The 115343-nt window shown below is 65.2% G+C and carries 105 protein-coding genes and 2 pseudogenes (1 of these 107 running past the window's edge); 55 read left to right on the top strand and 52 right to left on the bottom strand.

Annotation, left to right across the window (positions count from 1 at the left end; all coding sequences use genetic code 11):
• The 8 genes from XI08_RS31450 to XI08_RS31415 all read left to right on the top strand — a co-directional run.
• A protein-coding gene (locus tag XI08_RS31450) for a hypothetical protein (protein ID WP_271577359.1) crosses the window boundary here: on the top strand, positions 1-436 show its 3' portion. It extends 224 nt beyond the left edge of the window; the window shows 436 of its 660 coding nt (coding positions 225-660); its start codon lies off the left edge, out of view; it ends in the stop codon at positions 434-436.
• A gap of 200 nt (positions 437-636) precedes the next feature.
• Positions 637-1263: a pilus assembly protein PilZ gene (locus XI08_RS31445; protein ID WP_027542667.1), complete on the top strand. Its 627-nt coding sequence runs from the start codon at positions 637-639 to the stop codon at positions 1261-1263.
• Between the two features lie 117 nt (positions 1264-1380).
• Positions 1381-2394 carry an acyl-CoA desaturase gene (locus XI08_RS31440; protein ID WP_271577358.1) on the top strand — a complete coding sequence of 338 codons (1014 nt, stop codon included), beginning with the start codon at positions 1381-1383 and terminating at the stop codon, positions 2392-2394.
• A gap of 150 nt (positions 2395-2544) precedes the next feature.
• The gene (locus XI08_RS31435) at positions 2545-2805 is read left to right on the top strand and encodes a hypothetical protein (RefSeq protein WP_442869879.1); all 261 of its coding nucleotides are present in this window, start codon (positions 2545-2547) and stop codon (positions 2803-2805) included.
• A 138-nt stretch (positions 2806-2943) separates the two neighbouring features.
• The gene (locus XI08_RS31430) at positions 2944-3099 is read left to right on the top strand and encodes a hypothetical protein (RefSeq protein ID WP_167770608.1); all 156 of its coding nucleotides are present in this window, start codon (positions 2944-2946) and stop codon (positions 3097-3099) included.
• A gap of 325 nt (positions 3100-3424) precedes the next feature.
• On the top strand, positions 3425-4465 hold the full coding sequence (locus XI08_RS31425) for a PrsW family glutamic-type intramembrane protease (protein ID WP_027542664.1): 1041 nt from the start codon (positions 3425-3427) through the stop codon (positions 4463-4465).
• A gap of 69 nt (positions 4466-4534) precedes the next feature.
• Complete coding sequence (locus XI08_RS31420; RefSeq protein WP_271577434.1) at positions 4535-5113, top strand: HdeD family acid-resistance protein; 579 nt, start codon at positions 4535-4537, stop codon at positions 5111-5113.
• A gap of 232 nt (positions 5114-5345) precedes the next feature.
• A complete protein-coding gene (locus XI08_RS31415; RefSeq protein ID WP_271577356.1) occupies positions 5346-6431 on the top strand; it encodes a 3-deoxy-7-phosphoheptulonate synthase in 1086 nt (361 codons plus the stop codon).
• Positions 6432-6487: 56 nt separating this feature from the next.
• Here the strand turns inward: XI08_RS31415 and XI08_RS31410 are convergent, their stop codons facing one another.
• The 3 genes from XI08_RS31410 to epmA are packed head-to-tail and all read right to left on the bottom strand — an operon-like array spanning position 6488 to position 8944.
• Positions 6488-6745, bottom strand: coding sequence for a hypothetical protein (locus XI08_RS31410; RefSeq protein WP_027542661.1), 258 nt, complete (start codon positions 6743-6745; stop codon positions 6488-6490).
• 43 nt (positions 6746-6788) lie between these two features.
• Complete coding sequence (locus XI08_RS31405) at positions 6789-7883, bottom strand: lysine-2,3-aminomutase-like protein (protein WP_271577355.1); 1095 nt, start codon at positions 7881-7883, stop codon at positions 6789-6791.
• Positions 7880-8944 carry an EF-P lysine aminoacylase EpmA gene (gene epmA / locus XI08_RS31400; protein ID WP_271577354.1) on the bottom strand — a complete coding sequence of 355 codons (1065 nt, stop codon included), beginning with the start codon at positions 8942-8944 and terminating at the stop codon, positions 7880-7882. Before epmA ends, XI08_RS31405 begins: the two co-directional genes overlap by 4 nt.
• 162 nt (positions 8945-9106) lie before the next feature.
• On the opposite strand from epmA, the gene efp reads away from it, so the two are divergent.
• The 3 genes from efp to XI08_RS31385 all read left to right on the top strand — a co-directional run bounded on the left by efp (position 9107) and on the right by XI08_RS31385 (position 12398).
• A complete protein-coding gene (gene efp / locus XI08_RS31395; RefSeq protein WP_271577353.1) occupies positions 9107-9673 on the top strand; it encodes an elongation factor P in 567 nt (188 codons plus the stop codon).
• Positions 9674-9718: 45 nt separating this feature from the next.
• Positions 9719-11320, top strand: a complete 1602-nt coding sequence (locus XI08_RS31390) for a M23 family peptidase (RefSeq protein ID WP_271577352.1) — start codon at positions 9719-9721, stop codon at positions 11318-11320.
• Between the two features lie 169 nt (positions 11321-11489).
• On the top strand, positions 11490-12398 hold the full coding sequence (locus XI08_RS31385) for an amino acid ABC transporter substrate-binding protein (RefSeq protein ID WP_271577351.1): 909 nt from the start codon (positions 11490-11492) through the stop codon (positions 12396-12398).
• A 115-nt stretch (positions 12399-12513) separates the two neighbouring features.
• Here XI08_RS31385 and XI08_RS31380 read toward each other — a convergent pair whose 3' ends face one another.
• Entirely contained in the window at positions 12514-13017 is a 504-nt protein-coding gene (locus XI08_RS31380) for a cupin domain-containing protein (protein WP_271577350.1), read from the bottom strand.
• Positions 13018-13046: 29 nt separating this feature from the next.
• On the bottom strand, positions 13047-13526 hold the full coding sequence (locus XI08_RS31375; protein ID WP_027542656.1) for a carboxymuconolactone decarboxylase family protein: 480 nt from the start codon (positions 13524-13526) through the stop codon (positions 13047-13049).
• Between the two features lie 54 nt (positions 13527-13580).
• On the opposite strand from XI08_RS31375, the gene XI08_RS31370 reads away from it, so the two are divergent.
• Positions 13581-14111: a MarR family winged helix-turn-helix transcriptional regulator gene (locus XI08_RS31370; protein WP_271577349.1), complete on the top strand. Its 531-nt coding sequence runs from the start codon at positions 13581-13583 to the stop codon at positions 14109-14111.
• 18 nt (positions 14112-14129) lie between these two features.
• Here XI08_RS31370 and XI08_RS31365 read toward each other — a convergent pair whose 3' ends face one another.
• The gene (locus XI08_RS31365; RefSeq protein WP_271577348.1) at positions 14130-14300 is read right to left on the bottom strand and encodes a hypothetical protein; all 171 of its coding nucleotides are present in this window, start codon (positions 14298-14300) and stop codon (positions 14130-14132) included.
• A 199-nt stretch (positions 14301-14499) separates the two neighbouring features.
• Here XI08_RS31365 and XI08_RS31360 point away from each other — a divergent pair, with 199 nt between their 5' ends.
• On the top strand, positions 14500-15729 hold the full coding sequence (locus XI08_RS31360; protein ID WP_271577347.1) for a lytic murein transglycosylase: 1230 nt from the start codon (positions 14500-14502) through the stop codon (positions 15727-15729).
• A 134-nt stretch (positions 15730-15863) separates the two neighbouring features.
• Here the strand turns inward: XI08_RS31360 and XI08_RS31355 are convergent, their stop codons facing one another.
• The 3 genes from XI08_RS31355 to recJ all read right to left on the bottom strand — a co-directional run bounded on the left by XI08_RS31355 (position 15864) and on the right by recJ (position 19486).
• A complete protein-coding gene (locus tag XI08_RS31355) occupies positions 15864-16661 on the bottom strand; it encodes an aldolase (RefSeq protein WP_038967118.1) in 798 nt (265 codons plus the stop codon).
• 108 nt (positions 16662-16769) lie between these two features.
• The gene (locus XI08_RS31350) at positions 16770-17579 is read right to left on the bottom strand and encodes an SDR family NAD(P)-dependent oxidoreductase (protein ID WP_271577346.1); all 810 of its coding nucleotides are present in this window, start codon (positions 17577-17579) and stop codon (positions 16770-16772) included.
• A 65-nt stretch (positions 17580-17644) separates the two neighbouring features.
• Entirely contained in the window at positions 17645-19486 is a 1842-nt protein-coding gene (gene recJ, locus XI08_RS31345) for a single-stranded-DNA-specific exonuclease RecJ (protein ID WP_271577345.1), read from the bottom strand.
• 287 nt (positions 19487-19773) lie between these two features.
• Between recJ and XI08_RS31340 the strand changes: the two genes are divergently transcribed.
• Positions 19774-20850, top strand: coding sequence for a methyl-accepting chemotaxis protein (locus tag XI08_RS31340; protein WP_271577344.1), 1077 nt, complete (start codon positions 19774-19776; stop codon positions 20848-20850).
• A gap of 222 nt (positions 20851-21072) precedes the next feature.
• Here XI08_RS31340 and XI08_RS31335 read toward each other — a convergent pair whose 3' ends face one another.
• The 7 genes from XI08_RS31335 to XI08_RS31305 all read right to left on the bottom strand — a co-directional run bounded on the left by XI08_RS31335 (position 21073) and on the right by XI08_RS31305 (position 28595).
• Positions 21073-22110 carry a L,D-transpeptidase family protein gene (locus tag XI08_RS31335; protein ID WP_271577343.1) on the bottom strand — a complete coding sequence of 346 codons (1038 nt, stop codon included), beginning with the start codon at positions 22108-22110 and terminating at the stop codon, positions 21073-21075.
• Between the two features lie 115 nt (positions 22111-22225).
• Positions 22226-23230: a 4-hydroxythreonine-4-phosphate dehydrogenase PdxA gene (locus XI08_RS31330; protein WP_271577342.1), complete on the bottom strand. Its 1005-nt coding sequence runs from the start codon at positions 23228-23230 to the stop codon at positions 22226-22228.
• On the bottom strand, positions 23227-24768 hold the full coding sequence (locus XI08_RS31325) for a tripartite tricarboxylate transporter permease (RefSeq protein ID WP_271577341.1): 1542 nt from the start codon (positions 24766-24768) through the stop codon (positions 23227-23229). Before XI08_RS31325 ends, XI08_RS31330 begins: the two co-directional genes overlap by 4 nt.
• Before the next feature lie 11 nt (positions 24769-24779).
• On the bottom strand, positions 24780-25262 hold the full coding sequence (locus XI08_RS31320) for a tripartite tricarboxylate transporter TctB family protein (protein ID WP_271577340.1): 483 nt from the start codon (positions 25260-25262) through the stop codon (positions 24780-24782).
• 225 nt (positions 25263-25487) lie between these two features.
• Positions 25488-26480: a Bug family tripartite tricarboxylate transporter substrate binding protein gene (locus XI08_RS31315; protein ID WP_271577339.1), complete on the bottom strand. Its 993-nt coding sequence runs from the start codon at positions 26478-26480 to the stop codon at positions 25488-25490.
• Between the two features lie 51 nt (positions 26481-26531).
• Entirely contained in the window at positions 26532-27791 is a 1260-nt protein-coding gene (locus tag XI08_RS31310; protein WP_271577338.1) for a CaiB/BaiF CoA transferase family protein, read from the bottom strand.
• Between the two features lie 9 nt (positions 27792-27800).
• On the bottom strand, positions 27801-28595 hold the full coding sequence (locus XI08_RS31305) for an enoyl-CoA hydratase/isomerase family protein (protein ID WP_271577337.1): 795 nt from the start codon (positions 28593-28595) through the stop codon (positions 27801-27803).
• A gap of 117 nt (positions 28596-28712) precedes the next feature.
• Here XI08_RS31305 and XI08_RS31300 point away from each other — a divergent pair, with 117 nt between their 5' ends.
• The 5 genes from XI08_RS31300 to XI08_RS31280 all read left to right on the top strand — a co-directional run bounded on the left by XI08_RS31300 (position 28713) and on the right by XI08_RS31280 (position 32541).
• Positions 28713-29378 (top strand): GntR family transcriptional regulator, encoded by a 666-nt coding sequence (locus XI08_RS31300; RefSeq protein ID WP_271577336.1) that lies wholly within the window; start codon positions 28713-28715, stop codon positions 29376-29378.
• A gap of 111 nt (positions 29379-29489) precedes the next feature.
• Complete coding sequence (locus XI08_RS31295; RefSeq protein ID WP_271577335.1) at positions 29490-29972, top strand: bleomycin resistance protein; 483 nt, start codon at positions 29490-29492, stop codon at positions 29970-29972.
• Positions 29973-30096: 124 nt separating this feature from the next.
• Positions 30097-31068, top strand: coding sequence for an MBL fold metallo-hydrolase (locus tag XI08_RS31290; RefSeq protein ID WP_271577334.1), 972 nt, complete (start codon positions 30097-30099; stop codon positions 31066-31068).
• A gap of 265 nt (positions 31069-31333) precedes the next feature.
• Entirely contained in the window at positions 31334-32077 is a 744-nt protein-coding gene (locus tag XI08_RS31285) for an SDR family oxidoreductase (protein ID WP_271577333.1), read from the top strand.
• Positions 32078-32118: 41 nt separating this feature from the next.
• The gene (locus XI08_RS31280; RefSeq protein ID WP_271577332.1) at positions 32119-32541 is read left to right on the top strand and encodes a cupin domain-containing protein; all 423 of its coding nucleotides are present in this window, start codon (positions 32119-32121) and stop codon (positions 32539-32541) included.
• Between the two features lie 30 nt (positions 32542-32571).
• Here XI08_RS31280 and XI08_RS31275 read toward each other — a convergent pair whose 3' ends face one another.
• From XI08_RS31275 to XI08_RS31255, 5 genes are all read right to left on the bottom strand, one after another.
• A complete protein-coding gene (locus tag XI08_RS31275) occupies positions 32572-33291 on the bottom strand; it encodes a haloacid dehalogenase type II (protein WP_271577331.1) in 720 nt (239 codons plus the stop codon).
• 146 nt (positions 33292-33437) lie between these two features.
• Positions 33438-34439, bottom strand: coding sequence for a class II fructose-bisphosphatase (glpX, locus tag XI08_RS31270; RefSeq protein ID WP_027542637.1), 1002 nt, complete (start codon positions 34437-34439; stop codon positions 33438-33440).
• Positions 34440-34598: 159 nt separating this feature from the next.
• A complete protein-coding gene (locus tag XI08_RS31265; protein ID WP_271577330.1) occupies positions 34599-35915 on the bottom strand; it encodes a homoserine dehydrogenase in 1317 nt (438 codons plus the stop codon).
• Positions 35916-35944: 29 nt separating this feature from the next.
• Positions 35945-37165 (bottom strand): LL-diaminopimelate aminotransferase, encoded by a 1221-nt coding sequence (locus tag XI08_RS31260; protein WP_028171284.1) that lies wholly within the window; start codon positions 37163-37165, stop codon positions 35945-35947.
• A 215-nt stretch (positions 37166-37380) separates the two neighbouring features.
• On the bottom strand, positions 37381-37656 hold the full coding sequence (locus XI08_RS31255) for a hypothetical protein (protein ID WP_092182391.1): 276 nt from the start codon (positions 37654-37656) through the stop codon (positions 37381-37383).
• Positions 37657-37910: 254 nt separating this feature from the next.
• On the opposite strand from XI08_RS31255, the gene XI08_RS31250 reads away from it, so the two are divergent.
• From XI08_RS31250 to XI08_RS31240, 3 genes are all read left to right on the top strand, one after another.
• Entirely contained in the window at positions 37911-39719 is a 1809-nt protein-coding gene (locus tag XI08_RS31250; RefSeq protein WP_271577329.1) for a PHA/PHB synthase family protein, read from the top strand.
• 62 nt (positions 39720-39781) lie between these two features.
• Positions 39782-40180, top strand: a complete 399-nt coding sequence (locus XI08_RS31245) for an MAPEG family protein (protein ID WP_092182395.1) — start codon at positions 39782-39784, stop codon at positions 40178-40180.
• 109 nt (positions 40181-40289) lie between these two features.
• Entirely contained in the window at positions 40290-40613 is a 324-nt protein-coding gene (locus XI08_RS31240; RefSeq protein WP_271577328.1) for a hypothetical protein, read from the top strand.
• Between the two features lie 84 nt (positions 40614-40697).
• On the opposite strand, the gene argC is transcribed toward XI08_RS31240, so the two are convergent.
• The 3 genes from argC to XI08_RS31225 all read right to left on the bottom strand — a co-directional run bounded on the left by argC (position 40698) and on the right by XI08_RS31225 (position 43102).
• Positions 40698-41681, bottom strand: coding sequence for an N-acetyl-gamma-glutamyl-phosphate reductase (gene argC, locus XI08_RS31235; RefSeq protein ID WP_271577327.1), 984 nt, complete (start codon positions 41679-41681; stop codon positions 40698-40700).
• Positions 41678-42346: an FMN-binding negative transcriptional regulator gene (locus tag XI08_RS31230; protein ID WP_271577326.1), complete on the bottom strand. Its 669-nt coding sequence runs from the start codon at positions 42344-42346 to the stop codon at positions 41678-41680. The genes argC and XI08_RS31230 overlap by 4 nt, the downstream gene beginning before the upstream one ends.
• A gap of 225 nt (positions 42347-42571) precedes the next feature.
• Positions 42572-43102, bottom strand: a complete 531-nt coding sequence (locus XI08_RS31225) for a DedA family protein (protein ID WP_027542628.1) — start codon at positions 43100-43102, stop codon at positions 42572-42574.
• 273 nt (positions 43103-43375) lie between these two features.
• Here XI08_RS31225 and parE point away from each other — a divergent pair, with 273 nt between their 5' ends.
• Positions 43376-45418 (top strand): DNA topoisomerase IV subunit B, encoded by a 2043-nt coding sequence (parE, locus tag XI08_RS31220; RefSeq protein ID WP_027542627.1) that lies wholly within the window; start codon positions 43376-43378, stop codon positions 45416-45418.
• A 428-nt stretch (positions 45419-45846) separates the two neighbouring features.
• Positions 45847-46629: an outer membrane protein gene (locus XI08_RS31215; protein WP_027542626.1), complete on the top strand. Its 783-nt coding sequence runs from the start codon at positions 45847-45849 to the stop codon at positions 46627-46629.
• A gap of 72 nt (positions 46630-46701) precedes the next feature.
• Here XI08_RS31215 and XI08_RS31210 read toward each other — a convergent pair whose 3' ends face one another.
• Complete coding sequence (locus tag XI08_RS31210; protein ID WP_271577325.1) at positions 46702-47340, bottom strand: hypothetical protein; 639 nt, start codon at positions 47338-47340, stop codon at positions 46702-46704.
• A 140-nt stretch (positions 47341-47480) separates the two neighbouring features.
• On the opposite strand from XI08_RS31210, the gene XI08_RS31205 reads away from it, so the two are divergent.
• Both XI08_RS31205 and XI08_RS31200 read left to right on the top strand, forming a co-directional pair.
• Positions 47481-47666 carry a hypothetical protein gene (locus XI08_RS31205; RefSeq protein ID WP_027542625.1) on the top strand — a complete coding sequence of 62 codons (186 nt, stop codon included), beginning with the start codon at positions 47481-47483 and terminating at the stop codon, positions 47664-47666.
• Between the two features lie 20 nt (positions 47667-47686).
• On the top strand, positions 47687-48457 hold the full coding sequence (locus XI08_RS31200) for an SDR family NAD(P)-dependent oxidoreductase (protein ID WP_271577324.1): 771 nt from the start codon (positions 47687-47689) through the stop codon (positions 48455-48457).
• A 96-nt stretch (positions 48458-48553) separates the two neighbouring features.
• Here the strand turns inward: XI08_RS31200 and XI08_RS31195 are convergent, their stop codons facing one another.
• Complete coding sequence (locus XI08_RS31195; RefSeq protein ID WP_135173603.1) at positions 48554-49327, bottom strand: outer membrane protein; 774 nt, start codon at positions 49325-49327, stop codon at positions 48554-48556.
• Positions 49328-49506: 179 nt separating this feature from the next.
• Positions 49507-50763, bottom strand: coding sequence for an FAD-dependent oxidoreductase (locus XI08_RS31190; RefSeq protein WP_271577323.1), 1257 nt, complete (start codon positions 50761-50763; stop codon positions 49507-49509).
• Positions 50764-50883: 120 nt separating this feature from the next.
• Here XI08_RS31190 and XI08_RS31185 point away from each other — a divergent pair, with 120 nt between their 5' ends.
• Positions 50884-51159: a hypothetical protein gene (locus XI08_RS31185; RefSeq protein WP_027542621.1), complete on the top strand. Its 276-nt coding sequence runs from the start codon at positions 50884-50886 to the stop codon at positions 51157-51159.
• Positions 51160-51180: 21 nt separating this feature from the next.
• On the opposite strand, the gene XI08_RS31180 is transcribed toward XI08_RS31185, so the two are convergent.
• A complete protein-coding gene (locus XI08_RS31180; protein ID WP_271577322.1) occupies positions 51181-52695 on the bottom strand; it encodes a caspase family protein in 1515 nt (504 codons plus the stop codon).
• 197 nt (positions 52696-52892) lie between these two features.
• Here XI08_RS31180 and XI08_RS31175 point away from each other — a divergent pair, with 197 nt between their 5' ends.
• The 4 genes from XI08_RS31175 to fabA all read left to right on the top strand — a co-directional run bounded on the left by XI08_RS31175 (position 52893) and on the right by fabA (position 57563).
• The gene (locus tag XI08_RS31175; RefSeq protein WP_271577321.1) at positions 52893-53888 is read left to right on the top strand and encodes a helix-turn-helix domain-containing protein; all 996 of its coding nucleotides are present in this window, start codon (positions 52893-52895) and stop codon (positions 53886-53888) included.
• A 291-nt stretch (positions 53889-54179) separates the two neighbouring features.
• The gene (locus XI08_RS31170; protein WP_271577320.1) at positions 54180-55697 is read left to right on the top strand and encodes a DEAD/DEAH box helicase; all 1518 of its coding nucleotides are present in this window, start codon (positions 54180-54182) and stop codon (positions 55695-55697) included.
• Between the two features lie 163 nt (positions 55698-55860).
• Positions 55861-56928 carry a GGDEF domain-containing protein gene (locus tag XI08_RS31165; protein ID WP_271577319.1) on the top strand — a complete coding sequence of 356 codons (1068 nt, stop codon included), beginning with the start codon at positions 55861-55863 and terminating at the stop codon, positions 56926-56928.
• A 104-nt stretch (positions 56929-57032) separates the two neighbouring features.
• The gene (gene fabA, locus XI08_RS31160; protein ID WP_271577318.1) at positions 57033-57563 is read left to right on the top strand and encodes a bifunctional 3-hydroxydecanoyl-ACP dehydratase/trans-2-decenoyl-ACP isomerase; all 531 of its coding nucleotides are present in this window, start codon (positions 57033-57035) and stop codon (positions 57561-57563) included.
• A gap of 2 nt (positions 57564-57565) precedes the next feature.
• Here fabA and XI08_RS31155 read toward each other — a convergent pair whose 3' ends face one another.
• From XI08_RS31155 to XI08_RS31115, 9 genes are all read right to left on the bottom strand, one after another.
• Positions 57566-58021: a TfoX/Sxy family protein gene (locus XI08_RS31155; protein WP_271577317.1), complete on the bottom strand. Its 456-nt coding sequence runs from the start codon at positions 58019-58021 to the stop codon at positions 57566-57568.
• A gap of 182 nt (positions 58022-58203) precedes the next feature.
• Positions 58204-58545 (bottom strand): HesB/IscA family protein, encoded by a 342-nt coding sequence (locus XI08_RS31150; RefSeq protein ID WP_014495548.1) that lies wholly within the window; start codon positions 58543-58545, stop codon positions 58204-58206.
• 123 nt (positions 58546-58668) lie between these two features.
• A complete protein-coding gene (locus XI08_RS31145) occupies positions 58669-59040 on the bottom strand; it encodes an SUF system Fe-S cluster assembly protein (RefSeq protein ID WP_011087115.1) in 372 nt (123 codons plus the stop codon).
• Complete coding sequence (locus XI08_RS31140) at positions 59037-60284, bottom strand: cysteine desulfurase (protein ID WP_027542614.1); 1248 nt, start codon at positions 60282-60284, stop codon at positions 59037-59039. The genes XI08_RS31145 and XI08_RS31140 overlap by 4 nt, the downstream gene beginning before the upstream one ends.
• Positions 60281-61585 carry a Fe-S cluster assembly protein SufD gene (gene sufD / locus XI08_RS31135; RefSeq protein ID WP_271577316.1) on the bottom strand — a complete coding sequence of 435 codons (1305 nt, stop codon included), beginning with the start codon at positions 61583-61585 and terminating at the stop codon, positions 60281-60283. Before sufD ends, XI08_RS31140 begins: the two co-directional genes overlap by 4 nt.
• A gap of 11 nt (positions 61586-61596) precedes the next feature.
• On the bottom strand, positions 61597-62346 hold the full coding sequence (gene sufC, locus XI08_RS31130; RefSeq protein WP_027542612.1) for a Fe-S cluster assembly ATPase SufC: 750 nt from the start codon (positions 62344-62346) through the stop codon (positions 61597-61599).
• A gap of 61 nt (positions 62347-62407) precedes the next feature.
• Positions 62408-63904, bottom strand: coding sequence for a Fe-S cluster assembly protein SufB (gene sufB / locus XI08_RS31125; RefSeq protein WP_271577315.1), 1497 nt, complete (start codon positions 63902-63904; stop codon positions 62408-62410).
• 113 nt (positions 63905-64017) lie between these two features.
• Positions 64018-65157 carry a cysteine desulfurase family protein gene (locus XI08_RS31120; RefSeq protein WP_271577314.1) on the bottom strand — a complete coding sequence of 380 codons (1140 nt, stop codon included), beginning with the start codon at positions 65155-65157 and terminating at the stop codon, positions 64018-64020.
• A gap of 51 nt (positions 65158-65208) precedes the next feature.
• Entirely contained in the window at positions 65209-66402 is a 1194-nt protein-coding gene (locus XI08_RS31115) for an acyltransferase family protein (protein WP_271577313.1), read from the bottom strand.
• Between the two features lie 179 nt (positions 66403-66581).
• Between XI08_RS31115 and XI08_RS31110 the strand changes: the two genes are divergently transcribed.
• The 4 genes and pseudogenes from XI08_RS31110 to XI08_RS31095 all read left to right on the top strand — a co-directional run bounded on the left by XI08_RS31110 (position 66582) and on the right by XI08_RS31095 (position 70258).
• Positions 66582-67400 (top strand): LytTR family DNA-binding domain-containing protein, encoded by an 819-nt coding sequence (locus XI08_RS31110; protein ID WP_271577312.1) that lies wholly within the window; start codon positions 66582-66584, stop codon positions 67398-67400.
• 363 nt (positions 67401-67763) lie between these two features.
• A complete protein-coding gene (locus XI08_RS31105) occupies positions 67764-68411 on the top strand; it encodes an alpha/beta hydrolase (protein WP_008143006.1) in 648 nt (215 codons plus the stop codon).
• 7 nt (positions 68412-68418) lie between these two features.
• Positions 68419-68929: pseudogene (locus XI08_RS31100) on the top strand (DUF1697 domain-containing protein).
• 69 nt (positions 68930-68998) lie between these two features.
• Positions 68999-70258 (top strand): glycosyltransferase, encoded by a 1260-nt coding sequence (locus XI08_RS31095; protein ID WP_271577311.1) that lies wholly within the window; start codon positions 68999-69001, stop codon positions 70256-70258.
• A 140-nt stretch (positions 70259-70398) separates the two neighbouring features.
• Here the strand turns inward: XI08_RS31095 and XI08_RS31090 are convergent, their stop codons facing one another.
• Entirely contained in the window at positions 70399-71076 is a 678-nt protein-coding gene (locus XI08_RS31090; protein ID WP_271577310.1) for a glutathione S-transferase family protein, read from the bottom strand.
• A 111-nt stretch (positions 71077-71187) separates the two neighbouring features.
• Positions 71188-72291: an anhydro-N-acetylmuramic acid kinase gene (locus XI08_RS31085; RefSeq protein ID WP_271577309.1), complete on the bottom strand. Its 1104-nt coding sequence runs from the start codon at positions 72289-72291 to the stop codon at positions 71188-71190.
• Positions 72292-72455: 164 nt separating this feature from the next.
• On the opposite strand from XI08_RS31085, the gene tyrS reads away from it, so the two are divergent.
• The 3 genes from tyrS to XI08_RS31070 all read left to right on the top strand — a co-directional run bounded on the left by tyrS (position 72456) and on the right by XI08_RS31070 (position 75689).
• A complete protein-coding gene (tyrS, locus tag XI08_RS31080) occupies positions 72456-73709 on the top strand; it encodes a tyrosine--tRNA ligase (protein ID WP_271577308.1) in 1254 nt (417 codons plus the stop codon).
• Between the two features lie 57 nt (positions 73710-73766).
• The gene (locus tag XI08_RS31075) at positions 73767-75038 is read left to right on the top strand and encodes an MFS transporter (RefSeq protein WP_271577307.1); all 1272 of its coding nucleotides are present in this window, start codon (positions 73767-73769) and stop codon (positions 75036-75038) included.
• A gap of 213 nt (positions 75039-75251) precedes the next feature.
• On the top strand, positions 75252-75689 hold the full coding sequence (locus XI08_RS31070) for a DoxX family protein (RefSeq protein ID WP_271577306.1): 438 nt from the start codon (positions 75252-75254) through the stop codon (positions 75687-75689).
• A 57-nt stretch (positions 75690-75746) separates the two neighbouring features.
• Here XI08_RS31070 and XI08_RS31065 read toward each other — a convergent pair whose 3' ends face one another.
• Positions 75747-75914, bottom strand: coding sequence for a hypothetical protein (locus XI08_RS31065; RefSeq protein ID WP_271577305.1), 168 nt, complete (start codon positions 75912-75914; stop codon positions 75747-75749).
• A gap of 137 nt (positions 75915-76051) precedes the next feature.
• Between XI08_RS31065 and XI08_RS31060 the strand changes: the two genes are divergently transcribed.
• A complete protein-coding gene (locus XI08_RS31060) occupies positions 76052-77746 on the top strand; it encodes a methyl-accepting chemotaxis protein (protein WP_271577304.1) in 1695 nt (564 codons plus the stop codon).
• Positions 77747-77903: 157 nt separating this feature from the next.
• On the opposite strand, the gene XI08_RS31055 is transcribed toward XI08_RS31060, so the two are convergent.
• Complete coding sequence (locus XI08_RS31055) at positions 77904-81707, bottom strand: YhdP family protein (RefSeq protein WP_271577433.1); 3804 nt, start codon at positions 81705-81707, stop codon at positions 77904-77906.
• 204 nt (positions 81708-81911) lie between these two features.
• On the opposite strand from XI08_RS31055, the gene XI08_RS31050 reads away from it, so the two are divergent.
• Both XI08_RS31050 and XI08_RS31045 read left to right on the top strand, forming a co-directional pair.
• Complete coding sequence (locus XI08_RS31050) at positions 81912-82598, top strand: peroxiredoxin (protein WP_271577303.1); 687 nt, start codon at positions 81912-81914, stop codon at positions 82596-82598.
• A 110-nt stretch (positions 82599-82708) separates the two neighbouring features.
• Positions 82709-84073, top strand: a complete 1365-nt coding sequence (locus XI08_RS31045) for a M23 family metallopeptidase (protein WP_271577302.1) — start codon at positions 82709-82711, stop codon at positions 84071-84073.
• Positions 84074-84166: 93 nt separating this feature from the next.
• On the opposite strand, the gene XI08_RS31040 is transcribed toward XI08_RS31045, so the two are convergent.
• The 6 genes from XI08_RS31040 to XI08_RS31015 all read right to left on the bottom strand — a co-directional run bounded on the left by XI08_RS31040 (position 84167) and on the right by XI08_RS31015 (position 92832).
• Entirely contained in the window at positions 84167-85402 is a 1236-nt protein-coding gene (locus XI08_RS31040; RefSeq protein WP_271577301.1) for an ABC transporter substrate-binding protein, read from the bottom strand.
• A gap of 109 nt (positions 85403-85511) precedes the next feature.
• The gene (locus XI08_RS31035) at positions 85512-86423 is read right to left on the bottom strand and encodes a DMT family transporter (RefSeq protein WP_027542596.1); all 912 of its coding nucleotides are present in this window, start codon (positions 86421-86423) and stop codon (positions 85512-85514) included.
• Between the two features lie 135 nt (positions 86424-86558).
• Complete coding sequence (locus tag XI08_RS31030) at positions 86559-87440, bottom strand: NAD(P)-dependent oxidoreductase (protein ID WP_271577300.1); 882 nt, start codon at positions 87438-87440, stop codon at positions 86559-86561.
• Between the two features lie 2 nt (positions 87441-87442).
• Positions 87443-88574 (bottom strand): peptide chain release factor 2 gene (gene prfB / locus XI08_RS31025; RefSeq protein ID WP_135173575.1). Its coding sequence is split into 2 segments (ribosomal slippage): positions 87443-88504 and positions 88506-88574, totalling 1131 coding nucleotides; the frame shifts between segments, so codons are not numbered across the junction.
• A 192-nt stretch (positions 88575-88766) separates the two neighbouring features.
• Positions 88767-91268 carry a penicillin-binding protein 1A gene (locus tag XI08_RS31020; RefSeq protein ID WP_027542593.1) on the bottom strand — a complete coding sequence of 834 codons (2502 nt, stop codon included), beginning with the start codon at positions 91266-91268 and terminating at the stop codon, positions 88767-88769.
• Between the two features lie 268 nt (positions 91269-91536).
• Entirely contained in the window at positions 91537-92832 is a 1296-nt protein-coding gene (locus tag XI08_RS31015; protein ID WP_027542592.1) for an N-acetylmuramoyl-L-alanine amidase, read from the bottom strand.
• Positions 92833-93534: 702 nt separating this feature from the next.
• Between XI08_RS31015 and XI08_RS31010 the strand changes: the two genes are divergently transcribed.
• Positions 93535-96615, top strand: coding sequence for an Rne/Rng family ribonuclease (locus XI08_RS31010; protein WP_271577299.1), 3081 nt, complete (start codon positions 93535-93537; stop codon positions 96613-96615).
• A gap of 68 nt (positions 96616-96683) precedes the next feature.
• On the opposite strand, the gene XI08_RS31005 is transcribed toward XI08_RS31010, so the two are convergent.
• On the bottom strand, positions 96684-97364 hold the full coding sequence (locus XI08_RS31005; RefSeq protein WP_271577298.1) for a helix-turn-helix domain-containing protein: 681 nt from the start codon (positions 97362-97364) through the stop codon (positions 96684-96686).
• A 208-nt stretch (positions 97365-97572) separates the two neighbouring features.
• On the opposite strand from XI08_RS31005, the gene XI08_RS31000 reads away from it, so the two are divergent.
• The 3 genes from XI08_RS31000 to XI08_RS30990 are packed head-to-tail and all read left to right on the top strand — an operon-like array spanning position 97573 to position 101587.
• Positions 97573-99069, top strand: coding sequence for an amidase (locus XI08_RS31000; RefSeq protein WP_271577297.1), 1497 nt, complete (start codon positions 97573-97575; stop codon positions 99067-99069).
• A gap of 45 nt (positions 99070-99114) precedes the next feature.
• Positions 99115-100338: an MFS transporter gene (locus XI08_RS30995; RefSeq protein ID WP_135173569.1), complete on the top strand. Its 1224-nt coding sequence runs from the start codon at positions 99115-99117 to the stop codon at positions 100336-100338.
• Positions 100339-100354: 16 nt separating this feature from the next.
• A complete protein-coding gene (locus tag XI08_RS30990; RefSeq protein ID WP_271577296.1) occupies positions 100355-101587 on the top strand; it encodes an NAD(P)/FAD-dependent oxidoreductase in 1233 nt (410 codons plus the stop codon).
• A 115-nt stretch (positions 101588-101702) separates the two neighbouring features.
• On the opposite strand, the gene XI08_RS30985 is transcribed toward XI08_RS30990, so the two are convergent.
• The 3 genes from XI08_RS30985 to XI08_RS30975 all read right to left on the bottom strand — a co-directional run bounded on the left by XI08_RS30985 (position 101703) and on the right by XI08_RS30975 (position 104957).
• On the bottom strand, positions 101703-103037 hold the full coding sequence (locus XI08_RS30985) for a dicarboxylate/amino acid:cation symporter (protein ID WP_271577295.1): 1335 nt from the start codon (positions 103035-103037) through the stop codon (positions 101703-101705).
• An 84-nt stretch (positions 103038-103121) separates the two neighbouring features.
• Positions 103122-103679: a biotin transporter BioY gene (locus XI08_RS30980; RefSeq protein WP_271577432.1), complete on the bottom strand. Its 558-nt coding sequence runs from the start codon at positions 103677-103679 to the stop codon at positions 103122-103124.
• A gap of 90 nt (positions 103680-103769) precedes the next feature.
• Positions 103770-104957 (bottom strand): pyridoxal phosphate-dependent aminotransferase, encoded by a 1188-nt coding sequence (locus XI08_RS30975; protein ID WP_271577294.1) that lies wholly within the window; start codon positions 104955-104957, stop codon positions 103770-103772.
• A gap of 203 nt (positions 104958-105160) precedes the next feature.
• Here XI08_RS30975 and XI08_RS30970 point away from each other — a divergent pair, with 203 nt between their 5' ends.
• The 10 genes from XI08_RS30970 to aat all read left to right on the top strand — a co-directional run bounded on the left by XI08_RS30970 (position 105161) and on the right by aat (position 115039).
• Complete coding sequence (locus XI08_RS30970; protein WP_271577293.1) at positions 105161-106561, top strand: M48 family metalloprotease; 1401 nt, start codon at positions 105161-105163, stop codon at positions 106559-106561.
• A gap of 94 nt (positions 106562-106655) precedes the next feature.
• On the top strand, positions 106656-107423 hold the full coding sequence (locus XI08_RS30965; RefSeq protein WP_027542582.1) for a DsbA family protein: 768 nt from the start codon (positions 106656-106658) through the stop codon (positions 107421-107423).
• Between the two features lie 208 nt (positions 107424-107631).
• A complete protein-coding gene (locus XI08_RS30960; RefSeq protein WP_271577292.1) occupies positions 107632-108480 on the top strand; it encodes a DUF1236 domain-containing protein in 849 nt (282 codons plus the stop codon).
• Positions 108481-108708: 228 nt separating this feature from the next.
• Entirely contained in the window at positions 108709-109176 is a 468-nt protein-coding gene (gene aroQ, locus XI08_RS30955) for a type II 3-dehydroquinate dehydratase (protein ID WP_027542580.1), read from the top strand.
• Positions 109177-109213: 37 nt separating this feature from the next.
• The gene (gene accB / locus XI08_RS30950) at positions 109214-109702 is read left to right on the top strand and encodes an acetyl-CoA carboxylase biotin carboxyl carrier protein (protein ID WP_271577291.1); all 489 of its coding nucleotides are present in this window, start codon (positions 109214-109216) and stop codon (positions 109700-109702) included.
• A 59-nt stretch (positions 109703-109761) separates the two neighbouring features.
• The gene (gene accC, locus XI08_RS30945; protein ID WP_271577290.1) at positions 109762-111120 is read left to right on the top strand and encodes an acetyl-CoA carboxylase biotin carboxylase subunit; all 1359 of its coding nucleotides are present in this window, start codon (positions 109762-109764) and stop codon (positions 111118-111120) included.
• A gap of 103 nt (positions 111121-111223) precedes the next feature.
• Positions 111224-112750 (top strand): sensor histidine kinase, encoded by a 1527-nt coding sequence (locus XI08_RS30940; protein ID WP_271577289.1) that lies wholly within the window; start codon positions 111224-111226, stop codon positions 112748-112750.
• A complete protein-coding gene (locus XI08_RS30935; RefSeq protein ID WP_027542576.1) occupies positions 112747-113187 on the top strand; it encodes a response regulator in 441 nt (146 codons plus the stop codon). Before XI08_RS30940 ends, XI08_RS30935 begins: the two co-directional genes overlap by 4 nt.
• Entirely contained in the window at positions 113184-114311 is a 1128-nt protein-coding gene (locus tag XI08_RS30930) for a sensor histidine kinase (protein ID WP_271577288.1), read from the top strand. Before XI08_RS30935 ends, XI08_RS30930 begins: the two co-directional genes overlap by 4 nt.
• A 47-nt stretch (positions 114312-114358) precedes the next feature.
• Complete coding sequence (gene aat / locus XI08_RS30925; RefSeq protein ID WP_271577287.1) at positions 114359-115039, top strand: leucyl/phenylalanyl-tRNA--protein transferase; 681 nt, start codon at positions 114359-114361, stop codon at positions 115037-115039.
• Between the two features lie 22 nt (positions 115040-115061).
• Here aat and XI08_RS30920 read toward each other — a convergent pair.
• A pseudogene (locus tag XI08_RS30920) lies at positions 115062-115343 on the bottom strand (DUF2155 domain-containing protein); the annotation flags it as partial.

The following is a 115343-nucleotide window of genomic DNA, read 5'->3' as shown; positions in this document are numbered from 1 at the left end:
TCTGTTCGGGCTGATGGCCCTCCTCTTCATGTCGCGCATTCCGCTCTACCTCGGCGCCTTTCTCTTCTTGGCCGACGGTGAGCGCATCGAACGCGCGCTCGCAGCGATCGGCGTCCGGCTCGAGCCCGGTGCGGTCGGACCCGACATCATCAAGAACTTCGCATACCTGTTCGGATGGCTCGCGCTGCTCGCGTCCCTCAAAGGCACCGTAGCTGCCTGGCTGGTGCCGTGGATACCCCCGGCCGAGTCGTGGTCGTTCCTTGCCGGCATCGCCCTCGCGCTCGCCATGGTCGAAGCATTCGCAACGCGCGCGCTGCGGCGCGCATTGCCGTGGCTCGGATTGGAGATCGGTGCGGAGAGTCCGGCCTGGACGACGATCAGGCTCCTCATCGCTGTGGCCTTGCTGGCTTGTCTCGTTCTGCTCGGATCTCTCTGAACGCCACGGCCGCACCGTCGCTCTCAATGTTGTGAATTCGCGTGCCCCGTAATCGGGACCTTATGCCGCTTGTCCAGGTGCATGACCGAGCCGCGCGTTTACCGGAAATTTACCCCTGCTCATGAGCGACGGTATCATTTGCTTAGACTTTGACCGCTACCGTTGAATTACGGAAATACTCCGCAACCCGATTGGCACTGATGTCCGTCGCAGAATTCCTCAGGCAGCGTGCAGTGGAAGTCACCGTGAGCGGCAGCTACTCGCTGCCGCGCTGGTACGATTGCGAGGGCAAGCTCCGCACCTTCGCCTGCCGGACCAAGCGCGTCTCGCCGTTCCGCATGATCGTGGACGTGCCGGTCGTCGGCAAGATCGGCGAGCGCGTGACCTCCTATTTCCAGGATTTCGGCGAATTCCAGTGCACGATCAGCGCGACGCTGAAGTCGGGCTTCCTGATGGAACTCGACATGACGCGGGCGCGGCGCGCCTGGATGTCGGAGAAGCTGACTTGGCTCGAGAAAAAGCAGAAGGACGCCAACGTCCAGGAACTGCGGAATGACGCCCGCTTCGTTCCGCAGGTCTCGCACACCTTCCTGACGCTCGCCGACGGCAGCATCCATCCCTGCTTCATCATCGACGTCTCCACGGCCGGCGTCGCCATATCCTGCGAATACGACCCGCCGGTCGGAACCGCGCTTGCGGTCGGCGCCTGCGTCGGGCGCGTCATCCGCAAATTCGACAACGGCTTTGCGGTCAAATTCGCCGTGAAGCAGCAGCGGGACGACCTCGTCCGCCTGATCGTGCGCTCGCCCCTGCAACAGTCGGCCTGAGCCGGCCCGGCTGCATCTTAACTCTTTCTTAACTAAATACTGGAGGTGGCAACCCCTGCGCGATAGGGTGTGACCCAGTCCGTCCGCAATCATTGCTAGCCTATTTGGAAGTCCCGAATGACTATCGCTGACGCTGAGTTCGTCCAGGCAGAGACCACTCCGAGCGCGCCCACAGCCGCCAAGCCGCAGCTTCCCCCCGGTGTCGTGACCGAGGGACCGCTCGTCAAAGCCAAGCTGCGCGAAAGCTATCTCCTCCTCGGCATCCTCTACGTCGGCGCGATCGCGGGCATCATCTGGGCCGTCACGCAGGGCATCGGCAAGGTGGAGCTGTTTACGTTTGCCTGGATGTTCGCGCTGACGACATTCGGCATCGGCGCCGGCATGCACCGCCTGTTCGTTCATCGCAGCTTCCGCACCGGCCCGATCATGCGCGTCTTCTTCTGCGCCATTGCCCAGATGGCGGTGCAGGGCTCGATCGCCAAATGGGTCGCCAACCACCGCCGCCATCACCTCTACGCCGACGACGTCGGCGACCCCCACAGCCCGCAATTCGACGGCTTCGGCAACCGCTATGTCAGCGCGTTCAAGGGCTTCCTGCACGCCCAGGGCAGCTGGGTGTTCGACCAGGCGACCACCGACAACGAATACTATGCCAAGGACATCCTGGCCGATCCGATCGCGATGTTCTTCGTGCGGACGCGCTGGGTCTGGTACGGGATGTCGGCCGTGTTCATCCCCGGCGTCATCGGCTACGTTTTCGGCGGCCTGCACGCCATGATCGGCTGCGTGCTGTTCTCCGGCCTGCTCCGCGCCTATCTCCTGATCCTCGTCAGCCAGCTCACCGGCTCGGTCTGTCACGCCTACGGCTATCGCCGCTTCGAGGTCGACGACGCCTCGACCAACGAGTTCGTGACCACGATCCTCACCTTCGGCGAGGGCCTGCACAACAACCATCACCGCTTCCCGCGGGACGCCTATCTCTCGCACGCCTGGTGGGAGATCGATCTCAACGGCCTGATCATCTTGGGCATGGAGAAGATCGGCCTCGTCCACGACGTCTTCCACGCCTCGCACCGCCAGCTTGAGCTGGCATCCGAAGCGGAAGCGCAGGCAGCCACGACGACGCGCTGACCGGCAGGCGGCGGCCGTCCTCCGGCCGTCTTGCCTCCGCATCGCTGCCCTATCGCGGCCCCATTGCGGGATCAGCTTTTGAGGGTCTGTGCCTCGCGCCGGACCTCATTTGCAGACTTGCGATCGGGGGACCGAATGGCAGTCGACAAGATCACAGTCGATAAGATCAGAGTCGATAAGATCACCTGGGACAGGGTCGGCCGGGTTACCGAGCCCGGACGCTACATCTACACGTTCGGCTGGCTCACCATCACCGCCGGCGATCTCGAGATCTGGAAACGATACCCGCAGGCCGCGTTCACGCTGCTCGCGCAGCACGCCGAGCCGGACGACGCGTCCACCGGCGAGGAATTTCACCTCGGCGCCTTCGACATCGCCCCCGAGGCGCCGCTGCCGTTCACGACGCACTGAAGGCTGCAAGCGGCCCCGACCGCCCTGCCGCGACGCGCCGATTCGAGCCCCCGCAGGCAGCGTCTGGTGGAAGGCGCGGCTGCACTGGACGCAGTCCATTGCGGGAACGCATGGCATGCACGTTGCTTAACAATCGCCATGATGCATGTCGCCGCCGTCGATCAAGCCTTCCTGCTGCTGCTGGTCGTGTTCTGCCTGGGCTCGTGCCTCGTGCGCGTCTTCTGGGAGCTGGAGCAGGTGCGGGCGCGCCGTACCGCCACATCGCCCCGCCGGCGCACAAGGAAGCATGACTAGGCCATCGACCCGGCCGCGCGTTGTCCCCGCGGACGCAACGCCACCTGCCGGACCCGCCGTCGGAGACGTGCATCGTGAATCGAAGAAACCTGGGCATTTCCTTGATTTGACTTACCAATCGCAGCTCGATCCCGGACGTGCGATTGCAACCACCCATGACCGACACACCCGACAGGCAATTGATGGTACTTGCATTCGATCCCTGCGGTGGTGCGGATGAACGGGAGCTATCACGCGCGTTAAGCGAGGCGACAGCAAGCGCATGACACATGGTCGCAGCGGTAAATGTAGATAAGCGGATCAAGGGAACCTATTTTCGGCGCCAATGTATCTGATTGAAGCATTACCCACCGTTATCGGAACTGCTGCCATCGCCCCGGCGCTGCTGATGCTGTGGCTTGTCATTGCCGCCGAAGAGCGCCCGGGACCACCGGCCCAGGTCTGGACCGCGTTCCTGCTCGGCGCGGCCAGCATCTCCCTGTTGGGCCTCGCCCGCGCCCCCTTCGCCAAGATGGTCGCAGCCCCCGACAATCCCTGGGCGGCGCTCGCCATGCATTCGATCTTCGGCGTCGCGCTGCCCGAGGAAGCCGTCAAGGTGGTCGCCATCGTGCTGGTCTCCTCGACCAAGCGGCGGACCTTCGCCAATCCGATGGACACCGTGGTCTATGGTGCCGCCGTCGGCCTCGGCTTCGCCGCCTACGAGAACCTCGCCTATCTCGTCCAGCACGCCGAGATGTGGCGCTCGCTGGCCGCCTTGCGCAGCGTCTTGACCGTGCCGTTCCACGGCGCGCTCGGCATCATCGCCGGCGCTTACCTGACGATCGCGCGTGCCGGTACGGCGCTGGGTGCGAACCGGCACCATCGCGACTGGGCTCGTCTCTCCAGCCGCCTGCTGATCTTCGCCGGCCCGCTCGCGCTGCATTCGGCCTTCGACTTCCCACTGCTGACCCTCCAGCGCATGCCGGATCTGGACCCGACGCTGCGGATGTGGCTGGGCGCCGCGAGCCTCCTGATCGGCTTCAGCTCGATCGCCTTCGCCATCCGCCTGGTGCGGCGCGTCGCGCGCCACCACGCGCCGCGGACCGATGTCGCGCGGGAGCGGCTCAGCCAGCTGCGCCGGATGTGGGCGCTGCTGCTCGCCGGCGGCGGCGTCGGCTTTCTCGGCCTCGCCTTCGTGCTGACCTCGATCCATCACTGGCTGATCAACCCCGAGCGCAATCTGACGCTGGCTCTGATCCCGATCGGCTTCGTCTCGATCCTGCTCGGGCTTGCGCTCCTGATCGTCACGATCGCGATCTACATTCTCGGCCGCAACCGCGTTCGCACCAGCGGCGAAGGTTTTTCGTCAGCGCACGGCGGCGGCTGAACCGCGGGATGGCAAGCGCGGCGTGCGCATACTAGATTGAGCACGCATCTCTCGATCTGGAGCCTGCCGATGCCATCGCCTGAGGATCTTTCACGGCTGCAATCCGCGATGAGCCGGACGGTGAAGGCGCATTGGAAGGCCTTCCTGTTCGAGGGCATCCTGCTCGCCGTCCTCGGCGTCGCCGCACTGATCCTGCCGCCGCTCGCAAGCCTTGCCATCGCGATCTTCCTCGGCTGGATGTTCTTGATCAGCGGCATTGGCGGGCTGATCGTGACCTACTGGGCGCGCAGCACGCCGGGCTTCTGGTGGTCGCTGATCTCGGCCGCGCTGGCCGTGCTTGCCGGCATGCTGCTGCTGGCGCGGCCAATGCAGGCGGTGCTGACGTTGACCATCGTGCTCGGCGCCTATTTCCTCGCCGAGGGCGTCGCCACCATCATGTACGCACTCGAGCACCGCCGCGAGCTCAGCGGCCGCTGGTCGTGGCTCCTGATCTCGGGCCTCGTCGACATCGCGATCTCGTTCATGGTGATCACGGGGCTGCCGAGCTCCGCGGAATGGGCGATCGGCGTGCTCGTCGGTATCAACCTGCTGTTCGGCGGCGCCACCCTGATCGGCATGGCGCTGGCGGCACGCGACAGCAACACCTGAGACGCCTCGTCGCGCCTGTGCCGTTTTGGGGGGTGACAACCCGCCAATGGCACGCTATATGGCCTCCCATGATCACCGTTGCCACCAGCTATTTTTGGTACTTTAGCTACGACAGCTCGCTGGCGGCAGGAGGATCGCGCTCAATCTGAAATATTGAAGCAAACGTCCGAACAGCCGCCAGACCTGGCGGCTTTTTTATTGGCCGGCAGGTTCAAACAAACAGGAGCCCGCCGTGCTGAGCACGACCGACGATCTTCGTATCCGCGAACTGAAAGAGCTGAGCACGCCGGATGAGGTGATGCGGGAGGTCCCGCGCACGCTCACCGCAACGCGTGTGGTGATGGCGGCGCGCAACGCCATCCACGCCATCCTCACCGGCCAGGACGACCGTCTGCTGGTCGTGGTCGGCCCCTGCTCGGTACATGATCCCAAGGCCGCGCTCGACTATGCCGAGCGCCTCGCGAGCTTGCGCGAAGATCTCGCCGACCAGCTCGAGATCGTGATGCGGGTCTATTTCGAGAAGCCGCGCACAACCGTCGGCTGGAAGGGCCTGATCAACGACCCCGATCTCGACGGCAGCTTCGACATCAACAAGGGCTTGCGGCTGGCGCGCAACGTGCTGTCGGCGGTTAACAATCTCGGCCTTCCGGCCGGCGCCGAATTCCTGGACATGACGACACCGCAATACATCGCCGACCTCGTGTCCTGGGCCGCGATCGGCGCGCGCACGACCGAGAGCCAGATCCATCGCGAGCTGGCCTCCGGGCTGTCCTGCCCGGTCGGCTTCAAGAACGGCACCGACGGCAACGTGCGGATCGCGGCGGACGCGGTGAAGTCGGCCGCGCATCCGCATCATTTCATGGCGGTGACCAAGCTCGGCCGCTCGGCGATCGCCTCGACCGCGGGCAACGAGGACTGCCACATCATCCTGCGCGGCGGCAGCACGCCGAACTACGACGCGGCAAGCGTCGCGGCGGCCTGCAACGAGCTGGCGAAATCCGGCGTCGCGCCGCTGGTGATGGTGGATGCGAGCCATGCCAACTCGAGCAAGAAGCCGGAAAACCAGCCGCTGGTCATGGCCGACATTGCCGGCCAGATCTCCGGCGGCGAGAACCGCATCATGGGTGTGATGATCGAGAGCAATCTCGTCGCCGGCCGCCAGGACGTGGTTCCGGGCAAGCCGCTCACCTACGGCCAGAGCATCACCGACGGCTGTATCGACTGGGCGACCACGGCAACCGTGCTCGAGCAGCTCGCCGATGCGGTCGAAATCCGGCGCAACGCGCAGCGCGCGGGGCTGCACGAGCGCTCGGCGTAAGGCCAAAGCAAACGCGGGCGGGGCGAGCTGTCGCGCCCTGCCCGCACCGACGCGGCCTAGCAGCCGCGGCAGATGCTCTTGATCTTCTTGTCGAGCGCCTGGTTTTCCTTGCTGAGGGGATCGTTCGGATCGCTCAAATTCTTCTCGTTCGGCACGTCGCCGGCGCGCGGCTGCCGATGACCGACGGGTGCAGGCGGCAAATTGCCCGCCGACGGTCCCGACGTGGTGGTGGTCGATCCCTTGCTGCCGGTCTGCGCGACTGCCGCGCCGCCGAGCAAGACCACGAGCGACACGGCCACGATGATCCTCTTCATTTCCGTTCCTCCATGCTCAAACCGGCGTCCACTCCGTCACCACTCACGTCTCGGGCGGATAGAGATGAACGTCACCGCAATAGTCCACGATACGATAGCGCGTTTCCGTCGCCGCTTCACGTGCATCGGGTGCGGTATTTTGTGCCGCCAACACATAGTTCGGCCCCACCGGCGACTTGCCGGCGCCCCCGGGAATATCGATGACGTATTCAGGCTGACACAGTCCTGACACCCGTCCGCGCAGCTGCCGCATCAGCTCCTGCCCCTCCGCCAGCGTGGTGCGCAGATGCGCGGTGCCCGGTGCGAGATCGCCGTGATGCAGATAGTACGGCTTGATCCGGCATTCGACGAAAGCTCGCATCAAATCCGACAAGGCCGTGACGCTGTCATTGACGCCGCGCAAAAGCACCGACTGGCTGACCATGGGGACGCCGGCATCGACGAGCCGCGCGCAGGCGGCGCGCGCGGCCTCCGTCAGCTCGCGTGCATGGTTGGCATGCAGCGCAACCCAGGTGGTCGCGCCCGTAACCTTCAGCGCTGCGACCATCTCGTCGCTGACGCGCGCGGGGTCGGCGACGGGCACGCGGGTGTGAAGGCGGATGATCTTGACGTGATCGATGCCGGCGAGATCGGCCATGATCTCGCCCATGCGACGCGGCGACAGCATCAGGGGATCGCCGCCGGTCAGGATCACCTCCCAGATCTCGTCGTGCGCGCGGATGTAATCAATGGCAGCACGATAAGCGCTGTCCGAGAGCGTGTTGTCCTTGCCGGGTCCGACCATCTCGCGGCGGAAGCAGAAGCGGCAATAGACCGCGCAGACGTGAACGAGCTTGAACAGCACGCGATCGGGATAGCGATGCACGATGCCGGGCACCGGCGAATGCGGGTGATCCCCGATCGGATCGACGCTCTCGCCCGGCTGCATCTCGAGCTCCGCGGCGGTCGGCACGAATTGGCGGGCGATGGGATCGTCGGGATCGGATGTGTCGATCAGCTCGACCAGCGCCGGCGTGATCGCGACCGCATAGCGCGCGGCAACGCGCTCCAGTGCCGGCAGGGCCGCGGCAGGCGCGAGGTGCTCGGCTACGAGCTCGGCCGGCTCACGCAAGGTGCGTGCAAGATTGGTCTTCGTCATGTCTCACTTGGCGTTTCATTTGCAGGGGGCGTCCACACCACCTGATCAATCCGTGTTGCGCCGCTGGCCAGCATCACCAGCCGGTCGAAGCCGAGCGCGACGCCGCTCGCCTCCGGCATTGCGGCGACCGCGGCCAGAAAGTCCTCGTCCAGCGGATAGGCCTCGCCGTAGCGACGCTGCTTCTCCGCCATCGATTCCGTGAAGCGCCGGCGCTGCTCTTCGGCGTCGGTCAGTTCGCCAAAACCGTTAGCGAGTTCGACGCCGCAGGCATAGACCTCGAACCGTTCGGCGACCCTGGGATCGCCGGCCTTCACGCGCGCCAATGCCGCCTCTGGAGATGGGTATTCGAACAGAATGGTCAAACGCCCCTGCCCCAGATGCGGCTCGACATGCTCGACCAGAACCTTGCTGAAAATGTCGGACCAGGTGTCGTCCCCGGCCACCCGGACCTTGCCGGCGGCCATTTGGGCGAGCGCGGCACGGTTACCCTCGTCGCCCGAGATTGTCGACAGCAGGTCGATGCCGGCGAACCGTTGGAAGGCGCCTGCGACCGTCAGGAGCTCCGGCTCGGCGAAGGGGTCGGCGGTCCGGCCGCGGAAGGAGAAGGTCCCGATCCCGGTCGCCTGCGCCGCGCGGGCGATGACCACGACGGTGTCGGCCATGATAGCGTCATAGGGCGCACCGGCCCGGTACCATTCCAGCATGGTGAATTCGGGCAGATGCAGGTCGCCGCGCTCGCGGTCACGGAACACCCGGGCAAACTCGAAGATTCGGGGCTCGCCGGCCGCCAGCAGCTTCTTGCAGGCAAATTCCGGGGAGGTCCGCAAATAGCGGCTGGCCCGGCTGCCGTCGGGCCGCACGATCTCGGTTCGGGGGGCGTGCAGATGGGTCTCATTGCCCGGGGAGACCTGAAGAACGGAGGTTTCGACTTCCATGAAGCCCTGCTCGGCGAAAAAGCCCCGTAAAGCCCCGGTGACGGCTCCCCTCGCCTGGAGGAACGGCCGCCGGTCGAGGTGCCGCTCAGGCGACCAGAACGGCGAAATCGGCTTGTCCCCAGCCATTAACCGACCACCCCAACCATCAGCAAAGTGCTGGCATCCAACGGCAAAATCAGTATGTTGCGGCCCGAAACGGGCGCCGAGGTCTGATTTGAGGCCCCAAGTCCCCCATCAATTTGACCACGTCCTGGCCGGAGCCGGGCCAAGCAAGCAGGAAATACAGCTTTGAGAGTCATCGCCAGTTCTATTCGCAAGGGCAACGTGATCGAGCAAGACGGCAAGCTCTATGTCGTCGTGAGCGCCGAGAACATCCATCCCGGCAAGGGCACCCCGGTCAGCCAGATCGAAATGCGCCGAATCTCGGACGGGGTAAAGATCTCCGAGCGCTACAAGACCACCGACCAGGTCGAAAAGGCCACGATCGAAGAGCGCAACTTCACCTACCTCTATGAAGATGGTGACGGCTACCACTTCATGAACCCCGAGAGCTACGATCAGGTCCAGGTCTCCAAGGACGTGGTCGGCGACGCGGCCGCCTATCTTCAGCCAGACATGACCGTCAAGCTGTCGACCCACGACGTCAACGTGGTCTCGCTCGCGTTGCCGCAGCGCGTGACGCTGGAAGTGGTCGAGACCGAGCCGGTGACCAAGGGCCAGACCGCCTCCTCCTCCTACAAGCCCGCGATTCTCTCCAACGGCGTGCGCACCACCGTGCCGCCGCACATCGCGGTCGGCACCCGTATCGTGGTGATGACCGAAGACGGCTCCTACTCCGAGCGCGCCAAGGACTAAGCCAGGGATCGAGGATCGGAACAGGTACCGCCGGGGGGCGAGACAGTGGGTAGGAAGAGGCTCCGCTTCGTCTCGCGTGTTCTGGCGTCGCTTTCGCTCCTCGTTGCCGCTCCGCTGGCTGCGGATGAGTTCCGCAGCCCCTCGCTCACGGCCCTGCGCGTCGATTGGCGCGCAGCGCTCGACCAGCTCCGCACCGAGATCAACAGCCACCCCCGGGCCGCGGACGATTTCATCTTCGTGCCCCGCCGTTCCGTGCCGCGCTACGATCCGCGCGCGATGCCGGCGCTCGTGCAGCTCAACGCAATCTCCTCGCAATTCTTCACCGGCATTGCCCGCAGCTCCGTGCCCGTGCTGTTGCCGTTCGACGCCGGCGCCTATCGCGAGGCCCAGCGCAACGGCGCGCCGTCAAGCCTGTCGCTGTCGCGCTACCAGGCTGATTTCAACCCCGTCGACGTGTTCGACGCCGGCCCCGCCGGATACAGCGCCAGCTTCTCGCTCGAACCCGGCGCCGGTGACGGCATGCCGACGCGAGTCTTCGCAAGACCGGTCGAGGTGCAGATCACGGGCTCTGCGCTGCTCTATGACGTCGCCGACCCCGCCGGCGGCAAGGGCGAGCCGGTCAAGCCGCTTGCTGCCCTCTATCCGGACCTGCGCAGGTTCATCCGGGAAGGCTATGTGCGCTACGCCTTCACCCGCTTCGGCGTCGCCTATGTCGTCTCCATCCAGTGCCTGGACAGCGTCGCAAAACCGCGGCGGCTCGCCTGCAAGGAGGCCTATCCGGTTGCCGAACGTTTCCTGAAGGCGCTGCGCGTCGCCGGCGGCCAGCGCATGCGGCCGCTGATGGACGTTGCCTCCGACATCATCGATCGTCCCTCGGGGCGTTCGGCCGATTTCAGCTACCGGCCGAGCGGCGACATCATCCCGAACAGCGGCTACCACAACAAGAGCGGCCATCCGGACGTGATGGCCTATGCGCAGATCCGCTTCCCGCTGGAGAAGGCGCCCGCTTTCGTGCGCTCGCAGTCCTACGGCAAGCGCGACAAGAGCGACGGTCCGACTGCCTATCCGTGGCGCGACAATTTCTGCGAGTCCCGCAGCTTCGAAGTCTGGCAATGCGGCGGCGGTTACGGCCACCAGGGCGAGGACATCCGCGCCGCCGAGTGCCCGCCGCCAGGCGAGGGCCGCGCCCCCTGCGATCCCAAGCAGCGCGCCGTCGTCGCCGTGCGCGACGCCATCGTGATCCGCGCTTCCAAGGACCAGGCCGCGACGCTCGAGATCAACAGCCGCACCGAGCATATGCGCTTCCGCTACATGCACATGAACCCGCAGGCGATGAACGCCGACGGTTTGCTCAACGGCCGCATCGTGACCGAGGGCGAGAAGATCGGCGTGGTCTCGAACTATCTCGATCATCCCGCCGGCACGTCGATGCACCTGCATTTCGACGTCCAGGTGTTCACCCGCGACGGCTGGATCTGGGTCAGCCCCTACGTCACGCTGGTCTCCGCCTATGAACGCCTGATCCGCGCCCGCGGCCGCGAAGTCGGCCCGGAGATCGCGGGCACTCCGCAGCCCGTCGCACATGCGCTGCCCGAGGATGTGATCAAGCCGGACCCGCGCGAGGGCTCGAGCAGCGAGGATAATTGAGGCAGCTCGCGCCTCACCGCGCGGCGCGCCTCGACGACGATCCTATGACGCCCCCTTTCGGCGCACGAGGCTTGTCTGGATCGAAGTCCGGACCTCCGCGAACGGCCTGGCCTTCTCTGGCCCCAGAATTGCTTGGCTTCCGGCAAGCAAACTGTGGAAAGGAAAGCACATGCGTTGTCTCACCGCGGCGGTCATTGCGGCCGTCGCATTCGCCGTGCCGGCTCATGCGCAGGAATTGACCGGTACGCTGAAGAAGATCAAGGACACCGGCGCGATCACGCTCGGGGTGCGCGACAGTGCCGTGCCTTTCAGCTATATCGACGAGAAGCAGAAGACCGTCGGCTACGCCATCGACATCTGCATGAAGATCGTCGAGGAGATCAAGGCCGAGCTGAAGCTGGACAAGCTCGCGGTCAACGAAAACCTCGTGACGTCGTCCAACCGTATTCCGCTGATGGCGAACGGCACCATCGACCTCGAATGCGGCTCGACCACCAACAACGCCGACCGCCAGAAGCAGGTGTGGTTCACCAACACGCATTTCCTCACGGCGAGCCGCTTCGTGTCGAAGAAGGCTTCGAAGCTCGACCAGGTCGACGACCTCAAGGGCAAGGCCGTCGTCTCGGTCGCGGGCACCACCAACATCACCCAGCTCAACAAGGCCAACGCCGCCCGCTCGCTCGGCATCACCGTCATGAATGCAAAGGACGTCCCCGAGGCATTCCTGATGGTCGAGACCGACCGGGCCGAGGCCTTCGTCATGGACGACATCCAGCTTGCGGCCATGATCGCTTCATCGAAGGACCCGTCGCTTTACGCGATCAGCTCCGGCGCCTTTTCCGATCCCGAGCCCTACGGCATCATGCTGCGCAAGGACGATACGGCGTTCAAGGCGGTGGTCGATCGCGCGACTGCAAGACTCTACAAGAGCCCGGAGATCGAGAAGATCTACAACAAATGGTTCATGGAGCCGGTGCCGCCGCGCGGCCTGAACTTCCACGTGCAGATGCCGGTGTCGATGAAGAAGTCGTTCGAGCACCCGTCCGACAATCCCGATCCGGCGTCGTACGGGGGCTGATTAGATCGCAGAGCACCCCAATTGCGTAGCCCGGATGAGCGAAGCGACATCCGGGATTCTCACGACGACTGTCCCCGGGTGTCGCTTCGCTCACCCGGGCTACGATCGCTACGAACTAATCCAGAAACGTCGTCAGCTGCGCGCCCTCGTCGGCCACGAACACCGCGATCAGTTCCGCCGGCTCCGTGGCGCTGGCATTCGCCGACACCAGATGCGTCGCGCCGGGCGGCTCGAAGAAGGACTGGCCGACACCAAACGTCTCGACCGGGCCGCCACCGAGCTGGGAGCGGATCTCGCCCTTGGTGACGTAGGCGGTCACCGAGCCCGCGTGGCGATGCGGCCGCGTAAATCCGCCGGGGCCGTAGAAGACGCGCACGATGGTCACGCGCTTGCCCGGCACGTTCGGCAACGCGTAGGAGCCGATCGGCTCGACCTTGTCGAGCGGCGAACTCTCGGCAGCGTTGGCGCAGAGCGGCGCCAACGCGCCTGACGCGACCTCCATCGTCAGCGGCAGCGCCTTGCCGATCGCGAGTGCGCAGGCGAGCCCGCCGACAACGGCCAGCGCCATTGACCGCGACGGCACCGGGCGTTGCGTGGTGGCCAAACTCATTGCTGTCATGACAACCTCCCCTTGTTCCCTTATGGCAATCAGGATGCCGCGGCATTCGTCGCGACCGGCCGCTTCGCCGGCGTCCAGCGATAGGCCGCACCAAACCGGTTCCAGACGTTGATCGAGGCGACCGCCGAGGTCAGGTACATCAGCTCGGTCTCGGAGAATTCGCGCTGCACCTCGGCATAGACCTCATCGCCGAAGCCGTTCGGCAGCAGCGTCAGTGCTTCGGTCCAGGCCAATGCCGCACGCTCGCGCGCCGAGTAGATCGGTGCCTCGCGCCAGACCGCGACCAGATGGAGTTTGTCCATCGGCACGCCGAGCCGCTCCGAGAGCAGAATGTGATGCTGGACACAGAAGGCGCAGCCGTTGATCTGCGAGGCGCGCAACTTGACCAGCTCGAGCAACTGCTTGTCCAGCCCGGCCTTGGCCGCAAGCTGTCCGAGCGCCAGCACCAGATCATAGGCATCGGGCGCGATCCGCTTGAAATCCTCGTATTCGCTGCGGGCGTGTGACATTGCCGTGCACCTCGTGTTATTGTAAGAGTGCTTATACTGTATAAGAGCTCTTATATGACGCGCAAGGCCGTTGACCTCACAAGATCGCAAGGCCCGCGGAAGGCCCCCGCCGCTTCCGACGGCGGTGCCGTTCGCGTGCCTGCCCCAGGGGAAGGCAAACGCGGCGAGGAAGGCTATCTTGGCTACCTGCTGCGCCAGGCCCACGCCGCGGTCCGCCTGACGATGGAACGGACGCTCGCCGATCTCGGCGTGACCTCGCCGCAATTTGCCGTACTGACGATGCTCAACGCCTATCCGGGCCTGTCGGGCGCCGACGTCGCCCGCCTCACCTTCCTCACGCCGCAGACGGTGGGCGTCATCATTCGCAACCTCGAACGCGACGGCGCGATTGCGATGACGCCCCATCCCGTCCATGGCCGCATCCAGCAATGGACGCTGACGCCGCGCGGCGCGACGCTGTTGAAGGCGTGCCGGGAGCGGGTGATCGCGCTGGAGAAGCGCCTCGCACGGAATCTGGATAGCAAGGCGGAAACCTCGGTCCGGCGCTGGCTCGCCGGAATCGCGGCCGATTTGCAGGACGACTAGACCGCGCCGGGACTAGCCCTAGTCGCCGCAGCCTCCGTCGCCGCCATCGGCATCCGAGAAGTCGCTGACGGCGCCATCGCCCTGAATGCCGCGGCCAAAGTTTTCCGCAATGATCATCAGGATCACCACGAACAGCCCTGCGCCGAACGGCCAGGGATTGGCACGGATGATGTCGAACAGCTCCCGCATACGGGCATTTTGCAGGACAAGAGCGAACCGACCGTAAAGCGGCTGAGCAAAAAATCGGGGAATGGCGCTTTCGTGTGCTTGGCCCCACCCGCCCCTCAACACTTTCTTAACTTCACCATCGGGCAGTGCGGCAGGTTGCCTGTTCCCTACGTTCCAGGGACCGGCTCACAGGCGCCATGTTTCCCGCTAGACTGCGCCCATGAAACAAGCTGATTCCTCGGCCAATCACACGCGCCGCACCTTGCTGAAATCCACGCTCGGCACGGCAGCCTTGCTGGCATTGCCGACACGGACCCTCGCCGCGCCGCCGGGCTTCGACGAGTGGCGCGAGTCTTTTCGCGCACGCGCGATGGCGAAGGGCATTTCGGCGGCGACCTGGCAGCGCGCGATGGCGCGGGTCGAGCCTGACATGAGCGTGTTCAAGCAGATGCGCAACCAGCCCGAATTCCACGAGCAGGTCTGGCAATACATCAACCGCCGCGTCTCCGACTGGCGCATCATCAACGGCAAGATCGCGCTGAAGAACAACGAGGCCCTACTCGCGCGCATCGAGCGCGACTTCGGCGTCGAGCGCGGCACGCTGCTGGCGCTGTGGGGCGTCGAGTCCGCCTATGGCGATCCGCTGGTGCAGCAGAACCACATGACGCCGGTGTTTCCCTCGCTCGCCGCGCTCGCCTGGAACGAGCCGCGCCGCAAGGCCTATTGGGAGACCGAGCTGATCAACGCGCTGCGCATCGTCGACAAGGGCTGGAGCACGCCGGAGGAGATGAAGGGCTCCTGGGCCGGCGCGATGGGGCATTCGCAATGGATGCCGGAAGTCTGGCTCAATGTCGGCATCGACTATGACGGCGACGGCAAGGTCTCGCCATTCGGCAAGCCCGACGACGCGCTGGGCTCGACGGCAAAGTACCTCGTCAATCGCGGCAAGTGGCACCGCGGCGAGCATTGGGGCTACGAGGTGCGGGCATCAGGCGACATGAGCGGCAGCCGCACCTATGCGGCATGGCAGGCGGCCGGCGTCGCCCGCGCCGACGGCCAGCCGTTTCCGCAAGCCTCCGCGACCGCGCAGATGTGGACGCCGGTCGCGGGCGGACCGACCTTTTTGCTCGGGCCGAATTTCTACTCGGTGAAGAGCTACAACCCCTCGATGAACTATGCGCTGGCGATCTGCCATCTCGGCGACCGCTGCCTGGGGGCGCCGCCCTTCATCCAGCCCTTCCCCGGTTCCGAACGCGCGCTGACGCTCGCCGAGGTGCAGGAGATGCAGACACGGCTGACCAAGGCCGGGTTCGACACCGGCGGCACCGACGGCCGCGTCGGCAACGACACCATGAAGGCGATCAAGGATTTCCAGCAGCGCGCGGGGATCACGCCGGCGGACGGCTATGGCGGGCTGAAGGTGCTGGCGAGGCTGCGGCAGGGGTCATAGGAGCCCGTCATTCCGGGGCGTGCGAAGCGCGAACCCGGAATCCATCGTGCAGCAAGCGACGCAGAAAAATGGATTCCGGGCTCGCGCCAAGTGGCGCGCCCCGGAATGACACTGTGGGTGACGCGCCCCCTGCCTCAGTGCCTGTACTGCGGCTCCTCAGCATCAAGCTGCCTACGGATCGCGGCCAGATGCAATCGCGCGGATTCGGAATCGCCCTCGCGCATCTGCTTGTAGGTCTCGGCCGCAATCGCGGGATCGACGGCCAGCACCTTGCGCCCCGTCGACATCGCCAGCACCTGCACCTCGGCGGCGCGTTCGAGATAATAGAGATCGTCCCAGGCTTCCGCGATGGTCGGCGCCAGCACCATCACGCCGTGATGCTTCATGAAGACGATGTCGGCATCGCCGACGGCGGACGCGATCCGCGCACCTTCGCGGTTATCGAGCGCAAGGCCGTTATAGTCGCGGTCGACCGCGGTGCGGCCGTAGAATTTCAGCGCGGTCTGCCCGGCCCAGATCAGGGGATCGCCCTCGGTCATCGACAGCGCCGTGGCGTAGGGCATGTGGGTATGGAAGGCGACCTTGGCGCGCGGCAGGCGCTTGTGCATCTCGGCGTGGATGTAGAACGCCGTCGCCTCGGGCACGCCCTCGCCGTCGAGCACGTTGCCGTGGAAGTCGCAGATCAGCAGCTTTGACGCGGTCAGCTCGCGGAAGGCATAGCCGTAGGGGTTGACCAGGAACAGATCATCATGGCCCGGCACGACGGCCGAGAAATGGTTGCAGATGCCCTCCTCAAAGCCGTTGCGCGCGGCCATGCGGAAGCAGGCGGCGAGGTCCTCGCGCGCGGTGCGGATCGCGTCGGTGGCAAGGTCTGGCCGGTTCGAGCGGAATGGCGCTGGCGTGGATGACGAAGAGTGAAGGCTGTGCGCCATGGCGAAGGAAACCCCTGTCGGTCGGAAGCTCCCCGCCTTCTACAGGGCCGGCGCCTGCGCGTCAGCCCCCGCGGGCGCCACCCTGCCCTTCGCAGCCCGCGCGGCGGCCTATTGCCGCCGCGGGACGCCGCCGGCGTTCATGCCGCCGTCGATCACGAGCTCGCTGCCGGTGACGTAGCGCGAGGCATCCGATGCCAGATACAAGACGCCGCTGGCAATCTCCGCAGCCTGTCCGGCGCGGCCGAGCGGCGTGACGACCCGGGCTCGTTCCTCCGGATCGATCGGCGCATTGCCCTGGTTGCCGGTCGCCCCCGTCGGGATCTTGCCCCAGATCGGCGTGTCGATGATGCCGGGATGAACGGAGTTGACGCGAATGCCGTCGCCCACAGCCGCGCACTCCATCGCGATCGATTTCGCAAACAGCCGCACGCCGCCCTTGGTGGCCGAATAGGCCGACAGCCCCGGCGAGCCGCGCAGGCCCGCCAGCGAGGACATCATGACGATCGAGCCGCCGCCGGTCTTGCGCATCAAGGGCAGGCAATGCTTGACCGAGAGAAACACGCCGTCGAGATTGATCGCGTTCTGCTTGCGCCAGTCACCGAGCGTCATGTCGACGATCGAGGGCACGGCAATGCCGATGCCGGCGTTGGCGACGAGCACGTCGAGCCGGCCGTAGCGCTTCGCGATCTCGGCGACGATCTCGATCCAACGCTCCTCGCTGGTGACGTCCTGCTCCAGGAAGATCGCCTTGCCGTCGGCCTTGGTGATGCGCTTGGCGAGCTCGGGCCCGCGCAGCTCGTCGATGTCGGTTGCAATGACGGTAGCGCCCTCGCGCGCAAACAGCTCGACAATCGCCTCGCCGATGCCGGAGGCGCCGCCCGTCACCAGCGCGACCTTGCCCTCAACCTGCCCTGCCATTGTTCACTCCCTTTTTTGTTCTTTGCGTCCGCAATCTTGTACGCCTGATCTCGTCGGATCTTGCGTTATCTAATCACGGACGGCCCCTGGTCCGGTAGCGCGACGTCGATGACGCGGAACTGCACGCGCTCGGCGCCCTGATAGCGGTCGACCGACAACGATCCCGCGACGTGCAGTTGCTGACCGCGATTGGCGACCAGCGCATTGCCGAGCTTTTGTCCGACCGAACGGAACGCGATGCCGTTGACGATGGCGCCGTCGCCCGACTTGAAGCGTAGACGCAGATGCGCCTGGCCGACCTCATCGGCATAGACGAGCTGGTGCGCCGGCAGCGCCAGCACCGCTTCCGGATTGCCGCTGCCAAAGGGCCCTGCGCGGTTGAGCGTGGTCGCAAGCTCCGTCGTCACCGCGCGCGCGGAGACCGCACCGTCGATATAGAGCTCGTTGACGTGGCGCGCCTCGGCGACGTCGCGCGCCAGCGCATTTTCGAGATAGGCGCGGAATTCGGCGAGATTCTCCTTGCGCAGCGTCACGCCCGCGGCCATCGCGTGGCCGCCGCCTTTGAGCAGGATGCCGTCGGTGACCGCCTGCCGCACCGCCTTGCCGATGTCGACGCCGGCGATCGAGCGGCCCGAGCCGGTGCCGATGCCGCCGGGCTCGAGTGCGATGGCAAAGGCCGGCCGCGAAAACTTCTCCTTCAGGCGGGAGGCGACAAGGCCGACCACGCCGGGGTGCCAGCCTTCGGACGCCGTGACGATGACGCCGAGCTTGTCCTCCAGCCCGATTGAGGCCAGCGCCTCGGCCTCGGCCTGTGCTTCGGCGGCCTGCTCGATGACGCGACGTTCGGTGTTGAGGCGATCGAGCTCGGCGGCGATCCGCGCGGCTTCGACGCTGTCGCCTTCGAGCAAGAGCCGCACGCCGAGATCGGCGCGGCCGATGCGGCCGCCGGCATTGACGCGCGGCCCCAGCATGAAGCCGAGATGCCAGGCCTCCGGCGGGCCGTTGAGCCGCGCCACGTCCATTAGCGCGGTGTGGCCGACATGGTCGCGCCGCCGCATCGCGATCAGCCCCTTGGCGACGAAGGCGCGGTTGAGTCCGATCAGCGGCGCCACATCGGCGACCGTGCCGAGTGCGACGTGATGCAGCATGCCGAGCAGATCTGGCTCGGGCATTTCCGCATTCCAGAAGCCGCGTTGGCGCAATTCGCGATTGACCGCGACCAGCGTCACCAGCACGAGGCCGACCGCGGCGAGATGGCCAAGGCCCGAGAGATCGTCGAGCCGGTTCGGATTGACCAGTGCGTCGACCACCGGCAACTCCGTGCCGGCCTGATGATGATCGATCACGACGACGGACATGCCGAGGCGCTTGGCCTCGGCCAACGGCTCGATGCTGGTGGTGCCGCAATCGACGGTGACGAGCAGCGTCGCGCCCTTCGCCGCCAGCCCCCGAACGGCTTCGACGTTCGGGCCGTAGCCCTCGAAAATGCGGTCGGGGATGTGGATCAGCGGATCAAGCCCGCAATGGCGCAGGTGCCAGGCCAGCAGCGCCGCCGAGGTCGCGCCGTCGACGTCGTAGTCGCCGAAGATCGCGACCTTCTCGCCCTTCTGTGCCGCATCCGCGATCCGCTTGGAGGCGGCCTCCATCTCCGTCACCGTGAAGGGGTCCGGCAGCAGCTTTCGGATGGTCGGGTCGAGGAAGTCGGGGACAGCGTCGATATCGACCCCGCGCCCCGCCAGCACCCGCGCCAGCAGTTCCGGCAACTGGTGCCGCTGCACGATGGCGAGCGCCTGGGCCGCCCCACGCGCATCCAGCCGGTCGCGCCAGAGCTTGTCGGTGAGCGAGCGCGTCACCCCCAGGAACGCCTGGGGCGCTTCGACGGGCAAGGCGGTGGCGGGCGGCGTCATGACAAGCGGCTGTCTGTTGGGAACTCGAGGTTCGGGCGATCACGCTAGGCGCGCGGTCACTGGCTTAAGGGGATTGGCCGGGAAACGCCGGCAATTTGCAACGGCCGGGCCGCACAAAGCGGTGGATGGCCGGCCGACAGGCCGGAGTGACTATCATTTGGGCATTCCGTCGAACAGCAAATTAAGCAGGCGTTAGGCGGAATCCTCGAAAAAGAATCGTATTCGATCTGTAAGCGATTGTTCCGGGTTCATTGCAGATCAGGCCTCATTGCCAAGGGAACTCCCCGATGTCTGCTGCGCTGGGTCTGAAAGCCAAGCCGATTGCCGCCGAACCCGTTGACGACGATTCCGACATTTCCGCGCTGATCAACCGCCTCACCGCGGAGGTCAACCAGATCGCGGTCGACAAGACCAAGGCGATCCAGCAGATCACCAACCAGATGAAGATGCTGGCGCTGAACGCGCTGATCGAGAGTTCGCGCGCCGGTGCGCAGGGCGCGGGCTTCGCGGTGGTTGCGCAGGAGGTGCGCGGCGTCGGCCAGCAGGTCGAGACCATCGCGCGCGAGCTCGAGACCCAGCTGACGAAACGCACCGGCGATCTCGTCGCCTCGATCGACCGCATGAGCCAGCGCTCGCGCGGCGAGCGCATGGTCGACCTGTCGCTCAATGCAGTCGAACTGATCGACCGCAACCTCTATGAACGCACCTGCGACGTGCGCTGGTGGGCGACCGACTCCGCCGTGGTGGATTGCGCGGCCTCGCCTGCTCCGGCCGCGGTCACCTATGCCTCGCAGCGCCTCGGCGTCATCCTCGGCGCCTACACCGTCTATCTCGACCTCTGGCTCTGCGACCTCGACGGCAACGTCGTCGCTAACGGCCGCGCCGACCGCTTTCGCGTCGTCGGCCAGAACGTCGCCCACACCAAATGGTTTCGCGAGGCCCGGACCTTGCGCTCCGGCGACGACTATGTCGCCGGCGACGTCGAGAACCAGCCGCTGCTCGGCAACGCGCAGGTTGCGACCTATTGCGCCAGCGTCCGCGCCGGCGGCCAGGCCAACGGCGCGCCGATCGGCGTGCTCGCCATCCATTTCGACTGGGAGCCGCAGGCCCGCGCCATCGTCCAGGGCGTGCGCGTCGGCGACGGCGACAAGGCCCGCGTGCTGCTGGTCGACTCCAATTTCCGCGTCATCGCGTCCTCCGACGGCCAGGGCATTTTGAGCGAGCGCATCTCGCTGTCGCTGAACGGCCAGCGCTCCGGCTTCTATCAGGACCGCTCCGGCACGATGGTCGCCTTCCATGCGACGCCGGGCTACGAGACCTATCGAGGGCTCGGCTGGTACGGCGTGATCATCTGCGGGGCCTGAGGCGAGAGCCGGTCGCCCTGCAAAATCGGACCGGGTCCACCCGCCCGATCAAAAACCGCGAAAACAACCCCATGCACAGTAGCCGGAGGGTTGTTTTCGTTCGTGTTTTGCGTGCGTCAGAGTGCTTTGACACGTCGGGCAAAACAGTGGCATTATGCGACTATTCCGAAATCCAAAAACGCACGGGTTACCCTGGACCGGCCAGCGCCGTGTGAGCGCCCCTCACCTCGCGCCCTCCACAAAGGCGACCGGTGTGCCTTTCGCGACGTGACCTGCGACGCGTTCCGCGTCCCAATTGGTGAGACGCACGCAGCCGTGAGATTCCGCTTTGGAAATCTTGTCCGGCGAAGGCGTGCCGTGAATGCCGTAGCCTTCGGCGGATAAGTTGATCCACACCGTTCCAACCGGATTGTTCGGACCTGGCTTGATGGTAAAGGGCTTGCGTGAACGGACGCCCTTGAAGTGATAGGCGGGATTGTAGCGATAGAGCGGATTCTTGTTGACTTCGGTGACCTTGAGCGTGCCTGAGGGCGACGGCTTGTCCTCGCTTCCCACAGTCGCCGGATAGAAACCGATCAGCGCATTCGTCTTGTCGAACAGCTTTACGGTTTGCCTGACCTTGTCGACTTCGACCCTGTCTGCCTTGGCAGGCGCACCCTCGGCCGCGCTCGCGGTGTCGACGACGGCGATGGTCTCGCCAGCCCGGTCGAAACGGCGCCCGGGATTGAGCGCCGCCAGGAGCTGCTCGCTCATGTGAAATTTCTCGGCCAGGGCTTCGCGCGGACTGGTGAAGCCGAGCTTCGGGATGTCCTTCATGTCCTCCATCCTCGGCGGCAGCTTCTTCAGGAAAGGACCCGACACGTCCTGCTCCGTGATGGTATAGCTCAGCGTGACCGACCGGTCGTCCGCCCGCAGCGCCTTCCAGACCTCCTCCGTCAGAGCGTCCGAACCCGGCAACTGCCGGGCTTCCGCATAGGCGCGCAGCGCCTTCTTCGCGTTCTCGCCGAACCTGCCGTCGATCTCGCCGGGCGAGAAATGCGCCCTGTCCAGGAGCACTTGCAACCGCACGCCCGCCGGGGTCGGCTTCTCGTTCGTGAGAGTTTTCTTCGATGGCTCGGCGGAATTGATGGCGTCCGCGCTGATCTCGGCCGCGAAGGCGGGTGCCGCCGCCAGAACAAGGATCAGAACGATGCAGAATACCCCCGGGCGCGGTCGACCGACCGGGCGCTCATCATCGTCCTTCAACCCGCGATCGCCCATGTGCCAGCTCCGGGATGGAGACATTCACCGAATTGGCAACTCGGCACGACCGCCGAAGTTTCTAGTTTTTCCCGGGGACGACTGGCGCAGCCGACGAGCTAGTGCCCGTGGGCGATCACGCAGCACGGCGCCCGGCCATCTCCGCCGCGAGCAGCAGCGCGGCGCGGCTGGCGCCGATCGATGCGATCCCCTGGCCTGCGATGTCGTAGGCGGTGCCGTGCGCGGGCGTGCAGATCGGGAACGGAAACCCGCCGAGCAACGTCACGCCGCGATCGAAGCCCATCAGCTTCATCGCGATCTGGCCCTGGTCATGATACATCGTCAGCACCGCATCGAAGGCACCGCCCTTGGCGCGCAGGAACACGGTGTCGGCCGGGAACGGCCCCTCCGCGGCAATGCCCTCGCGCTGGCCGGCCGCGACCACCGGCGCAATCATGTCGATCTCCTCGCGGCCGAAATTGCCGCCGTCGCCGGCGTGAGGATTGAGACCCGCAACCGCAATCCGCGGCCTGGCGAAGCCGGCGTTGCGCATGCAGGCATCGGTCAGCTTGAGCGCACGATGGATCCGTTCGCTGGACAGTCGCGCGGCGACGTCTTTGAGCGGGATGTGGGACGTGACCCGTGCGTTCCAGAGCCGGTCCAGCACGTTGAACTCGCTTGCCGCGGTCTTGAGGCCGACCACCTCCGCGGAAAACGCGATCTCGTCGTCGTACTCGGCGCGGGCAAGCCGCATCGCCTGCTTGTTGAAGGGGGTGAAGCAGACGCCATCGACGCGCCTGTCGCGGCCGAGTTCGAGCGCGTGCCGGTAATTGGCCAGCGCGAATTTACCGCCGGCAAGGGTCGCGGTCTTCGGCTCGACGTCCCTGGGATCGAGGTGGCGAAGATCGACAAACAGCGCGTCGCCCTGCGCCGATCGAAGGTCGTCCCCCTGCTCCACCATGGTCAGGTCCGGCTTGACGCCCGCAACGCGCGCGCCCTCGTCGAAGATGCGGCGGTCGCCGATCACCACGAGCCGGCTGCGGGCGCGGATGTCGTTCTCCGCCATGAGCTTCGCCGTCAGCTCCGGGCTGATGCCGGCGGGATCTCCCATCGCCAATGCAATGAGCGGCTTTGCGGTCATATGATCACCTTCTCCTGAGCTGTCGTCTCATTCCCGGCGGATGGCGTGGGCTTGCGCAGCAAACGCGCGAGCTGCAACGCGAGCGGAAGCAGCAGCAGCGCGATGCCGGCCACGATCAGGCACGTCACCAGCTTGTTCGCAAAGAAGATCCCGAGCGATCCCTTCGACATCAGCATCGACTGCCGGAACGCATCCTCGGCCTTGTCGCCGATGACGATCGCGAGCACCAGCGGCGCCAGCGGATAGAACAGCTTCTTGAAGAGATAGCCGACGATTCCGAACCCGAGCATCATCACCACGTCGAGATAGGAGTTCGACACCGAATAGGCGCCGACGACGCAGATGATCACGATCAAGGGCGCGATGACCACGAACGGAATTCGCATCAGGGCGGCGAAGACCGGAACGGTCAGCAGCACCAGCGCAACCGCGACGATGTTGCCGACATACATCGAGGCGATCAGGCCCCAGACGAAATCCTTCTGGTCGACGAACAGCATCGGCCCGGGATTGAGGCCCCAGATCATGAGCCCGCCCATCATGACGGCGGCGGTCGCCGAGCCGGGAATGCCGAGCGAGAGCATCGGCAGCAGCGCGCTGGTGCCCGCGGCATGATCGGCCGTCTCCGGCGAGATGATGCCTTCGACCTCGCCGGTGCCGAAATATCGGCCGCGGCGCGAGAAGCGGCGGGCGATGCCGTAGCTCATGAAGGATGCGGCGGTCGGGCCGCCCGGCGTGATCCCCATCCAGCACCCGATCGCGGCGCTGCGCAGCAACGCAACGCTATGGCGCGGCAGGCGGCCGATCGCGCGAAACACCTCGCGCCAATCGATCTTAGAGGAGACGGCGCGGGCATGAAATTCCTCCTCGACGGCGACAAGCAGCTCGCCGATGCCGAACAGGCCCATCACGGCGACGACGAAGTTCACCCCCTTGACCAGTTCGTCGATGCCCATGGTCAGGCGGACGCTGCCCGAGACGGTGTCGATGCCGATGGCGGCGATCGCAAAGCCGATCGCCAGCGCCACGACGGTCTTGATCGGTGCCGCCCCGCCCATGCCGACGAAGCTCGCAAAGGCCAGGAAATAGACCGCAAAATATTCCGGCGGCCCGAAGGCGAGCGCGACCTGCGCCACCCAGGATGCGAGGAAGGTGATCAGGATGACGCCGACCAGCGCGCCGAACGCAGCCGAACCGAAGGCGGTCGCGAGCGCCGTCGTCGGCCGGCCGTCGCGCGCCATCGGATAGCCGTCGAAGGTGGTTGCGACTGAGGACGGCTCGCCGGGGATGTTGAACAGGATCGAGGTCACCGAGCCGCCGAACAGCGCGCCCCAATACATGCTGGAGAGCAGGATGATCGCCGACACCGGCTGCATGCCGAAGGTCAGCGGCAAGAGCAGCGACACCCCGTTGGGCGCGCCCAGCCCCGGCAGCACGCCGACGAGAATGCCGAGCAGCACGCCGACCGCCATCAGGAGCAGATGCGGCACGGTGATCGCGATGGTGAAGCCGTGCAGGAGTTCCTGGAGATTGTCCATCCGCCTCTCCGTCAGATGCCGAACGCGGCGGCGAGCGCGCCATGCGGCAGGCTAACCTGGAACATGCGCTCGAACACGACGTAGAGTGCCAGCGCCGTTGCCGCCGCCATCGCCAGCGCGCGTGGCACGGTCTGGTGCCTCGGGATCGCCAGTACCGCGAAGACGTACAGGCTTGAGGCGAGGTACATCCCGACCAGCGGGATCGCGGCCACGAAGATCGCGGCCGGCACGAACAGGCCGGCAAGCCGGCGCAGCTCGATCGGTGTGATCGCCATGGGAACGCTTGCGAGCGTGGTCGCCGGCAAAAGACCTCTCACCAGATTGTAGAGGCTTCCGAGCACGATGATGATTCCGGTCAGGAACGGGAACGTGCCGGCGTCCACGCCCGCGCTCGACCAGCCGATGCCGTTGTCGAGGCTGGAGACGACGACGGCCACACCAAAGCTGCCGGTGAGGATAGCGGTCGCAAGTTCAAGCGCGCGGCGCGATATCATCGCGGGCTCCGGTCGAATGGCGTGCAGCGGCCGGTGAATGACGCACGCGTTTTCCAAGCCATCAAGTGTCGTCCCGGCGAAAGCCGGGACCCATAACCCCAGGGAGAAGTTTGACGAGGACTGGAAGCCAAGTCGGTACCACGACCAACACTCCGCGATAGATCACGCGGTATGGGTCCCGGCGTCCGCCGGGACGACAGTGGGGATTGTTGCACGATGGTCGCCTCACTTGACCAGCCAGCCCTGCTCGCCCGCAACCTGCTTGACGTGCTCGAGGTCCTGCTTGATGAACTTGTCGAACTCGGCGCCGGTCAGGAACGTGTCGACCTGGGAGGTCTTCTCGATGTAGTCCTTCCATTCCGGCGTCGCCTGCACCTTCTTCATGAGGTCGACATAGAACGCGGCCTGGTCCGGCGTGACCTTGCCGGGCAGCCAGACCGTCCGCGGTTGCTCATATTGCTTGATGTCGAGCCCTTGCTCGGCGCAGGTCGGAACGTCGCTCCAGCCTTCGGTCGCGGTGACCTTGGGGCCCTGCGGCAGCCGCTTCGGACTGAAAACGCAAAGCGGTCGCTGCGTGCCGCCACGCCATTGCCCGAGGCTCTCGCTGGGATTGTTGACGTGGGAGTCGAGATGTCCGCCGGCGAGCTGCACGGCGGTCTCGGCGCCGCTCTTGAAGGGGATGTAGGTCAGTTTGACCTGACCGGCCTTCTCGATCATGCGGGTCAGCACCTCGTCGGTGTCCTTCGACTGTGCACCGCCCATCTTGAATTCGCCTGATGCGGCCGCCTTCAGATAATCCCCCGCCGTCTTGTAGGGCGCGTCCTGCTTGACCCAGAGCAGGAACTCGTCCTGCGCCATCGCCGCGATCGGGGTGAGATCGGTGTAGTTGAAGGCGACCTTGGAGACGAGCGGCTGCTGCCAGGCGTTCGACGTTCCGAAGATCACCTTGTAGGGATCGCCTGCGGACGCCTTGCCGTAGACATAGCCTTCGGCGCCGCTGCCGCCGCCCTTGTTGACGACGACGATGGGCTGCTCCGTCAGCTTGTACTTGGTGACGATGTTCTGCACCGCGCGGGCGAGATTGTCGGTGCCGCCGCCCGGCCCTGCCGTGGCCACGAACTCGATCGGCTTCTGCGGTTGCCAGGCCGCAAACGCCGGGACTGTGCCGGCGAGCACGGTCGCGGCTGCGGAAAGCAGAAGTGTTGACGTCCGACCCATGATTTCCTCCAGCTTTTTATGTTCTGTTTTATTTGTCGTATCGACGTCCGGTCAGGCGACGCGTTCCTCGCGCCTCCCTGATGCCAGGACGATGGCGCCTTCTTGTTCGAGCGCTTCGATCTGCTTCTGGTCGAACCCGTGCTCGGCCAGCACCTCGCTTGTGTGCTCACCGTAGACCGGCGCACCGATGCGCACTTTGCCTGGGGTCTCCGAAAACTTGACCGGAAGCCCGATCGTCTTCACGGGACCGAGCGTGGAATGCTCGACCTCGACGACCATCTCGCGCGCCAGCGTCTGCGGATCGCGGAGCGCCTCCAGCATGTCGTGCACGGGGCCGCACGGCACGCCTTTCTCGTCCAGCGCCGCGAGCCAGTGCGCCCGCGACCGGGTGCGGAAGCGCTCGCTCAGGACGGCCTCGAGCTCCTTCAGGTTCGCCATGCGGTCGGCCCCGGTGACGAAGCGCGGATCGGCGGCAAGCTCGCTCGCACCGAGCGCTTCGAGCATCAAGAGCCAATGCTTCTTGTTGGCGCCGCCGACCACCAGCCAGCCGTCCGAGGCCTCGAAGGCCTGATACGGCGCGTTGAGCGGATGCGCCGAGCCCATCGCGCGCGGCGCGGTGCCTGCGGCCAGCGCGATCGTGGACTGCCAGTAGGTCTGCACCAGGGCGGCCTCGTAAAGCGAGGTCTCGACCCACTGCCCTTCGCCGGTCTTGAGGCGATGCGTATAGGCGGCAAGGATGCCCATGCTCGCGAGCAGGCCCGCGGTGATGTCGGACAGTGGCGGGCCGCACTTCACCGGCGGCCCATCCGGACGCTCACCGGTGAAGCTCATGATGCCGCTCATCGCCTGCGCGACCAGATCGAAGCCGCGGCGGTGCTTGTAGGGGCCGGTGCGGCCGAACCCCGAGAGCGAGCAGTAGATCAGCGTTGGATGCTGCTTGTGCAGTTCTTCGTAGCCAAAGCCGAGGCGTTCCATGGCGCCCGGCGCGAAATTCTCGACCAGCACGTCGGCGTCGGCGATCAGCCGCCGCAGCACCTTCTTGCCGCCATCGGTCTTCAGGTCCAGCACGATGCCGCGCTTGTTGCGGTTCATCATCAGGAAGGAGGCCGCCTCCTCGCCGATCTTCGGCGGCACCGAATGGCGGGTGTCGTCACCGTTCGGCCATTTCTCGATCTTGATGACGTCAGCGCCCATGTCGGCGAGCATCAACGTGCAGGTCGGTCCCGCCATGACATGGGTGAGATCGATGACCTTGAGGCCGGCAAGCGGTCCCGAACGGCGAGAGGTGGATTGCGATCGATCGCTTTGCATCGGCCCGTCCTACTGGCCGCGCCATTTCGGCGCGCGCTTGTTGAGGAAAGCATCGAGCCCTTCGCGAAAATCCTGGCTCGTGTAGCACATCAGGATGAGGTCTTCGCCCTCGTCCCGCGTCAGCCGCTTTTGCAGGCGGGCCACCGCCTGCTTGGTCGCGGTCAGCGTCAGCGGCGCGTGGCTGGCCAAGAGCCGGGCAACTTCATCGGCGCGCTTGTCGAGCGCTGCGATATCATCGACGACCTCGCCGAGCAGCCCGACGCTGGCGGCTTCGGTGGCGTCAATGAGGCGCGCGGTGAAGATCAGATCCTTGACGCGCGCAGCGCCAATGAGCGCGGTGAGACGGCTGACATTGGACATCGACAGGCAATTGCCGAGCGTCCGGGCAATGGGAAATCCGATTTTGGCGCTTCTGGTGCCGATGCGCAGGTCGCAGGCCGCGGCGATGCCCGCCCCGCCGCCGGTACAGAATCCGTTGATCGCGGCGATGGTCGGGACCCGGCACTGCTCGAGCGTGGTGAGCACCCGATCGATCCGGTTCTCATAGTCGATCGCGTCTTGCGGCGTCTCGAACTCGCGGAACTGGTTGATGTCGGTGCCCGAGGCGAAGGCTTTGTCGCCGGCTCCACGCAGCACGAGCACCTTGATCGATTGCTCGCGGTCGGCCTCTTCGCAGATCGCCGCGAGCCGTTCGTACATGGCGAAGGTGAAGGCATTGCGGGCCTGCGGGCGGTTGAAGGTGATCCGCCCGATGCCGGCGTTGCATTCAAAAACGAGGTCGTCCGCCTCCGCAGCCAGGTCCATTTCCTCATATCCTCTTGTTTTTTACATTTTTGAATGCAAAATTTGGGATTAGCAAGCTGGAACTTCCAGATTTCGACCGATTACTTCATTTTTGCATTCAAACAGGAGTCGCGTGCCATGCTTCACGAGGAGGTCGTCGGCCGCATCCGCGCCATCCTGCTCGACGGCGAGATCCCGCCGGGCGCGCGGATTCCCGAGCGCGAGCTATGCGACCGGCTCCAGATCTCGCGCACGCCGCTGCGCGAAGCGCTCAAGGTGCTCGCAGCCGAAGGCCTCGTGCAGCTCCTGCCCCATCGCGGCTCGCGCGCGGCAAAGCTGACCGACAAGGACATGCGTGACCTGTTCGAGGTCTGCCAGGGCCTCGAAGCCCTAGCCGGCGAGCTCGCCTGCGAGCGCATCACCGACGCCGAGATCGACGAGATCGCCGCCGCGCACACGGACATGGTGCAGCGTTATCGCGAGGGCGACCTGATCCAGTACTATCGCGGCAACCGCGCCATTCACGAAGCCATCGTCGCCGCGGCCGGAAATCCCGCACTGACCGGGCTCTACGCCTCCGTGACCGCGCGCATTCGCCGCGCGCGCTACGTCACGCCGATGACGCCGCAACGCTGGGCGTTCGCCGTGAAGGAGCACGAGGCGATCCTGAACGCGCTGCAGCGGCGCGACGGTGCCGGTCTCTCGCACATCCTGCGAGCGCATCTCCGTCACAAGCGCGAAGAGGTCTTGCAGGCCGGCTTTGCCGAGACGGAAGCAAGCGACCTCGCGCTGCGGATCGCGTGAGGCGGGCTCGCCCGGCGAACATTCGTTCGACCCTTTCCGCGTCTGGCTTTCGCGCCGCTTCGCTGCGATAACCGCCCTCGAAGATCGGTCGTAAGATCAGGCAATGCCGCAATGAACAAACCGCTGCCCTCAGACCCCGTCGCTCGTGCGACCTCCGACAGCACGGGAAGCGCACCGCAAGGCGGCTTTGCCGATCTCGTTCCCGAACTCGGCGTTTCCAGCATTGAAGCCAGCCTGCGGTTCTGGCGCGACTTGCTCGGCTTCGAGCTCGCCTATGATCGCCCCGATGCGCGATTTGCGTATCTCGTCAGAGGACGCTTGCAAGTCATGCTCTGCGAATTGAACGGACGCTGGGAGACGGCCGAGATGCAGCGGCCATTGGGACGCGGCGTCAATTTCCAGATGGTCGTCGATCGCATTGATCCCATGCTGAGGGCTCTCGGCGATGCCAATTGGCCGCTCTACGAGCAGCCGAACGAAGCCTGGTATCGGGTCGGCGATCAGGAATTCGGCCAGCTTGAATTCCTCGTCCAGGATCCGGATGGTTACCTCGTGCGCTTCGTCGAACGCCTTGGCACGCGCACGCAATCCTGACGTAAAAAGATTCGTTCCTGCCGCATCGCGCGATCAGGAGACACAATCGCGACACAATCGTTGATTGCATTGCGATGGCGCGCGAAAAGCCGCGCAAAACAAAAGACAAAGGCGGAGGAAACGCATGACTATCGATGTCTCACGTCGATCCCTGTTCGCATTGGGGGCTGGCCTTGGCGCCAGCGCAATGCTCGGCGGCAGCGCGCTTGCCCGCGCTCCCAAACTCGGCACCCAGACGCCCTATTGGCACCGCTTCGTTCTCGGCGACGCCGAAGTGACCGTCGTCTCCGACGGACCGCTGCCGCTCGGCGATCCCTCCGGGACCTTCACCGGCGTTCCCAAGGAAGAGGTGAAGAAGATGCTGGCGGACAATTTCCTGTCGCCGGACAACGTCGTGCTCGAGCAGAACTCGCCGATCGTCAACACCGGCGACAAGCTTATCCTGTTCGACACCGGTATGGGCAGCTCCAAGATGTTCGGCGCCACCACCGGCCGGCAGCAGAAGAGCATGACCGAGGCCGGCATCAAGCCGGCGGATATCGATGCCGTGGTCTGCTCGCATGCCCATATCGACCACATCGGGGGCATCGTGGACGATGGCGGCAAGCCGCTGTTTCCGAACGCGCAGATCTACATCTCCCAGACCGATTTCGACTTCTGGACCGACGAAGGCAAGCTCGGCAGCGCGGCCAAGGACTTCGTGGTTCACGCCCGCAAGAATCTGCTGCCGGTCCGCGACCGCATCGTGTTCTTCGAGGACGGCCAGGAATTTTTGCCGGGCGTGCAGGCGATCGCGGCGCCCGGTCACACCGTCGGCCACACCATCTTCCTGGTCAGCTCGGCCGGCAAGTCCTTTGCCTTCCTCGGCGACCTCTCGCACCATTCCGTGCTGCTGCTGGAGCGGCCGCGGATGGAATTCTCCTACGACACCGACCCGAAGCAGGCAGCCGAGTCGCGCGTCAAGCTGCTCACCATGCTGGCGGCCAACAAGACGCCCGTGATGTCCTATCACTTCGCCTGGCCCGGCTACGGCCACGTCGCCAAGGCCGGCGACGGCTTCCACTACTATCCCGAACCGATGCAGATGACGTTGTAGTCAGCGACATCAAGCCCGGGTCGCGCATGTGCGGCCCGGGCCGTTCGCTTGATCTGCCCGACAGAGGGGAATGATCCCTGACCGGTTCCCGTCGCGGCGCAACGACCCTTCTGGAGCATTTTCCGGCAAGGCAGGCCCGTTCCAGGCAAGAGTTCGCCGCACTGCTCGGGTAAGAGTCCCTTGGCATCACCTTCATCGACGTGAGCGCGTGACGCCCCTTTGGTCTTGCGCCGCTCACGCTCGCAAAATGCTCAGGAGACATGCCATGAAGATCGTCGTGATCGGCGGCAGCGGACTGATCGGATCCAAGCTCGTTGCGAGGCTCAAGCAGCAAGGCCACGTGGTCGTCGCGGCCTCCCCGAAAACAGGCGTGAACGCCGTGACCGGGGAAGGCCTCGCTGACGCGCTGGCGGGCGCGGATGTCGTGGTCGATGTCGCCAACGCGCCGTCCTGGGAGCCCGCCGCCGTGCTCGAATTCTTCCAGCGTTCGAGCCAAAACCTCGCCGCGACCGAGGCTGCAGCTTCCGTCAAGCATCATGTCGCGCTATCGATCGTGGGAACCGATCGCTCGCCCGACATCGCCTATTTTCGAGCCAAGCTCGCGCAGGAGACCATCGTCAAGGCGTCTCCGGTCCCCTACTCGATCGTTCGCGCCACGCAGTTCTTTGAATTCCTCGGCGCCATTGCGGAGACGGGCGCGACCGAGGGCCGGGTCGTCGTGCCATCGGCGTTGTTTCAGCCGATCGCATCCGACGACGTGGTCGCTTCCCTCGCGGAGGTCGCGACGGGACGTCCGCTCAACGGCACGATCGATATCGCGGGACCGGAAAAAGCTCCCTTCAACGAGTTCGTTGCGCGCCGCCTGAAAGCGTCCGGCGATAGCCGCCCGGTGGTGGGAGACGCCAAGGCTCCGTATTACGGTTCTCCCATCGCGGATACCTCGCTGGTCCCGCTGGGCGAGGCGCGGCTCGGGAAAACGCCGCTCGCAACATGGCTCGCGACGGCCTGACGTCCCAAGGTCGCCGCAACCACGGCAATGAAGGAAATCCCATGCGCAGATTGCTGATCGCAACGGCGGCTTACGCCGCATTCGTCCTCGCGGCCGATGCAGCCGAGACGCCGCCGGCCGCGAAGTGGGCCAAAGTGACCGTCGTGTTCGACCAGGTCCTGCCGAACGCCCCCGGCAAGAGCATGAAGGGCGTGCTGGTCGAGTACGGTCCCGGCGGCTCTTCCCCGGCTCACACCCACGCGCGCTCCGCGTTCATCTATGCCACGGTGCTCGAGGGAGCGATACGAAGCCAGGTCAATGACGAGCCCGCCAAGGTCTTTCACAAGGGAGAGAACTTCTTCGAGAAGCCCGGCGATCGCCATGCCGTCAGCACCAACGCCAGCGATACCGAGCCGGCGAAGCTGCTGGCCGTCTTCGTGGTGGACACAACCGACACCGAGCTGACAACGCCGATCGCGAAGTAGCGCGCGGGCCAGGCGCCTCAGCGCAAGATATCAGCAGCCGAGCTTGTCGGCGATGCCGCCAAAATCCCTGGCGACGATGTCCCAATTGCCGGTGGCTTCGAAGTCCACCTTCTGCAACGGCCCATACTCCGTCGGCCGCGCCACGAACGCGGTCTTGAGCCCGTTCTTCTGCGCGGCGGCGAGGTCGCCGTTGTGGGCGGCGATCATCATCACCTCACCCGGCTTGAGGCCGAGCAGGCGCGCAGCGCCGAGATAGGTCTCGGGATCGGGCTTGTAGTGCTCGAACAGCTCCGCGGACATGACGAGGTCCCACGGCAGGCCAGCGAACTTCGCCATGTTGGTGAGCAGCGCGACGTTGCCGTTCGACAGCGGCGAGATGACGAATTTCGACTTCAGCCGCGTGAGCCCCGCGACGCTGTCGGGCCAGGGATGCAGGCGATGCCAGCCCTTGGTGAGGTAATCGAGATCGGCCTCGGTGAGGCCCTTGATCGAGAATTGCGCGACCAGCTTCTCCAGCGAGCGGCGGTGCAGATCGTCGAGCATGACATAGCCGCGCTCGGGATGTTTGCGCACGTCGTCCATCGAGGCCATGTACATGCCGCGCCAGCCGTCGACCAGCGCGGTCCAGTCGGCGCTGATGCCGCGCTGCTTGCTCCACCACATGAAGTCGGTGATCAGGCTGGTGCGCCAGTCGACCACGGTGCCGAACACGTCGAAGACCAGGGCTTTGACGGCGGTGAGATCGGACATGTGCGCTTCCTCTTTTTGCTTTTTGTCGTTGTCATTCCGGGACGCGCGAAGCGCGAACCCGGAATCCAGAGGTTGTCGGCGCGAGATTCCGGGTTCTCCGGGCCGCGCTTCGCGCGGTCCCGTTCGCCCCGGAATGACGGCCAACGTCAGTCCAGGTGGAACTTCGCCAGCTCGCGGTGCTCGGCCTTGATATAGCGGACGGTGCCGGTGACGGAGCGCATCACCACCGTCTCGGTCTCGATCACGCCGTCCTTGCGGAACTTGACGCCCGAGAGCAGCGAGCCCGTGGTGACGCCGGTGGCGGCGAACAGGCAGTCGCCGCGCGCCATGTCCTCGATGCCGTAGATCATCTTGGGATCGTTGACGCCCATCTTGGCGGCGCGCTCGCGCTTCTCGTCGGAATCGAGGATGAGGCGGCACTGCATCTGGCCGCCGATGCAGCGCAGCGCCACGGCCGCAAGCACGCCTTCCGGCGCACCGCCGGTGCCGAGATACATGTCGACGCCGGTGTTGTCGGGGTCGGCGCAATGGATCACGCCGGCGACGTCGCCGTCGGTGATGAGGCGCACGGCAGCACCCGTCGAGCGCACGCTCTCGATGATGCTGGCATGGCGCGGACGGTCGAGCACGAGAACGGTGATGCCGTCCGGTTGGACACCCTTGGCCTTGGCGAGGCGGCGGACGTTGTCAGCCGGGCTCGCATCGAGATCGACGATGCCCTTGTCGTAGCCCGGTCCGATCGCAAGCTTCTGCATGTAGACGTCGGGAGCGTGCAGCAGCGTGCCGCCGTCGGCCATCGCCATGGTGGCAATCGAGCCCGGCATGTTCTTGGCGCACAGCGTGGTGCCTTCGAGCGGGTCGACCGCGATGTCGACCTGCGGGCCGGCATTCATGCCAACCTTCTCGCCGATGAACAGCATCGGCGCCTCGTCGCGCTCGCCCTCGCCGATCACGATGGTGCCCTCGATCGGCAGCTTGTTGAGCTCGCGCCGCATCGCGTCCACGGCGGCCTGGTCGGCCGCCTTCTCGTTGCCGTGGCCGCGCAGCCGCGCCGAAGACACCGCCGCCCGCTCGGTCACCCGCACGATCTCCAGCGTGAGGATGCGCTCGAGCAACGCGTGCGGCGGGACTGAAATATGGGTCGACATCGGCTAACTCCTTCGAAACGGTTCTGGACGGAAATCTCCGCCCGCATCAACTCGTAACACCCACAGTTCGTTCGAACCGTGTCATTGCTTGAGCCTGCTCTTTCCGGAAAACCGCTTCACACTTTTGCGCTGGCGCGGCCCTCCGGGTCCGGAGCATGCTCAGTTCTTCTCGATCCGGATCACCTGCGGCCGTCCGCTGATCACCTTGTCGCGCTGCACGGCGGCGAGCGCGCGGCGCACGGCGTCCTCGTGCGTCGCATAGGTGATCAGGATGACAGGCACGGGGACCGCCTTGCCGTTCGCCGGCGCAGCGCCGCCATTGGGATGGCGCTGCACGATCGACTCGATCGAAATCTTCTGTTCTGCCAGCCGGGTCGCGATCGCGGCCGCAGTGCCGGGGAAATCGCGCGCCAGCAGGCGGATGTAGTAGCCGCCCTCGTGGCGCTCCATCGGCGCCTTCTTGGTGTCGCGCAAATGCGAGATCGGTCGGCCGAACGGATTGGCGCGGATGCCGCGCGCGACGTCGGCGATGTCGGCGACGACCGCGGATGCGGTCGCAGCACCGCCTGCACCGGGGCCGACCAGCGTGATCGGCGGAATGCCCTCGCCATCGATCGTGACCGCATTGGTGACACCCATCACCTGCGCGATCGAGGACGATTTTGGAACCATGGTCGGGTGCACGCGCTGCTCGATGCCCTTGGCGGTGCGGACCGCAACGCCGAGCAGCTTGACGCGGTAGCCGAGATCGGCAGCCGCGCGAAGATCTTCCGGCGCGATGGAGGAGATACCTTCGACATACACCGCGCTTTGAGCAACTTTCGTGCCGAAAGCGAGGCTGGCGAGAATGGCGAGTTTTTGCGCGGTGTCGTGGCCGTCGACGTCGAAGGACGGATTGGCCTCGGCATAGCCGAGCCGCTGCGCGTCCTTCAGGCACTCGGCAAAGGAGAGGCCCTCCTGCTCCATCCGCGTCAGGATGTAATTGCAGGTGCCGTTGAGGATGCCGTAGACGCGGTTGATGCCGGTTCCCGCCAGGCCCTCGCGTAACGTTTTGATGACGGGAATCGCGGCGCCGACGGCTGCCTCGAAATTCAGCGCGCCGCCGTGCTTTTCGGCGGCCTTGGCGAGCTTCAGGCCGTGCTTGGCCAGCAGCGCCTTGTTGGCGGTGACGACGGACTTGCCGGCATTGAGCGCGGCCTCGACCGCGGAGAGCGCGGGATCGCCGGCGCCGCCCATCAGCTCGACGAAGCAGTCGACCTCCGGATGCGTGGCCAGCGCCATCGGATCCTTGATCCATTCGACGCCGCGCAGGTCGACAGCGCGCTTCTTGGCCTTCGAGCGCGCGGTGACGGCGACGACGCGAATGCCGCGGCCGCTGCGGCCCGCGAGCACGCGTCCCTGCGTTTCAATCAAACGGACAACTTCGGCACCCACGGTGCCGAGCCCCGCTATGCCCACTTTCAGGGGTGCGACCATGATGCTTATCGAAAACCTGTCGAAGAGAATTAGCGCCGGTTGGCGAGCGGAACGACGTTGTGCAACGTTTCGATGCCGCTTTCAAGGAAGCGGCGCACGCCGCGCGCGGCTTGCCTGATCCGTTGCTCGTTTTCCACCATGGCGATGCGGACATATCCTTCACCATGCTCGCCGAAGCCGACGCCGGGCGACACCGCGACGCCGGATTTCTCCACCATCAGGGTCGCGAACTGCATGCTGCCGACGCTGCGGAACGCTTCCGGCAGCGGCACCCAGGCGAACATCGAGGCTTCCGGCGGCGGAATCTCCCAGCCGGCGCGGCCGAACGATTCCACCAGCGCATCGCGGCGCTTGCGGTAGGTATCGCGCATCTCCTTGATGCAATCGTCGGGGCCATTCAGCGCGGCGGTCGCGGCGACCTGCACCGGCGTGAAGGCGCCGTAGTCGAGATAGGATTTTACGCGGGCGAGCGCGGCGATCACGCGCTCATTGCCGACCGCAAAGCCCATGCGCCAGCCGGCCATCGAATAGGTCTTCGACATCGAGGTGAACTCGACGGTGACGTCCATCGCGCCGGGCACCTGGAGCACCGAGGGCGGCGGGTTGTTCTCGTCGAAATAGACCTCGGCATAGGCGAGATCGGACAGGATCAGGATCTCGTGCTTCTTCGCGAAGGCGACGAGGTCCTTGTAGAAGTCGAGGCTCGCGACATAGGCGGTCGGGTTCGAGGGATAGCAGACCACGAGCGCCAGCGGCTTCGGGATCGAATGCACGATCGCCCGTTCCACCGCCTCGAAGAACTGCGGCGTCGGCTCGGAGGGCACCGAGCGGATCACGCCGCCCGCCATCAAAAAGCCGAAGGCGTGAATCGGGTAGCTCGGGTTGGGGCAGAGGATGACGTCGCCCGGCGCGGTGATCGCCTGCGCCACGTTGGCAAAGCCCTCCTTCGAGCCCAGCGTCGCCACCACCTGGGTGTCGGGGTTGAGCTTCACGCCGAAGCGGCGGGCGTAGTAGCCGGCCTGGGCCCGGCGCAGGCCCGGGATGCCACGGGAGGCCGAGTAGCGGTCGGTGCGCGGCTTGCCGAGCGTCTCCTTGAGCTTCTCCAGCACGTGCGGCGGTGCCGGCAGGTCCGGATTGCCCATGCCGAGGTCGATGATGTCGGCACCGGCATTCCGCGCGGCCGCCTTGGCCCGGTTGACCTGCTCGAACACGTAAGGCGGAAGGCGGCGGATGCGGTAAAACTCTTCCATGGCTCTCTGGGCTCCGGGCACCCGGTCAGGACAGAATCGACAGGCTAGGACGGGCGTTCGAAGACGAGCCACCACTTTCGCAAAAATTACTCCAAATCAAATGCTTAGAGCAATTTTCGACGACGAAGGCTGAAGTCGTTCGCCCTGACTCTCGGCTGAACAGAGGTCTTTTTAGCACGCCAAGGCGGTCGCGCCAGCGATTACCTTGCACCGCCTCATTTGGCGTCCTTGGCGGCGACCGCCTGGCGGTCGCGCGCGGCGGCAAGCTCGGCCTCGATCTTGGCGCGCTGGTCCGGCGGAATGACCGCCTGATCGCGCTCCGGCGGCAGATCATGCACCGGCAAATAGCTGCCGGGCTCCCGGGCATGCGCCTGCGCATCCGCAGGCGTCATATCCGCGAGCTGACTCGAACAGCCGCCCAGCGCGAACGCCACGCTCAGCAGCGCGCCACCGATCAGCAGCGACTTTTGCAGGTCCCTCAACGCCAACACTTGGGAAATTCCCCTACTCGTCCCAAAGCACGGCCCCGGGCAACCTTACCCAAGACCACGCCCAAGCTCAAACCATTGCTGCCCAAATGGTCCGAGCGAGAAAACGCCCCGCCACCACCAAGCCGAGCGGTGCGGCTCGATTGTGACGGAACCAAGAAAATTTGTCGCAGTGCAACACATCTTCGAGAGTGTTTAACGTCAAAGATGCGAGCTTCGCGGTGACGAATACGGAATGAATCGTTACTGTTCTGCCCATGAGTATGGCCACGACCGACACGCCCAAACCCGAGACGAAGTTCGATGCGGAAGCCTTCGCGATGAATGTCGCGCGGGCGATGGAGAGCGGCGGCAAGGCGCTGGCCGCCTTCCTCAAGCCGCGCGAGAGCGGCGAGGTGCAGGACCGTCCGCCGGCCGAGCTCACCGAAGCCGTCAAGGCCTTCACATCGGTTGCCGAATACTGGCTGTCGGACACGTCCCGCTCCTCCGATCTCCAGACCAAGCTCGCCAAGGACTATCTCGACCTCTGGGGGTCGGCGGCGCGCCGCATGGCCGGTCAGGAGGCCCCGCCCGCGATCGCGCCGTCGCCGCGCGACAAGCGCTTTGCCGACCCGGAATGGAAGTCGAACCAGTTCTTCGATTTCGTGATGCAGCTCTATCTGCTCACCACCAGATGGGCGCAGGAGCTGGTGCGCGACGCCGAGGGGCTCGATCCGCAGACCCGCCGCAAGGCGGAGTTCTACGTCCAGCAGGTCGCCAACGCGCTGTCGCCCTCGAACTTCGTGCTGACCAATCCGGAAGTGCTGCGCGAGACGGTGGCGAGCAGCGGCGAAAATCTCGCGCGCGGCCTGAAGATGCTGGCCGAGGACATCGCCGCCGGCAAGGGCATGCTGAAGATCCGCCAGTCCAACCCGGACAATCTCGTCGTCGGCGTCAACATGGCGACGACGCCGGGCAAGGTGATCTACCAGAACGAGATGATGCAGCTCATCCAGTATTCTCCGACCACGGAGAACGTGCTGCGCACCCCGCTCCTGATCGTGCCGCCCTGGATCAACAAGTTCTACATCCTCGATCTCAAGCCGGAGAAATCCTACATCAAGTGGTGCGTCGACCAGGGCATCACCGTGTTCGTGATCTCATGGGTCAATCCCGACAAGCGGCTCGGCAACAAGAGCTGGGATGACTACATGAAGGAAGGCCCGCTCACGGCAATGGACGTGATCGAGAAGGTCACCGGCGAGATGAAGGTGCACACCGCCGGCTATTGCGTCGGCGGCACGATGCTCGCGACCACGCTGGCCTGGCTCGCCGAGAAGCGCCGCCAGCGCGTGTCGTCCGCGACGTTCTTCGCGGCGCAGGTCGATTTCACCCATGCCGGCGATCTCCTCGTGTTCGTCGACGAGGAGCAGATCGCATCGCTCGAGCAGGACATGAAGACCGCCGGCGTGCTCGAAGGCTCGAAGATGGCGATGGCCTTCAACATGCTGCGCTCCAACGATCTGATCTGGTCCTATGTCGTCAGCAACTATTTGAAGGGCCAGCAGCCGAGCGCTTTCGACCTGTTGCACTGGAATTCGGATGCGACGCGCATGACCGCGTCGAACCATTCCTATTACCTGCGCAATTGCTATCTGGAGAACCGGCTGTCGACCGGCACGATGGTGCTCGACAACACGCTGCTCGATCTGTCCAAGGTCAAGGTGCCCGTCTACAATCTCGCCACCCGCGAGGACCACATCGCGCCGGCCGAGTCGGTGTTGTACGGCTCGCAGTTCTTCGGCGGCCCGGTGAAATACGTGCTGTCCGGCTCGGGCCACATCGCCGGCGTGGTCAACCCGCCCGCCTCGAACAAGTACCAGTACTGGACCAACGACAACATCAAGGACGTCAACGTCGCCGAGTGGATGAAGGGCGCAGTCGAGCACAAGGGCTCGTGGTGGCCGGACTGGCGGCAATGGCTGGGCGAGCTCGATCCCGAGGAAGTCCCGGCGCGCGCAGTCGGCAGCGAGACGCTCCCCCCGATCGAGGATGCGCCCGGCAGCTATGTCAGGGTTCGCGCATAGCGGAATCTCCTGCGCTTGTATAAGCTCGCCTTCAGCACTGCGACGAGAGAGGGGACCGCACCATGACGCGCGAATTGTTCTGGCTGACACTGACGGTGATCCTGACCGGGATCCTCTGGATCCCCTACACCATCAACCGCTGCCAGGTTCGAGGTCTCAGTGGCGCGCTGGCCAATCCCTCGCGCGGCGACAAGCCGCAGTCGGAGTGGGCGAACCGGCTGATGTTCGCGCATGACAACGCCGTCGAGAACCTCGTGCTGTTCGCACCGCTGGTGCTGATCCTGAACGCCATCGACTATTCCACGAAATGGACCGTGCTCGCCTGCGCCGTCTATTTCTGGTCGCGCGTCGCACATCTGATCGTCTACGCCATGGGAATCCCGGTGTTCCGCACCCTGGCCTTCACCGTCGGCTTCCTCGCCCAGGCCGTGCTGGCGCTGGCGATCTTCAAGGTGGTTTGAAACAGCAGCGTCGAGGGTCGCTGGACGCTGCTGCAATCCAAAGATATCCTCGCACGGTAACAACCGAAGCGGGGGAATCCCGATGCGGATCCTTTTGCCAGTCCTCGCGGTGCTCGCGCTCGCCGGATTATGTCGCGAGGCCGGCGCGCAGGCGCCATGCCCTGAATTGCGAAGCCTGCGCAGCGAGGCTGTCGAAGCCTCAAAACCGACGACGCGCGCCTTGATGTCGGATCGCTGCGACGCCTATATCCGTGCCTCGCGCGCCTGGAACGCCGTGGTCGATTATGCGAACGACCATAGGGACGTCTGCGAAATCTCCGACCGCTTGCTCGGCGACCTCGAGACGTATCGCCGCGAGGCCGTGGCGGCCCGCAAGAATGTTTGCGCCGGCCGCCCTGTTCGACCGTTTCCAGCCGACATTGTTTTGCAGTGAGTGACGGCGCGTTGCGCCCGGCCCCGGCTCTGCAGCGCATCACTCCGAAGAAGCGTTGCGCTGCGTCCGGGGCGCGAGGCTGCCCTACTCCTGCGGTAGCCCCAGCATCAGCCGCATGTTCTGCACGGCCGCACCCGAGGCGCCCTTGCCGAGATTGTCGAGCCGCGCGACCAGCACCGCCTGGTGATATTTGTCGCTGGCGAAGACGTGGAGTTCGAGCATGTTGGTCTCGTTGAGCGCCTCCGGCTCGAGCTTGCCGCCCTTGGTCGCCTCGTTCTGGAGCGGCATCACCGAGACGTATTTCGAGCCGGCGTAGCGCTTGGCCAGCGCGGCCTGAAGGTCCGCACCGCTGGGCTTGCCTGGCAGCGCGTCGAGCTGGAGCGGCACCGAGACCAGCATGCCCTGCCGGTAGTTGGCGACCGAGGGAATGAAGATCGGCCGCCGCGTCAGGTTCGAATAGAGCTGCATCTCCGGTAGATGCTTGTGCTCGAAGCCGAGGCCGTAGAGCTCGAAGGACGGCGCGCTGCCGTCTTCAAAGCTCGCGATCATCGACTTGCCGCCGCCGGAATAACCACTCACCGCGTTGATGGTGACGGGATAATCGGGCGGCAACAGGCCGGCATCGACCATCGGCCGCAGCAGCGCGATCGCACCGGTCGGATAGCAGCCGGGATTGGAGACCTTCTTCGCGGCCTTGATCTTGCCGGCCTGGTCCGGCGTCAGCTCCGGAAAGCCGTAGGCCCAATCGGGCGCGACCCGGTACGCGGTGGAAGCGTCCAGCACCTTCGGGCCCGACGCCCCCATGCTGTCGATGAGCGCAACCGTCTCCTTGGCGGCCTCGTCGGGCAGGCAGAGGATGACGAGATCGACCTCCTCCATCAGCGCCTTCTTCGCCGCGGGATCCTTGCGCTTGTCGTCGGCGATCGTCTTCACGACAACGTCGCTCTGGAGCTTCAGCCGCTCGTTGATGCCGAGCCCGGTGGTGCCGGAGCCGCCGTCGACGAAGACGGTGGCGGGCTTGGTCGCTGCGCCCGCCTTCGGGGCCTGTTTGGTCTCAGTAAGGCTCATGGCACGCTCCTTTCGAGCTTGTTGGTTTCGGCCGCGAAGGCTTCCGGCCTCACGTCCTGCATCAGTTGTGCAATCTCTCTGGCGTCGGCAGCGGGTTGCGCACCGAGCGCGTTGGCGATCGCGGTATAGTCGGCGTCCGATTTGTGCTGGTTGAGCTTGAAGCTGCCTTCGACCTCTTCAACCGTCATGACCAGACCCACGATTCCCTTCTTCAACGCTTCCAGCCGGCCTGCCGTCATCTTCGCCGATGTCCACGGCTTCTTCGGCAGCAACCAGTTCTCGAACTTGTCGCTGAGCGTGTCGATCTGCACCGCCAGCTCGTCGTCCGACAACAGCTTCACCGGCCCGTTCAGATGCACCGACTGGTAGAGCCAGGTCGGCACCTGATCCGGCGAGACGTACCAGTCGGGCGATACATAGGCATCGGGGCCGTTGACCGCGAGCAGCCAGGAGGTCGCGCCATCCGCAAGCTTTAGCAGCGGATTGTGACGGGCAACATGAAAGGCGGCCTGCGGCGTGCCGTCAGCGGCATAGGTCAGGTAGAACGGCAGCGGCGAGGCGACCGGCTTGTGGCCGTCGAAGGCGCACATCGTGCCGAAGCCGCGCTCGCTTGCGAATTTCAGGCTCGCGGCGCGGTCCTGCTTGAAAAAGGGTGGCGTGTACATCGTGGTCTCCTGCTGGGCCTCCTCGGGGGGCCGCCGGATCAGATCGCGCTGACAGGAGAGAGAATGCCGCGGATCGGATCCAGCGGCAAAGACGATGATCTCAAACGCGACCGACCGCCCAAACCGCTAAAGAGCGGCGGCGGCGACGGGCGAACAGAATGGTCGCGGCGTTGATCATGGCGCGCGGCTATAAGGCCAGATCTGGTTCCCGTCAAGGTTCAGGCGTCAGATCACGCGCCAGATCCATTCCATGATCTTGGCGATCACGTCGCCGAACAGCAGCAGCGCCGCCGACCAGACCAGCGCCGAGACGAAATTGGCGACCTGGAAGCTCCAATAGGGCATCTCGAAAATGCCGGCGGCGAGCGGCACGGAGGCGCGCAACGGGCCGAAGAACCGGCCGATGAAGATGCTGGGCACGCCCCAGCTGCGCACGAAGGCCTCGCCCTTGGGCAGGAGTTCCGGGTAACGCGAGAGCGGCCACATCTGCGCGACCTTCTCCTTGTAGCGGTAGCCGAACCAATAGGAGACCCAGTCGCCGAGCGCCGCGCCGATGCCGCCGGCAATCCACACCGGATAGAAGCTGATGCCGCTCACCCCGATGAGGGCGCCGATCGCCACCAGCGCGCCCCAGGCCGGGATCAGCAGCGAGATGAAGGCGAGCGACTCCCCGAACGCCAGCAGGAAGACGATCGGAGCCGCCCAAGCCTCGTGCGCGCGCACGAAGTCGACCAGTGCGTGCGCAAACTGCTCCATGCAAAAATAGCCTTCTCGCCCCGTCTCAAGGTCCTGCTCAGTGAAAAAGACTGGTAAGCCAGGGACTTGTGTGACATCAAGTCACAAAGTCCGGCTGAGCGTGGACCTCGCTGTCAAATTGCCGGCAACTGAGCGACCCGCGGCGTAAATTCGCCGGGATTAGCTCCCAACCCCGGCGCCGGCTGGCCCTGCGGTGACCTTTCCGGGCCAGCCGTGTCATAGTCGCCCGAACCGATTCGCCGCCAGCGCGGCCCTCAAAGCGCATCAAGATTCATGTCCAAACAGTTGAAGCCCAAAGCAAAAGACGACTTTTTCGGTGGCGACGAGCCCAAGCCCCGCGCTGCCAAGGCGGCGCCACGCGCGGGCGGCGCGGAAGCCGACTACACCGCGGCGGACATCGAGGTGCTTGAAGGCCTGGAACCGGTGCGGCGCCGGCCCGGCATGTATATCGGCGGAACCGACGAGAAGGCGCTGCATCACCTGTTCGCCGAAGTCATCGACAACTCGATGGACGAGGCGCTGGCCGGGCACGCGACCTTCATCGGCGTCGAACTCAGCGCCGACGGCTTTCTCACCGTCACCGACAACGGTCGCGGCATCCCGATCGATCCGCATCCGAAGTTTCCGAAGAAGTCGGCGCTCGAAGTCATCATGTGCACGCTGCATTCGGGCGGCAAGTTCGACAGCAAGGTCTACGAGACCTCGGGCGGCCTGCACGGCGTCGGCATCTCCGTGGTGAACGCCCTCTCCTCCCTTCTCGAGGTCGAGGTCGCGCGCAGCCAGAAACTCTACCGCATGACGTTCGAGCGCGGGCACCCCAAGGGCAAGCTCGAGGATCTCGGCAAGATCAACAACCGCCGCGGCACGCGCGTGCGCTTCAAGCCCGATACCGACATCTTCGGCGCCAAGGCCGCGTTCAAGCCGCAGCGCCTGTTCAAAATGACGCGGTCCAAGGCCTATCTGTTCGGCGGCGTCGAGATCCGCTGGAACTGCGCGCCCGAGCTGCTCAAGGGCGTCGAGGACGTGCCGGCGGAAGCGACGTTCCACTTCCCCGGTGGGTTGAAGGATTATCTCGCCGCCGCGATCCACGCCGACACGCTGGTGCATCCCGACATCTTCTCCGGCAAGTCGGGGCGCAACGGCGCGCATGGCGCCTGCGAATGGGCGGTCGCCTGGACCGCGGACGCCGACGGCTTCCTCTCGTCCTACACCAACACGGTGCCGACGCCCGATGGCGGCACGCATGAATCGGGCCTGCGCAGCGCGCTGCTGCGCGGCCTGAAGGATCACGCCGAGCGCGTCGGCCAGGGCAAGCGCGCCTCGTCCATTACGTCGGAAGACGTGATGGTGGGTGCGGCCGTGATGCTCTCGGTGTTCGTGCGCGAGCCTGAATTCCAGGGCCAGACCAAGGATCGCCTCGCCACGGCGGAAGCGCAGCGCATCGTCGAGCAGGCGATGAAGGATCCGTTCGACCACTGGCTCTCGGGCAATCCGAACCAAGCCAACAAGCTGCTCGACTTCGTGATCGACCGCGCCGAGGAGCGCCTGCGCCGCCGCCAGGAGAAGGAGACGGCGCGCAAGACCGCGGGCAAGAAACTCCGCCTGCCCGGCAAGCTCGCCGACTGCAGCGACGCCGGCACCGAAGGCTCAGAGCTCTTCATCGTCGAGGGCGACTCGGCCGGCGGCAGCGCCAAGCAGGCGCGCGATCGCAAGACCCAGGCCGTGCTGCCGCTGCGCGGCAAGATCCTCAACGTCGCCTCGGCCGGCAAGGACAAGCTGACGGCGAACGCCCAGCTCTCCGACCTCGTGCAGGCGATCGGCTGCGGCACGCTGGCGCAATATCGCGAAGAGGATCTGCGCTACCAGCGCATCATCATCATGACCGACGCCGACGTCGACGGCGCCCACATTGCTTCGCTGCTGATCACCTTCTTCTACCGGCAGATGCCGCGGCTGATCGACGAGGGCCATCTCTTCCTCGCGGTGCCGCCGCTCTACAAGCTCACCAACGGCTCGAAGTCGGTCTACGCCCGCGACGACGCGCACAAGGAGGCGCTGATCAAGAGCGAGTTCAACGCCAACGCCAAGGTCGAGGTGAACCGCTTCAAAGGCCTCGGCGAGATGATGCCGGCGCAGCTCAAGGAGACCACCATGGACCCGGCCAAGCGGACCATGCTGAAGGTGGTCCTGCTGGCTGACGACCGCGACACCACGGCGGATTCGGTGGAGCGCCTGATGGGAACCAAGGCCGAGGCGCGCTTCGCGTTCATCTCGGACAAGGCCGAGTTTGCCAATGAGGATCTGCTGGACGTCTGACCTCGCGCGCTCCCGTCAAAAAGCCCCGGCTCAAGTCCGGGGCTTTTTCATTGGTGGAGACGATACCGCCCTGTCCCGGCGCTTGATGCGCCACGCCGCAGCGACTCGCCGCACGCATCCCGCGACTCGGCCAGCGACTCACAGGCGCCAGGGCTGAGGCAGGACTGCCTCCGTTTCGAACAAAGCTGAGTTCACTAACGAAACCTTACCCGAACCGAAGCTTTGCGAATTCACATAACACACTGAAAAAACATCTCTTTTCGCGAATCCGACATTCACCACCTCCAAGCCCAGCCGACGGGCGTTTTCCGGCGAGTGTGCCTGCCCGGCAACAGCATTTCGGCGAGAACGGGCTATAGTCCGGTCATCAGACGACACGAACTCCAGTGCGCTCGCGCCTGCTACAGACCAAGGTTGGGGATTTTATCATGAAGAAGATTTTGCTGGCTCTGACCGCAGTTGCGGCGATGACCGGTTCGGCCTCGGCGGCTGACCTTGCGGCCCGCCCCTACGTGAAGGCCCCGGTGGCGGCGCCCGTCGCCAACTGGACCGGCTTCTACATCTTCGGTGGTGGCGGCGGTGGCCTCTCGAACGCTGACCAGAGCGTCGTTGATACGGTAACCGGCACGCCGTTGACGATCACGCAGCGCCAAGGTGGCTCGGGCTGGTTCGGCACCGTCGGTCTCGGCTACGACTGGCAGTTCAACAGCACCTGGGTCGCCGGTGTGTTCGCTGACGGTCAGTTCGGCAGCATCCGCGCCACCATCCAGGATCCGATTTTCGGCATCACCGGCAACCAGAAGCTGGAAGACTCCTGGGCCGCAGGCGTTCGCCTCGGCTGGCTGGTCGCCCCGAACGTTCTCTCCTACGTCAATGGCGGTTACTCCGGCGCTCACTTCGGCCAGACCAACTTTACGAACCTCGCAGGCGTGCCCGTCGGCGTTCATCTCGCCAGCTACAACCGCAACGGCTGGTTCGTCGGTGGCGGCGTCGAGAACAGCCTGAATATCTTCGGCATCACCTCGCCCGGCTGGTTCATGAAGACCGAGTATCGCTCGGCCTTCTACAATGCCAAGACGCAGACCGAGCTGCTCGACGCCGGCAACGTTCCGCTGGTCAACAGCATCCGCGCCAACAGCTGGAACCAGACGATCTCGACCTCGCTGGTCTACCGCTTCAACTGGACCGGTCCGGTCGTCGCGAAGTACTGATCCGAACGCAAGTTCAGACGTCGAAGCCCCGGCATCGTCCGGGGCTTTTTCGTTGCGCGAGGCTCTCGAGCTCTAGCGGCCGCTACTTGCCTTGAGCGTCCGGTACGCCTCCCCGAGCTGATTCTCGATCCTCGTCCAGTCGGCATCGGTGATCGCCTCACCCCGTGCATCGCGAAACGCCATGGCTTCCGCCCGGGCGATGCCGAACCGTCTGATGCCGGGATCATCGGCGGCCCTGCCGTAGGTCAGCGCGGCCACGCGCGCGATGGTGAGGCCATAGTCGCGCGGAGCCACCGCTTCGCGGCGCGCCTGCCACCAGTCAAGTTCGAGGCGGGCGGCCTCCTCGACGTCGAATGCCACAGGCGCGGCCGGCCCAAAGTTGCGGAAGTACGCCACGAGGGCCGGCAGGGCCGCATCGGCCTCCCGGCGCGACCGCGTCGGCTGGAACGTCCTGGCGGCCTCGGCCGCGCTGAACGCGACATGCAGGCTTTGAAGCGGAGAAAAGCCGAACTGCGTCCGCGTCGATTCGTAGAGATGGTAGAACAGCGCGCCATAGCGCTTGTCGTAATAGTCGCGCCACATCGCAGTCTCCAGCCGCGCCATTTCGGCCGGATCGAACGCCCGCAGATCCGCATGACGCGGAATGACGGCATAGGCCGCAACCAGCGCGGCCGCAGCCGCGGTCCCCAGGATCATCTTGCGCGCGAGCATGCGTCCTCTCCCGGCAGTCTTGCATCCACGACCATTGTATCCGGACCGAAGCTACGGCTAGTCTGGCCGGAAGTTTTCGTGGCCGCGGCAAACGTTCATGCCCGTGGGCCGCGACGAAGCAGACCAACGGGGAGGAACGCATGCGCAGATTTCTGCTGATCGCAGGCCTGTTTGTCCTCGCCGTCGGGCTGCTCTGGATCGGACAGGGCACGGGCACGGTTCCCTGGCCGCGATCGAGCTTCATGGTCAACCAGCTGCAATGGGCGGGCTATGGCGCAGCCATGGCCGGCTTCGGGCTGGTCCTGATCTGGCAAAGCAACCAATAGAAAAACCAGGAAGTGAAAGCATGACATCCAGCCGGTTCGATCTGCGCGGCAAGGTCGCGATCGTCACAGGAGGCAATGGCGGCATCGGGCTCGGCCTAGCGCACGGGCTCGCCGATGCCGGCGCCAATATCGCCGTGGTCGGGCGCAACGAAACCAAGTCGGCCGCAGCAGTCGCCGATCTCGGCCAGCGCGGCGTGAAGGCGATCGCCGTCACCACCGACGTGACCGACAAGGCGGCGGTCGCAGCCATGATCGACCGCGTCGTCAAGGAGTTCGGCCGCATCGACATCCTCATCAACAATGCCGGCATGAGCATCCGCAAGCCGCCGCACGAGCTCGAGCTCGACGAGTGGAACAAGGTGATCGACACCAACCTCACCAGCGCCTTCGTGTGCTCGAAGCTGGCCTATCCGGCGCTGAAGGCGTCCGGCAACGGCAAGGTGATCAACATCGGCTCGATGATGTCGATCTTCGGCGCCAGCTTCGCGACGGCCTACGCGGCGAGCAAGGGCGGCATCGTGCAGTACACGCGCGCCTGCGCCAATGCCTGGGCACCCGACAACATCCAGGTCAACGCCATCCTGCCCGGCTGGATCGACACCGACCTCACCCGCGGCGCGCGGCAGCAGGTGTCGGGACTGCACGAGCGCGTGCTGGCGCGCACGCCTGCGGGGCGCTGGGGCGACATCGACGACTTCGCCGGCATCGCGGTGTTCCTGGCCTCGCCCGCCTCGAACTTCGTCACGGGCACCGCGATCCCCGTCGACGGCGGATTCTCGGTCATGGCCTGAGACGCGCGCTCGCTGCACGCAAAAAAGAAGCCCCGGCGATGCCGGGGCTTTGAATTTGTCGGTGATCGTCTTTTTTGCTGCTTGGTCGTTCGTTGCTCAGTAGCGCGCGATGACCGGCGCGTCGAACTTGTAGCTCGCGCGCACGACGGCCCACTGGATGTCGCGCGGCTTGGCATCGAAGGTGTAGTTGCCGGAGGTGCCGCCGAGCTGATAGGTCTGGCTGCCGAAGGCCGCATAGTTGTATTCGAGGCCGACGATCCAGTTGCGGGTGACGCCGTATTCCCAGCCGGCACCGACCGTCCAGCCGTTGTGCCAATGGGTCTGACCGCCGGAGCCCGTGGACGGGTTCGCAACATTGTCGACCACCGAGAGACGGTTGTTCACGCCGGCATAGCCGCCCTTGAAGTAGAACAGGTTGTTCTGCACGGCAAAGCCCGCACGACCGACGACAGTCGCGAGCACGTTGGCGCGCCAGCTGAATTGATCGTCGAGGCCGACACCAAACACGGTGTTCGTGAACGAGCCCTTGTTGTCGAGGCCGGAGATCGTGCCTTCCATGCCGAACACGTAGTTGTTGGCCTGCCAGTTGTAGCCGATCTGGGCGCCGCCCATGACGCCCGAGTTGCGCTGACGGAAGCCTTGGCCGGGCGAAAGATCCGCGAACGGCGCACCGTTCCCGGTGTTGATGAACTGCTCGTTGGTCCATGCGCCACCGACGTGGCCGCCGACATAGAAACCGGTCCAGTTGAACAGCGGCTCGGCATAGGCCGGCGCCTTCGTGTAACGCGCACCGAGATCGGCGGCGGACGCCGCGCCGGTCGAAACCAGAGCGGTCGTGCAGGCGAAGGCGGCAATCAATTTATTACGCATGGTACACCCCGTGTCCTTTGATGGGCGCAAGCTCACACGCAGGTCTTACTCAAATTTGAATCAACAGAGTTAAGATGCCGGATTGGCAGGTTGCGGTCCGTGAATCCGTTTGCGCTGTTGCACGCCCGCAACGCGCCGCGCGCGATTTAACACGACGTTATCCCTACCGAATTGCAGAGCTACGATGCCGGCGCGGCCTTCGACTGCACGTGCTCGGGCCGCACGCCGAGCGCGAGCAGGCGCGCCGGAATGCCCTGGAGCCATGGCAGCGCGGTGATCAGGCGCACGATCAGCGGCACCTTCAGCGGCCGGTCGCCGCCCTGCAGCGCGCCGCTGATGATGTTGTTCTGCACGGTCACCTGCATGGCTTGCGTCATCTTCACCGGGAACTCGCGCCGGCGGCGCACGGCGTCGAGCTCATCCTCGGACGGGCAGCCGTGCTGAAGCTTGTCCGCGAGCAGGTTGGCGGTCGCGACCGCATCCTGCACGGCGAGATTGACGCCGACGCCGCCGACCGGCGACATCGCATGCGCGGCGTCGCCGATGAGAAGCAGGCCCGGCCGCGTCCAGCGCGCCAGGCGGTTGATCGCGACGGTGAGCAGCTTGATGTCGTCGAAGCTCTTCACGTCGGCAATCCCGCTTCTGAGGATCGGCGCCATCCGCACGACGTCGTCGAGCAGCGCCTGCAATCCCCTCGCCTTCACCGCATCGTGCTGCCCCTTGGCGATGACATAGGCGCATTGCCAGTAGTCGCCGCGGTCGAAGGTGATCATCATCTTGCCGGGCTCGACGCGCGCGAACACATTTTCCGTCTCGTCCGCCTTGCGGCCGGCGCGGAACCACAGCACGTCCATCGGTGCGCCGATTTCCTGGACCTCGAAACCGGCGCGCTCGCGCACCGTCGAATGCCGGCCGTCGCAGGCAATGGTGAGATCCGCCTCGATGTCGATCGGTCCCTCCGGCGTCGTCGCCCGCACGCCGGCGATCGTCTCGCCGCGGCGGATCAGGTCGACGGCTTCCGTGTTCATCATCACCTTGAGCGAGGCGAAGCGCTTGCCGGCCTCGCGCAGGAAGTTCAGGAAATCCCATTGCGGCATGAAGGCGATGAACGGGTACTTCGTGTGCAGCCGGCTCAGATCGGCGATCCGCACCGGCGTACCGCCAAACAGGCCGTCCATCTTCTGCAAGCGCTGATGCGGCAGCTTCAGGAAGCCATCGATCAGGCCGAGTTCGTCCATCACCTGGAGCGTCGAGGGATGCACTGTGTCGCCGCGAAAGTCGCGAAAGAAGTCCGCATGCTTCTCCAGCACCACGACGTCGATGCCGGCGCGCCCGAGGAGATAGCCGAGCATCATCCCGGCGGGTCCGCCGCCGACGATGCAACACCGGACTTTCACGGAGGAACCCTGCGGTGGGTGCGATGAATCTGGTTCCACGGCAGAAATCCCGTTTACGACTTAAGTTTTCTGTGCGGTGCAGCAAGCAGGTTTAATTTGCCGCAGCTGTGAATGCCCGTTAGCGTTGCAGCGAATTTCGATTTCTTTCAGGAAATTGCAGTGCGGACGATCCTTATACTGCTCGGCGTCTGGATCCTGATCAACGTGCTTTTCGTCGTGATCATGATCCCGCCACGGAAGTCGCATCCGCGGCCAACCGGCGCGCTTGCGCCGGTGCCGATCGACCAGAACGGCTATCCATTCGAGGAGCAGGAGAAGCTCCTGCTTCGCCACGTCATCATCTCGATCGCGTTGGGCGCGTTCTTCTCGCTGGCTCCGCCCTTGATCGAAGCCGTCGAGTCCATCAAGCGTCGCATCAGGAAGCGCCGCGCGTAGCGGCGCCGCCCGCTCGACACCTCAGTTGTTGCTGCGGTTCGCCGCGCGAAAACTCTTGATCTCCGACACGCTGCCGTCGCGATAGGTCAGCTCCACCGAGACGAACTGCGTGGCCGGAGCGAGCTTCATGTAGAGCGGCATGCCGGCGGTGATCGCGCTGGGGTCGCGCATGTCGCACCCCGGCATCTTCAGCACCTGGTTTGGTACCGCGGTGTCGATGCCGATGCGCACCTCGCGGATGGCGCAGCGGTAGGACACGAGGTGCGTGTAGTAGACGAGCAGCCCGTTGAACTCGCGGAATGACAGCCAGCTCGTCGCGGTCATGTCCAGGATCTTGCGCTGGTCGCGGATCAGCGCAGCCTCCGGATCGAACCTGATCGGGAACGGGCCCTGCATGTCGCCGGACTGATCGACATAGCGGACCTCGATGGTGCCGGCCGGCGCATCCGGCGGCAATTCGATCGACGGGTTCGGCATCCGCTTGCGCGTGCGCGGATCGAGCGTGTCGATGAATCCGGTCTCGCGGAAATCGCCATTGCCGGCCATGCGCCAGGAAATGCCGAGCGTCGGATCGGCGAAGGAGAACACCACGCTCCATCCGCCATTGTGGCGCGAGAAGCTCGCGATCGGCGCATTGGTGGTTTCCTCCTTCGGCACGCGCGGCACCGACACCGGCGGCAGGGCCGCAAGCTTCTGCGGCGGCGGATCGGCCGGGCGCGCAGCCGCGTCTTTCGCGACGCTGCTCAGGAAGACGTCGTCGACCATCTGGTCGAAATAGACCGGCACCTGCCTGTGCTTGACGGTGTCGGCCATTTCGCTGACGAGACGGCGGGTACGCTGCGCCACCTGCACGAGGTTCTCGCCGGGTTGCAGCAGCTCCTTGGCGAAGGTGCGCGTGAACACCGAATTGGGATTGGCGTCGTCGTTGGAGAGACGATCGAGCGCGGTCTGGCGGGGACCGGCCGAGAACACGGAGAATACGCCTTCGGGCAGCTGCGTCATCGGCGCGAGCCCGCCGGCGCCGGCGACCGCGCGGGTCCCCTTGCGTTCGAACGGATTGTTGCGGCAAGCGTCGAACACCAGGATCGAGGTCCGCGCCTTCTTGTTCTGAAGGCGCTCGACGATGCGGTCCGCCAGGATGGAGGCGTCGCGTACCAGCTCTTCCTGCCCTTCCGTCGCCGCCGGCACGTCGGTCGGCAGCAGATAGTTCTGGCCCGCGATCTCGAAACCGTGGCCGGCATAGAAGAAGAACGCGGTGTCGCCGGGCTCGATCGACCGGTCGAACGCAAGCAGAGTCTCGGAGAATTGCTGGCGGCTCTGGTTCTCTGCGATCATCACCGAGAAGCCGAGCTGCTTCAGCGTGTCGCCCATGGTGCGGGCATCGTTGACCGCCTTGAGCAGTTTCGGGACGTTCCTGTAGTCGTTGTTGCCGACGACGAGCGCGACGCGCTTCTCGGCGTGGGCGGGAAGCGCGAAGCCGCCCAGGCTCGCCGCGAGGCCAAGGGTCGCCAGAATTCTGAAAAGCCGACGCGTCATCGAAAAATTCCCGTTGCAGGACGGCTTACCGCCGGCGCCCCTCGTTGGCGACCTTCAGCCGTTGTTGTCATAGTCGGTCCAGCCATAGCGGCGGTTCAACCGGCATAGGCCACCGGTTCCATCGTCTGAGCCTATGGCAAGAACAGCTGGAATCTGCTTTTTCTTAGGCGCAATTCCGTTCGGGGACGAGGGCTATCGTGAACCGCTGGTGTACCGACGAGGTCGAGCCGCATGACCGCTTCGACTATTGGCGCGAGGTGCGCGCCAAAGGCCTGTTCGGCGTCACCGCCGAACTCGAGCGCGAGCGGCGCGCGGACTTCTTCGGCGAATTCTCGCTGCGCCAGCTCGGCGGCGGCGGTCTCGTCGAGCTGAAGGCTTCGCACTACACGGTCGAGCGCAGCACCTCCGACATCGCCTACGCGCCCGGCGACAGCATCTGCGTCTACCAGCAGCTGGGCAGCGGCGGCTGGTTCGGCGGCATGCGCGGAAACGACTTCGCGATCGCCAATGGCAGCTTCGCCACCAGCCATACCGACCTGCCCTACCGCACCGCGCCGCTCGGCGCCGGGGGCTTCCACCTGCGCATCCTGAAGATCCCTGTCAGCCACATCCCGGCGCAGGACAGGCGCATCCGCGAACTCGCGCCGAAGACCTTCAATGACCCCGCTCTGGCGCCCCTGCTCGCGGCCTGCTTTGCCGATCTCGGCGAGGCCGCCGCTGGCGATGACGACGCGGCCGATGCGAGCTCCTTGGTTCAGGCCTCCTTAGTTCAGGCCTCCTTAGTTCAGGCCCTGGCCCATCTGGCGCTGATCGAGCGCGGCATCGTGCGCCCCGGCAGCCGGCTCGGACAGGCTGCACTGCGGACCGCCCGTCTCTCGCAGGCGCGGCGCCTGATCGCGCGCCACCTGCAAAACCCGGATCTGGCGCCGGCGATGGTGGCCGATCTGCTCGGCGTTTCCGTGCGTCACCTGCACATGTTGTTTGAGGCCGCCGAGAAGAGCTTCTCGCAGACCGTGACCGACGAGCGCCTCAAGAGAAGCCGCCGCCTGCTGCGCGAGACGCCGGAGCGGCTGATCGCCGACATCGCGACCTCCTGCGGCTTCGAGAGCCTGGCGACCTATTACCGGGTCTTCAACGCCGCCCATGGCATGGCCCCCGGCGACTTCCGGGCGCGGGGGTCCGAAGGGCATTAGGCGCTCCCGCCGCCCGACCAATGGCGGAGGCGGAAAACCCCAGCCAGGCCCGCTATTTGGGCAAAAACCTCAGGGTTTTTAGGGTCTTCCCGCGCCTGCTCCATTGACTTTGGCCAATTCCCGCCTATGTTCCGGGGCGACGCGGCTCAGATCGAAGAGCGATTCTTGAGCCTTGCGCTTTGTTCGCGTGAGTCAGCACCCCCAGCTTCCTTGAGAGCGCGCCGTTTCGGGGTGGAACGCGACCAGCCTTATTACCCTCGATTCCGAACGGCGGTTTCGACCAGAGGCTCAATGTCCTTTTCAAATCTCGGACTATCCGAAAAAGTCCTCGCCGCAGTGGCGGCCACCGGTTACACCACCCCCACCCCCATTCAGGAACAGGCGATCCCCCACGTCCTCGCACGCAAGGACGTCCTCGGCATCGCCCAGACCGGCACCGGCAAGACCGCGGCCTTCGTGCTGCCGATGCTTACCATCCTCGAAAAGGGCAGAGCCCGGGCGCGCATGCCGCGCACCCTGATCCTGGAGCCGACCCGCGAGCTCGCGGCACAGGTCAAAGAGAATTTTGACCGCTACGGCGCCGGCCAGAAGCTTAACGTCGCGCTGCTGATCGGCGGCGTTTCGTTCGGCGACCAGGATGCCAAGCTGACGCGCGGCGTCGACGTGCTGATCGCAACCCCGGGCCGCCTGCTCGACCACACCGAGCGCGGCGGCCTCCTGCTCACCGGGGTCGAGCTGCTCGTCATCGACGAAGCCGACCGCATGCTGGACATGGGCTTCATCCCCGACATCGAGCGCATCTGCAAGCTCGTCCCGTTCACGCGGCAGACCCTGTTCTTCACCGCGACCATGCCGCCGGAAATCCGGCGCATCACCGAGACCTTCCTGCACAACCCGCAGAAGGTCGAAGTCTCCAAGCCCGCCACCACCGCCGTCACCGTCACGCAGTCCCAGGTCCCGGCCGGGCGCGAGGCGCATGAAAAGCGCGAATTGCTCCGCCGCCTGTTGCGCGAGGCCAAGGATCTCAAGAACGCGATCATCTTCTGCAATCGCAAGCGCGAAGTCGCGATCGTTCACAAATCGCTCCAGAAGCACGGCTTCAGCGTCGGCGCCCTGCACGGCGACATGGACCAGCCGGCCCGCATGGCCGCGCTCGAGCAGTTCCGCAAGGGTGAGCTGCCGTTGCTGGTCGCCTCCGACGTCGCCGCCCGCGGCCTCGACATTCCCGAGGTCAGCCACGTCTTCAATTTCGACGTCCCTCACCATCCCGACGACTATGTCCATCGCGTCGGCCGCACCGGCCGCGCCGGCCGCAGCGGTACGGCGATCTCGATCGTCACGCCGCTCGACCAGAAGTCGATGGTCGCGATCGAAAAGCTGATCGGCCAGAGCATTCCGCGCGCCGAGGGCGACTATGAAGTCCACGCAGAAGCCGGCGATGCGACCGACCGTCCGCGCGAGCAGCGCGGCCGCGAACGTTCACGCGGCGGACGCGGCAAGCCGCAACGCGGCGGTCGCGACCGTGAGCGCAGCCACGAGCCGCGCGAGGCGCGTGGCGAGGCACGGCTTTCTGCCGAAGCGCGGCCCGCCCCCGAGGCGAGGCCCGCACGCGAGGCAAGGCCCCCGCGCGAAGCCAGGCAATCATCCGAGCCGCGTCACGGCGCGCGCCCGCAGGCCAATGCGTCGCATGTGCCGTCGATCGGCCGTCCCGAACCGCGCCGCCAGCGCGAGGTCGACACCGAGCCGGGCGATCATTCGCACCTTCCGGCATTTCTGTTGCGACCGGTCCGCTCCCCCGCCGGCGCCTGAAGCGCAACGCGCTTCAGGTCGATTGAGACAGACTTCCGCACACTTTTTCGGACGCATTCGTGAACGTATATTTACGGGGTGTTCACGATCGTCCGTTAGCCTACGAACATAATTTAAGTATTGCCGCGGTCGATGGCGCACCGACCGCTGTGGGGTATGTTCCGTGGTCAAGGTGCTCGACGAACACGAACGCACGATGGCGTTCGCCGAGGTGGCGCTCGGTCAGATCCGCTCGCTCCGCCAAACCGCAATTCCCCGCAATTACGAGATCTGGTACGTCTACGCCACCGGCTACAACGCGCCGCTCAACAAGATCATCAACGAGACGCTGGCCCGCCACGGCAAGCTGACCGAAGCCGATCTCGAGCAGATCTACGAGACCTATCTCTCCCACATCAAGACCACCGACCGCATCGACAAGGTCGGCGCGCGCGTCATCGGCGAGATCGACGACGTGATGAAGGTGCTGAGCGATGCGCTCGGCATGACCGGCTCCTATGACGCCAGCCTGTCGGGCGCGACCGAACGGCTGTCGTCGGCCAAGAGCCGCGAGCAGATCAAGGCGATCGTCGAGACGCTTATGCGTTCGACCAACGAGATGCGCGAGACCAACAAGGCGCTGGAAGACCGGCTGACGCTGTCCAGGAGCGAGATCAGCAATCTCCAGCAGAGCCTGGAGGCGATCCGCGCCGAGAGCCTGACCGACCCGCTCACGGGCCTCGGCAACCGCAAATATTTCGACCGCATGATCGACATGGCCGTGCAGGGCGCGCTCGCATCAGGCGAGCCGCTGTCGCTGCTGCTGTTCGACATCGACCACTTCAAGTCGTTCAACGATTCCTACGGCCATCTCACCGGCGACCAGGTGCTGCGCCTGGTCGGCCTGTCCATGAAGCAGACCATCAAGGGCCAGGACATCACCGCGCGCTATGGCGGCGAGGAGTTCGCCGTGCTGCTGCCCAACACTGCGCTGCGCCAGGCCCTCACGGTCGCCGATCACATCCGCCGCGCCGTCATGGCGAAGGAGTTGAAGAAGAAATCGACCGGCGAGATTCTCGGCCGCGTCACCATCTCCGTCGGCGTCTCCATGCTCAAGCCGGGCGACGACACCGACGCGCTGATCGAACGCGCCGATGCCTGCCTCTACGCCGCCAAGCGCAACGGCCGCAACCGCGTGATCTGCGAAGCCGATCCGGAATTTGCCATCGAGAGCCACAGTCGCGTGGCGTGACGCGGACACCGCGCGCAGAAGACCATGCGCGCTTGACATTCTCTCCCGACGAGCAACATCTTCCTCGCCACCTTACGGTGCGAGCGTCCGGAGGACTTGTCGCCTTGGCCAATCCCCATGATTTTCACAGCCTGCAACCGTCCTACACCAGGGACGAGCTGCTGCGATCGAGCGAAGGCGGCTATTTCGGCCCCGGCAATGCGCAATTGCCGGCACCGCCGATGCTGATGATGGACCGCATCTCCGAGATCAGCCTGGACGGCGGCGCGTTCGGCAAGGGCCATATCGTCGGCGAGCTCGATATTGTACCGGGCCATTGGTTCTTCGATTTCCACTTTCGCGGCGATCCGATGATGCCGTCCTCTCTCGGGCTCGATGCCATGTGGCAGATGATCGGCTATTGGCTCGGCTGGTCGGGCTCACCGGGCAAAGGCCGCGCCATCGGCGTCGGAGAAGTCGAGTGCACGGGCACCATCACACCGGACGCGCAGCGCGTGCGCTACGAGGTCGCCATGCGCCAGGTCCGGCGCGGCAAGCTGGTGCTCGGCATTGCCGACGGTCGGGTGCTTGCGGACGGCACCTGCGTCTTCGTGGCCAAGGACATGAGGGTTGGCCTGACCAAGGCGGCGGACTGAGCTCAGCCCCTTCGCCTGGCGCGCTTGCGGACCGGGCTCTCCTTGCCCGCCTTCTTCGGCGCTTTGGCAGATTTGACGGCTTTCTTCGCCGGTTTGGTCGCCGCCTTCTTCGACGCCTTCTTACCCCTGGGCCGCTGCTTCACCTTGGCGCGCTGGGCGGCGGCGAGCGCCGCCCTCGCCCATTGCGCAAGCTCCTGGGAATCGTCGAACAGCCGCGCGGGCAGCTCCCAATAGGAGTTGACGGTTACGGTCTTGGCGCGGGTCGAGTACTGGAACGGCTTTGAGCCTTCTGTCTCGAAGTCCGGGATGGTCAATTCGTCGGCGCGGAGGAACAGGCCGGCGCGCAAGGCGAGCGCGAAGTTGGTGCCGTCGGCGGAGATGCCGTAGCCGGAGAACATCTTGCGGATGGTGACAGGGCCGAAATCGGCGAACAGGTCGATCAGAAATTCGCGGTCCATGGCCCAAATACCTCTCCATCGTCGTCCCGGCGAAGGCCGGGACCCATAACCACAGGAGGTAGTTTAGCGATGACCGTTGGTCGCGCCAGCGTCGGTACTGACACCGTCCGTCACCGCGAGATCACGCGGTATGGATCCCGGCCTTCGCCGGGACGACGGCAGAGTGGTTGGCGAAAGCGACGCTACCCGTCGATCTTCGCCGGCCGCAGCTCGACCGATTCGCCGCAGCCGCAGGCGGAGACCTGGTTGGGGTTGTTGAAGACGAACTGGGCCTGCATCTTGTCCGCCTTGTAGTCCATCTCGGTGCCGAGCAGGAACAGCACGGCCTTGGGATCGACCAGGATCTTGACGCCCTTGTCCTCGACGACCTCGTCGGTCGGGCGGACATCATGGGCATACTCGACGGTGTAGGACTGGCCGGCGCAGCCGCCGTTCTTCACACCGACGCGCAGGCCGACGATCTCGGAATCAGCGCGCTGGGTCAGCTCGCTGATGCGCTGGGCGGCGGCATCCGTCAGCCGCATCACCTGCGGGCGGGGCCGCCGCGGCTTCGGGGTGGAGGATGCTGGTGTTGCCTGTGTCATGTCAGTGATGTGGTCCGTTGCGGAGCAAATTCAATGCCAGGAATGAAAAGCAGAACGTACGCGTCACCACATGTTGAGCACGAGGCGGGCCTCGTCGCTCATGCGTTCGGGCGTCCACGGCGGCTCCCAGACGACCTTGACGTCGACCACGCCGACGCCGGGGACGCTGGCGACCGCATTTTCGACCATGGTTGGCAACTCGCCGGCGGCGGGGCAGTTCGGCGTCGTCAGCGTCATCTGCACGTCGACGGAACGGTCGTCCTTGATCTCGACCTTGTAGATCAGGCCGAGCTCGTAGATGTCGGCCGGAATCTCCGGATCGAACACGGTCTTGAGGCCCGCGATGATCTCGGTGGTCAGCCGCTCGGTTTCCTCCGGCGGCAGCGCCGACCGGGTTTCCATCGGATTGGCTTTGATTTCGGCCGTGTCACTCATGCGAACAAATCCCGCGCCTTCAACAGCGCCTGTGCCAGATGATCGACTTCTTCCCGCGTATTATACATGCCGAACGAGGCCCGGCATGTGGCCGTCACGTTGAACCGCTCTAAAAGCGGCATCACGCAATGGGTGCCGGCGCGCACCGCGATGCCCTGGCGGTCGATCACGGTGGCGACATCGTGGGCGTGCGCGCCCTTGAGCTCGAAGGAGATCACCGGACCCTTGCCGCGCGCCGTCCCGATCAGCCGCAGCGAGTTGATCTCGCGCAGCCGGTCCTGGGCATAGGTGGTGAGATCGTGCTCGTGGGCGGCGATGCGTTCCTTGCCGATCGAGTTGACGTAGTCGATGGCGGCGCCAAGGCCCACGGCCTCGACGATCGCGGGTGTGCCAGCCTCGAACTTGTGCGGGGGATCACCATAGGTGACGACATCGCGCGAGACCTCGCGGATCATCTCGCCGCCGCCGTTATAGGGGCGCATCGCGACGAGATGGTCGTACTTGGCCCAGAGCACGCCGATGCCGGTCGGACCGTACACCTTGTGGCCGGTGAAGACGTAGAAATCGCAGCCGAGGTCCTGGACGTCGACGGGCAGATGCACGGCACCCTGGCTGCCGTCGACCAGCACGGGAATGCCGCGGGCGTGAGCGATCTTCACCACGTCCTTGATCGGGACGATGGTGCCGAGCGCGTTCGACATCTGCGTGATCGCGACCAGCTTGGTCTTCGCCGTCAGGAGCTTCTCGAACTCGTCGATGAGGAAATTGCCCTCGTCGTCGACCGGCGCCCATTTGATCACGGCCCCCTGTCGTTCCCTGAGGAAATGCCAGGGCACGATGTTGGAGTGGTGCTCCATGATCGAGATGACGATCTCGTCGCCCTCTTTGATATTCGGCCCGCCCCAGGACGAGGCGACGAGGTTGATGGCCTCCGTCGCGTTGCGGGTGAAGATCACTTCCTCGGTCCGGGCAGCGTTGATGAACTGCGCCACCTTGGTGCGGCCGCCTTCATAGGCTTCGGTCGCGGCATTGGCGAGGTAATGCAGGCCGCGATGCACGTTGGCGTATTCGCTCGTATAGGCCTGCGTCATGCGCTCGAGCACGGCGCTCGGCTTCTGCGCCGATGCGGCGTTGTCGAGATAGACCAGCGGCTTGCCGTAGACCTGCATGGCCAGCGCCGGGAAATCCTGGCGCACGCGCGCGACGTCGTAGGCGCCGTTCTTGACTGCCGGATGCGTGCTCATGACCTCCGCTCCAGCCAGCGCTCGGCGATGCCGATCACGTGCTCGCGCAAGCCATCATCGGCGATCTGCTCGATCGCTTCGCCCACAAAGGCCTGGATCAGCAGCGCCTGGGCCTGCTTCTCGGGCAGGCCGCGCGCCTTCAGATAGAACAAAAGGCTGTCGTCGAGCGCACCGGCAGTGGCGCCGTGGCCGCAGGAGACGTCGTCGGCGAAGATCTCGAGCTCGGGCTTGTTGTCGGCTTCAGCTTCGTCCGAGAGCAAGAGCGCGCGGGTCATCATCTTGCCGTCGGTCTTCTGGGCGTCGGGACGGACGATGATGCGGCCCTGGAAAACAGAATGGGCGCGATCGTCGATTACGGCGCGGAAGATCTCGCGGCTGACGCAGTTCGGCACGGCATGGTCGACCACCAGCGTGGTGTCGCCATGCTCTGTCTTCTTCAACAGGTTCACGCCGTTGATCGCGAGCTCGCTGCCCTCGCCCGCCAGCGTGATGAAGCCCTGGAGGCGGCTGACAGCCGCGCCGGTGGTCATGTTGAAGAAGTTGACCTTGGTGTTGGCGCCGACGGTGACGAATTGCGAGGTGATGTTCACCGCGTCGGGCGCATCATCCAACAGGCGGATATGCGCGACGTCGGCGTTGTCGCCGATCGTCACGATCACGGCGTCACTGACCTGGTAGGCCTTGGCGCCGGCCGCCACGAAGCTTTCGATGATGGTGGCGCGAACGCCGTTCCCGACTGCGACCTGCGAGCGGGTAAAGGCCGAAGCTGACGCAGCCATCGCGACGTGGATGATCTGGATCGGCGCAGACAGTTGCGCGCCATCGGCAATCGACAGCACGACGCCATCGGTCGCCATCGCCGCGTTCAGCGCGATCACGGCGTCGGTGGACGCCGTCTTCAGGAGAGCGGCATCCTTCTCCAGCGTCTCCCGGAGCGTCTTGAGGCCGACCTCGGAGACGAGCGCCTTCACGTCGGAAAGATCAGCCACGAACACGCCATCGACCAGCACCAGCTTGCGGGTGCCAGCGATCGCATGCGCCTTCACGGCGTCCGCGGCGCGTTTCAGCGCGGCCGCATCGGGCGCGGCTGCGAGCGGCAGCACCTCGCCGACCAGCGCGCGCAGATCGGTGTATTTCCATTCCTCGATCCGGCGGTGCGGCAGGCCGAGACGCTCATAGGTCTCGAACGCCTCGCGGCGCGCCGCAATGACCGCCGGCGAACCCGGCAGCCGGCCTTCGGCGCTGGCGAAGAGATCGCTCACCGCGCGGCCGCTTCCGGTCTTTGCCACAGCAACGTTCATCCCAAAAATCCTTACGCGTCCTCGAACTGGGTGTAACCGGACGCTTCCAGCTCCAGCGCCAGATCCTTAGCGCCGCTCTTCACGACACGGCCCTTCGACATCACGTGCACGAAATCGGGCACGATGTAGTTGAGGAGCCGCTGATAATGGGTGATCACGACCATCGCGCGCTTCGGCGAACGCAGTGCGTTGACGCCGTCGGCCGCAATCCTGAGCGCGTCGATGTCGAGGCCGGAATCCATCTCGTCGAGGATGCACAGGCTCGGCTCGAACAGCGCCATCTGGAGCACCTCGTTGCGCTTCTTCTCGCCGCCGGAGAAGCCGACGTTGACGCCGCGCTTGAGCATGTCCTGCGGGATGTTCAGCGACTTCGAGACCTCGCGGACCTTCTTCAGGAAGTCGGGGGTCGAATACTCATCCTCGCCGCGCGCCTTGCGCTGCGCGTTGAGCGCGGTGCGCAGGAAATTCATGGTGGCGACGCCGGGGATTTCCACCGGATACTGGAACGCCAGGAACACGCCCTTGGCGGCGCGCTCTTCGGGGGCCATCTCCAGGAGGTCCTCGCCCTTGAACAGGATCTGGCCGTCGGTGACTTCATAGCCGGGCTTGCCGGCGATGACGTGCGAGAGCGTCGACTTGCCTGAGCCGTTCGGCCCCATGATCGCGTGCACCTCGCCTTCGTTCACGGTCAGCGTCAGCCCGTGGAGGATCTCACGCTCCTCGACACGAACTTTCAGGTCTTTCACTTCAAGCAAAGCCATTTTGGTGTCCAGTCTATTCAAATGATGCATGGAGCGCCGAGGCGCGCCGCGAGGGTCGGTGTTAACCGACCGACCCTTCAAGCGAGATCGAGATCAGCTTCTGCGCTTCCACCGCGAACTCCATCGGGAGCTGCTGGAGCACGTCCTTGACGAAGCCGTTGACGACGAGGCCGACGGCCTCTTCCTGCGAAAGACCGCGCTGGATGCAGTAGAACAGCACGTCCTCGGAGATCTTCGAGGTCGTCGCCTCGTGCTCGAACGTCGCCGAGGAGTTCTTGGCCTCGATGTACGGCACGGTGTGCGCGCCGCATTTGTCGCCGATCAGCAGCGAGTCGCAGGCGGTGAAGTTGCGCGCGCCGGTCGCCTTGCGATGCGCCGTCACGAGCCCCCGATAGGTGTTCTGCGACTTGCCCGCGGCGATGCCCTTGGAGATGATCCGGCTCGACGTGTTCTTGCCAAGGTGGATCATCTTGGTGCCCGAATCGACCTGCTGGTAGCCATTCGAGATCGCGATCGAATAGAATTCGCCGCTCGAATTATCGCCGCGCAGGATGCAGCTCGGATACTTCCAGGTAATGGCGGAACCGGTCTCGACCTGGGTCCAGGAAATCTTGGAGCGGTGGCCGCGGCAGTCGCCACGCTTGGTGACGAAATTGTAGATGCCGCCCTTGCCTTCCGAGTTGCCCGGGTACCAGTTCTGCACCGTCGAATATTTGATCTCGGCGTCATCATGCGCCACGAGCTCGACCACGGCGGCATGCAGCTGGTTCTCGTCGCGCTGCGGCGCGGTGCAGCCCTCGAGATAGCTGACGTAGGAGCCCTTGTCCGCGATGATCAGCGTGCGCTCGAACTGGCCGGTGTTGCGCTCGTTGATGCGGAAATAGGTCGACAGCTCCATCGGGCAGCGCACGCCCGGCGGCACGTAGACGAACGAGCCGTCGGAGAACACCGCCGAGTTCAGCGTCGCGTAGAAATTGTCCGAGGTCGGAACCACCGAGCCGAGATATTTCTGCACCAGCTCGGGATGCTCGCGGATCGCCTCCGAGATCGGCATGAAGATCACGCCGGCCTTCTTCAGCTCCGCCTTGAAGGTGGTCGCAACGGACACCGAGTCGAACACCGCGTCGACCGCGATCTTGCGGCGGGCCGGGTCTTCCTCGCCCACCTTGGGCTCGACACCTTCGAGCATCGCGACTTCCCGCAAGGGAATGCCGAGCTTCTCGTAGGTCTTGAGGATCTCCGGATCGATCTCGTCGAGCGAGCTGATCGTCTTCTTCGGCTTCGGCGCCGAATAGTAATAGAGGTCCTGGAAGTCGATCTTGGGATAGTCGACGCGCGCCCAGGTCGGCTCGGTCATGGTCAGCCAGCGCCGATAGGCCTCGAGCCGCCACTGGAGCATCCAGGCGGGTTCGTTCTTCTTCTCGGAGATGAACTTGACGGTCTCTTCCGACAGCCCCTTGGGGGCCTTGTCGGACTCGATCAGGGTCTCAAACCCATAACGATACTGATCGACGTCGATGCGCTTCACGCGCTCGACCGTCTCTTGCACGGCTGGCATTCTATCCTCCGCTCGCGGTTTCAAGGACCGCGGTGGATCAAAGTCGGACGAGTATTACGATGTTTTCTGGCCGAAAGCACGCGCTTAGAACCGTTCAAGCCGTGTTTCGTCGCTTACCCTCTAAGTAGGGTATTACCAAGCTTTCGCCAAGCCTCTAACGCCCTATTGATGTCGTCCGGTTCCGTAGACCAGCCCAGACTGAGGCGCACCGCTCCCTGGGCGACCGAGGGGTCGAATCCCATGGCGGACAGCACGTGGGACGGTTGGACCTTGCCCGAAGAACACGCCGAGCCGGAGGAAACCGCGATGCCTTCGAGGTCGAAGCCGATCACCGCGGTCTCGGCCTTCAGGCCGGGTGCGGTGAACAAGATGGTATTTGGCAACCGCTCCGTATTGTCAGAGAAGATCGTCGCGCCGGCGATCGCCCGGATGCCATTTTCCAAGCGATCTCTGAGGGTTGCCATCTGCTTCGCATCCTCCGGCAAAGCCTGAAGCGCGGCCTTCACCGCCGCGCCGAAGCCGGCAATGCCCGCGACATTCTCGGTTCCGGCCCGGCGGTTGAGCTCCTGCCCGCCCCCTCTGAGCAACGGTTCCACCCCGGAAACCCCCTCCGCCACGACGAGCGCGCCGATGCCCTTGGGCCCGCCGATCTTGTGTGCAGAAAAGGTCGCAAGGTCCGCGCCTATCGCATTAATATTGAACGCAATTTTGCCCAGTGCCTGGATCGCGTCGACATGCAGGAGGCCCCCCGCGTCGTGAACGATCCGGGCGGCCTCCGCGACCGGCTGGAGCGCGCCGGTTTCGTTGTTGGCCACCATGATCGACACCAGCGTCGGCGGGCCGTCCTTCAGCAGCGCCTTGAGGTGGTCGAGATCGACCACGCCGGCACGCGTCACCCTGATATGGCCGACCTTGTCCGCCGGGAACCTGCCGCCTGCCAGCACCGAGGCATGCTCGACGGCGGAGACCAGCAGCCGCTCGACGGGGCCGCCGGATGGCCCCCGCAGACCGGGCGACAGCGCCAGCGCATTGGCCTCGGTTCCGGCGGAGGTGAATACGACATTCCGCGGTAGGGCGCCGACAGCGCTCGCCAAAGTGGAGCGCGCTTCCTCGACGAGGCGTCGCGCCTCCCGCCCCTCAGCATGGACCGAAGACGGATTGCCGACGAGGTCATAGGCCGCGACCATCGCCGCCCGCGCCTCGGAGCGCAGCGGCGTGGTCGCATTCCAGTCGAGATAGACGCGGGTCGGCATCTGGCCCTCTTAGCACCTTTTGCCATCGCGCCAATCGGAACCCGGCGCAGATCAGGCCGGCTGCTCTCGCGCGATCCCGGCCGAGGACCGGGTCTCCATCCGTAATCCGAACAGCGGACGCAGCCAGGCGATCCGGCGCGCAATCTCGTAGCTGGCGAAACAAGTGAGCGCGGTGCCGGCAATTACGATTGCGGCTTCGCTTCCGGCTGACAGCCCACTGTCCCGCAGCGCGTGCGCGATCACGATGATCGCGGTCTGATGCACGATGTAATAGGGAAAGATCGCATCGGTCAGATAGCGGCGCACGGGGCTGTCGGCCGTCAAATGGCGTCGCGCAAAGCCGAGCACCGCCGCCATCGCCAGCCATTGGTAACAGCCATAGACCGAGCCGGCGAACCATCTCAGCATCGACGACCGCGGGAACAAGCCGGCATAAACGAGGACGAAGGCGGCGAAGCAGGCGGCTGCAAGCGCCAGCGCCGCCCACCGATGCCGCTCGATGTCGCGCCAGACGCTGTCCTGGCGTGCGAGCAGGAAGCCGATCAGGAACGCGGTCGCATGGTCCGCGTGGTTGTACCAGTCGCCAAACAGCGCATGCGTCGACGGGAAGACCGGCGACAGAAACAGCCGCCAGGCTGCAAACAGCAGGCACGGCAGCACCAGCAGCCATGGCCCGGCGAGCGCTGCCGCCACCCTCTCGCCGATCCAATCCGCGCCCGCCGGCCACAGGGACAGCACGCCGACCAGGGCTATGGTGTAGACCCAGAGATAGACCACGAACCAGAGATGGTTCCAGGTCGGCAGCACGATGCAGGGGTTCGGACAGAATTGCGAGCCGAACGCCAGGTAGTGGTGGATGTAGAAATCGACGAAGCCTTGGGGATAGCCGAGGCTCTCGACGATCTGGAGGTAGGATTGCGGCGGCACGATTACGAGCATGCCGAAGATCAGCGGGATCAAGAGCCGCGCCGACCGCGCGCGGGCGAAGCCGGCGAGCCCGTACTTTCCCAGCATGAAGCGGCTGGCGACCCCGGAGACAAGGAACAGCAGCGACAGCCGCCACGGATTGAGCACCAGCATCACCGGCTCGAGCCAGGTCAGCCGGTGCACGCTCTTGATGTGAAACCCCCAGGACACGTAGAGCATGCCGACGTGGTAGAAGATCAGAAGCCCGAAGGCTAAGATCCGCACCCAGTCCAGATCGACGCGTCGTTCCGGGGGCGAGAGTTGCTGCGGTGTTGACATGGTTTTCTGCTCCTTGACGGGACGACAAACGCGGTTTTGGGGCCATGGCTGACACCGAAAATGCCCGACAAACGGAGCGCGTCGAACCGGTTCGGGATCAGGATCGGACGCGAGGGGATGAGACGCCGCCGGCTGGGACGAGCGGCAGGCCTTTCGGGATCAGCGGCGGCGACTGGACCATGTTCGTCGCGATTGCCGCCGTCGCTCTCGCGATCGGAATCGTCAACGCGCTCTCAGGGGCGCAGGACGCCGCGTGGCGCGGCGATGGCTATGACGTCGGCCGACGGCTGTTCTGGGAGATGTCGAGCGTCGCCGTCATCCTGTTGCTGCTGCCGATACTGGTACTGGCGGTCCGCCGCATGCGCCGGACACCGGGCCTTTCCGCGCAGGTCGGAATCGGAGCGATCGCCCTGCTCGGCTTCTCCACCCTCCACATCACCGGCATGGTCTCGGTCCGGAAGTTCGCGCTCTGGCTCGCCGGGAGCACCTACGACTTCCACTTCTCGCTTGCGACGGTCCTGTACGAATTCCGCAAGGACGCCGTCGCCGTTGCCCTGATCGGCGGTACGCTCTGGCTGTTCGAAAGCCGGCGTGAGCTCAAGAATGCCGCATTCGCCGCTCTGTCCCGGCCGACCGCCTCGCAACAGCCTCTGTCCTCCGATCTGATCTGGCTGCGGGACGGCACCAGCCGCATCCGCGTTGCTCCGCGCGACATTCTCTGGGTCGCCTCTGCCGGCAACTACATCGAATACAGCCTCGCCGACGGCACCCACCACCTGATCCGGGGCACGCTCGCGGGGGCGGAAGGCGAGCTGGCGCGCTTCGCCATCGTTCGCGTGCATCGGACCAAGCTTGCCAATCTCGAACGGGTGACCGGCGTGGACCTCAAGGCTTCGGGGGATTTCGAGCTCACCTTCGACACCGGGCAGACGCTCGGAGGCAGCCGGCGCTATCGCCCGGCTGTGGCTTCGCTCGGAGGCCGCATTGCGCCGGCGTAAATCGTCGCCGGGGATTGGCGCTCGATCCATAAATAATCATGATTCCAATCGGTTGAGCGGCACGCCAGGCGGCGCTTGTCGGCGCTTCGCTGGAGGCTGGTTGCGGCCTGCCACCTGCGGCACGCTTCAGATGGCGCGGCGATGACCGGCTAAGCTCTTGAGTGCATTGGGAGATGTCGAAGAAGCTTGCTTTTTGACCCTTGCCTCGTGTTAGAAGGCGCGCGTCAGTTCAGCGCACTCGCGCATCATCCGAGGGCGCCTCTTCACCCATCATTCGTGCTTTCGTCGGCGAAAACGGCTGATGGAGCCACAATCGGTTGATTGTGCAGGGATCACCTCTAAGGGACTCAATCAGAGACCGTCATGCCTGAAGTCATTTTCGCCGGCCCCGCTGGCCGCCTCGAGGGCCGCTATCACCCGGCCAAGCAGAAGAACGCGCCGATCGCGATGATCCTGCATCCGCATCCGCAGTTTCACGGCACGATGAACCATCAGATCGTGTACCAGTGCTACTACGCCTTCGCGCATCGCGGCTTCTCCGTGCTGCGCTTCAATTTCCGCGGCGTCGGCCGCAGCCAGGGCTCGTTCGACCACGGCACCGGCGAATTGTCGGATGCGGCGGCCGCGCTCGACTGGGCGCAGACCATCAACCCCGAAGCGCGTGCCTGCTGGGTCGCCGGCTTCTCCTTCGGCGCCTGGATCGGCATGCAGCTTCTGATGCGCCGTCCCGAGGTCGAAGGCTTCATCTCGATCGCGCCGCCGGCCAACCTCTACGACTTCTCGTTCCTCGCGCCCTGCCCGTCGTCGGGCCTGATCGTGCATGGCGAGAAGGACGCGGTGGTGCCGCCCAAGGACGTCAACACGCTGGTCGAGAAGCTGAAGACGCAGAAGGGCATCGTGATCGACCAGCAGGTCATCCCCGGCGCCAACCACTTCTTCGACGCCAAGCTCGAGCCGCTGATGGAAACCATCACGGCGTATCTCGACATGCGTCTCGCCAACGTGCGCTGAGATCGACATGGCCGCGTTCGTAGCCCTGCTGCGCGCGGTCAATGTCGGAGGCACCGGCAAGCTGCCGATGACCGAGCTCAAGGCGATGTGCGAAGAGCTCGGCTTCGCCGCCGTGCGCACCTATATTGCGAGCGGCAACGTCGTCTTCACCAGCCGCAAATCAGAAGCCGCGATCAAGAGCGCACTCGAACAGCGCCTCCACGCCTACGCCGGTGCGCCGGTTGGCGTGCTCGTGCGCAGCGCCGCCGCAATGGCGCAAGTCGCGGCCGACAATCCCTTTCCGAAAGCCGCGCCCAACCGCACGGTTGCGATCTTCCTCGACAAGGCCCCGCCCGCGGATACGCTGTCCGGGATTCGCGGCCAGAAGAACGAGGAGCTGCGCCTCGGCCGCCGCGAGATCTACGTCCACTATGGCGAGGGCATGGGGACATCGAAGCTCGTCATCCCCGCCGCGAAAACCGGCACCGCGCAACATGAACACGATCGCGACGCTGGCGAAGATGGCCGCGGAGCTCTAACGCGTCTGGCGCGCCGGAGATCAATTCACGCCTGTTTTCTGGAGAACTTCTGTCCCGGGGTAGCGCAAGATGAAATTTGCCGTCGTCACATATGGCACCGAGGGCGATACGCGCCCTATGGCCTTGCTGTGTAGGGCCCTGGTGGATGCCGGCCACGAAGCCCATCTGCTCGCTGACGCCGCTACGTTGGGCTACGCTGCTGACTTGAATATCACCACCACAGCGCTCGCCGGCGACATACGCGCCATATTGCTCCAAGACGCGCGGCGCGAAGCACGGCGCGGTGGTTTCACCGAGACCGCGAGAGCTTTTGCGCGTCTCGCCGCCACAAATTCCGAAGCTTGGCTCCGCACGACAACCGCAGTTGCGCAAGGGTGTGACGTCATTGTTCTTGGCGGGCTCGCAGCGTTTATCGGACTTTCCGCCGCGGAGGCGTTACGGGTGCCCGCAATCGGCACCGGCCTCATCCCAATCACGCCGACCAGCGCATTCGCTTCTCCCTTCCTGCACCCGGGCGCCGTGCCTCGTTTCTTGAACAGAGCGAGCCACAAGCTAATCAATGCGTTGATCTGGCGCGCCTTCAAACCATCCATCAACGCGGCCCGCGCCGCGGCGTGTGGTTTGCCTGCTCGCCGACGTCTGTGGAACGAGCATCCGATGCTCTACGGAATCTCCCCCAGTCTCGTGCGGCCGCCCGCCGACTGGCCCCCAAACGCAACGGTCTGCGGTCAATGGCTTGCGCCCGTCGCCGAGTGGATCCCGCCGAAGGACTTGTCTGAATTCTTAGCTGCCGGCGAACCGCCGATCTATCTTGGCTTTGGAAGCATGGCGGCCCTGGGCGGGCCGAGCCTGATGACACAAGTGCTGGAGGCGCTTCGGGGGCGTCGCGCGTTGCTGTATCCTGGTTGGGGCAATGTAGACGCGGCTGATTTGCCTACGAATGTCCATCTATTGGCAGAAGCGCCACATGGCTGGCTGTTTCCCAAGACAAGCCTGATCATCCATCACGGTGGCGCAGGCACAGCACATGCCGCCGCCCGCGCCGGCGTTCCCTCCGTCGTCGTTCCGTTCGCTGGCGACCAATTCTTTTGGGCTAATCGATTGCTGCGGGTGGGCGCCGCACCAGCGCCAGTTCCCGCCAAGGGACTGAGCGCTGACCGGCTGTCCCTCGCCATCTCCGAAGCGGGTAAGAGCGCCATGCGCGACAATGCGGCCGTACTCGGCGCATCAGTTGCCAAAGAGGACGGATTGACGGCGGCCGTCGCGGCCATTGAGGCGTTGACGAAATCGGCGCTTGCATCAGGTGGCGTATCTCATGACAATGTCTGAGATGGGTTGTGCCCCTCACAGCGGGTCTCGGCGACGGTGCCTGCGCCTTGCCGGCGCTCAAGAGCATAAGTGACGCCAGACGATGCCGATAAGAAAAGCGCCGGCCGCACCAATGCCGGATGGCGACATCGGCATAGTCCCTAGGCGGCAAGCTTGAGCAGGTGGGCGTCGTGGCGCACCAGGAAAGCGCGCAGCAATTGCGGATAGTCCGCACCGACTGCGGTACGCACGCTCGGACGTTTCGCAAGCGCCGCGCGCCATGCGCGGACCTTCGGCACATCGCGGAAGATACCGTGCTCGGTCAGTTCGTCGAACAGGTCGAAATAACGGAAGATCGGGGCAAACACGGCATCGACCAGGCTGAACGCCTCGCCAGCGAAGAATGGGCCTGCGCCGAGCGCAGCCTCGACCCGCGCGAACTTTGCGACGAGCGCCTGACGCTTGCTCTCGAATGTCGCCGGATCCGTCGTCGTCTCCAGGCCCCAGAGATCGCCAAGGATCGCCGAGCCGAACTCCATCCAGGCGCGATGCTCGGCGCGCTTCAACGCATCCGCCGGATGCAGCTTGAGGCCTGCTTGCGTCTCCTCGATGTACTCGCAGATCACGTTGCTCTCGAACAGCGCGACCTCGCCCTTCTCCGTCGTCACCACCAAGACCGGCACCTTGCCGAGCGGCGAGAGTTTCAGAAACCAGTCGGGCTTGTTGGCGAGATCGATGTCGATCCGCTCGAACGGCACGCCCTTCTCGTTGAGCGCGATCACGGCGCGCTGCACATAGGGGCAAAGCTTGTGGCTGATGAGTTTCAGTGAAGCGGTCATGGCAATGATCCCGGTGGTTGGATGCAACTGCATCAAACATAGATGCAACTGCATGTACTCGTCAAGATCAATGCATCTGCATCAACCGCCCGTGATCGTAAGGCCTGGACCTCAGGGCCGCGCGATCACCCCGCCCGTCATCGGCATCGGCACGCCTGTGGTCGCCGGATAGGACAGCGGCAGGCCCTTCAGGCCACGCGCAGCGAGGAAGCCGAAGGCTTGCGCCTCGATGGCGTCGGAGGCCCAGCCAAGCGCCTCGGCGGGCTCGACGGTGGCCGAGCCCACCCGCTCCCGTAGCATCCGCAGCATGGTGAGGTTGCGGGCGCCGCCGCCGCAGACAATCCAGCTGCGCGGCCGCCGCGGCAGCAGCGGGATGATGCGGGCGATCGCCGCCGCGGTGAAGGCGGTGAGCGTCGCGGCGCCGTCGGCCGGCGAGACATCGCCGAGCTTCAACGCGGCAAAGTCGTTGCGGTCGAGCGATTTCGGCGGCGGCGCCGCGAAGAACGGCAGCTCCAGTGCCCGCGCGATCCAGGCCTGGTCGGCGGTTCCGAGCGCGGCAAACTTGCCCTCCGCATCGAACGCCTGGTTCATGGTGCGGTACATGAAATCGTCGAGCAGCGCATTGCCGGGCCCGGTGTCGCAGGCGATCAGCGTGTCGTTGCCGTCGATATAGGTGATGTTGGAGACGCCGCCGATATTGACCACGACGATCGGCCCTTCACGCGCCAGCGAATGGGCCAGCGCGCGGTGATAGACCGGCACGAAAGGTGCGCCCTGCCCCCCGGCCGCGACGTCGGCGGCGCGGAAGTCGTACATCACGGGGATATGGATCGCCTTCGCCAGCGCCGGCGCATCGCCGATCTGCACCGTCAGCCGCTTCTCGGGCCGATGCAGCACGGTTTGGCCGTGGAAGCCGACGATGTCGATATCCTCCGCCTTCATCCGGTTCTGGGCGATGAAGGCGGCCACCGCCTCGGCGTGCGCCAGCGTCACCGCGCGCTCGGCCGCGGCCAAAATCCCGGGCCGGGCATCGCGCTGCGGCAGGTGTACGGCTTCGCTCAGCGCCTGACGCAGCAGGTTGCGCTCCGCCGGGCTGTAAGGCCGGTAGCCGGACGGTCCGAACCCCTTCACCAGCTTTCCGTCGGTTTCGATCAGCGCGACATCGACCCCGTCCAGCGAGGTGCCGCTCATCAAACCGAGTGCCGTCAACATCATGGATCAGCGTCCTCAATACCCCCCTCTGGCATGCCGATCTTGTGCCAGAGGGACACATCTTATAATGCCTCAGCGCCAAGTGGCGGGCGGCAATCGAGTTCCCACGGTAGATCCTTAAATTGCCCCCAAAACAGTAAACCAAGAATTGTCAGGCACGCCGACAAATGACTGCATTCAAATCGGATTTCCTCCACACCCTGCAGGAACGTGGATTTATCCACCAGTGCTCCGATTTCGAGGGGCTGGACGCGCTCGCCGCCAAGGGCGAGGCGACCACCTATGTCGGTTACGATTGTACCGCCCGCTCGCTGCATATCGGCAACTACCTGACCATGATGATGCTGCACTGGCTCCAGCAGTCCGGCAACAAGCCGATCACGCTGATGGGCGGCGGCACCACCATGGTCGGCGATCCCTCCGGCAAGGACGAGACCCGCGCGATGCGCACCGTCGCCGAGATCGAGGCCAACAAGGAATCGATCCGCGGCGTGTTCGCAAAGGTGCTGCGTTACGGCGACGGCAAGAGCGACGCCGTCATGCTCGACAATGCGGAGTGGCTGACCAAGCTGAACTGGATCGAGATGCTGCGCGACGTCGGCCGGCACTTTTCGGTCAACCGCATGCTGACTATGGACTCCGTACGGCTGCGCCTCGAGCGCGAGCAGGAGATGAGCTTCATCGAGTTCAACTACATGGTCTGCCAGGCCTACGACTTCGTCGAACTCGCCAAGCGCACCGGCTGCAAATTGCAGATGGGCGGCTCGGACCAGTGGGGCAACATCATCATGGGCGTCGATCTCGGCCGCCGCATGGGCACGCACCAGCTGTTTGCACTGACGACGCCGCTGTTGACCACGGCCTCCGGCGCCAAGATGGGCAAGACCGCGCAAGGCGCGGTCTGGCTCAACGCCGACCAGTTCTCGCCGTACGACTTCTGGCAGTACTGGCGCAACACCGAGGATGCCGACGTCGGCAAATTCCTCAAGCTGTTCACGACGCTGCCGATGAGCGAGATCAAGAAGCTCGAGGCGCTCGGAGGCTCGGAGATCAACGAAGCCAAGAAGGTGCTTGCGACTGAGGCGACCGCGCTCTTGCACGGCCGCGACGCAGCGAATGAGGCGGCTGAAACCGCGCGCCGCACCTTCGAGGAAGGCGCGCTCGCCGAAAGCCTGCCGACGGTGGAAATTCCGCGCGGCGAACTCGACGCCGGCCTCGGCGTGCTCAACGCCTTCGTCAAGGCGGGCCTTGTCACCTCCAACGGTGAGGCGCGGCGCCAGATCAAGGGCGGCGGTCTGCGCGTCAACGACGAGCCCGTCACCGACGAGAAGATGGTGCTCTCACCAGCCCATCTGACGCCGGAGGGCGTGATCAAGCTGTCGTTCGGCAAGAAGAAGCACATCCTCCTCAAGCCTGCATAGGCGTATGAGCTTTTCGCTGCTTGTCAGGGCGTGCCGAAGCGCGCTCCCTGACCGGCAATGGACCAGAATACGCCCAAGAAAACGACTGCGGAAACGTCCAAGAAGGATATCGCGGCGACGCCGGAAGGCGCCGTGCGCATCGCCCTCACCGTGCTCGCTCTGTGCTTCACGCTGGCCGTGCTGGGCCGTGGGCTCGGCGACAGTTTTACGGTTTTCCTGAAGCCGATCTCCGAAAGTTTTGGCTGGGACCGCGCACAGATCGTCTCGGTCTATTCGCTCACCTGGCTCGCGAGCGGTCTCACCGCCCCCTTCGTCGGACGGCTGTTCGATCATTCCGGACCGCGCATCGTCTATGCGCTCGGGCTATCGCTGCTCGGCGCGGCGTTCCTGATTGCGGCGCACGCACAGCATCTGTGGCAGTTCCAGCTCTCGATCGGCCTATGCGTCGGCATCGGCGTCGCCTTCATCGGCATCGTGCCGAACTCGATCCTGCTCGGTCGCTGGTTCGGGCCGCGCCTGCCGACCGCGATGTCGGTGGTGTATTCGGCGATGGGCGGCGGCGTGCTGGCGCTGCTGCCGGCCTCGCAGCTCCTGATCGACCATCTCGGCTGGCGCGGCACCTATCAGCTGTTCGGCTTTGCAGCATTGGGGCTGCTGGTGCCGCTGCTGCTGTTGCCGTGGCGGCTGTTCGCCTCGGGCTCGCCGCATGTGGTGAAGAAGACCGATCCTGATTTCGTCGACAACGGCTGGACGCTTCTCGGCGCGATGCGCCATCACGCCTTCTGGGCCCTGTTCTCGACCTTCTTCTTCACCGCCGTCGGCATGTATGCGATCGCCGCGCAGATCGTGGCCTATCTGATCGACGCCGGCTTTCCACCGCTCCAGGCCGCGACGGCCTGGGGCTTCTCCGGCGTCGTGCTGGTGTTCGGCATGTTGGGCGTCTCCGCGCTCGACGGCCTGATCGGGCGCCGGCCGTCAGTGCTGTTGAGCTACGCGATCTCGATTCTCGGCATCGCGCTGCTCTGGCTGCTGCAATACTTCCCCAACACCCTGGTGCTCTCCGGCTTCGTCGTCTGCTTCGGCAGCATGATGGGCTCGCGCGGCCCGCTGATCAGCGCGACCGCGATGCGGATCTTTCAGGGCAAGCGGATCGGCACCATCTACGGCACCATCTCGATCGGCAGTGGCCTTGGCTCGGCGTTCGGCTCCTGGAGCGGCGGCCTGATCCACGACGCGACCCACGGCTACAACGCGTTGCTCGCCTTCGCACTTGCGAGTGTGGTGCTCGGGATGATTCCATTCCTGGTTGTCCCCGCCTTGCGGCGGTAGGTGTGCCCGAGGTAACCTGCACCCCTCCGCGCCACCGGGAAATTACGGGCGCGTGCGACATGGCCACTCGCGAATAATCCGAACTCGCCGGGTTCTGCGGCGTTTTGTCCGACATGACGAAAAAGTCAGCGCGGATTACGCGCCTACGGCTTGCAGGGTGGAACCGAATGCGATTCAAGTCGCTTGGGAATTGTGGATGGAAGGGCGCAAATCATGAACTTCAACTATCTCTCTCGCTATCAACCGGCTCTGCTCAGCCTGTTTCGTTTCGTCACCGGACTGCTGTTGTTCCAGTATGGCGTCGCAAAACTTTTCAAGTTTCCGGCGCTTCCCTACTTCGCCGACATTCCGCCGCTGATCTACGCGGCCGGCACGCTTGAGCTGGTGCTCGGCGCGGCCCTGATGCTCGGCCTGTTCACGCGGCTCACGGCGTTCGTCCTGTCGGGCGAAATGGCCTTCGCCTACTTCATGGGCCACATGCTCAAGACCGGCTCGCCGGTGTTCCTGCCGCTGCTCAATGGCGGTACCGCCGCGATCCTGTTCTGCTTCGCCTGCCTCTATCTCTCGGCAGCCGGCGGCGGCTCGATCAGCGTCGATGCCGTCATGGGCAAGGAGAGCGACGCATCGGATGGCGCTTACGCCCGGCGCTGACGCGCCCGCGGATCGACCCGCAAGCAGGACGGCACCCGCAGATCTGCCGGTGCCGTCCTAGCGCGCCCCCAGCACGTTCCAGATGAGAACGAGGGCCGCGACGAGCAGCACGGACATGATGATGCGATGAACGAATCGATTCATTGCAGGTCCAGCCAGGCTCTGTAGCCACCAAAGTCCAAGATCGATTTTCTCCGGCACATGAACCGGCGCCTCCCGGCGCATGGCGATGTGCCTGCACGGTTGCGCATAAGCCTGCGAACGCCGTTCCGCGCGGCAGGCCGCCGCATGCCTCCATTCATGATTGGTAAGAACTTCCTGCTACCGATGCGAGCAATCATGACCATTCCGTAGAGGCTGCGATGAGGCTGCTGAGTCATCTGAAGATCCGCACCAAGCTGGCCAGCATGGTCTGCCTCGCGGCGCTCACGGTCACGGCCATCATCGGGGTATCGACCGTCCTCAGCAAGAGCCGCATGATGGAAGACCGCGTCCAGCAGATGCGGACCGCGGTGGAGCTGCTCTACAACTACGCGCAATCGCTTCAGGACGAGGTGACCGCCGGCAAGCTGACGCAAGCCGAGGCCAAGTCCCTGTTCCACCAGCGCGGTCGTCGCATGAGCTTCAATGGCGGCCAGGGCTATCCGGTGGTCTACAATCAGGACACGTCCCTGGTGGTGAACGGCGCCAATCAGCAGCTCGAAGGCAAGATCACGGGCGCCAAGGATTCCAATGGCGTGCTGATCGCCGACGCCATTCTCAAGGCCGCCGATCAGGCTGCGCCGGGCGGCGTGACCTCTTATCTCTATCCGCGCCCCGGACAGACCGACCCGGTCCGCAAGACTGTGTTCGCGCGCAAATTCGCGCCCTGGAACGTGACCATCAGCTACGGGCTGTATATCGACGACATCGACGCCGACGTGCGCGCACTGACGCTGGAGCTGGCCGTCATCGGCGCCGGCCTGATGCTGCTGATGGCGACGCTGTCCTGGCTGATCGCCCGCGACGTGCTCGGCGCGCTCGACCGCCAGAAGAACCGCATGCAGCAGATTTCCGAAGGCGCCATCGACAAGCCGGTCGAGGAGACCGACCGCGGCGACGAGATCGGCCGCATGGCCGAGACGCTGGAAGTGTTCAGGCAGACGGCGCTCACGGCGCGCACGCTCGAGGCCGAGCAGGTCGCCGCCAAGACCCGCAGCGAGCAGGAGAAGCGCGATGCCCTGATCGCGCTCGCCAACCGCTTCGATGCATCCGTCGGCCAGCTCGTCGGCCTGATGGCCTCGGGCTCCGGCGAGCTCGAGACCACCGCCAAGTCGATGTCGTCCACCGCGGAAGGCACCAACCGCCGCGCCGCATTGGTCGGCTCGGCCGCCACTGAAGCCAGCCAGCGCGTCCAGACCGTCGCGGCGGCGGCCGAGGAGCTCTCCTCCTCGATCACCGAGATCAGCCGCCAGGTGGCGCAATCCGCCGAGGTGACGGGGCGCGCCGTTGACAGCGCCCGCCGCACCGACACCATCGTGCGCGCACTCTCTGATGGCGCCCAGCAGATCGAGCACGTTGCCGAGCTGATCTCCAGCATCGCGGCGCAGACCAATCTGCTTGCCCTCAACGCCACCATCGAGGCCGCGCGTGCCGGTGAAGCCGGACGCGGCTTTGCGGTCGTTGCATCCGAGGTGAAGTCACTCGCCAGCCAGACCGCGGAGGCCACCCGCGAGATCGGCGACAAGATTGCCCAGATCCAGGGCGCGACCAAGGAGGCCGTGGACGCCATCGGCGGCATCACCGCCACCATCGAGGAGGTCAGCCGCATCGCCACCTCGATCGGCGCGGCCATCGAGGAGCAAGGTGCCGCCACCGCCGAGATCGCGCGCAGCGTCTCGCAGACCGCAGAGGCGACCAGGGAGGTCACCACCAATATCGGCGGCGTCAGCACCGCAGCCAACGAGACCGGCAACGCCGCCGGCATGGTGCTCGCGGCAGCCAGCAGCCTCTCCAAGCAGGCCGAGCAGCTCTCCGGCGAAGTCGGCACGTTCCTCGCCGGCGTCCGCGCGGCGTAAGTTTCCGGACGCCCAAACCTCCGCACTCGTCATGGCCGGGCTTGTCCCGGCCATCCACGTTTAGCCCCGCACAAGGAACGTGGATGCCCGGGCATAGGCGAACGAAAGCGACGCCGGACGGCTATGCCTGGGCATGACGACTACTCAGGCTTCGCTGCTACCGCCGCGCGAGGCTGCAACCGCTCGACAGCGGTCTTGCTGATCCCGTCGGGCTGTCGCCGGATTGCGCCGACGGCAACTGCTCGTCGAATGGCGTGTTCTGCTTGCCGGTGTTGAATTCGAATATCTTGCGGAACAGGCCGGGCGCCATCGCCGAGATCGGATTGACGCGCATCACGGGCGCGGCCGGCGTGCCGACGACCTCATAGGTCACGCCGATCAATCCCTCGTTGTTGCCGCCGCCGAGGAAAATGCCGAACAACGGGATCTGGCCGAAGATGTTGTTGACGCCGTACACCGGCACGAAGGTGCCGCTCATGCAGACCTGGTTGCCGGGATAGTCGATCGAGCCTTCGATGGTGCCGCCGATCATCGGTCCCTTGACGACGCCGTCGCGGATCGTGAGCGCGCCGTTCTGCCGGGTGAACTCCGCTCGCAGCGCCGTGAAGGCCACGCCGCTCTGCGCGCCATTGGGACCGCCTGCCGCGACGCGATCGAGCTGATCCATTCCCTTGACCGTGAAGTCGCGCACATTGATCAGGCCTTCCCTGGTCGTAGGCTCCGACGTCGGCGGCTCCATCGCCACCACCATCTGGCCGCCGAAGACCTTGTTGGTGGTGTCGGTGAAGCGCAACAGCGCGCCGGCATCGTTGGTCTGGAGATAGATCACCTCGCGGGCACCCTGGGCGCGGCCGCCGCGCAGATCGGCCGCCACCGGCGTATCGCGGCCGATCTTGCCGCTCAGCGTGAAGGCCTTGATGGCACCGCTCCGCCGCGACATCTTGGCATCGACACTGCGCATGGCTTCGCCGTTGAAGCCTGCGACGGCGCCGAGCTTCACGTCGATGTCGAAATCGACGTTCTTCATCTTGCTCTTGGCATCGTCCTTGGAATTGCCTGAGATCGCCGACTTCAGGAAACCGCGGCCGTCGAACACGTCGCCGCGCATCGTGCCGCGGACCACGCCGTCCTGGCTGCGCTCGACCTTCAACGACGCCTTGTCGCCGTCGGACGGCGCATAGACCGGGAAGTTCGCGTTCATGAGGTCGCCGTTCGGATCGACCTCGAGCGAGCCCTTGATCGAGGCGCCGCCGCCTTCGATGACGATGTCCTCGAAGCGCGTCGATTGCCCCGTCGGCACCACCTTGAAGCTGGCCTTGCCCGACTTGCCCGGCAGCTTGACCCAGCCGGGCAGGATGTTGTCGAGCTTGACCGAGGTCAGGTCGGCCTCAACGCCGAGCTTCGTGGTCTGGTCCGCGCCGCCGGCGATCTTGCCCGAGAGCTTGATCGGCAACGAGCCGCTGACGGCGGGGCTGAGATCGAAGCCGAGACGCGCGCGGCTCGCATCGTCCAGCGTCGCCTGCAAGCGGACATCGGCATCGCCCTCGGCGGGCTTGCGATAGTCGAGCGAGGCGGCCTGCCCGTTGATCTTGACGTCGCCCTTGACCTGATAGCCTTGGTTGTTGGCGGCAATCTTGAGGTTGTTGGCTTCAAGCTTCTGGTTCATCACCAGCTTGTCGGCCGAGAAGCCGTTGAGATCGGCGGTGACGTTGTAGACAGTGTCGGACTTGGTCAGCGCGCCCTTGACCGGCAAGCCTAGCTGGATGTTCGCCGTGAACGTCCCCTTGCTGGTGTTGGGATCGACAAAGGTTGCCGATAGATCGCTCAAGCGATCGTTGGACAGGATTTCGGCTGCAGCCGCGACCGGTCCCTCGACTCGGAATCTGGTGCGCGACGGCGAGGGTTTCGGCGCCATATCCGGCACTTCGAACACGAGGTCGCTGAACGTGAGCTTGCGGCCCCCCGGCGTGTCGGCGACGCCCTGCCCGATATTCACGGTCGCTGTACGCCCCGTCACGCGCGCCTTCAGATCAGCATCGTGCACGACCGGCATGCCGTCCACGGGACGAACCGCGACACCGCTTGCCACGATGTTGACCGACAGGCCGTCGTCGGGAATGGGCGGCCCCTTGCGCGGCAGGTTCCTGGTCGGCGAATTGACGCCGATCTCAATGCGCTGCAGCGTGCCGCGCTCAATCCGCTCGATCACCCATTCGCGCAGCTCGGGGACGACGAGCGTCGGCCACATCCGCTTCAGCGCGGAGGCCGACATCGGCGTTCCAGCGAAGCCCAGCGTCAGCCGCGGCTCGCCGGAATAGTCGATGGCGCCGGTGCCGGCGACGCCGATCTCGCCGTTGCTGATATCGGCCTGCGTCAGCAGGAGGCGCTTGTGGTCGGTGTCGAAGCGGAAGCCGATCGCAATACGGTTGAAGACGAGCGGCGGCTCGTTGTCGATGCCGCCGAGCAGGATCGATCCGCCGCTGAAGCCGAGCTGCCAGTCGTTGACGTTGCCGTTGGGCGGCTCCAGATGCGCCAGCAGCGTCAGGCGGTTCGCGCCCGAGAGAATCTTGAACGGTGCGACCAGCACGCGCCGGTTGGCGTCCCACTCGACATTGATCTCGGCCGAGTCGATCGCCATCGGATAATCGGGCGTGTCGGTGTCGATGATGTTGCCCGCGCCGACCATGACCTTGCCGCGGAAGAAGGTCGGCACGCCGTCGCGGCCGAGCTCGCCCTTGAGCTCGCCGGTCAGCGGCAGGTCGGCGGTATAGGTGAGATCCTTGACCCGCAACGCCAGCAGGATGTTGGCGGTGGAAACCTTGTCGGCGCGGATGTCGACCGAGCGCACACCGTTCTCGGCGGGGCCGATCGTGGCACGCAGCGACCACGGGCGCGCGCCCTCCTCACCGAGGCTGAGCGCGACGCCGCCACGGCTCGGCCGGCGCAGGCTGAGCGTGATGTTCTCGAACGACCATTTGCTGCCGCGCTGCTGATCGTCGACGATCAGATTGCCGTTCTTCAGACCGATCTCGTTGAGGTTCTGGCCGTCGAGGCCGGTCATGCTCAGACTGTCGAGCCAGTCGAGGCCCTGGAGAATGCCGCTCTGCGCAGTCGCCTGAGGCGCCGCCTGGGATGCGTCCGGGCTTGCCGGCGCGGTCGCGAACGGCGGCGGGGGCACGCCATTGCGCGGGAATGTCGGCGGCAGGCCCGCGTCCTTCTTGGAGGCCACGCCGGTGGCCAGCGGCTTTGCGGTATCGCCGGCCGAGACGGTGACGGTGCCGTCCGGCGCGATGCGGATCGCGAGCTCGGCATCGACGAGGTTGAGGCTTTCCGCGCGCAGGTGCCCCATCAGCAGGCCCGCACCCGACAGCTTCACCTCAGCCTTCGGCGCGGTGGCGACGATGGCATGGTCCTGGTCGCGCACGATGATGTCGCGGATGCGCACGGCGATACGGATTCGCCCGGCCCGCTCGATCTGTGTGCCGCCGACCTCGACCGTGTTGCCGTGACCGATATTGTCCTCGATCGCCGCCGCAAGCCACGGCGTTGCGATGTCGAGATTGATCGGGCCGGCGCCGAGCCGCCACCATAGCGCGCCGAAACAGCCGACGAAGATCACGACGAGGGCGCTGACGACGATGGCCATGCGCTTCAGCCAGCGACCGCCGCCCAGCCAGCGGCGCAACGATCCGATCCCGTCACCGAAGCGATGGAAGCCCGAATTGGAACGCGACAACAGCCGGCGCGCACGATAGCCCGCCGCTGCTTCCTGATCCGGGTCCCAGTCGGCGTCGTCCCATTCCTGCGGCTCTGAATGACCGCCGCGCCGATCGAAATCCCGATTGTAATCCTGGGGCGACTTATTCCTTGCCATTGCCTCTCGATACAGGCGCCCATCGTGGGATTGAGCGCCGCCGGGACCGCAGCCGTCGACCGGGAGCGAAGGCCCCGGCGCCGGCATTGCCGCCATACCTCGAATATTCCTGCTGTTCGTCATTTCGCCCCGGGAGCGCGTTCAACGAGCAGTGGGGTGGTGCGTGGAATTCCTTGTAACCATACTCCGGCGCCATCAGACTTGCCCAGCCGAGGGCACGATTCCGGCACACCGGACGAGAGCTGCAATACCGCTTTGGTTGACCCGCCGAAAGCGTCGAAAGGAAGGCGTATGTCCAAGAAATCCCAAAAGAAATCGTCCAAGACGCCCTCCGGCATTGCAGCGGCTAAAAAGAAGGCCCCGAAAACCCGGGCTACGACTCAAACAAAGTCCGCGAAAACACAGCGGACACCGGCAAGCAAATCCCCCGCGAGCATAGCAAAAGCAGCATCGCATGGCGCCGCATCGAAACAGTTAAATTCCTCCAGATCGGCCCCCGCGTCCGCGGCGAAGCCGGTCCTGGCCGAGGGGCAGAAGGCCCCCGCCTTCCGCCTGCCCCGCGACGGCGGCGGCGCCGTCACGCTGTCGGATTATGCCGGCCGCAAGCTCGTCCTGTTCTTCTACCCCCGCGCCGATACGCCCGGCTGCACCAGGGAAGCCATCGACTTCACGCGCCTCGCCGACGCCTTCACCGCGGCCGGTACGGCCGTGATCGGTATTTCCGCGGATTCGTTAAAGGCCCAGGAGAAGTTCCGCGACAAGCACAGCCTCGGCGTTCCGCTCATCTCGGACGAGAAGCACGAGATGCTGGAAGCGTATGGCGCCTGGGGCGAAAAATCCATGTACGGCAAGAGCTTCCTTGGGATTCTTCGCACCACGGTGCTGGTCGGAAACGACGGCAAGGTGGCCAGGATCTGGCGCAACGTCCGGGTCGACGGCCATGCCGATCAGGTGCTGGAAGCGGCAAGAAGTCTTTAACCAGTCCTTTAAATACGACTGTTCCCATTTCCGGAAAATTAACCATGACCGGCCCAGATTGCTGCGGCAATTAGGCCGTACGGACTCATCCGACCGGCGCGGGAGTGCCGATGTCGAAAAGTTCTGCCCAATACTCGCAGTACCCCCAACATCATCCTCACGACCACGGACGGGCCTTCCCTCGGCGTCCCACCACTGCGGCGGCAGCCGCAATTCCTCTTCCCGCGACCGACGATGCCTACACCATCGTCCATCACGGCAAGCAGGTCCGCCTCGGGCCCGTGGTGTTCTGGATCGTGGTTGGCACCGTCGTGCTGCTCGGGCTCTGGTCGGCCGCGACCGCCACGTACTTTGCCTTTCGCGACGACGTCCTGACCCGGCTGATCGCCCGCCAGGCCGAGATGCAGTACGCCTATGAGGACCGCATCGCCGAGCTGCGCGCCAAGGTCGATCGCACCACCAGCCGCCAGCTGCTCGACCAGGAGCAATTCGACCAGAAACTCGACCAGATCATGAAGCGTCAGACGGCGCTGGAGTCCCGGGCCACGGCGCTCGGGGCCATGCCTGACGTGACAGGCTCGATTCCCCGTTCGACCCCGCAGCGTGGCGAGTCCGGCCAGAGCACAACGCAGGGCACGCCAAAGCCGTCGCCGATCAGCGACACCGTGATCTTCGTGGCGCCGCCGGATCGCGAAGCGCGGCTCGAGTCGCGCGCGCCGGCCGTCATGGCCCCACAGGCCAATCAGTTCGCCAAGAACCAGGGTTTCGACAATGTCCTGGTCCGCCTCACGACCTCGCTCGATCAGGTCGAGCGTCGTCAGATGGCGGCGCTCAGCGCCGTCGAGGAAGGCATGGATTCGCGCATGCGCCGGATGCGCGGCGTCGTCAGCGATCTCGGCCTGAACCTCGCCAGCCTCGAAGCCGCCGTGCCGCGGACCGCGATGGGCGGGCCGTTCGTGCCCGTCAAGCTGACCGCCAATGCCGGGCCGTTCGAGAAGCAGCTCAATCGCATCAACGTCAGCCGCGCCGAGATGGATCGCCTCAATCGCACGCTGGCGCTGGTGCCCTATCGCAAGCCCGTCATCGGCGAGGTCGAGTTCACCTCGGGTTTCGGCGTGCGCAGCGATCCGTTCCTGGGCCGGCCGGCGATGCATACCGGCCTCGACTTCCGCGCCGCCACGGGCGATCCGGTCCGCGTCACCGCCAACGGCAAGGTGATCTCGGCCGGCTGGTCCGGCGGCTATGGCCGCATGATCGAGGTCGATCACGGCAACGGACTTGCGACCCGCTACGGCCATCTCTCCGAGATCAACGTCAAGGTCGGCGAGGTCGTGAAGATCGGCCAGGTCGTCGGTCTCGTCGGCTCGACCGGCCGTTCCACCGGTCCGCATCTGCACTACGAAACCCGCATCGACGGCGAAGCGATCGATCCGCAGAAGTTCCTGCGCGCGGGCGTGCGCCTCAGCGCGGGCTAGGCTCGCGCTACTCTCTTCGGCGTAGACAGCCATCACCGCCGGCCGCCGCCGGGACGACCAAAACCGCCACCGAATGCCGGCGGCCCGCCGTGACTACTGGCCGCGCTCGTGGCCGACTTCGCCGGTGATGACGTCGCCGAACAGCTCCCAGGCCTGCCCGTTGAAGCGCATCAACTGCATCTGCTCGATCGGGAAGTAATCATCGGACGAGGTGTTGACCATGATGCCGGGCAGCATCAGGTCGGTGTGGAAATCCTTCAGGTTCGCGGCCTGCTTCATGACGTTCTCGCGGGTGAGATTGTCGCCGCACTGCTTGAGCACCTGCGCCATCGCCTCCGCCTGCACATAGCCATAGACGTTATTGGCGTTGGCCTTGTCGCCGTCTGGATAATACTTGTCCATGAACGCGCGCCATTTCACCACGGCCGGGTCCTTGTCCCAGGTCGGATCGGTCGGGTCTTTCAGATAGACGGTCGAGATGATGTCCTTGGCGTATTCGAGCCCGGCGGGCTTGAGCACCGAGGCAACCGAGGTTGCGGTGTTGGCGAGAAAGAACTTCGGCTTCCAGCCGAGCTCGCCGACTTTGCGGATTGCCTGCGCCGAGCCTTTCGGCGCGGCCCAGGAGAAGAAGATGTCGGCGCCGGAATCGTGCAGTGCGACGATCTGCGAGTCGATCGAGGGATCGCTGACCTCATAGGACTTGTCGGCGATGATCATGCCGGCCTTGTCGCCGAGCCCGTCCTTCAGACCCTTGAACTGGTCCTTGCCGGCGTCGTCGTTCTGCCAGAACACCGCGATCTTGCTGTCGGGGAAATGATCGCGGATGTATTTTGCGTAGATCCGCCCCTCGCTCTGGTAGTTGGGCTGGAAACCCATGGTCCAGGGAAAGTTCCTGGGGTCACCGAACTTGGTGCCGCCGGAGGCGACGAAGAGCTGCGGCACCTTCTTGGCGTTCATGTATTTCATGATCGCGGAATTCGAGGGCGTGCCGAGCGGCTGGAAGATCAAGAGGACCTCATCGCTCTCGACCAGCTTGCGCGCCTGCTCGATCGCCTTCGGCGGCGAATAGGCATCGTCATAGCTGATGAAGTTGATCTTGCGGCCGTTGATGCCGCCCTGGTCGTTGATCATCCTGAAGAACGCGGCCTCGGTCTTGCCGATCACGCCATAGGACGAGGCCGGCCCGCTATAGGGCATGATGTTGCCGATCTTGATGTCGGTGTCGCTGGCGCCGGGGTCGTACTTCTTCTGCGCCAATGCCGGTGCCGTGACCAGCACTCCGGCAGCGAGCATGGCGAGGGCAGCAAGGCTCCTGCGACGACCCGGCATCGTTCTCTCCCCTGTGTTTTGTAGTCTTGTTTTGCGGAGAGTGTCGCAAGCAGGCTTGACGCTGGCAAGCGATACGATTTTCCGCGAGGTGAAACGGTGGAGCGAGAACTTACGCGACGCGCTGCAGCATTCTCAGAGCGCGCCCGTCGATCACGAGCAACGCACTGCCAATGACGATGGCGCCCGCGATCTCGCGCATGGAGATCGGCTCGCCCAGCACCAGCCATCCCAGCAGGATGGCGGTAACGGGAATGAGCAGCGTCACCAGCATGACATTGGTCGCGCCCGAGCGACGCAGGATCTGAAAGAAGACGATGTAGGCGAGCGCCGTCGACAGGCCGGCAAGGCCGAGCACCGCGAGCCAGGTTGTGAGGCCCGGCATCGGCAGATGCCATGGCTGCTCCATGACGCCGGCGACAACCGCCATCATCACCGTTGAGGCCATCAGTTGAAAAGTCGCCGTTCCAAGCGGAGCTGAGTCCTTCAACAGCCGCCGCGCCGCCAACGCCGCGAAGCCATAGCTGCACGCGCCACCGAGGCAGAGCAGAATGCCGAACCCCTGCCCCGGCCTCGTCTCGATGCCCCATCCGCGCAGGATGACCACGCCGACGACGCCCAGAACCACACCGCCGACCCGCCGCATCTGCAAGGCTTCCTCGCCCGCCAACGCCATGACGATCACGGTGAACAGCGGCGTGGTGGCATTCAGGATCGAAGCTAGTCCGCTGGGAATGAAGGTCTGGCCGATCACAATCAGCGAGAACGGGATGACGTTGTTGAACAGCCCGATCACAACGAACGGCTTCCAGCCTGTCATGCCCCTGGGAAAACCGATCCCTTGCGCGCGCAGGAGCGGCAGGAGAATGGCCGCGCCCAGCGCGACGCGCAGGAACACCAGGGTGAGCGGCGGCAATTCCCGCAAGCCCGCACCGTTGAAGAAGAACGAGCCGCCCCAGAGGACCGAGAGCACGCCGAGCAGCGACCAGTCTCGCGCGTCGATCCTGTAATCGTTCGGGGGCATGGCGTCTCACATCGGCAGTTGACCTCCGCCTAGTACGGCGCGACGCGCTTTGCCACCCGATTTCCGATGAGGTCTGGAATTCCCGTGTTCAGAAGCGATAGGGCGAACGAGGCTGCCCCATGTTGATGCGACCGGCTAGGACGGCTTCTTCGGCCGCGACACCAGCTCGATCATCTTGCCTTCGTCGTCATCAGGCATCGCAGCCTTCGCGCGCGCGTAGGATTCGACTGCGGCGCGTGCCACCAGCGGCTTGTCGGCGAGCAGGCTCTCGGCAAGCTTCACGGCGTAAGCGGCATCCTTGTGCCGCAGCGCCGCCGTGAACGTCGCGCCGCCGAAGTCGCGGGCGACCATGCGCTTGGAATGACGCTGCACCTGCGGGCTTGCGGCAACGCCTGAAAGGATCGACTCCAGCACCAGGTTCATGTCGAGCCCGGCCTGCTCGGCGATCGCAAGGCCCTCGGCGAGCCCGGCGATCTGGATCGCGCCCATCAGATTGTTGATGAGCTTGTAGACCGTGCCGGAGCCGACCGCGCCGAAATGGCGGATGGTCGAGCCGATCGGTTCGAGATAGGGCCGCGCGCGTTCGAGATCGGCTGCATCTGCGCCGACCAAAAGCGTCAGCTTTCCGCTTGCTGCAGCATCCGGCAATCCCGTCACGGGGCAGTCGATGTAGATCAGCCCGCGCGCATTCAGCTCGCGGCCCATCTCGCGCGCATGGTCATAGGAGACGGTGGAGCATTCGATCGCGATGATGCCGGCCTTGGCCGTCTTGGCCGCGCCCTTCGGCCCCAGCCAGACCGTGCGCGAGGCCTCGTCGTCGGCAACCATGGTCACGACCACGTCGGCATCGATCGCAGCATCCTCGGGCGAGGTCGCCCAATGCGCGCCGCGGGCGATCAAATCCTCAGCCTTGGCCTTGCTGCGATTCCACAGCGTCACCGTGAAGCCGGCATCGAGATAGCGGCCGGCCATGCCATGGCCCATCCGTCCAAGCCCGATGAAGGCGACGCGGGCCATGGCTAATCCACATCCTCGATGTCGGCGCCAGGGGTGCCGAAGGCGCGCTGCGCCAGCGTTGCGGCCATGAAGTCGTCGAGCTCGCCGTTGAGCACGCCCGAGGTGTCGGAGGTCTGCACGCCCGTGCGCAGATCCTTCACCATCTGGTAGGGCTGCAGCACGTAGGAGCGGATCTGGTGACCCCAGCCGATATCGGTCTTGGCTGCCTGGTCGGCGGCCGCCTTCTCCTCGCGCTTTTTCAGCTCGATTTCATAGAGACGAGCGCGCAGCATGTCCCAGGCCTGGGCCCGGTTCTTGTGCTGGGAGCGGCCGGCCTGGCAGACCACCGCAACACCGGTCGGAATATGCGTCAGCCGCACCGCAGATTCGGTCTTGTTGACGTGCTGACCGCCGGCGCCGCCCGAGCGCATGGTATCGGTGCGGACGTCGGATTCCTTGATGTCGATCTTGATGCTGTCGTCGATGACCGGGAACACCTGCACACTGGAGAAAGACGTGTGCCGCCGCGCGTTGGAATCGAACGGCGAGATGCGCACCAGGCGGTGCACGCCCGCTTCGGTCTTGAGCCAGCCATAGGCGTTGTGGCCGGAGACCTGGATGGTCGCGGACTTGATGCCGGCCTCTTCGCCCTCGGACTCTTCGAGGTACTCGACCTTGAAGCCGTGCGTCTCCGCCCAGCGCGTGTACATGCGCAGCAGCATTTGCGCCCAGTCCTGGCTTTCGGTGCCGCCGGCGCCGGCATGGACCTCGAGATAGGAATCGAAGCGGTCGGCTTCGCCCGACAGCAACGCCTCGAGCTCGCGCCGCGCGACTTCCTTCTTGAGGGCCTTCAGCGCGGCTTCGGCTTCGGCGACGACGCCGTCATCGCCCTCGGCCTCGCCAAGCTCGATCATGCCGATGTCGTCCTCGAGCTCCTGCTCGACCTTGCCGATGCCCGAGAGCGAGTCCTCAAGCGAGGTCCGCTCCTGCATCAGCTTCTGGGCCTTCTGGGGGTCGTTCCAGAGGTTGGGATCTTCTGCGAGCTTGTTCAGCTCAGCGAGGCGCGCCGTCGATTTCTCGACGTCAAAGATGCCTCCTCAGCAGCCCGACTGACTGCTTGATCTCTTCTACCAACCGTTCGATTTCGGCGCGCATGTCGTTCTCGTGTCTCGCGGAATCGGTTCCGCGTGCTAGCGCATGATCCGGGAAGGCGTGCAGCGGTTTCCCGAAAGGAGCGTGCGCAAACAAGAAATAAAGCGCGATAACTCATCGCGCGGATGGGGATGTAGCGGCGGCGGCTGCAAAGCGCAACCGCCGCTGCGACAAACGTCTGTCTTGTCCTAAGCCTTAGTACAGCCCGCCGGTGCCCGGCCGCATGAAGAAGCCGGAATCCGGCTGCTGTTGCTGCGACGCCGGCATGCGCCCGTCGGCGTCGGCAACGCCGATGACCGAATAATTGTCCGGCGGCGCCGTGCCCGGCTTGAAGGCTTCGAGGATGGTCCCGCCGGTCTCGCCCGGGCCCGCACGCATGCCGCTCTTGGCGACGACGCGCACGAGCTTGATGCCGGCCGGCACCTTGAACGGAACCGCCGGCTTGTCGGCGAGTGCGAGCTTGAGGAAATCGCGCGCGATGGGAGCAGCCAGATGGCCGCCGGTCGCAGCGTTGCCTCTGCCGAGCGCGCGCGGCTTGTCGTAGCCCATATAGATGGCGACGGCGACGTCGGGCGAGAAGCCGACGAACCAGGCGTCCTTGGCCTCGTTGGTCGTACCGGTCTTGCCGGCGATCGGCTTGCCGACCTCCTTGACCACGGTCGCGGTACCGGCCTGGACCACGCCCTCCATCAGCTCGGTGATCTGATAGGCGGTCATGGAGTCGAGCACCTGCTCGCGGCGGTCAATCAGCTGCGGTTCGTTCTGATTCTTCCAGCCGCCCGGCGCGTCGCAGCCGCGGCATTCGCGCTGGTCGTGCTTGAAGATGGTGCGGCCGTAGCGATCCTGGATACGGTCGATCAGGGTCGGCTTCACCCGGCGACCGCCATTGGCGAGCATCGAATAGGCCGTGACCATGCGCATCGCCGTGGTCTCGCCGGCGCCGAGCGCGTAGGAGAGATAGTTCGGCAGCTCGTCATAGACGCCGAAGCGGCGGGCATATTCGCCGATCAGGGGCATGCCGATGTCCTGCGCGAGGCGCACCGTCACGGTATTGAGCGACTGCCGCAGCGCGTTGCGCAGCGTCACGGGCCCCTGGAACTTGCCCGAGGAGAAGTTTTCCGGCCGCCACACGCCGGCGCCCTGGCCCTGGTCGATTTCGATCGGCGCGTCGAGCACCACGGTCGAGGGCGTATAGCCGTTGTCGAGCGCGGCCGAATAGACGATCGGCTTGAACGACGAACCCGGCTGCCGGTAGGCCTGGGTGGCGCGGTTGAACTGGCTCTGGTCGAACGAGAATCCGCCGACCATCGCGAGCACGCGGCCGGTCCAGGGGTCCATCACCACCATCGCGCCCGACACTTCGGGGATCTGGCGCAGCCGGTACTGTCCCTCGACCGGGTTGCCGTCCTTGTAGAGCGGATCGGCATAGATCACGTCGCCGGGCTGGAGCACCTGCGACACCGCCGTTGCCGCCCTGCCCTTCGCAGCGCCGGTGGCCGCCCTTGCCCATTTGATGCCGTCGAGCGTGATCAGGCCGGTCTCGCGCTGCTTGCTGATGGCGCCGCCGAGCTCGCGGCTCGGCTGGAAGCCGATGCGCGCCGACTGGTCACTGGTCTCCAGCACCACCGCCATGCGCCACGGCGAGATGTCGGAAAGCGACTTGATCTCGGCAAGCTTCACGCCCCAGTCGCCCGACGTATCGAGCTTGCTCATGGCGCCGCGATAGCCCTGCTGCTCGTCATAGTTCACGAGGCCCGCGACCATGGTCTTGCGCGCCATGACCTGGATCTTCGGATCGAGCGTGGTGCGGACAGACAGACCGCCCTCGTAAAGCTTCTTCTCGCCGTAGCGCTCGAAGATGTCGCGGCGAACTTCCTCGGCGAAATATTCGCCGGCGAAGGTGTGGGCGCCGTTGGACCGGTTGGTGACGGCCAGCGGCTCCTTGCGCGCCTTGTCGGCGTCAGCCTGCTTGATCCAGCCGTTCTCCAACAGGCGGTCGACCACGTAGTTGCGGCGCTCGATGGCGCGGTCGCGGTTACGTACCGGATGCAGCGTCGCCGGCATCTTCGGCAGCGCCGCGAGATAGGACGCTTCCGCCACCGTGAGCTCATTCACCGACTTGTCGAAATAAACCAGCGAAGCGGCTGCGATGCCGTAGGCACCGAGGCCCAGGTAGATTTCGTTCAGATACAGCTCGAGGATCTTGTCCTTCGAATAGGTCTTCTCGATCCGCATCGCCAGCAAGGCTTCCTTGATCTTGCGCGCGAAGGAGACCTCGTTGGTCAGAAGGAAATTCTTGGCGACCTGCTGGGTGATCGTGGAGGCGCCCTGCGGACGGCGGTTGGAGCCGTAGTTCTGGATATAGACCACGCCCGCGCGTGCCATGCCGGTGTAGTCGATGCCGCCATGCTCGTAGAAATTCTTGTCCTCGGCAGCGAGGAAGGCGTTGATCACGAGCTTCGGCACCGCCTGGATCGGCAGATACAGCCGCCGCTCCTTGGCGTATTCGCCGAGCAGCGAACCGTCGACCGCGTGCACACGCGTCATCACCGGCGGCTCGTAATCCTGAAGCTGAGAGTAGTCCGGCAAGTCCTTGGAGAAATGCCAGATCAGGCCCGCCACGGCCCCGACACCGACAAGGAACACCACCGTTCCCGCGGCGAACAGGAAGCCCATGAACCGCACCAGCAAGCGCATTATCTGTTTATCCGTTCAAACTCTGGATCAGCCCGAAGATCAGCCCACGGCGCCCACCAAAACAGGCGCCAACCTCACGTCGCGCATTCACCGGCCTACTCAATTACGTCAGTGCCGGACCTAAAGACGCTCGCCGAACGGGATTCTCGCCGATTCCGGAACCCCCTGCGGCGTTTTTATAAATCGCCCGCTGTGGCCAAACTAGGGCTTTTGCGGCGAGACGGAAAAACCCTTCCTCAATTCTCTCAATTCGACGGTCCCCCGGTCGTCAATTCGACGATCCGGCGGTCGCCAGCCGCTTGGCCAGGAACCCGTCGATGGCTTGCGCCATCGAGCCCACGGCGCGGGACCGCCAACCCTCGGAGACAAGATGCCCGAGATCGCCTTTATTGGAGACATAACCGATCTCGACCAGCACAGACGGCACGTCGGGCGCCTTCAGCACCCGGAAACCGGCCGATTTCAGCGGATGCTTGTGCATCCGCACGGTCGACTTCATTTCGCTCATCAGCAAATGAGCAAAACGGTTTGAAAATGTGCGGGTTTCCCGCTGCGTCAGATCGATCAGGATGTCGGCGACATCGGTCGGCTCCTCCGCGAGGTTGAAGCCGGCGATCGCGTCCGCGCGGTTTTCCGCATCAGCCAGACGTTGGGCCTCAGCGTCGGAGGCCTTGTCGGACAGCGTATAGATGGTGGCGCCCTGGGCATCCCCCTCGGTGCGCGGCAGCGCGTCGGCATGAATCGAGACGAACAGCGCCGCCTTGATGTTGCGGGCGACTTTGACCCGGTCATTGAGCGGGATGAACGTGTCGTCGTTCCGCGTCATCACGACACGGTATTTGCCGGCCTTTTCCAGCCGGTCGCGCAGCGCCAGACCGAAGGCCAGCACCAGGTTCTTCTCGCTTTCGCCGCTCGACTGCGTGCCGTTGTCGATACCGCCATGGCCGGGGTCGATCACCACGATCGGCCGGCCGTCGGCCTTCTGCTGCGCCGGTTCCGGGGCTGCCGTCGCGGGCACCGTGGCGGGCGGCGCATCGGCGATCGCGGGCCGCAGCTCAGGGCGGTTTTCCGGGGCGAGCGATTGCACGAAGGCGGCGCGGTCGACCTCCTCCAGCTCGAGCACGAGCCGGGCCGGCTGGCCGTTGGCCGCCTCCAGCACGTAGGAATTGGCGATCTTGGCAGGCCCCGTCAGGTCGAACACGATTCGCGAGCCGCCGGGCATGACGAGCCCATAGCGGAAGGCCTTGACCAGCCCCCGCCCCCCGGACCCGGTGCCCGCAGGCAGCTGAAAATTGACCTGGGGCACGTCGACCACCACCCGGTACGGGTCGGCGAGCGTGACGGCGCGGAAGGTGACGGTCTGGTCGATGTCGAGGATGAAGCGGGTCTGCTTGCCATCGCCAGCCAGCCGGGCGGCCGAGGCGATTGGATAATTCGCTGCCGCAACAGCGGGTTGCGGCTGGCTTTCCGCAGCGCTCAGGCGGGAGGAATCAGCACATGGCAATGCTGCGGCGCACAGGAGCACGCATCCCAGCAAGACCCTTTGATTTGCGCGGCTCGCCACCGATTTCCGTGCCTCCGAGCAGCTCTTTTAACGCAATAGAACCACAGGGTTAATCGATCCTTAATGACAGAAACGCGAAACTCGCTGACTGTGACCGCCGTGCGACGCTCCCTTGCACGGATGGCCCATTCCTCGTATGTACGGAATGCTGACGGCCGATATTTCCGGTTGTGTCGCATTCAGCCTCCCGGTGCAGCGCCGGAACTCTCAAGGTTTGGGAATTCCAGCGTTTTCCGTTCTCCTCTAAGACCAGCGCGGTGCGCGGCAGCGAGGTGGAGCGGGCCAAGCCCCGGCGGCGGACGGTTCCCGGATACCACGTTTCCGGGGCGGTTCGGACAGTGACATAACCCATTGCCCGGTCCCTTGATCCCAAGGGAGCGGTTCGTGATCCCCAAGGCGAGCGCGCTCGCGCCATGCCTGGCCAGCAGCAACTGATTGAGGGGCGGCCTCGCCGCCCAATGTTTCATACGGGCCGACGCTTGATGCGCCAGACTGTGCCGACGAATTCTGAAGGATCATTCGCGACGCTGCGGAGTGATAATCCCGCGCGCCGCCGTGGTCCTGAAGCTTCCGGTCCGGCAAGGCGCGAGAGACGGCGTTTCGGCCTTCCCCTCACCCCCGAATCAGGTGGACCGTCGCGTCACCCGGCAGCGCAGATCGCGCCCACGGTGTATCGCGCCCGCCGCCGCCAAGAGTTAAGACATGCCCAACAAGATGTTGATCGATGCCACCCACCCGGAGGAGACCCGGGTCGTCGTGGTCCGCGGCAATCGCGTCGAAGAGTTTGATTTCGAGACCGCGCAACGCAAGCAACTGCGCGGGAATATCTACCTCGCCAAGGTCACAAGGGTCGAACCCTCGCTCCAGGCCGCCTTCGTCGAATATGGCGGCAACCGGCACGGCTTCCTCGCCTTCAGCGAAATCCACCCCGACTACTACCAGATCCCGGTTGCCGACCGGCAGGCGCTGATCGAGGCCGAGGAACAGGCCCATCGCGAGGCCGAGGAAGAGAGCGAGAACCGCTCGCACGGCCGCCGCCGCTCGCGTCACCGCAATGCCCGCCGCCGCGGTCATGGCGAACGGGTCCGCAGCGACATCGTCGAAGGTCTCGACGCCGGCGCCGATCCCGCGGCCCAGCCGGTCGATGGCGGGCCGAGCGCCGCCAACGCCGAAGGCGCTCCGCATGAGGGCGAGCATCTGCACGCCGACGCGGAGCATCACGGCGAGCACGATGCCCATGATCACAACGACCATGATCATCACGATCATGATCACCATGAACACGGGCACGACGACCATCATCACGATCACGCTCACGATCATGACGACCATGGTCATGACGGCGGCCACGATCATCACGACCATGATCATGCCGACGAGACGCCCGCGCCTGTCGCGGCCGTTGGCGCCGAACCCGTGGTCGCTGCCGAACCGCAGGAGGCGACCTCCGAAGCGCACGCAGAAGCTCTGGCCGAAGCCGTAACCGCCGCCGCTGAACCGGCCGATGCCGTGTACGCTGCCGGCGAAAGCACGGAAGCTCCGCATCACGACGCTGAAGCGGCGACTGACGACGACGACGACGAGGATGACGACGGCGAGGAAGCCGAAGAGGAAGTCGTCGAATCCGTTGGCGGCGACGATGTGATGGAGGAAGTGCCGGAGCGCACCTTCCGTCCGCGCCGCCAGTATAAGATCCAGGAAGTCATCAAGCGCCGCCAGGTGATGCTGGTGCAGGTCGTCAAGGAAGAGCGCGGCAACAAGGGTGCGGCGCTGACGACCTATCTCTCGCTCGCCGGCCGCTACGCCGTCTTGATGCCGAACACCGCGCGCGGCGGCGGCATCAGCCGCAAGATCACCAGCGCCCAGGACCGCTCGCGTCTGAAGGAAGTGGTGCAGGATCTCGACGTGCCCGAGGGCATGGGCATCATCCTGCGCACCGCCGGCGCCGCCCGCACCAAGCCCGAGATCAAGCGCGACTTCGAATACCTGATCCGGATGTGGGAGACGGTGCGCGACCTGACGCTGAAGTCGCAGGCCCCGACCCTCGTCTACGAGGAAGGCTCGCTGATCAAGCGCTCGCTGCGCGACCTCTACAACAAGGAGATCGACGAGATCTCGGTTGCCGGCGAATCCGGCTACCGCGAAGCACGCGACTTCATGAAGATGCTGATGCCCGCCAATGTCAGCGCGGTGAAGCAGTATCGCGACGGCCAGCCGCTGTTCTCGCGGATGGGCGTCGAAAGCCAGCTGGACGCGATGTTCTCGCCGACCGTGCAGCTGCGCTCCGGCGGCTACATCGTGATCAACCAGACCGAGGCGCTGGTCTCGATCGACGTGAACTCCGGCCGCTCGACGCGCGAGCACCATATCGAGGACACCGCACTCAAGACCAATCTGGAGGCGGCCGAAGAGGTCGCCCGCCAGCTCCGCCTGCGCGACCTCGCCGGCCTGATCGTCATCGACTTCATCGACATGGACGAGAAGCGCAACAACCGTGCGGTCGAGCGCAAGCTGTCCGATTGCCTGCGGCAGGACCGCGCGCGCATCCAGGTCGGACGCATCTCGCATTTCGGCCTGCTCGAGATGTCGCGCCAGCGCATCCGTGCCAGCGTGCTGGAATCCTCGACCGATCCCTGCCCGCATTGCGGCGGCACCGGCCATGTCCGCTCGGTGTCCTCGGTTGCGCTCCAGCTTCTGCGCGGCCTCGAAGAGATCCTGATGAAGGGCGCGACCCACAATCTCGTGGTCCGCACCCGCACCGACGTCGCGCTCTACGTGCTGAACCACAAGCGCGGCCATCTGCGCGACCTCGAAAACGGCTTCAAGGTCACCCTGGCGGTCATCGCCGACCCGAGCGTCAGCGGACCGCAGGCCTACCTCATCGATCGCGGCGAGCAGGTGCATACGCTCGAAGCCGCCAAGGCGCTGCTCGCGGCGCAGGCCGCGGCAAGCCCGCCGCCGGCGGTTGAAGAGGCCTATGACGACGAGGAGTTCGATCCGGAGCTGGAATCCGAGATCGAGTCCGAGGAGACCGAAGGTCTCACTGAAGAGCAGGCTGCCGGCGAGGCAGCCCCCGAGCAGGACGGTCAGCGCCGCAAGCGCCGCCGTCGCCGGCGCGGCCGCGGTGGCCAGCGCGACGGCGAGCTGCGCGACGATAGCGCCCCCGCTCTTCCCGAGGCGGCTGTGGCTGCCGGCGAAGGCGATGAGGAGGCCGAGTCCGAGCAGGACGGCGAGGAAGGCGAGGAACAGGCAGCCCGTGGCGAGCAGCAGGGCGGCGGAGAGCGCCGGCGCCGGCGTGGTCGCAGAGGCGGACGCCGTCGGCGTGGGGGTGGCGAGGAAGGTCTTGCCGGCTCCATCGGCGACGAACTCGGCACCCAGTCACCATCGGAAGCTGTCGAAGCGGTGGCCGATTTCGACGGCTTTGGCGGCGAGGCTGCGCCCTCGATCGCGCAGGCCGAGCACACCGCCGAGCCGCAAGCCACCCAGCCTGAGCCGCGTGCCGAGGTGCAGGCAGAGGCGCCGGCCCAGCCGGAGCCAGCTCCTGCTGTCGTAACGGCAGAAGAAGAGCCCGCTGACGACAAGGCCGCCCGGCGTCGCTCCACCGTCCGCGAAAAGGTGAGCTTCCTGTCGAGCAGCCCGAGCGAGCCCGCAGCACCGGTTGCGCAGGTAAGCGAACCGGCCGCTCCGCCGGCACCTGCGCCCGCACCGGAAGCGGCAAGCGAAACGCCGGCCGCCCCGCGCCGCGCCGGCTGGTGGTCCCGCCGTTTCGGCGGCGGCGAGTAAAGACGGACACAGAATAAAAAAACGCCCGGCCAAGCCGGGCGTTTTTCGTTTTACCGTTCACCGGATCGCTATGGCAGCAGTTCGTCGTCGCCGAGCGGCGCCACATCGCGCGAGGCGATCTGGCGGAGCTGGTCGTAGAGATCGGGCGCCTCGCTGGTGCAGAGGCAAACTCCTTTTGCGGAAGCTGCCTCGCCGGCGTTGAGGTAGGCGTGGCCCATTGTGCTGTCGAGATAGATGCCGTCGCCCTCGCTGAGGATCTCGGGCGCGTAGAACTCGGTGTGGACGGCGACGCGTCCGCTCGTCACCAGGAAATATTCCTCGCCGCCATGGCGCAGCAGCGGGCCGAACTCCTCCAGCGAGCGCGCGCGAACCTCGGCCACGATCGGCACCATGCGTTTGCCGATCAGATCGGTGCATTGATAGGTGTAGGTGTAGAACTTCGTGGTGATCACCTGCCCCTGCCCGGCCCGGCTGATGCTCCGCCGCGCGGTGACCGGCCGGCCCTGCACGGGCGCCGCGACCGCCGGATTGAACAGCTCGGCGATCTCCATCTTCAGGCCCGAGGTGAGCTGGAGCAGCTTGTCGTAGGTCAGTGACATCAGGCCGTTCTCGACCTTCGACAGGGTCGAGAGCGCCATGCCGGTCCGCTCCGCCACCTGCTTGAGCGTCAGGCCGCGGGCCTGGCGGGCCGCCTTGAGGCATTGCCCGAGCTGGGAATTGGCACCTTCGGGCGTCGTTATCTCGCTCATGCAGCAACCCTATCACGGCGATAGAAAAATTGTTGGCCTATCCGTCTAATCTTTTCGGCCAAGACACCCCTTGAGCAGCCCATTTGGCGGCCCGTTGGGCAGCAGCGCCAGCATTTGTGCATGAAACGCCCCGGTTTGACGATTATTGATGCGCTTCCCTTACTTTCCGATATGCTAAATTGTTTTCACAATCTGAAAGGGACTGGCATTGTCCGGACTTTGCGATTCCAGCGCCGTTGAGCTGCGCCGCCTGCTGGCCGCGCGGGCGATCTCGCCCGTCGAGCTGCTGGACGCCTGCCTGTCGCGCATCGCCACCATCAATCCTGCCGTGAATGCCGTCGTGACATTGGACGAGCCCCGCGCCCGCATGGCGGCAAAGGCAGCCGAAGCCGCCATCCTGCGCGGCGAGGATCGCGGCGCGCTGCACGGCCTTCCGGTCCTGATCAAGGACACCCAGGACACCGCCGGACTGCGCTCCACCTATGGCAGCCCCCTGTTGCGCGACAATGTCCCGGTCGCCGACCAGGGCTCGGTCGCGCGGCTGCGCGCAGCCGGCGCCATCATCTTCGGCAAGACCAACACGCCGGAATGGGCGGCCGGCGGCAACACCCGCAATCCCGTGTTCGGCGCGACCGGCAATCCCTTCGATCCCATGCGCTCGGCGGCCGGCTCCTCCGGCGGTTCGGCGGTGGCGCTCGCCTGCGGCATGGCCCCGCTCGCATCGGGCTCGGACACCGGCGGCTCCTTGCGCAATCCGGCCGGCTTCTCCGGCATCGTCGGCATGCGTCCGTCCTACGGTCTCGTGGCCAGCGAGAAGCGCGCCTTCGGCTGGTCGAACCTGTCGACCGACGGACCGATGGCACGCAATGTCGCCGACACCGCGCTGATGCTGTCGGTGATGGCGAGCGACGATGTCCGCGATCCCCTGGCCTCTACGCTGCCCGGCGAGCCCGTGCGCGGTCGCGCCGAACGTTGGGCCGCACCGCGTCCCGCCGACCTTAGCAAGCTGCGCCTCGCCTTCACGGAGGATTTTGGCTTCGCCCCGACCGAGCAGGCCATCCGCCGCGTGTTCCGCGATCGCGTGAGCAAGCTCGCGCCGCTGTTCGCCCACTGCCGCGAAGCGACGCCGGATTGCTCCGGCGCCGACGACGCGTTCGCGGTCCTGCGCGCCGGCCTGTTCCTGGCGATGCACGGCAAGAATTACAAAGAGCGTCCCGAAATGCTCGGCCCGAATGTCCGCGCCAATGTCGAGGAAGGCCTGAGCTACACGCTCGAGGACCATGGGCGCGCCGCAACGACGCAGACGCGGATCTATCGTGCCTACCAGACCTTCTTTGAGACTTGCGACGTGCTGATCAGCCCCACCATTACGCTGAGCCCGCGCCCCTGGTCGGAACTCTATCCCGCCGAGATCGACGGCGTGCCGACCAAATCCTATTTCCACTGGCTCGCACTTGCCTATGCCGTCACGCTTCCCGGCCACCCCGCGATCAGCATTCCGCTCGGCCTTGATGAAGCCGGCCTGCCGTTCGGCCTTCAGATCGTCGGCCCGCGCGGCGGCGACGCGATCGTGCTCTCGGTCGCCGCAAGCATCGAGGCCGCGTTCGCAAGCGATGCGCAATTGTGCCGGCCGGTACCCGACCTGGCACGGCTCGCCGCAGCACCGCCACTGTCGGCCGCGCCCGGTTTCCTCACCTGGGAATGAGCCGACACCGGTCTTGGCTGCACCGCCCGCGCAACGGAGATGAGCATGACGGAACTGCCGAGGAAGACCAGCGTCATCGCGTTCGTCCTGCTCTACATCGCCTACTGCATCTCCTACATCGACCGCGCGGCGATCTCGCTGGCGCTGGCGCAAATCGGCAAGGACTTCAATCTCCAGGCCGCCGATCTCGGCATCGTCATCAGCGCGTTCTTCCTCGGCTATGCCGCGATGCAGGTGCCGGGTGGATGGCTCTCCGACCGCTTCGGCTCGAAATATGTCGTGATCGTCACCATCGTGATGTGGTCGCTGTTCACGGCGTTCACGAGCATCGCCTGGTCGCTGACCTCGCTGATCGCGATCCGCTTCATCTTCGGCATCGCCGAGGGCGGCTTTCCGCCGGCGAGCATCCGCGGCATCTCCGAAGTGTTCAAGAAGGACAGCCGGCCGAAGATGTCGGCGCTGCTGCTGTCCTCGAACTATGCCGGCAGCATGGTCGCGCCGCTGATCATGGCGCCGCTGATCCTCTGGCTCGGCTGGCGCCATGCCTTCAACGCCATCGGCATCGCGGGCATCGTCTTCGCGGTGGTCTACTTCGTCTTCGTCCCCTATCTGGGACGCCCGGGCAAGGCCGATGCAGGCGCACCGGCCAAGCCCGAGAACCGCGCGCCGATGCGCGAGCTCATGAAAAATCCGCTGCTGTGGCAGTTGATGGTGGTGTGGTTCGGCCTCAGCTGCGTCAACAAGGGCCTGGATTCCTGGATGCCGCTCTATCTGCTCCAGCATCGCGGGCTCGACCTCAAGACCGTCGGCGTGGTGGCGCCGATCCCGTTCGTGATGGCGACGATCGCGACCGCGATCGGCGGCTGGGTGATGACGACGTTCTTCTCCGAGCGCGAAAAATATCTGCTGATCGGCAGCTCCGCATTGACCGGCATCTTCCTCTACGCCATGTACAAGGCGGAAACGATCATGGTGCTGATCGTCTTCCAGTCGCTGGTCTACTTCTTCAAATCCTTCGTGCTGGCCGCGGTGGTCGCGCTTCCGACCAAACTGCTCCGCGACGACCAGATCGGATCCGGTGTCGGCATGGTCAATCTCGGCGGTCAGAGCGCGGGCTTCGTCGCCCCCGTCGCCATCGGCTTCATCGTGACCGGAACCGGATCGTTCGACGCCGCCTTCGGTTTCCTGGTGGCGATGACGGCGTTGTCCGTCGTGGTCGCGACAACCATCAGCACGGCCCAGCCGAGGCTCGCACCACAACCGGCCTGACAGGAGCATTCTGCCAATGCAAAGCGCGATCGTTCTCGGCGGCGGCATGATCGGCGTGAGCGCGGCGCTGCACCTCCAGCAGCGCGGCTGGTCCGTTACGCTCATCGACCGCAGGGAGCCGGGCCGCGAGACCAGCTACGGCAATGCCGGGATGATCCAGGCGGAAGCCGTCCGCCCCTATCCGATGCCGCGCGACCTCGCCTCGCTCCTGAAGATCGCGACCGGGCGCACCAACGACGTGCGCTACAGCCTGTCCTCGCTGCATCTCCATATCGAGCCCCTGCTCCGCTACTGGTGGCATTCGGCGCCAAAGCGCCATCGTGAGGCGATCGACGCCTGGGCGCGGCTGATCGCCTATGCGACAGCGGAGCACGACATCCTCATTCGCGAGGCCCATGCCGACAATCTCATCCGTCGCGCCGGTTACCGGGCGCTGTATCGCGACGCCGCTTCACTGGATCTCTCGATCAAGGCCGCCGAGGAAGACCAGCACGAGTTCGGCGTGAACTTTCGTGTGCTCTCGGGCAGCGAGCTCGCCAAGGCCGAGCCGGTCCTGCGCGACGATCTCCCTGGCGCGATCCATTGGCTCGACACCTGGACCGTGTCCGATCCCGGCGCACTGGTGACGGCCTATGCCGAGCTGTTCGAGCGCCTCGGCGGCAGGATCGTGCTCGGTGATGCGCAGTCGCTGCAGCAGACTGCGGCGGGCTGGTCGGTCGATACCGACCTGGGACGCATCGATGCCGCGACAGCCGTCGTGACACTCGGGCCGTGGTCGCCCGATCTGTTGCACAAATTCGGCTATCGCATCCCGCTGGTGCGCAAGCGCGGCTACCACATGCATTACAGTGGCGGCGCCTCGCTCGATCTGCCGCTCATCGACAAGGGCGGCGGCTATGCCATGGGCCCGATGGCCAAGGGCATCCGCATCACCACCGGCGCCGAGCTGACGGGTCCGGATGCGCTCGCAACACCCGTGCAGCTCGCCAGCGCCGAAGCCTCCGCCCGGGAGCTGATCGATCTCGGCAAGCGCGTCGAGCCCGACCCGTGGTTCGGCACCCGCCCCTGCACGCCCGACATGCTGCCGGTGCTCGGTCCCGCCCCGCATCACCCGGGGCTCTGGATGAATTTCGGCCACGGCCACCAGGGCTTTACGCTGGGCCCCGCGACCGGGCGCCTGCTCGCCGAGATGATGAACGGCGAGACGCCGGCGATCGATCCGACGCCGTACCGGCCGGAGCGGTTCTAGTCTTCACCGCTTGCTCGGCTGGGCACCGAAAGAAAAAGGGCTGATCGAGGATCTCGACCAGCCCTACTATTTCAGGACCTGACGGCGCGTCGCGCCGCCACTGGCAGCTTGCAGATCAGTCCGTCGTGATCGCCGTTTCCATGTCGGTCGGATCGATCTGCCGGCTCAGCCCCGCGTTGAGCTTGTCGCGGTCGAGCTCACCCTCCCACCAGGCGACGATCACGCAGGCCACGCCGTTGCCGCACAGATTGGTCAGCGCGCGGCATTCGCTCATGAACTTGTCGATGCCGAGCACGATCGCCATGCCCGGCACGAGGCGCGGATCGACCACGGCGAGCGTCGCCGCGAGCGTGATGAAGCCCGCGCCGGTGATGCCGGAGGCGCCCTTCGACGTCAGCATCGCCACCACGAGGATCGTGAGCTGTTGGCCGAAGCTGAGATCGAAGCCCAGCGCCTGCGCGATGAAGAGCGTCGCCAGCGTCATGTAGATGTTGGTGCCGTCGAGGTTGAACGAATAACCCGTTGGCACCACGAGGCCGACCACCGACTTGGAGCAGCCGAGCCGCTCCAGCTTTTCCATCAGGGACGGCAGCGCGCTTTCCGAGGACGAGGTGCCGAGCACGATCAGGAGCTCGTCCTTGATATAGGCCAGGAACTTGAAGATCGAGAACCCTGCGACACGCGCGATGACGCCGAGCACGACGAACACGAACAGCGCGGCCGTGACGTAGAACGTCGCGATCAGCCCGACCAGATTGAGGATCGCCCCGGTGCCGAACTTGCCGATGGTGTAGGCCATCGCGCCGAACGCACCGATCGGCGCCGCGCGCATCACGATGGAGATGACACCGAACACCGCATGCGCGGCGTCGTCGATGAACGAGCGGATCGTGTGGCCGCGCTCACCGAGGCTCATGATCGCGAAACCGAACAGCACCGAGAACAGCAGCACCTGGAGGATCTCGCCTTGGGCGAAGGCGCCGACCACGGTGTCCGGAATGATGTGCAGCACGAAGTCCACGGACTTCTGACCGGCGGCCTGCTTGGCGTAGGTCGCAACGGCCGCCTCGTTTGCCGCCGCATTGCCGAAGCCTGCGCCCGGCTTCACCAAATTGCCAATGATGAGTCCGATCACCAGGGCAAAGGTCGAGACGACCTCGAAATAGACCAGCGCCTTGACGCCGATGCGCCCGACCTTCTTGGCGTCCTGGATGTGGGCGATGCCCGAGACGACGGTGCAGAAGATGATCGGGGCGATCACCATCTTGATCAGCTTGATGAAGCCGTCGCCGAGCGCCTTGATCCAGTCGTTGGTGGCAACCGTCGGCCAGAGCCAGCCGACGATGGCGCCGAGCACGATGGCGATCAGCACCTGGACGTAAAGAACCTTGTACCACGGCTTGGCTGCGGCCGGCGCGACCGGCGCCCCAGCCATCGTTGTCGTTGTCATTGTTTCACTCCCCCTCAAAACGCCGGGCCAGCCAAGATCAACTTGGCCGGCCCTGTCAATTGGAACTGCTCGGAATGGCGCGCTTTACCCGCGACGATCGACGATCCGGCGTGCTGCCGGCATCAGCGTCGCGCCCAGTGCGCTCTTGACCAGCGAGGCCGCAATGAACGGCGCAAGGCCGACCTGCCAGGCCTTGCCCGCGCCAAGACCGAGGCCAAAGGCCAGCCAGCCGAACCCGGCGGCCAGAATGACGACGTGCCCGACGGCCATCGCGGCAAACAGCAGCACCACGCTGCGATCCCAGCCGCGCTCGGCGAGCCAGCCGGTCACGAAGGCCGCAGCGATGAAACCGAACAGATAGCCCGCGGTCGGGCCGACGAGCGGTGCAATTCCACCCACAGGACCTGCGAATACCGGCAGGCCGAGCGCGCCCTCGGCGAGGTAGGCGATCATGGTTGCGCTGCCAAGGCGCCAGCCATAGGCGGCGCCGATCATCAGCACCGCCAGCGTCTGCAACGTCATGGGCACGTAAGGCAGCGGCAGGCTCACCTTGGCCGACAGCGCCAGCAGCGCTGTGCCGAGCGCGATCAGCACGAAGGCGCGGAAGCCGCCCACGGTTTCACCCGGCCGGGTCGGCCACATCAATGCGGCGAGAGGAGAATGCGGTGCAGCAGCGGACGGGACAGGTCGGTCAGACAAGGTGAACTCCGGAGGTGGGGCGAAAACTGGCGGCTATTTAAGCCAGTGAGCTATCCGGTCAACTGCCTCCCGCATCTCCTCCGCCGAACGCGCGTAAGAGAACCGGATAAACGAGCGGCCATGGATGGGATCGAAATCGAGGCCGGGCGTTGCCGCGACATTTGCCTGTTCCAGCATCTGCTTGGCGAACTCGAAACTGTCGGAGGTGAAGTCCGAGACATCGGCATAGAGATAGAAGGCGCCGTCGGCCGGCAGGAACCTGGTCAGGCCGGCCTTGGGCAATCCCTCGATCAGAATGCGCCGGTTTTCCTGATAGCCGTGCTTGATCTCCTCCATCTCGGCCGCGCCGTCGAAGGCGGCCTCGGCCGCGATCTGCGACAGCGACGGCACCGAGATCGACAGGTTCTGCTGCAGCCGCTCGATCGGCCGCACCAGAATCTCCGGCACGACCATCCAGCCGACGCGCCAGCCCGTCATGCAAAAATACTTCGAGAACGAGTTGATCACGAGGGCGTGGTCCGACAATGCCGCCGCCGTCACCGCCGGAAACGCATAGTCGAGCCCGTGATAGATCTCGTCCGAGATGAAGCGGATTTTGGCATCCTCCGCCGCCGCGATCAGGCCGGACAGCGCCTCGCGGGACATCATCGTTCCGGTCGGATTGGCGGGGCTGCCGACCAGCACACCCTTCAGCGGCGCCTTGCGATGGGCGGCAAGCAGCGCCTCGCCGGTGAGCGCGTGGCGTGTCTCGTTGGTGGTCTCGATCAGCACCGGCTCGCAGCCGAGCGCGGTGAGGATGTGGCGGTACGGCGGATAGCCCGGCACCGTCACGGCGACGCGATCGCCAGGCTCGAACATCGACAGGAAGGCGAGGATGAAGCCACCCGAGGAGCCCGTCGTCACCACGATCCGCTCGGCGCTGACGTCACAGCCATAGGCGTCGCGATAGTGCCGCGCGATCCGCTCGCGCAAGGAGGGGATGCCGAGCGCGGAGGTATAGTCGATCCGCCCCGCCTCGAGCGCCGCGTGCGCGGCCGCAATCGCGGTCTTCGGCGCGCCGGCCGCGGGCTGGCCGACCTCCATATGGATGACATGGCCCCCGGCGGCCTCGATTCGGGCCGCCGCGGCCATCACGTCCATGACCATGAACGGGGGAACATCGCTACGGCGGGAGGGCCCGAGCCACTGTCCCAACCGGTTCCTCAATGTCGCATCGTGCATCGATTTCTGCTATTCGCTGGCGGACCGGTCCGTCCGGTCCGGGGAACGGGGCGCTTGCGCCCCAGACTGGCCGCATTGTACGGCTCATAAGGGGTAAGGCTCATAGGCCATATCGCGTATCCGGTCTGCCGCCAATCGCCAAAACCAATCACGAAACTGCTTGCCAAGACGACTTGCCAAGACCGTTTGACCAAGACCGCTTGATGTTGCTCCAGATCGCATTGCGCAAAAAGACCTCCGCCCTCACCGCCCTCGTCACGGCCGCGGCGATCGCCTTGCTGCCGCTCCCGGCGGCACGGGCGCAGCAGAAGGGCCCGCCGGTCCTGCGCGACACCGAGACCGAGCAGCTGCTGCGCGAATATACGCGCCCGATCCTGCGCGTCGCCGGTCTGGAAAAGCAGAACATCCAGATGGTGATCATCAACGACGGCTCGTTCAACGCGTTCGTCGCGGACGGCCGCCGCATCTTCGTCAATTACGGCGCAATCCTCCAATCGGAGACGCCGAACCAGATCATCGGGGTGCTCGCGCACGAGACCGGGCATCTGGCGGGCGGCCATCTGTCCAAGCTGCGCGAGCAGCTCGCCGCCGCCCAGACCCAGATGATCATCGCGATGCTGCTCGGCGCCGGCGCGATCGCCGCCGGCAGCACCCAGCGCAGCAGCACCGGCAACAACGGCCTCGCCAATGCGGGGGCGGCCGCCCTCGCCGGTCCACAGGAGATGATCCGCCGCACGCTGTTGTCTTACCAGCGCCAGCAGGAGGAGAATGCCGACCGTGCCGGCGTGAAATTCCTGACCGCGACGGGGCAGTCGCCGAAGGGCATGTACGAGACCTTCAAGCGCTTCACCAGCGAGAGCCTGTTCGCCGCACGCGGCGCCGACCCCTATCTGCAGTCGCACCCGATGCCGGCCGAGCGGGTCGCCGCGCTGCAGGAGTTCGCAAGCTCCAGCCCCTATTGGGACAAGAAGGACGATCCCGCGCTCCAGCTCCGCCACGACATGGTGCGCGCCAAGATCTCCGCCTTCATGGAGCGACCGGAGACGGTGTACCGTCGCTATCCCCAGACCAACGACAGCCTGCCGGCGCGCTACGCCCGCGCCATCAGCACCTATCTGCACGGCGATCTGCGCAGCGCGCTCGCCCAGATCGACGCGCTGATCCAGATCCAGCCGAACAACCCGTACTTCTACGAGGTGCGCGGCCAGGCCTTGCTGGAGAGCGGCAAGCCCGCCGATGCGATCGCTCCCCTGCGCAAGGCTGTCGCGCTCTCGAACAACGCGCCCCTCATCGAGATGTTACTTGGGCAGGCTCTGGTTGGAACCGATAATAAGGCCTACACCGACGACGCCGTTCGGATTCTCCGCGCCGCGGTGGCACGGGAGCCCGAAGCGCCAATCGGCTTTACCCAACTCGCGATGGCCTATGGCCGGAAGGGAGATTATGCCGAGGCGGATCTCGCGTCGGCGCAGGCCGCCTACTTGCGCGGCGACAACAAGACCGCCCGCGAGCTCGCCACGCGCGCGAAAACCCGTTTCGCCATCGGCACGCCCGGATGGGTCAAGGCCGACGACATCGTGGCGGCCAAGCCGCCGCGTAACTAGCTAGAACGACGCCAGACACCACGACGTCACGACACAGAGCTTTAAGTCCGCCGGGACGTTTTCCGAAACCTGCTTTGGATAAGAGGATTTGCCTATGCCTTCGCTGCGTCTGCTTGCTCCCGCGCTGTTTGCGCTCGCCATGTTCGGCGCAACCGCGCCCGCGTCGGCCGACAGCTTCTCCGATGCCCAGCGCACCGACATCGAGGCGATCATCAAGAACTACCTCGTCACCCATCCCGAGGTGCTCGAGGAGGCGATGACCGAGCTCAGCAAGCGCCAGGCCGCGGCCGAAACGCAGAAGCACGAGGCCAGCATCGCGCAGAACGCGGACGCGATCTTCAACTCGCCGCGCCAGGTCGTGCTCGGCAACAAGGAGGGCGACGTCACCTTCGTCGAGTTCTTCGACTACAATTGCGGCTACTGCAAACGCGCGATGACCGACATGCTCGACCTCATGAAGAGCGATCCGAAGCTGAAGGTCGTGCTGAAGGAGTTTCCGGTGCTGAGCCAGGGCTCCGTCGAGGCCGCCCAGGTCGCCGTCGCTGTGCGCATGCAGGATCCCACCGGCAAGAAATATCTCGACTTCCACCAGAAGCTGCTCGGCGGCCGCGGCGCGGCCGACAAGGCGCGCGCGCTGCAAGCGGCCAAGGAGGCCGGTCTCGACACCGCGAAAATCGAGAAGGATCTCGCCGGCCCCGAGGTGCGCGCCACCATCGAGGAGAACTTCAAGCTCGCCGAGGCGATGGGCATGAACGGCACGCCGAGCTACGTGATCGGCAAGCAGATCGTGATCGGCGCCATCGGCCTCGAAGGCCTCAAGGAGAAGATCGGCGTTGCCCGCTGCGGCAAGGCGACCTGCTGATCACGCGCTTCACAACTCACGCATGCAACGAGGCCGGCTGAAAAGCCGGCCTTTTTGCTGGGTCAAACCGTGGCGCGATCCGGCACAATCATTCATCTGGCGTTCAACAAACAAATGCCGCGGAACCGCCGATGCTCAGGAACAACCGATATCTCCTTTCGTTGTTGGCGCGGGCAATGACGCAAATAGACACGTGAGGAGAAATTCAATGTTGAACCGCTTTATGATCTCGGTTGCCGCGCTCGCACTCGTCGCCGGCACCGGACTGGCGAACGCACAGGGCACCATGAACCGCGACAGCGGCGGCGCCGGTGCGCAGCCCGCGCAGCAAACACAGCCGTCGGGCGGTGCGGCCGAGCGCGGCGCCACGGGCAAGGACTCCATGACGAAGGAAAAGGGCACCGTCGGTCAGGCTGGCGGCGCCACCACCGCGAAGCCGGGTGCGGCCGCCGAGGAGAAGTCGCCGGGTGCGATGAAGGACGAGCGCTCGGGCGGCGCGATGCACAAGAACGCCGCCGAGGACAAGGCCGGCGCGACCAAGGGCCAGCGCACCGACGAACGCGCGCAGGGTCAGATGGACAAGTCGCAGCAGGACAAGTCCAAGAGCATGAGCCAGGATACGACCAAGTCCGGCGCCAAGGACCACAAGGACATGAAGGCCGAGGACAACAAGGCCGGCACGTCCACCAAGAGCAACGCCGAGAACCGTCCGGCCTCGGGCACCTCGACCGACATGAAGGCCGAGGGCAAGAGCTCGACCTCGTCCTCAACGACGACGGTTGGCCAGGCCGGCGCCGCCGCCAAGCTCTCGACCGAGCAGCGGACTCAGATCACGTCGGTGATCCGCGAGGAGCGCGTGGCCCCGGTGACCAACGTGAACTTCTCGATCTCGGTCGGCACCCGCGTGCCGCGCGAGGGCATCGAGCTGCACGCCCTGCCGTCCCGCGTCGTGACGATCTATCCGGAGTGGCGCAGCTACCGCTACGTGCTGGTCCGCGAGCAGATCGTGATCATCGATCCGAACACCTATGAGATCGTCGCGGTCCTCGACGTCTAAGGCCGGATGACGGCAACCTCAGGGGGCGGGCAGCAATGCCCGCCCCTTTGCGTTCCGCCGGCAGCCATGCTTTGGGCTGGTTAACAAGCAATTTCCGTAGCTTCCGCACAGGTTTTTGCACCCCGGATGAGGTGCCTGAAGGCCTCTGGGAGGTCCTTCAAGGCTTCCCCTAGGGCGCTTTGTTACCTATAACCCCCGCCACGCCGAAACACCGATTACGGGATTGGAATGGCCGAACCTGCAACCGACACGATCCTCGTCCTCAACGGGCCGAACCTCAACATGCTGGGGACGCGCGAGCCCGAAAAGTATGGTCACGCGACCCTGGCCGACGTCGAGGCGCTGTGCCGGGAGACGGCGGCGTCATTCGGTCTCAAGGCCGACTGCCGGCAGTCCAACCGCGAGGGCGAGCTGATCGACTTCATCCACGAAGCGCATGCGCGCAAGATGAAGGGCATCATCATCAATGCCGGCGGCTATTCGCACACCTCGATCGCGCTGCACGACGCGCTGCTCGCGGTGCAGATCCCGACGGTCGAAGTGCACGTGACCAATATTCACGCCCGCGAGAGCTTCCGCCACCACTCCTACACCGCGCGCGCAGCCTTCGCCTCGCTCTGCGGTTTCGGCATCGAGGGCTACCGCCTCGCCATCCAGGGCCTTGCCGTCAAGCTCGGCCTCAAGCCCAAAGCCTGACGCTCCCTCATCACACAGAACATTCGGATCAAAGAACATGGCGCGCCAGCCAGACGACAAAGCAGCCGCAAAGTTTTCCAGTGAGGATTCCGCGCTCGTCCGCGAGCTCGCCCTGCTGCTCGATGAGACCAGCCTCACCGAGATCGAGATCGAACGCGCGGGTCTGCGCCTGCGCGTCGCCCGCAACATCAGCGTCGCCGCGACCATGCCGATGCCGGTCGCTGCCGCTCCGGCCGGCCTGCCGGTGGCCGCCGCCGCGCCCGCTGCCGGCGCGGCCGATTTGTCGAAGCATCCCGGCGCCGTCACCTCGCCGATGGTCGGCACCGCCTACTGGGCGCCGGAGCCCGGCGCCAAGCCGTTCATCGAGGTCGGTACCAAGGTCTCGGTCGGCCAGACGCTGCTGATCATCGAAGCCATGAAGACTATGAACCAGATCCCCTCGTCGCGCGCCGGCACGGTGACGCAGATCCTGGTCGAGGACGGCCAGCCGGTCGAGTTCGGTGAGCCGCTCGTCATCATTGAGTAACGGCCAGGGCAGCTCAGCTGCCCCCGTCGCATTTCGCGCGCCAGTCCCTTAAGGACACCATGTTCGACAAGATCCTCATAGCCAATCGCGGCGAGATCGCCCTTCGCATCCTCAGGGCCTGCAAGGAGCTCGGGATCGCGACCGTCGCCGTGCACTCCACCGCCGACGCCGACGCCATGCATGTGCGCCTGTCGGATGAGAGCGTGTGCATCGGACCGCCGCCGTCCAAGGACAGCTATCTCAACGTGCCCGCGCTGCTCGCGGCCTGCGAGATCACCGGGGCGGACGCCGTGCATCCCGGCTACGGCTTCCTGTCCGAGAATGCGCGCTTCGCGGAAATCCTCTCCGAGCACAATCTGCATTTCATCGGCCCCAAGGCCGAGCACATCCGCCTGATGGGCGACAAGATCGAGGCCAAGAAGACCGCCAAGAAGCTCGGCATCCCCGTGGTGCCCGGCTCCGACGGCGCGGTCGGTCCCGACGACGATGCGCTGGCGATCGCCAGGAAGATCGGCTTCCCGGTGCTGGTGAAGGCAGCGGCGGGCGGCGGTGGCCGCGGCATGAAGGTCGCGCACAGCGAGGCCGACCTCCTGATGGCGCTGTCGACGGCGGCCAATGAGGCCAAATCCGCTTTTGGCGATGCGTCCGTCTACCTCGAAAAATACCTCCAGAAGCCGCGCCATATCGAGATCCAGATCCTCGGCGACGGCCGCGGCGGCGCGATCCATCTCGGCGAACGCGACTGCTCGCTGCAACGCCGCCACCAGAAGGTCTGGGAGGAAGGCCCCTCGCCCGTCCTCTCCGCCGCCGCGCGCGCCAAGATCGGCGAGACCTGTGCGAAGGCGATGCGCGAGATGAAATATCTCGGCGTCGGCACCATCGAGTTCCTGTTCGAGGACGGCGAGTTCTACTTCATCGAGATGAACACCCGCATCCAGGTCGAGCATCCCGTCACCGAGAGCATCACCGACATCGACCTCGTGCTGGAGCAGATCCGCATCGCCGCCGGCGGCGAGCTGCCGGCGAAGCAGGAGGAAGTCCAGGTCATCGGCCACGCGATCGAATGCCGCATCAACGCCGAAAATCCGGAGACCTTCCGCCCCTCGCCGGGCCGCATCCTGCAATACCATCAGCCCGGGGGCCTCGGCGTCCGGATCGATTCCGCCGTGTATCAGGGCTACACGATCCCGCCCTATTACGACTCCCTCGTCGGCAAGCTGATCGTGCACGGCAAGACGCGCGCCGAATGCCTGATGCGGCTGCGCCGGGCGCTGGACGAGATGGTGGTCGAAGGCATCGAGACCACGCTGCCGCTGTTCCGCGCGCTGGTGCGCGAGGACGACATCATCAACGGCGACTACCACATCCACTGGCTGGAACAGTACCTGGCCGGCAAGGTGGAACCCGCCGCGAAATAGCTCCCCGCTCCGTGGAACCCTTTCGCCCCAATCGCGTTTTGGACGGTTGGGCAGTTCCGAGGGGGCGTTTTGAACTCCACTGGCGCAACAGGGCGAAACCGTCGTGACGGCTGAGGCGCAGCGGCGGCGCGCACTTTGGCAGATCCTGCTGATCGCGGCGGGGCTCCTGGTGCTGACCGTGATCAGCGCCGGCTCGGTCTATCTCGTCAACAAGGCGCGGGAAGACAGCAAATGGGTCGTCCACACCATCGAGGTGGAGAACCAGATCAACGCCCTGCTGCTCGAAGTCCGACGCGCCGAGAGCAGCGCCCGCGGCTTTCTCCTGACGCAGGGCCCGGATTTCCAGTCGGATCACGAGAAGGCCGTCGCGGCGATCATCCCGGCGCTCGCCAAGCTCACGCGCCAGATCGGCGACGATCCGGCGCAACGCGATAGCATCAAGAAGCTGAGCGCGGCGATCGAGACCCGGCTCGATCAGTTCTCGCGCGAGATGGATTTCGTCAAGCAGGGTCAACCCGACAGGGCCACGGCGCTCATCCGCGAGGCCGCCGCCGGCAACACCACGACCACGATCAGCAACCAGGCCAACGCGATGATCCGCGAAGAGGAACGGCTGTTCCGGATCCGCACCGCCAACTCCGACCGGAGCCAGACGCTGGCCGCCTCGATGACCGGCATCGGCTCCGGCCTTGTCGTGCTGCTGGCGCTGGTCTCGACCTGGCTGGTGCGGCGCTCGGCCCGCGCCCGTGACGAGGCCGAGGCGCGCCTGCGCGACGCCAACGTCAACCTGGAGACCGTCGTCGACGAGCGCACGGCGGACCTGCGCGAGGCCAACGACGAGATTCAGCGCTTTGCCTATATCGTCAGCCACGATCTGCGCTCGCCACTCGTCAACATCATGGGCTTCACCAGCGAGCTCGAAGAACTCGGCGGCGACATCTTCCGCCGCATCAGCAGCCTCGCCCACCTCCCTGCCGACGGACCACCGCTGGCACCTGGCTCTTCCGGCGAGATCGCGCTCGAAGGCCCCGACAAGCAGCTCTCGACGGACTTTTCCGAGGCGCTCGGCTTCATCAAGTCGTCGATCGGCAAGATGGACCGGCTGATCTCGGCGATCCTCAACCTCACCCGCGAGGGCCGGCGCGAATTCCAGCCGGAGAAGATCGACATCCGCGAATTCGTCGAGGTCATCGTGTCGACGCTGGCGCATCAGGCCGTGGAGGCGCAGGCCGAGATCCACGTCGGGTCCCTGCCCAATATCGTCAGCGACCGCCTTGCCCTGGAGCAGATCTTCTCCAATCTGATCGACAACGCGATCAAATATCTGAAGAGCGGGGTGCCCGGAGAGATCAGAATTCGCGGGCGCACCAAGCTCGGCTACGCTATCTTCGAGATCAGTGACAACGGCCGCGGCATCGATCCGAAGGATCATCAGCGGATATTCGACCTGTTCCGGCGCGCGGGAACCCAGGACAAGCCGGGACAGGGTATAGGTCTTGCACATGTGCGTGCACTTGTGCGCCGTCTCGGCGGCACCATGTCGGTATCGTCGGAACTGAACGCGGGCAGCACGTTCACGATCACGCTGCCCGTCGCCTGGAACGCCAGCAACCGGAACGTAGATCGATGACGCAGCCTGTTACCATCATCATGATCGAGGACGACGAGGGGCACGCCCGGCTGATCGAGCGCAACATCCGCCGTTCCGGCGTCAACAACGAGATCATCGCGTTCGGCAACGGCACCGATGCGATGAGACACCTGTTCGGCGCCGACGGCAGCGGGCTTTCCCAGAAGGGAAATGCCCTCCTGATCCTGCTCGACCTCAACCTGCCTGACATGAGCGGAATCGACATCCTGAAGCAGATCAAGGAAAACAGGTATCTCAAGGCATCGCCCGTGGTCGTGCTGACGACCACCGACGACTCCCAGGAGATCAAGCGCTGCTACGAGCTCGGCTGCAACGTCTACATCACCAAACCCGTCAACTACGAGAATTTCGCCAACGCCATCCGGCAGCTCGGGCTGTTCTTCTCGGTCATCCAGGTCCCGCCCGCCGCCACATGAACCAGAGAACACCGACACTGCTGTATATCGACGACGACGACGCGCTCGCGCGCCTGGTCGACCGCGGCCTGACGCGGCGCGGCTACAGGGTCGTTCATGCCGCCAGCGGCGAGGAAGGTCTCGAGCACATCCGCCGCGCGGCTGCCCAAGACAGCATTGGCGGCGGCAACGACGGCGGCATCGACGTCGTTGCGCTCGATCAGTACATGCCGGGTCTCGACGGCCTCGATACGCTCGAGCAGATCATGGCGATCCCGGGCGCCCCGCCCGTGGTGTTCGTCACCGCGTCGCAGGATTCCAGCATCGCGGTCACCGCGCTAAAGGCGGGCGCGGCCGATTATCTCGTCAAGGACGTCAAGGGCGACTTCATCCCCCTGCTTCACGTCGCGGCCGAGGGCGCGCTGCGGCAGGCCGAATTGCAGAGGGCGCGCGAGGAGGCCGAAGCCGAGATCCATGCCTCGCGCGACCGCTATGCCGCGCTCGCCGCCGAGCGCGAGCTGCTGCTGCGCGAGGTCAATCACCGCGTCGGCAATTCGCTCCAGATCATCGCCTCGCTGCTGCATCTTCAGGCGAACTCCGCCGGACAGGAAGAGGTCAAGGCCGCGCTGACCAACGCGATGGGCCGCGTCGCCGCGGTCGCGCAGGTGCACCGCCGCCTCTACACCTCGCAGGACCTCAAGAGCGTCGTCCTGAGCCAGTACCTGGACTCGCTGCTCGAGGACCTGCGCCGCTCGGCCGAAGGTAACCGGATGTCGCGCCTGACGCTGAAGGCCGAGCCGATCGAGATCGATCCGGACCGTGCGGTCGCCGTCGGCATCATCGTCAACGAGCTGGTGATGAACGCGGTGAAATACGCCTATCCCGACGGAGCCGGCCCGATCCATGTCGAGCTGACCCTGCAGGGCGAGAATCTCCTGCTGGCGATCGCCGACGACGGCGTCGGCGACAACGCCAAGGCCGATCCGCGCTCCACCGGAATGGGCCAGCGCATCGTCGCGGCGATGGCCACCAAACTGGACGCCTCGGTCGAGCGCGACCCCGTCCATTCCGGAACCCGCATCCTGCTCAGGTTCCGCCGCGTGCCCGTGCCGCCCGGCAAGACCAGCACCGCCGCCGCGAGCTGACCCGCGCCCCCATCGCAACCGCATTGCGATCCTGCTATTGTTGCGCCATGACTTCGCGCGACTCCGCTTCGTCTGAAATTACGCCGGCCGTGCTGCTGCGCGCCTATGCCTGCGGCATCTTTCCGATGGCCGAGAGCGCCGACGATCCGACCCTGTTCTGGGTCGAGCCGGAATTGCGCGGCGTCATCCCGCTCGAGGGATTCCGCGTGGCTTCGCGGCTCGCGCGCACCGTGCGCTCGGATGTGTTTCGCGTGACCGTCAACACCGCGTTCAAGGCCACGATTGCCGGCTGCGCCGCGCCGCAGGCCGGGCGCGAGGACACCTGGATCAACAAGCGCATCCGCGACCTCTATGGCGGCCTGTTCGAGCTCGGCCATTGCCACAGCGTCGAGGCCTGGCAGGGCGACGACCTCGTCGGCGGGCTCTACGGCGTGAGCCTGGGGCGCGCCTTCTTCGGCGAGAGCATGTTTCACACCGCGCGCGATGCCTCGAAGGTCGCGCTGGTGCACCTGGTCGCGCGACTCATCCATGGCGGTTTCGAGCTGCTCGACACGCAATATGTCACCGAGCATCTGAAGAGCTTCGGCGCGGTCGAGATTCCGCGGCGGCGCTACACCGCGCTGCTCGACAGGGCGCTGGCGGGCGAGCCCGGCGATTTCCTCGAGCTCTCGGCCGGCGATGCGATCTCGGGCGCACGCGCGCTCGAGATCATCGCCGCGCGACAATAATAAGATCAATCAAGGGCTGGGCTTAGCGGCCGAAGCCAGGGATCCCGAACAGGCCTGGCCGCTGCTCCGGCGGCGGCGGAGGTGGCGGCGCCGGTTGCGGTTGCTGCGGAGGCGGCAACGGCTGCGGCGGACGCTGCTGCACGGCCTGCTTGGGCGCGGCCTTCTTCTGCGCGGGCGGCGGCGGCGCAGCCGGCTTGGTCGCGGGATCCGGCGCAGCGGTCGCAATGGTCTGCTGCGGCTCTTTGCAGTCGGTCAGCCAGATGTCGTAGATCGGATGCTCGACGCCGTGCAGGCCGGGGCTTGC

Origin of the sequence: Bradyrhizobium sp. CCBAU 11361, from assembly GCF_028128935.1 — a bacterium.
GTDB lineage: Bacteria > Pseudomonadota > Alphaproteobacteria > Rhizobiales > Xanthobacteraceae > Bradyrhizobium > Bradyrhizobium niftali.
This window is presented reverse-complemented; position numbering and strand designations above follow the sequence as displayed.

Bases quoted from the DNA above. Each gene is read 5' to 3' on its own strand.
- XI08_RS31445 (WP_027542667.1), top strand. From the start codon at position 637: ATGTCCGTCGCAGAATTCCTCAGGCAGCGTGCAGTGGAAGTCACCGTG.
- XI08_RS31440 (WP_271577358.1), top strand. From the start codon at position 1,381: ATGACTATCGCTGACGCTGAGTTCGTCCAGGCAGAGACCACTCCGAGC.
- XI08_RS31430 (WP_167770608.1), top strand. From the start codon at position 2,944: ATGATGCATGTCGCCGCCGTCGATCAAGCCTTCCTGCTGCTGCTGGTC.
- XI08_RS31425 (WP_027542664.1), top strand. From the start codon at position 3,425: ATGTATCTGATTGAAGCATTACCCACCGTTATCGGAACTGCTGCCATC.
- XI08_RS31420 (WP_271577434.1), top strand. From the start codon at position 4,535: ATGCCATCGCCTGAGGATCTTTCACGGCTGCAATCCGCGATGAGCCGG.
- XI08_RS31410 (WP_027542661.1), bottom strand. From the start codon at position 6,745: ATGAAGAGGATCATCGTGGCCGTGTCGCTCGTGGTCTTGCTCGGCGGC.
- XI08_RS31405 (WP_271577355.1), bottom strand. From the start codon at position 7,883: ATGACGAAGACCAATCTTGCACGCACCTTGCGTGAGCCGGCCGAGCTC.
- epmA (WP_271577354.1), bottom strand. From the start codon at position 8,944: ATGGCTGGGGACAAGCCGATTTCGCCGTTCTGGTCGCCTGAGCGGCAC.
- XI08_RS31385 (WP_271577351.1), top strand. From the start codon at position 11,490: ATGCGTTGTCTCACCGCGGCGGTCATTGCGGCCGTCGCATTCGCCGTG.
- XI08_RS31380 (WP_271577350.1), bottom strand. From the start codon at position 13,017: ATGACAGCAATGAGTTTGGCCACCACGCAACGCCCGGTGCCGTCGCGG.
- XI08_RS31375 (WP_027542656.1), bottom strand. From the start codon at position 13,526: ATGTCACACGCCCGCAGCGAATACGAGGATTTCAAGCGGATCGCGCCC.
- XI08_RS31370 (WP_271577349.1), top strand. From the start codon at position 13,581: ATGACGCGCAAGGCCGTTGACCTCACAAGATCGCAAGGCCCGCGGAAG.
- XI08_RS31365 (WP_271577348.1), bottom strand. From the start codon at position 14,300: ATGCGGGAGCTGTTCGACATCATCCGTGCCAATCCCTGGCCGTTCGGC.
- XI08_RS31360 (WP_271577347.1), top strand. From the start codon at position 14,500: ATGAAACAAGCTGATTCCTCGGCCAATCACACGCGCCGCACCTTGCTG.
- XI08_RS31355 (WP_038967118.1), bottom strand. From the start codon at position 16,661: ATGGCGCACAGCCTTCACTCTTCGTCATCCACGCCAGCGCCATTCCGC.
- XI08_RS31350 (WP_271577346.1), bottom strand. From the start codon at position 17,579: ATGGCAGGGCAGGTTGAGGGCAAGGTCGCGCTGGTGACGGGCGGCGCC.
- recJ (WP_271577345.1), bottom strand. From the start codon at position 19,486: ATGACGCCGCCCGCCACCGCCTTGCCCGTCGAAGCGCCCCAGGCGTTC.
- XI08_RS31340 (WP_271577344.1), top strand. From the start codon at position 19,774: ATGTCTGCTGCGCTGGGTCTGAAAGCCAAGCCGATTGCCGCCGAACCC.
- XI08_RS31335 (WP_271577343.1), bottom strand. From the start codon at position 22,110: ATGGGCGATCGCGGGTTGAAGGACGATGATGAGCGCCCGGTCGGTCGA.
- XI08_RS31330 (WP_271577342.1), bottom strand. From the start codon at position 23,230: ATGACCGCAAAGCCGCTCATTGCATTGGCGATGGGAGATCCCGCCGGC.
- XI08_RS31325 (WP_271577341.1), bottom strand. From the start codon at position 24,768: ATGGACAATCTCCAGGAACTCCTGCACGGCTTCACCATCGCGATCACC.
- XI08_RS31320 (WP_271577340.1), bottom strand. From the start codon at position 25,262: ATGATATCGCGCCGCGCGCTTGAACTTGCGACCGCTATCCTCACCGGC.
- XI08_RS31315 (WP_271577339.1), bottom strand. From the start codon at position 26,480: ATGGGTCGGACGTCAACACTTCTGCTTTCCGCAGCCGCGACCGTGCTC.
- XI08_RS31310 (WP_271577338.1), bottom strand. From the start codon at position 27,791: ATGCAAAGCGATCGATCGCAATCCACCTCTCGCCGTTCGGGACCGCTT.
- XI08_RS31305 (WP_271577337.1), bottom strand. From the start codon at position 28,595: ATGGACCTGGCTGCGGAGGCGGACGACCTCGTTTTTGAATGCAACGCC.
- XI08_RS31300 (WP_271577336.1), top strand. From the start codon at position 28,713: ATGCTTCACGAGGAGGTCGTCGGCCGCATCCGCGCCATCCTGCTCGAC.
- XI08_RS31295 (WP_271577335.1), top strand. From the start codon at position 29,490: ATGAACAAACCGCTGCCCTCAGACCCCGTCGCTCGTGCGACCTCCGAC.
- XI08_RS31290 (WP_271577334.1), top strand. From the start codon at position 30,097: ATGACTATCGATGTCTCACGTCGATCCCTGTTCGCATTGGGGGCTGGC.
- XI08_RS31285 (WP_271577333.1), top strand. From the start codon at position 31,334: ATGAAGATCGTCGTGATCGGCGGCAGCGGACTGATCGGATCCAAGCTC.
- XI08_RS31280 (WP_271577332.1), top strand. From the start codon at position 32,119: ATGCGCAGATTGCTGATCGCAACGGCGGCTTACGCCGCATTCGTCCTC.
- XI08_RS31275 (WP_271577331.1), bottom strand. From the start codon at position 33,291: ATGTCCGATCTCACCGCCGTCAAAGCCCTGGTCTTCGACGTGTTCGGC.
- glpX (WP_027542637.1), bottom strand. From the start codon at position 34,439: ATGTCGACCCATATTTCAGTCCCGCCGCACGCGTTGCTCGAGCGCATC.
- XI08_RS31265 (WP_271577330.1), bottom strand. From the start codon at position 35,915: ATGGTCGCACCCCTGAAAGTGGGCATAGCGGGGCTCGGCACCGTGGGT.
- XI08_RS31260 (WP_028171284.1), bottom strand. From the start codon at position 37,165: ATGGAAGAGTTTTACCGCATCCGCCGCCTTCCGCCTTACGTGTTCGAG.
- XI08_RS31250 (WP_271577329.1), top strand. From the start codon at position 37,911: ATGAGTATGGCCACGACCGACACGCCCAAACCCGAGACGAAGTTCGAT.
- XI08_RS31245 (WP_092182395.1), top strand. From the start codon at position 39,782: ATGACGCGCGAATTGTTCTGGCTGACACTGACGGTGATCCTGACCGGG.
- argC (WP_271577327.1), bottom strand. From the start codon at position 41,681: ATGAGCCTTACTGAGACCAAACAGGCCCCGAAGGCGGGCGCAGCGACC.
- XI08_RS31230 (WP_271577326.1), bottom strand. From the start codon at position 42,346: ATGTACACGCCACCCTTTTTCAAGCAGGACCGCGCCGCGAGCCTGAAA.
- XI08_RS31225 (WP_027542628.1), bottom strand. From the start codon at position 43,102: ATGGAGCAGTTTGCGCACGCACTGGTCGACTTCGTGCGCGCGCACGAG.
- parE (WP_027542627.1), top strand. From the start codon at position 43,376: ATGTCCAAACAGTTGAAGCCCAAAGCAAAAGACGACTTTTTCGGTGGC.
- XI08_RS31215 (WP_027542626.1), top strand. From the start codon at position 45,847: ATGAAGAAGATTTTGCTGGCTCTGACCGCAGTTGCGGCGATGACCGGT.
- XI08_RS31210 (WP_271577325.1), bottom strand. From the start codon at position 47,340: ATGCTCGCGCGCAAGATGATCCTGGGGACCGCGGCTGCGGCCGCGCTG.
- XI08_RS31205 (WP_027542625.1), top strand. From the start codon at position 47,481: ATGCGCAGATTTCTGCTGATCGCAGGCCTGTTTGTCCTCGCCGTCGGG.
- XI08_RS31200 (WP_271577324.1), top strand. From the start codon at position 47,687: ATGACATCCAGCCGGTTCGATCTGCGCGGCAAGGTCGCGATCGTCACA.
- XI08_RS31195 (WP_135173603.1), bottom strand. From the start codon at position 49,327: ATGCGTAATAAATTGATTGCCGCCTTCGCCTGCACGACCGCTCTGGTT.
- XI08_RS31180 (WP_271577322.1), bottom strand. From the start codon at position 52,695: ATGACGCGTCGGCTTTTCAGAATTCTGGCGACCCTTGGCCTCGCGGCG.
- XI08_RS31170 (WP_271577320.1), top strand. From the start codon at position 54,180: ATGTCCTTTTCAAATCTCGGACTATCCGAAAAAGTCCTCGCCGCAGTG.
- XI08_RS31155 (WP_271577317.1), bottom strand. From the start codon at position 58,021: ATGGACCGCGAATTTCTGATCGACCTGTTCGCCGATTTCGGCCCTGTC.
- XI08_RS31150 (WP_014495548.1), bottom strand. From the start codon at position 58,545: ATGCGGCTGACGGATGCCGCCGCCCAGCGCATCAGCGAGCTGACCCAG.
- XI08_RS31145 (WP_011087115.1), bottom strand. From the start codon at position 59,040: ATGAGTGACACGGCCGAAATCAAAGCCAATCCGATGGAAACCCGGTCG.
- XI08_RS31140 (WP_027542614.1), bottom strand. From the start codon at position 60,284: ATGAGCACGCATCCGGCAGTCAAGAACGGCGCCTACGACGTCGCGCGC.
- sufD (WP_271577316.1), bottom strand. From the start codon at position 61,585: ATGAACGTTGCTGTGGCAAAGACCGGAAGCGGCCGCGCGGTGAGCGAT.
- sufC (WP_027542612.1), bottom strand. From the start codon at position 62,346: ATGGCTTTGCTTGAAGTGAAAGACCTGAAAGTTCGTGTCGAGGAGCGT.
- sufB (WP_271577315.1), bottom strand. From the start codon at position 63,904: ATGCCAGCCGTGCAAGAGACGGTCGAGCGCGTGAAGCGCATCGACGTC.
- XI08_RS31120 (WP_271577314.1), bottom strand. From the start codon at position 65,157: ATGCCGACCCGCGTCTATCTCGACTGGAATGCGACCACGCCGCTGCGC.
- XI08_RS31115 (WP_271577313.1), bottom strand. From the start codon at position 66,402: ATGTCAACACCGCAGCAACTCTCGCCCCCGGAACGACGCGTCGATCTG.
- XI08_RS31110 (WP_271577312.1), top strand. From the start codon at position 66,582: ATGTTCGTCGCGATTGCCGCCGTCGCTCTCGCGATCGGAATCGTCAAC.
- XI08_RS31105 (WP_008143006.1), top strand. From the start codon at position 67,764: ATGCCTGAAGTCATTTTCGCCGGCCCCGCTGGCCGCCTCGAGGGCCGC.
- XI08_RS31095 (WP_271577311.1), top strand. From the start codon at position 68,999: ATGAAATTTGCCGTCGTCACATATGGCACCGAGGGCGATACGCGCCCT.
- XI08_RS31090 (WP_271577310.1), bottom strand. From the start codon at position 71,076: ATGACCGCTTCACTGAAACTCATCAGCCACAAGCTTTGCCCCTATGTG.
- XI08_RS31085 (WP_271577309.1), bottom strand. From the start codon at position 72,291: ATGATGTTGACGGCACTCGGTTTGATGAGCGGCACCTCGCTGGACGGG.
- tyrS (WP_271577308.1), top strand. From the start codon at position 72,456: ATGACTGCATTCAAATCGGATTTCCTCCACACCCTGCAGGAACGTGGA.
- XI08_RS31075 (WP_271577307.1), top strand. From the start codon at position 73,767: ATGGACCAGAATACGCCCAAGAAAACGACTGCGGAAACGTCCAAGAAG.
- XI08_RS31070 (WP_271577306.1), top strand. From the start codon at position 75,252: ATGAACTTCAACTATCTCTCTCGCTATCAACCGGCTCTGCTCAGCCTG.
- XI08_RS31065 (WP_271577305.1), bottom strand. From the start codon at position 75,914: ATGCGCCGGGAGGCGCCGGTTCATGTGCCGGAGAAAATCGATCTTGGA.
- XI08_RS31060 (WP_271577304.1), top strand. From the start codon at position 76,052: ATGAGGCTGCTGAGTCATCTGAAGATCCGCACCAAGCTGGCCAGCATG.
- XI08_RS31055 (WP_271577433.1), bottom strand. From the start codon at position 81,707: ATGCCGGCGCCGGGGCCTTCGCTCCCGGTCGACGGCTGCGGTCCCGGC.
- XI08_RS31050 (WP_271577303.1), top strand. From the start codon at position 81,912: ATGTCCAAGAAATCCCAAAAGAAATCGTCCAAGACGCCCTCCGGCATT.
- XI08_RS31045 (WP_271577302.1), top strand. From the start codon at position 82,709: ATGTCGAAAAGTTCTGCCCAATACTCGCAGTACCCCCAACATCATCCT.
- XI08_RS31040 (WP_271577301.1), bottom strand. From the start codon at position 85,402: ATGCCGGGTCGTCGCAGGAGCCTTGCTGCCCTCGCCATGCTCGCTGCC.
- XI08_RS31035 (WP_027542596.1), bottom strand. From the start codon at position 86,423: ATGCCCCCGAACGATTACAGGATCGACGCGCGAGACTGGTCGCTGCTC.
- XI08_RS31030 (WP_271577300.1), bottom strand. From the start codon at position 87,440: ATGGCCCGCGTCGCCTTCATCGGGCTTGGACGGATGGGCCATGGCATG.
- XI08_RS31020 (WP_027542593.1), bottom strand. From the start codon at position 91,268: ATGCGCTTGCTGGTGCGGTTCATGGGCTTCCTGTTCGCCGCGGGAACG.
- XI08_RS31010 (WP_271577299.1), top strand. From the start codon at position 93,535: ATGCCCAACAAGATGTTGATCGATGCCACCCACCCGGAGGAGACCCGG.
- XI08_RS31005 (WP_271577298.1), bottom strand. From the start codon at position 97,364: ATGAGCGAGATAACGACGCCCGAAGGTGCCAATTCCCAGCTCGGGCAA.
- XI08_RS30995 (WP_135173569.1), top strand. From the start codon at position 99,115: ATGACGGAACTGCCGAGGAAGACCAGCGTCATCGCGTTCGTCCTGCTC.
- XI08_RS30990 (WP_271577296.1), top strand. From the start codon at position 100,355: ATGCAAAGCGCGATCGTTCTCGGCGGCGGCATGATCGGCGTGAGCGCG.
- XI08_RS30985 (WP_271577295.1), bottom strand. From the start codon at position 103,037: ATGACAACGACAACGATGGCTGGGGCGCCGGTCGCGCCGGCCGCAGCC.
- XI08_RS30980 (WP_271577432.1), bottom strand. From the start codon at position 103,679: ATGTGGCCGACCCGGCCGGGTGAAACCGTGGGCGGCTTCCGCGCCTTC.
- XI08_RS30975 (WP_271577294.1), bottom strand. From the start codon at position 104,957: ATGCACGATGCGACATTGAGGAACCGGTTGGGACAGTGGCTCGGGCCC.
- XI08_RS30970 (WP_271577293.1), top strand. From the start codon at position 105,161: ATGTTGCTCCAGATCGCATTGCGCAAAAAGACCTCCGCCCTCACCGCC.
- XI08_RS30965 (WP_027542582.1), top strand. From the start codon at position 106,656: ATGCCTTCGCTGCGTCTGCTTGCTCCCGCGCTGTTTGCGCTCGCCATG.
- XI08_RS30960 (WP_271577292.1), top strand. From the start codon at position 107,632: ATGTTGAACCGCTTTATGATCTCGGTTGCCGCGCTCGCACTCGTCGCC.
- aroQ (WP_027542580.1), top strand. From the start codon at position 108,709: ATGGCCGAACCTGCAACCGACACGATCCTCGTCCTCAACGGGCCGAAC.
- accB (WP_271577291.1), top strand. From the start codon at position 109,214: ATGGCGCGCCAGCCAGACGACAAAGCAGCCGCAAAGTTTTCCAGTGAG.
- accC (WP_271577290.1), top strand. From the start codon at position 109,762: ATGTTCGACAAGATCCTCATAGCCAATCGCGGCGAGATCGCCCTTCGC.
- XI08_RS30935 (WP_027542576.1), top strand. From the start codon at position 112,747: ATGACGCAGCCTGTTACCATCATCATGATCGAGGACGACGAGGGGCAC.
- XI08_RS30930 (WP_271577288.1), top strand. From the start codon at position 113,184: ATGAACCAGAGAACACCGACACTGCTGTATATCGACGACGACGACGCG.
- aat (WP_271577287.1), top strand. From the start codon at position 114,359: ATGACTTCGCGCGACTCCGCTTCGTCTGAAATTACGCCGGCCGTGCTG.